At 68.0% G+C, this 113,567-nt stretch carries 100 protein-coding genes (2 of these 100 cut by a window edge); 45 read left to right on the top strand and 55 right to left on the bottom strand.

Going from position 1 to position 113,567, the window contains the following annotated elements; translation table 11 throughout:
* The 8 genes from hyfB to mazG all read left to right on the top strand — a co-directional run.
* Nucleotides 1–18 carry the 3' portion of a hydrogenase 4 subunit B gene (hyfB, locus tag M2351_RS39605; RefSeq protein ID WP_264661453.1) on the top strand. 2,007 nt of this gene lie to the left of the window's left edge, so only the last 18 of its 2,025 coding nucleotides appear in the window; its start codon lies beyond the left edge, outside the window; the stop codon is at nt 16–18.
* Nucleotides 15–971 carry a respiratory chain complex I subunit 1 family protein gene (locus tag M2351_RS39600; protein WP_264661452.1) on the top strand — a complete coding sequence of 319 codons (957 nt, stop codon included), beginning with the start codon at nt 15–17 and terminating at the stop codon, nt 969–971. The genes hyfB and M2351_RS39600 overlap by 4 nt, the downstream gene beginning before the upstream one ends.
* Complete coding sequence (locus M2351_RS39595) at nt 971–1,633, top strand: hydrogenase-4 component E (protein ID WP_264661451.1); 663 nt, start codon at nt 971–973, stop codon at nt 1,631–1,633. The genes M2351_RS39600 and M2351_RS39595 overlap by 1 nt, the downstream gene beginning before the upstream one ends.
* Nucleotides 1,633–3,075 (top strand): hydrogenase 4 subunit F, encoded by a 1,443-nt coding sequence (locus M2351_RS39590; protein WP_264661450.1) that lies wholly within the window; start codon nt 1,633–1,635, stop codon nt 3,073–3,075. The genes M2351_RS39595 and M2351_RS39590 overlap by 1 nt, the downstream gene beginning before the upstream one ends.
* A 10-nt stretch (nt 3,076–3,085) precedes the next feature.
* Complete coding sequence (locus M2351_RS39585; protein ID WP_264661449.1) at nt 3,086–4,654, top strand: hydrogenase large subunit; 1,569 nt, start codon at nt 3,086–3,088, stop codon at nt 4,652–4,654.
* A gap of 10 nt (nt 4,655–4,664) precedes the next feature.
* Entirely contained in the window at nt 4,665–5,186 is a 522-nt protein-coding gene (locus M2351_RS39580; protein WP_264661448.1) for an NADH-quinone oxidoreductase subunit B family protein, read from the top strand.
* A 151-nt stretch (nt 5,187–5,337) separates the two neighbouring features.
* Nucleotides 5,338–5,670: a hypothetical protein gene (locus tag M2351_RS39575; RefSeq protein WP_264661447.1), complete on the top strand. Its 333-nt coding sequence runs from the start codon at nt 5,338–5,340 to the stop codon at nt 5,668–5,670.
* A 114-nt stretch (nt 5,671–5,784) separates the two neighbouring features.
* Nucleotides 5,785–6,588, top strand: a complete 804-nt coding sequence (gene mazG, locus M2351_RS39570) for a nucleoside triphosphate pyrophosphohydrolase (RefSeq protein WP_264661446.1) — start codon at nt 5,785–5,787, stop codon at nt 6,586–6,588.
* A gap of 25 nt (nt 6,589–6,613) precedes the next feature.
* Here mazG and M2351_RS39565 read toward each other — a convergent pair whose 3' ends face one another.
* The 13 genes from M2351_RS39565 to M2351_RS39505 form a co-directional block, all read right to left on the bottom strand.
* The gene (locus M2351_RS39565) at nt 6,614–7,411 is read right to left on the bottom strand and encodes an inositol monophosphatase family protein (protein ID WP_264661445.1); all 798 of its coding nucleotides are present in this window, start codon (nt 7,409–7,411) and stop codon (nt 6,614–6,616) included.
* A gap of 38 nt (nt 7,412–7,449) precedes the next feature.
* The gene (locus M2351_RS39560; protein ID WP_264661444.1) at nt 7,450–7,983 is read right to left on the bottom strand and encodes a hypothetical protein; all 534 of its coding nucleotides are present in this window, start codon (nt 7,981–7,983) and stop codon (nt 7,450–7,452) included.
* A gap of 219 nt (nt 7,984–8,202) precedes the next feature.
* Nucleotides 8,203–8,487, bottom strand: a complete 285-nt coding sequence (locus M2351_RS39555) for a hypothetical protein (RefSeq protein ID WP_264661443.1) — start codon at nt 8,485–8,487, stop codon at nt 8,203–8,205.
* Between the two features lie 171 nt (nt 8,488–8,658).
* Nucleotides 8,659–9,918 carry a GTPase HflX gene (gene hflX / locus M2351_RS39550; RefSeq protein WP_264662429.1) on the bottom strand — a complete coding sequence of 420 codons (1,260 nt, stop codon included), beginning with the start codon at nt 9,916–9,918 and terminating at the stop codon, nt 8,659–8,661.
* Nucleotides 9,919–9,970: 52 nt separating this feature from the next.
* A complete protein-coding gene (hfq, locus tag M2351_RS39545; protein ID WP_012974114.1) occupies nt 9,971–10,219 on the bottom strand; it encodes an RNA chaperone Hfq in 249 nt (82 codons plus the stop codon).
* Between the two features lie 94 nt (nt 10,220–10,313).
* A complete protein-coding gene (locus M2351_RS39540; RefSeq protein WP_264661442.1) occupies nt 10,314–11,012 on the bottom strand; it encodes an HAD family hydrolase in 699 nt (232 codons plus the stop codon).
* The gene (locus M2351_RS39535; protein WP_264661441.1) at nt 11,009–11,872 is read right to left on the bottom strand and encodes a D-amino-acid transaminase; all 864 of its coding nucleotides are present in this window, start codon (nt 11,870–11,872) and stop codon (nt 11,009–11,011) included. The genes M2351_RS39540 and M2351_RS39535 overlap by 4 nt, the downstream gene beginning before the upstream one ends.
* Before the next feature lie 201 nt (nt 11,873–12,073).
* Complete coding sequence (ntrX, locus tag M2351_RS39530; RefSeq protein ID WP_264661440.1) at nt 12,074–13,474, bottom strand: nitrogen assimilation response regulator NtrX; 1,401 nt, start codon at nt 13,472–13,474, stop codon at nt 12,074–12,076.
* Nucleotides 13,464–15,773 carry a sensor histidine kinase NtrY-like gene (locus tag M2351_RS39525; protein WP_264661439.1) on the bottom strand — a complete coding sequence of 770 codons (2,310 nt, stop codon included), beginning with the start codon at nt 15,771–15,773 and terminating at the stop codon, nt 13,464–13,466. The genes ntrX and M2351_RS39525 overlap by 11 nt, the downstream gene beginning before the upstream one ends.
* Nucleotides 15,774–15,958: 185 nt before the next feature.
* Nucleotides 15,959–17,404: a nitrogen regulation protein NR(I) gene (gene ntrC, locus M2351_RS39520; protein ID WP_209762816.1), complete on the bottom strand. Its 1,446-nt coding sequence runs from the start codon at nt 17,402–17,404 to the stop codon at nt 15,959–15,961.
* Nucleotides 17,401–18,606 (bottom strand): two-component system sensor histidine kinase NtrB, encoded by a 1,206-nt coding sequence (locus M2351_RS39515; protein ID WP_264661438.1) that lies wholly within the window; start codon nt 18,604–18,606, stop codon nt 17,401–17,403. Before M2351_RS39515 ends, ntrC begins: the two co-directional genes overlap by 4 nt.
* Nucleotides 18,606–19,592, bottom strand: a complete 987-nt coding sequence (gene dusB, locus M2351_RS39510) for a tRNA dihydrouridine synthase DusB (RefSeq protein WP_264661437.1) — start codon at nt 19,590–19,592, stop codon at nt 18,606–18,608. Before dusB ends, M2351_RS39515 begins: the two co-directional genes overlap by 1 nt.
* 142 nt (nt 19,593–19,734) lie before the next feature.
* On the bottom strand, nt 19,735–20,550 hold the full coding sequence (locus tag M2351_RS39505; RefSeq protein ID WP_264661436.1) for a cytochrome C assembly family protein: 816 nt from the start codon (nt 20,548–20,550) through the stop codon (nt 19,735–19,737).
* A 155-nt stretch (nt 20,551–20,705) separates the two neighbouring features.
* Here M2351_RS39505 and M2351_RS39500 point away from each other — a divergent pair, with 155 nt between their 5' ends.
* Nucleotides 20,706–21,860, top strand: coding sequence for a bifunctional 2-C-methyl-D-erythritol 4-phosphate cytidylyltransferase/2-C-methyl-D-erythritol 2,4-cyclodiphosphate synthase (locus tag M2351_RS39500; protein ID WP_264661435.1), 1,155 nt, complete (start codon nt 20,706–20,708; stop codon nt 21,858–21,860).
* Nucleotides 21,861–21,893: 33 nt separating this feature from the next.
* Nucleotides 21,894–22,397 carry a CinA family protein gene (locus M2351_RS39495; RefSeq protein ID WP_264661434.1) on the top strand — a complete coding sequence of 168 codons (504 nt, stop codon included), beginning with the start codon at nt 21,894–21,896 and terminating at the stop codon, nt 22,395–22,397.
* 134 nt (nt 22,398–22,531) lie between these two features.
* On the opposite strand, the gene M2351_RS39490 is transcribed toward M2351_RS39495, so the two are convergent.
* The 8 genes from M2351_RS39490 to M2351_RS39455 all read right to left on the bottom strand — a co-directional run bounded on the left by M2351_RS39490 (nt 22,532) and on the right by M2351_RS39455 (nt 30,500).
* On the bottom strand, nt 22,532–22,999 hold the full coding sequence (locus M2351_RS39490; RefSeq protein ID WP_264661433.1) for a type II toxin-antitoxin system RatA family toxin: 468 nt from the start codon (nt 22,997–22,999) through the stop codon (nt 22,532–22,534).
* Between the two features lie 28 nt (nt 23,000–23,027).
* Nucleotides 23,028–23,984 (bottom strand): lipoyl synthase, encoded by a 957-nt coding sequence (gene lipA / locus M2351_RS39485; RefSeq protein ID WP_264661432.1) that lies wholly within the window; start codon nt 23,982–23,984, stop codon nt 23,028–23,030.
* A gap of 302 nt (nt 23,985–24,286) precedes the next feature.
* On the bottom strand, nt 24,287–25,684 hold the full coding sequence (gene lpdA / locus M2351_RS39480; RefSeq protein ID WP_264661431.1) for a dihydrolipoyl dehydrogenase: 1,398 nt from the start codon (nt 25,682–25,684) through the stop codon (nt 24,287–24,289).
* A gap of 19 nt (nt 25,685–25,703) precedes the next feature.
* Nucleotides 25,704–26,015 carry a chorismate mutase gene (locus tag M2351_RS39475; protein ID WP_264661430.1) on the bottom strand — a complete coding sequence of 104 codons (312 nt, stop codon included), beginning with the start codon at nt 26,013–26,015 and terminating at the stop codon, nt 25,704–25,706.
* Between the two features lie 15 nt (nt 26,016–26,030).
* Complete coding sequence (locus M2351_RS39470) at nt 26,031–27,404, bottom strand: pyruvate dehydrogenase complex dihydrolipoamide acetyltransferase (protein ID WP_264661429.1); 1,374 nt, start codon at nt 27,402–27,404, stop codon at nt 26,031–26,033.
* A gap of 13 nt (nt 27,405–27,417) precedes the next feature.
* Nucleotides 27,418–28,815 carry a pyruvate dehydrogenase complex E1 component subunit beta gene (locus tag M2351_RS39465; RefSeq protein ID WP_264661428.1) on the bottom strand — a complete coding sequence of 466 codons (1,398 nt, stop codon included), beginning with the start codon at nt 28,813–28,815 and terminating at the stop codon, nt 27,418–27,420.
* 89 nt (nt 28,816–28,904) lie between these two features.
* Complete coding sequence (gene pdhA, locus M2351_RS39460; protein ID WP_264661427.1) at nt 28,905–29,921, bottom strand: pyruvate dehydrogenase (acetyl-transferring) E1 component subunit alpha; 1,017 nt, start codon at nt 29,919–29,921, stop codon at nt 28,905–28,907.
* A 177-nt stretch (nt 29,922–30,098) separates the two neighbouring features.
* On the bottom strand, nt 30,099–30,500 hold the full coding sequence (locus M2351_RS39455; protein ID WP_264661426.1) for an FtsB family cell division protein: 402 nt from the start codon (nt 30,498–30,500) through the stop codon (nt 30,099–30,101).
* A 280-nt stretch (nt 30,501–30,780) separates the two neighbouring features.
* On the opposite strand from M2351_RS39455, the gene M2351_RS39450 reads away from it, so the two are divergent.
* Nucleotides 30,781–31,053, top strand: coding sequence for a hypothetical protein (locus tag M2351_RS39450; protein ID WP_264661425.1), 273 nt, complete (start codon nt 30,781–30,783; stop codon nt 31,051–31,053).
* Nucleotides 31,054–31,106: 53 nt separating this feature from the next.
* Here M2351_RS39450 and M2351_RS39445 read toward each other — a convergent pair whose 3' ends face one another.
* The gene (locus M2351_RS39445; protein ID WP_264662428.1) at nt 31,107–31,478 is read right to left on the bottom strand and encodes an acyl-CoA thioesterase; all 372 of its coding nucleotides are present in this window, start codon (nt 31,476–31,478) and stop codon (nt 31,107–31,109) included.
* 185 nt (nt 31,479–31,663) lie between these two features.
* Here M2351_RS39445 and parE point away from each other — a divergent pair, with 185 nt between their 5' ends.
* A complete protein-coding gene (parE, locus tag M2351_RS39440; protein WP_264661424.1) occupies nt 31,664–33,652 on the top strand; it encodes a DNA topoisomerase IV subunit B in 1,989 nt (662 codons plus the stop codon).
* Between the two features lie 122 nt (nt 33,653–33,774).
* Here parE and M2351_RS39435 read toward each other — a convergent pair whose 3' ends face one another.
* The gene (locus tag M2351_RS39435) at nt 33,775–35,814 is read right to left on the bottom strand and encodes a HAMP domain-containing methyl-accepting chemotaxis protein (RefSeq protein WP_264661423.1); all 2,040 of its coding nucleotides are present in this window, start codon (nt 35,812–35,814) and stop codon (nt 33,775–33,777) included.
* A gap of 278 nt (nt 35,815–36,092) precedes the next feature.
* Between M2351_RS39435 and M2351_RS39430 the strand changes: the two genes are divergently transcribed.
* Nucleotides 36,093–36,644 (top strand): hypothetical protein, encoded by a 552-nt coding sequence (locus M2351_RS39430; RefSeq protein WP_264661422.1) that lies wholly within the window; start codon nt 36,093–36,095, stop codon nt 36,642–36,644.
* Between the two features lie 6 nt (nt 36,645–36,650).
* Here the strand turns inward: M2351_RS39430 and M2351_RS39425 are convergent, their stop codons facing one another.
* A complete protein-coding gene (locus M2351_RS39425; RefSeq protein ID WP_264661421.1) occupies nt 36,651–37,355 on the bottom strand; it encodes an alpha/beta hydrolase in 705 nt (234 codons plus the stop codon).
* A gap of 432 nt (nt 37,356–37,787) precedes the next feature.
* Between M2351_RS39425 and M2351_RS39420 the strand changes: the two genes are divergently transcribed.
* From M2351_RS39420 to M2351_RS39405, 4 genes are all read left to right on the top strand, one after another.
* A complete protein-coding gene (locus tag M2351_RS39420) occupies nt 37,788–39,356 on the top strand; it encodes a DEAD/DEAH box helicase (protein WP_264661420.1) in 1,569 nt (522 codons plus the stop codon).
* 5 nt (nt 39,357–39,361) lie between these two features.
* A complete protein-coding gene (locus M2351_RS39415; RefSeq protein WP_264661419.1) occupies nt 39,362–39,604 on the top strand; it encodes an Lrp/AsnC ligand binding domain-containing protein in 243 nt (80 codons plus the stop codon).
* A 142-nt stretch (nt 39,605–39,746) separates the two neighbouring features.
* Complete coding sequence (locus M2351_RS39410; RefSeq protein WP_264661418.1) at nt 39,747–42,086, top strand: LPS-assembly protein LptD; 2,340 nt, start codon at nt 39,747–39,749, stop codon at nt 42,084–42,086.
* 142 nt (nt 42,087–42,228) lie between these two features.
* Nucleotides 42,229–42,954: a hypothetical protein gene (locus tag M2351_RS39405; protein WP_264661417.1), complete on the top strand. Its 726-nt coding sequence runs from the start codon at nt 42,229–42,231 to the stop codon at nt 42,952–42,954.
* Nucleotides 42,955–42,960: 6 nt separating this feature from the next.
* Here M2351_RS39405 and M2351_RS39400 read toward each other — a convergent pair whose 3' ends face one another.
* From M2351_RS39400 to M2351_RS39385, 4 genes are read right to left on the bottom strand one after another with little or no spacing between them, the layout of a single operon-like run.
* On the bottom strand, nt 42,961–44,982 hold the full coding sequence (locus tag M2351_RS39400) for an O-linked N-acetylglucosamine transferase, SPINDLY family protein (protein WP_264661416.1): 2,022 nt from the start codon (nt 44,980–44,982) through the stop codon (nt 42,961–42,963).
* An 11-nt stretch (nt 44,983–44,993) separates the two neighbouring features.
* Nucleotides 44,994–45,329, bottom strand: a complete 336-nt coding sequence (locus M2351_RS39395) for a YdbL family protein (protein WP_264661415.1) — start codon at nt 45,327–45,329, stop codon at nt 44,994–44,996.
* The gene (locus tag M2351_RS39390) at nt 45,326–45,586 is read right to left on the bottom strand and encodes a YnbE family lipoprotein (protein WP_264661414.1); all 261 of its coding nucleotides are present in this window, start codon (nt 45,584–45,586) and stop codon (nt 45,326–45,328) included. The genes M2351_RS39395 and M2351_RS39390 overlap by 4 nt, the downstream gene beginning before the upstream one ends.
* Nucleotides 45,583–47,007 carry a YdbH domain-containing protein gene (locus M2351_RS39385; protein WP_264661413.1) on the bottom strand — a complete coding sequence of 475 codons (1,425 nt, stop codon included), beginning with the start codon at nt 47,005–47,007 and terminating at the stop codon, nt 45,583–45,585. The genes M2351_RS39390 and M2351_RS39385 overlap by 4 nt, the downstream gene beginning before the upstream one ends.
* Nucleotides 47,008–47,205: 198 nt before the next feature.
* Here M2351_RS39385 and M2351_RS39380 point away from each other — a divergent pair, with 198 nt between their 5' ends.
* The gene (locus tag M2351_RS39380) at nt 47,206–47,757 is read left to right on the top strand and encodes a peptidylprolyl isomerase (protein WP_406567495.1); all 552 of its coding nucleotides are present in this window, start codon (nt 47,206–47,208) and stop codon (nt 47,755–47,757) included.
* A 99-nt stretch (nt 47,758–47,856) separates the two neighbouring features.
* Here M2351_RS39380 and M2351_RS39375 read toward each other — a convergent pair whose 3' ends face one another.
* Nucleotides 47,857–50,559 carry a serine/threonine-protein kinase gene (locus M2351_RS39375; RefSeq protein ID WP_264661412.1) on the bottom strand — a complete coding sequence of 901 codons (2,703 nt, stop codon included), beginning with the start codon at nt 50,557–50,559 and terminating at the stop codon, nt 47,857–47,859.
* 287 nt (nt 50,560–50,846) lie between these two features.
* On the opposite strand from M2351_RS39375, the gene M2351_RS39370 reads away from it, so the two are divergent.
* On the top strand, nt 50,847–51,767 hold the full coding sequence (locus tag M2351_RS39370) for an aldose 1-epimerase (protein ID WP_264661411.1): 921 nt from the start codon (nt 50,847–50,849) through the stop codon (nt 51,765–51,767).
* Nucleotides 51,768–51,784: 17 nt separating this feature from the next.
* On the opposite strand, the gene M2351_RS39365 is transcribed toward M2351_RS39370, so the two are convergent.
* Nucleotides 51,785–52,663, bottom strand: coding sequence for a lysozyme inhibitor LprI family protein (locus M2351_RS39365; protein ID WP_264661410.1), 879 nt, complete (start codon nt 52,661–52,663; stop codon nt 51,785–51,787).
* A gap of 11 nt (nt 52,664–52,674) precedes the next feature.
* On the bottom strand, nt 52,675–53,589 hold the full coding sequence (locus M2351_RS39360; RefSeq protein WP_264661409.1) for a hypothetical protein: 915 nt from the start codon (nt 53,587–53,589) through the stop codon (nt 52,675–52,677).
* 304 nt (nt 53,590–53,893) lie between these two features.
* On the opposite strand from M2351_RS39360, the gene M2351_RS39355 reads away from it, so the two are divergent.
* The 3 genes from M2351_RS39355 (at nt 53,894) to M2351_RS39345 (ending at nt 60,957) form a co-directional block, all read left to right on the top strand.
* Nucleotides 53,894–57,244, top strand: coding sequence for a transglutaminase family protein (locus M2351_RS39355; protein WP_264661408.1), 3,351 nt, complete (start codon nt 53,894–53,896; stop codon nt 57,242–57,244).
* Between the two features lie 184 nt (nt 57,245–57,428).
* On the top strand, nt 57,429–60,026 hold the full coding sequence (locus M2351_RS39350) for a circularly permuted type 2 ATP-grasp protein (protein WP_264661407.1): 2,598 nt from the start codon (nt 57,429–57,431) through the stop codon (nt 60,024–60,026).
* 43 nt (nt 60,027–60,069) lie between these two features.
* Nucleotides 60,070–60,957, top strand: a complete 888-nt coding sequence (locus M2351_RS39345; protein WP_264661406.1) for a transglutaminase family protein — start codon at nt 60,070–60,072, stop codon at nt 60,955–60,957.
* Nucleotides 60,958–60,968: 11 nt separating this feature from the next.
* On the opposite strand, the gene M2351_RS39340 is transcribed toward M2351_RS39345, so the two are convergent.
* The 3 genes from M2351_RS39340 to M2351_RS39330 all read right to left on the bottom strand — a co-directional run bounded on the left by M2351_RS39340 (nt 60,969) and on the right by M2351_RS39330 (nt 64,808).
* Complete coding sequence (locus tag M2351_RS39340; RefSeq protein WP_264661405.1) at nt 60,969–61,358, bottom strand: response regulator; 390 nt, start codon at nt 61,356–61,358, stop codon at nt 60,969–60,971.
* A complete protein-coding gene (locus M2351_RS39335; RefSeq protein WP_264661404.1) occupies nt 61,351–62,934 on the bottom strand; it encodes a sensor histidine kinase in 1,584 nt (527 codons plus the stop codon). The genes M2351_RS39340 and M2351_RS39335 overlap by 8 nt, the downstream gene beginning before the upstream one ends.
* 266 nt (nt 62,935–63,200) lie before the next feature.
* The gene (locus tag M2351_RS39330) at nt 63,201–64,808 is read right to left on the bottom strand and encodes a peptide chain release factor 3 (protein ID WP_264661403.1); all 1,608 of its coding nucleotides are present in this window, start codon (nt 64,806–64,808) and stop codon (nt 63,201–63,203) included.
* A gap of 134 nt (nt 64,809–64,942) precedes the next feature.
* On the opposite strand from M2351_RS39330, the gene M2351_RS39325 reads away from it, so the two are divergent.
* Nucleotides 64,943–65,347 carry a zinc ribbon domain-containing protein YjdM gene (locus M2351_RS39325; protein WP_406567494.1) on the top strand — a complete coding sequence of 135 codons (405 nt, stop codon included), beginning with the start codon at nt 64,943–64,945 and terminating at the stop codon, nt 65,345–65,347.
* Nucleotides 65,348–65,404: 57 nt separating this feature from the next.
* Here the strand turns inward: M2351_RS39325 and M2351_RS39320 are convergent, their stop codons facing one another.
* The gene (locus M2351_RS39320; RefSeq protein WP_264661401.1) at nt 65,405–66,418 is read right to left on the bottom strand and encodes an aspartate-semialdehyde dehydrogenase; all 1,014 of its coding nucleotides are present in this window, start codon (nt 66,416–66,418) and stop codon (nt 65,405–65,407) included.
* 272 nt (nt 66,419–66,690) lie between these two features.
* Nucleotides 66,691–69,189, bottom strand: coding sequence for a glycogen/starch/alpha-glucan phosphorylase (locus tag M2351_RS39315; protein ID WP_264661400.1), 2,499 nt, complete (start codon nt 69,187–69,189; stop codon nt 66,691–66,693).
* A 212-nt stretch (nt 69,190–69,401) separates the two neighbouring features.
* Here M2351_RS39315 and M2351_RS39310 point away from each other — a divergent pair, with 212 nt between their 5' ends.
* From M2351_RS39310 to M2351_RS39290, 5 genes are all read left to right on the top strand, one after another.
* Entirely contained in the window at nt 69,402–70,616 is a 1,215-nt protein-coding gene (locus tag M2351_RS39310) for a GNAT family N-acetyltransferase/peptidase C39 family protein (RefSeq protein ID WP_264661399.1), read from the top strand.
* Nucleotides 70,616–72,100 carry a RimK family protein gene (locus tag M2351_RS39305; RefSeq protein WP_264661398.1) on the top strand — a complete coding sequence of 495 codons (1,485 nt, stop codon included), beginning with the start codon at nt 70,616–70,618 and terminating at the stop codon, nt 72,098–72,100. The genes M2351_RS39310 and M2351_RS39305 overlap by 1 nt, the downstream gene beginning before the upstream one ends.
* Nucleotides 72,101–72,534: 434 nt before the next feature.
* A complete protein-coding gene (locus M2351_RS39300) occupies nt 72,535–73,008 on the top strand; it encodes a sigma-70 family RNA polymerase sigma factor (RefSeq protein ID WP_209762943.1) in 474 nt (157 codons plus the stop codon).
* Nucleotides 73,009–73,459: 451 nt separating this feature from the next.
* Nucleotides 73,460–73,687 carry an anti-sigma factor family protein gene (locus tag M2351_RS39295; protein ID WP_264661397.1) on the top strand — a complete coding sequence of 76 codons (228 nt, stop codon included), beginning with the start codon at nt 73,460–73,462 and terminating at the stop codon, nt 73,685–73,687.
* 219 nt (nt 73,688–73,906) lie between these two features.
* Nucleotides 73,907–75,382 carry an alkaline phosphatase family protein gene (locus M2351_RS39290; protein ID WP_264661396.1) on the top strand — a complete coding sequence of 492 codons (1,476 nt, stop codon included), beginning with the start codon at nt 73,907–73,909 and terminating at the stop codon, nt 75,380–75,382.
* A 9-nt stretch (nt 75,383–75,391) separates the two neighbouring features.
* Here the strand turns inward: M2351_RS39290 and M2351_RS39285 are convergent, their stop codons facing one another.
* On the bottom strand, nt 75,392–76,777 hold the full coding sequence (locus M2351_RS39285; RefSeq protein ID WP_264661395.1) for a tetratricopeptide repeat protein: 1,386 nt from the start codon (nt 76,775–76,777) through the stop codon (nt 75,392–75,394).
* 505 nt (nt 76,778–77,282) lie between these two features.
* Here M2351_RS39285 and M2351_RS39280 point away from each other — a divergent pair.
* Nucleotides 77,283–77,954, top strand: a complete 672-nt coding sequence (locus tag M2351_RS39280) for a transglycosylase SLT domain-containing protein (RefSeq protein WP_264661394.1) — start codon at nt 77,283–77,285, stop codon at nt 77,952–77,954.
* A 76-nt stretch (nt 77,955–78,030) separates the two neighbouring features.
* Nucleotides 78,031–78,870 carry a 23S rRNA (adenine(2030)-N(6))-methyltransferase RlmJ gene (locus M2351_RS39275; RefSeq protein ID WP_264661393.1) on the top strand — a complete coding sequence of 280 codons (840 nt, stop codon included), beginning with the start codon at nt 78,031–78,033 and terminating at the stop codon, nt 78,868–78,870.
* A gap of 103 nt (nt 78,871–78,973) precedes the next feature.
* Here M2351_RS39275 and M2351_RS39270 read toward each other — a convergent pair whose 3' ends face one another.
* Complete coding sequence (locus M2351_RS39270) at nt 78,974–80,173, bottom strand: IS256 family transposase (RefSeq protein WP_264654291.1); 1,200 nt, start codon at nt 80,171–80,173, stop codon at nt 78,974–78,976.
* A gap of 240 nt (nt 80,174–80,413) precedes the next feature.
* Here M2351_RS39270 and M2351_RS39265 point away from each other — a divergent pair, with 240 nt between their 5' ends.
* The 3 genes from M2351_RS39265 to M2351_RS39255 all read left to right on the top strand — a co-directional run bounded on the left by M2351_RS39265 (nt 80,414) and on the right by M2351_RS39255 (nt 83,290).
* Nucleotides 80,414–81,418, top strand: coding sequence for a hypothetical protein (locus M2351_RS39265; protein WP_264661392.1), 1,005 nt, complete (start codon nt 80,414–80,416; stop codon nt 81,416–81,418).
* A 43-nt stretch (nt 81,419–81,461) separates the two neighbouring features.
* The gene (locus M2351_RS39260) at nt 81,462–82,463 is read left to right on the top strand and encodes a hypothetical protein (protein WP_264661391.1); all 1,002 of its coding nucleotides are present in this window, start codon (nt 81,462–81,464) and stop codon (nt 82,461–82,463) included.
* Between the two features lie 104 nt (nt 82,464–82,567).
* Nucleotides 82,568–83,290: a fused DSP-PTPase phosphatase/NAD kinase-like protein gene (locus M2351_RS39255; RefSeq protein WP_264661390.1), complete on the top strand. Its 723-nt coding sequence runs from the start codon at nt 82,568–82,570 to the stop codon at nt 83,288–83,290.
* A gap of 9 nt (nt 83,291–83,299) precedes the next feature.
* On the opposite strand, the gene M2351_RS39250 is transcribed toward M2351_RS39255, so the two are convergent.
* On the bottom strand, nt 83,300–85,093 hold the full coding sequence (locus tag M2351_RS39250; protein ID WP_264661389.1) for an ABC transporter ATP-binding protein: 1,794 nt from the start codon (nt 85,091–85,093) through the stop codon (nt 83,300–83,302).
* Nucleotides 85,094–85,252: 159 nt separating this feature from the next.
* Between M2351_RS39250 and M2351_RS39245 the strand changes: the two genes are divergently transcribed.
* On the top strand, nt 85,253–86,230 hold the full coding sequence (locus M2351_RS39245) for a patatin-like phospholipase family protein (RefSeq protein WP_264661388.1): 978 nt from the start codon (nt 85,253–85,255) through the stop codon (nt 86,228–86,230).
* A gap of 25 nt (nt 86,231–86,255) precedes the next feature.
* Here M2351_RS39245 and M2351_RS39240 read toward each other — a convergent pair whose 3' ends face one another.
* A complete protein-coding gene (locus tag M2351_RS39240; RefSeq protein WP_209762966.1) occupies nt 86,256–86,435 on the bottom strand; it encodes a hypothetical protein in 180 nt (59 codons plus the stop codon).
* Nucleotides 86,436–86,590: 155 nt separating this feature from the next.
* Here M2351_RS39240 and M2351_RS39235 point away from each other — a divergent pair, with 155 nt between their 5' ends.
* Complete coding sequence (locus M2351_RS39235) at nt 86,591–87,079, top strand: RT0821/Lpp0805 family surface protein (RefSeq protein WP_264661387.1); 489 nt, start codon at nt 86,591–86,593, stop codon at nt 87,077–87,079.
* A 36-nt stretch (nt 87,080–87,115) separates the two neighbouring features.
* On the opposite strand, the gene M2351_RS39230 is transcribed toward M2351_RS39235, so the two are convergent.
* Complete coding sequence (locus M2351_RS39230; RefSeq protein ID WP_264661386.1) at nt 87,116–87,955, bottom strand: porin; 840 nt, start codon at nt 87,953–87,955, stop codon at nt 87,116–87,118.
* Nucleotides 87,956–88,167: 212 nt separating this feature from the next.
* Here M2351_RS39230 and M2351_RS39225 point away from each other — a divergent pair, with 212 nt between their 5' ends.
* A complete protein-coding gene (locus M2351_RS39225; RefSeq protein WP_264661385.1) occupies nt 88,168–90,060 on the top strand; it encodes a potassium/proton antiporter in 1,893 nt (630 codons plus the stop codon).
* A gap of 120 nt (nt 90,061–90,180) precedes the next feature.
* Nucleotides 90,181–90,393 (top strand): hypothetical protein, encoded by a 213-nt coding sequence (locus M2351_RS39220; RefSeq protein WP_264661384.1) that lies wholly within the window; start codon nt 90,181–90,183, stop codon nt 90,391–90,393.
* A 33-nt stretch (nt 90,394–90,426) separates the two neighbouring features.
* Here the strand turns inward: M2351_RS39220 and M2351_RS39215 are convergent, their stop codons facing one another.
* Nucleotides 90,427–92,520 carry a putative bifunctional diguanylate cyclase/phosphodiesterase gene (locus tag M2351_RS39215; RefSeq protein ID WP_264661383.1) on the bottom strand — a complete coding sequence of 698 codons (2,094 nt, stop codon included), beginning with the start codon at nt 92,518–92,520 and terminating at the stop codon, nt 90,427–90,429.
* Between the two features lie 364 nt (nt 92,521–92,884).
* A complete protein-coding gene (locus tag M2351_RS39210; protein ID WP_264661382.1) occupies nt 92,885–93,904 on the bottom strand; it encodes an aldo/keto reductase in 1,020 nt (339 codons plus the stop codon).
* Nucleotides 93,905–94,026: 122 nt separating this feature from the next.
* Here M2351_RS39210 and M2351_RS39205 point away from each other — a divergent pair, with 122 nt between their 5' ends.
* Nucleotides 94,027–94,944, top strand: a complete 918-nt coding sequence (locus tag M2351_RS39205; RefSeq protein ID WP_264661381.1) for a LysR family transcriptional regulator — start codon at nt 94,027–94,029, stop codon at nt 94,942–94,944.
* Between the two features lie 16 nt (nt 94,945–94,960).
* Here M2351_RS39205 and rpoH read toward each other — a convergent pair whose 3' ends face one another.
* Nucleotides 94,961–95,848, bottom strand: a complete 888-nt coding sequence (gene rpoH / locus M2351_RS39200) for an RNA polymerase sigma factor RpoH (RefSeq protein ID WP_264661380.1) — start codon at nt 95,846–95,848, stop codon at nt 94,961–94,963.
* A 340-nt stretch (nt 95,849–96,188) separates the two neighbouring features.
* Here rpoH and M2351_RS39195 point away from each other — a divergent pair, with 340 nt between their 5' ends.
* On the top strand, nt 96,189–96,563 hold the full coding sequence (locus tag M2351_RS39195; protein WP_264661379.1) for a response regulator: 375 nt from the start codon (nt 96,189–96,191) through the stop codon (nt 96,561–96,563).
* A gap of 14 nt (nt 96,564–96,577) precedes the next feature.
* Here the strand turns inward: M2351_RS39195 and M2351_RS39190 are convergent, their stop codons facing one another.
* Nucleotides 96,578–99,265, bottom strand: coding sequence for a hybrid sensor histidine kinase/response regulator (locus M2351_RS39190; RefSeq protein ID WP_264661378.1), 2,688 nt, complete (start codon nt 99,263–99,265; stop codon nt 96,578–96,580).
* A complete protein-coding gene (locus M2351_RS39185) occupies nt 99,262–100,113 on the bottom strand; it encodes a phosphate/phosphite/phosphonate ABC transporter substrate-binding protein (RefSeq protein WP_264661377.1) in 852 nt (283 codons plus the stop codon). Before M2351_RS39185 ends, M2351_RS39190 begins: the two co-directional genes overlap by 4 nt.
* A 209-nt stretch (nt 100,114–100,322) precedes the next feature.
* On the opposite strand from M2351_RS39185, the gene M2351_RS39180 reads away from it, so the two are divergent.
* Nucleotides 100,323–100,742: a group III truncated hemoglobin gene (locus M2351_RS39180; protein WP_264661376.1), complete on the top strand. Its 420-nt coding sequence runs from the start codon at nt 100,323–100,325 to the stop codon at nt 100,740–100,742.
* Between the two features lie 222 nt (nt 100,743–100,964).
* On the opposite strand, the gene M2351_RS39175 is transcribed toward M2351_RS39180, so the two are convergent.
* Nucleotides 100,965–101,102 (bottom strand): hypothetical protein, encoded by a 138-nt coding sequence (locus M2351_RS39175; RefSeq protein ID WP_264661375.1) that lies wholly within the window; start codon nt 101,100–101,102, stop codon nt 100,965–100,967.
* On the opposite strand from M2351_RS39175, the gene M2351_RS39170 reads away from it, so the two are divergent.
* Complete coding sequence (locus tag M2351_RS39170) at nt 101,082–101,504, top strand: hypothetical protein (RefSeq protein ID WP_264661374.1); 423 nt, start codon at nt 101,082–101,084, stop codon at nt 101,502–101,504. The genes M2351_RS39175 and M2351_RS39170 overlap by 21 nt on opposite strands.
* On the opposite strand, the gene upp is transcribed toward M2351_RS39170, so the two are convergent.
* The 3 genes from upp to M2351_RS39155 are packed head-to-tail and all read right to left on the bottom strand — an operon-like array spanning nt 101,489 to nt 104,659.
* Nucleotides 101,489–102,124, bottom strand: coding sequence for a uracil phosphoribosyltransferase (gene upp, locus M2351_RS39165; protein WP_264661373.1), 636 nt, complete (start codon nt 102,122–102,124; stop codon nt 101,489–101,491). The two genes, M2351_RS39170 and upp, sit on opposite strands and share 16 nt — an antisense overlap.
* 58 nt (nt 102,125–102,182) lie before the next feature.
* Nucleotides 102,183–103,403 carry a URC4/urg3 family protein gene (locus M2351_RS39160; RefSeq protein WP_264661372.1) on the bottom strand — a complete coding sequence of 407 codons (1,221 nt, stop codon included), beginning with the start codon at nt 103,401–103,403 and terminating at the stop codon, nt 102,183–102,185.
* Entirely contained in the window at nt 103,400–104,659 is a 1,260-nt protein-coding gene (locus M2351_RS39155) for a GTP cyclohydrolase II (RefSeq protein WP_264661371.1), read from the bottom strand. The genes M2351_RS39160 and M2351_RS39155 overlap by 4 nt, the downstream gene beginning before the upstream one ends.
* Nucleotides 104,660–104,882: 223 nt before the next feature.
* On the opposite strand from M2351_RS39155, the gene M2351_RS39150 reads away from it, so the two are divergent.
* Genes M2351_RS39150 through M2351_RS39140 form a run of 3 tightly spaced genes read left to right on the top strand, consistent with a single transcriptional unit; the run spans nt 104,883 to nt 107,851 of the window.
* Nucleotides 104,883–105,671: an SDR family oxidoreductase gene (locus M2351_RS39150; protein WP_264661370.1), complete on the top strand. Its 789-nt coding sequence runs from the start codon at nt 104,883–104,885 to the stop codon at nt 105,669–105,671.
* 12 nt (nt 105,672–105,683) lie between these two features.
* Entirely contained in the window at nt 105,684–107,036 is a 1,353-nt protein-coding gene (pabB, locus tag M2351_RS39145; protein ID WP_264661369.1) for an aminodeoxychorismate synthase component I, read from the top strand.
* Nucleotides 107,033–107,851 (top strand): aminotransferase class IV, encoded by an 819-nt coding sequence (locus M2351_RS39140; RefSeq protein WP_264661368.1) that lies wholly within the window; start codon nt 107,033–107,035, stop codon nt 107,849–107,851. Before pabB ends, M2351_RS39140 begins: the two co-directional genes overlap by 4 nt.
* A 6-nt stretch (nt 107,852–107,857) precedes the next feature.
* On the opposite strand, the gene M2351_RS39135 is transcribed toward M2351_RS39140, so the two are convergent.
* Nucleotides 107,858–108,418, bottom strand: coding sequence for a cytochrome b (locus M2351_RS39135; protein WP_264661367.1), 561 nt, complete (start codon nt 108,416–108,418; stop codon nt 107,858–107,860).
* A 183-nt stretch (nt 108,419–108,601) separates the two neighbouring features.
* Complete coding sequence (locus M2351_RS39130) at nt 108,602–109,201, bottom strand: Hsp20/alpha crystallin family protein (RefSeq protein WP_264661366.1); 600 nt, start codon at nt 109,199–109,201, stop codon at nt 108,602–108,604.
* A gap of 185 nt (nt 109,202–109,386) precedes the next feature.
* On the opposite strand from M2351_RS39130, the gene M2351_RS39125 reads away from it, so the two are divergent.
* Nucleotides 109,387–109,560 (top strand): YdcH family protein, encoded by a 174-nt coding sequence (locus tag M2351_RS39125; RefSeq protein WP_264661365.1) that lies wholly within the window; start codon nt 109,387–109,389, stop codon nt 109,558–109,560.
* Nucleotides 109,561–109,679: 119 nt separating this feature from the next.
* Here the strand turns inward: M2351_RS39125 and M2351_RS39120 are convergent, their stop codons facing one another.
* The 3 genes from M2351_RS39120 to kdpC all read right to left on the bottom strand — a co-directional run.
* Entirely contained in the window at nt 109,680–110,378 is a 699-nt protein-coding gene (locus M2351_RS39120) for a response regulator transcription factor (protein ID WP_319801971.1), read from the bottom strand.
* Nucleotides 110,375–113,116 carry a sensor histidine kinase gene (locus M2351_RS39115; protein WP_264661364.1) on the bottom strand — a complete coding sequence of 914 codons (2,742 nt, stop codon included), beginning with the start codon at nt 113,114–113,116 and terminating at the stop codon, nt 110,375–110,377. Before M2351_RS39115 ends, M2351_RS39120 begins: the two co-directional genes overlap by 4 nt.
* Before the next feature lie 117 nt (nt 113,117–113,233).
* Nucleotides 113,234–113,567: the 3' portion of a potassium-transporting ATPase subunit KdpC gene (gene kdpC, locus M2351_RS39110; RefSeq protein WP_264661363.1), read on the bottom strand. Its footprint extends 266 nt past the window's final position; the window shows 334 of its 600 coding nt (coding positions 267–600); its start codon lies beyond the right edge, outside the window — the gene reads right to left on this strand; its stop codon occupies nt 113,234–113,236.

The raw sequence follows: 113,567 nt of genomic DNA, 5'->3' as shown, positions 1-113,567 counted from the left end.
GCGGTGACGCAACGATGACGTTCCTGCTCGCCAGCCTCTATCAGGTCGTGCAGATGCTGCTGGTGCTGGCGTTGGCGCCGCTGCTGACCGGCTGGGTGCGGCTGGCGAAGGCGCGGCTGGTCGGCCGGCGCGGGCCGTCGCCGCTCCAGCCCTACCGCGATCTGCGCCGCCTGCTGTGCAAGGAGGTGGTGCTGGCCCGCAACGCCTCCTGGCTGTTCCGCGCTGTGCCCTACCTGATGTTCACGGCGATCTGGCTGGCCGCCGGGCTGGTGCCGAGCTTCACCACGCAGTTGGCGCTCGCCCCGACGGCCGACCTGATCGCGCTGATCGCCCTGCTGGGATCGGCTCGGTTCTTCCTGGCGCTCGCCGGCATGGACGTGGGCACGAGCTTCGGCGGCATCGGCTCCTCGCGGGAGATGATGATCGCGGCGCTTGCCGAGCCGGCCATGCTGATGATCGTCTTCTCCGTCTCGATCCTGGTGCGGACCACCTCGCTGGCGGAGATCGCGGACTTCATGATGTCCGGCGCGGTGGGGCTGCGCATCTCGCTGGCGCTCGCGCTGATCGCGCTGGTCATGGTGGCGATCGCCGAGAACGCCCGCATCCCCATCGACAACCCCGCGACGCACCTGGAACTGACCATGGTGCACGAGGCGATGGTGCTGGAATATTCCGGCCGTCACCTGGCGCTGGTCGAGGCGGCGAGCATGCTGAAGCTGCTGCTCTACATGGCGCTGATCGCCTGCATCTTCGCGCCGTGGGGCATGGCGACGGCCGGCGGCGGCCTGTTCGCCGTGTTGTGGGGCCTGGTCGCCTTCGCGCTGAAGCTCGCCGTTGGCGGCGCGCTGCTGGCCCTGTTCGAGACCTCCATCGCCAAGATGCGTGTGTTCCGCGTCGGAGAGTTCCTGGGCGGCGCGCTGCTGCTGAGCCTGCTTGGCGCGATCTTCCTCTACGTGTCGCGGGGGGTGTGATGACCGACCTCGGCTACGATGCCGCGCACATGCTGGGGGCCGTGGTGCTGCTGATGAGCTTTGCGCTGCTCTATCAGCGCCGGCTCTTCTCCCTGCTGCACGTCTTCACCATGCAGGCACTGGCGCTCGCCGCGACTGCGGCGTGGCAGGCCTTTTCGCACGATGAGCCGCACCTCTACATCACGGCACTGCTGACCCTGGTGCTCAAGGCCGTGGTGATCCCGGTCGCGCTGCACCGGATCATCCTGAAGATGAACATCCAGCGCACGATCGAGCCGGCGCTGGGCATCGGCCTGACCATGGTGGCGGGCGTGTCGCTGGTCACCCTGTCGATCCTGCTGGTGCTGCCGGTGACGGAGGATGCCACGGCGCTGACCCGCGAGAATCTGGCGCTGTCGCTGTCGGTGGTCCTGCTCGGCCTGCTGATGATGATCTCGCGCCGCAACGCGGTAAGCCAAGTGGTGGGCTTCATGTCCATCGAGAACGGGTTGATCCTGGCCGCGGTCGGCGTCGCCGGCATGCCGCTGGTCGTTGAGATGTCGATCGCCTTCTCGGTCATGGTGGCCTTCATCATCTTCGGCATCTTCCTCTTCCACATCCGGGAGCGGTTCGACACGCTCGACATGCAGAAGATCGAGAGCTTCCGGGGGGAAAGCGACTGATGGGCGCCATCACCGTCATCGTCGCGACGCCGCTGCTGTCGGCCGTCATCCTGGCGCTGGTGCCGGATTACCGGCTGGCCGCAAAGCTGAACATCCTGTTCTCCGCCATCACGCTGCTGGCGGCATTCGTCCAGTTCGGGTTGGAGCCGTCCAGCGGTTCGCTGTTCGTGGTCGACGCCTTCAACATCTATCTCATCGCGCTGACCGCCTTCGTCGGGCTGACGACCAGCGTCTTCTCCGCCGGCTACATCGGGCACGAGGTGGCAATCAGGAGGCTGGACGCCGGGAAGCTGCGCTTCTACCACGCCATGTACCAGGCCTTCATGTTCACCATGCTGCTGGCGCTCAGCGCCAACAACCTGGGCGTCATGTGGGTGGCGGTGGAGGGGGCGACGTTGACCACCGTGCTGATGGTCAGCCTTTACCGCACCGCCGCCAGCATCGAGGCGGCGTGGAAATACTTCATCCTCTGCGGCGTCGGCATCGCGCTCGCCCTGTTCGGCACCATCCTGATGTACCTCGCCGCCCAGCCGGTGATGGGACCGGGCATGGCCGCGATGACCTGGACGGAGCTGATGGTCCACGTCGCCAAGGTGAACCCGGCGATCCTGAACCTCGCCTTCGTCTTCCTGCTGGTCGGCTACGGCACCAAAGTCGGGTTGGCTCCGCTGCACGCTTGGCTGCCCGACGCCCACGCGGAGGGGCCGACGCCGATCTCCGCCGTGCTGTCCGGCCTGCTGCTGAACGTGGCGCTCTACGCCGTGCTGCGCTTCAAGATGCTGCTGGCCGCGAACGGCGCCGCCATCGCGCCGGGGCCGCTGATGGTCGCCATGGGGCTCGCCTCGCTGCTCCTGGCCGGGCTGATGCTGTATCGGCGGCGGGACATCAAGCGATTCTTCGCCTACAGCTCCATCGAACACATGGGCATCATCACCTTCGCCTTCGGCATGGGCGGGCCGCTTGCCAACTTCGCGGGGCTGCTGCACATGGCCATGCACAGCCTGACCAAGTCGGCCATCTTCTACGCCGTCGGCCATGCCGTACAGGTGAAGGGCACGCAGCGGATGGAGAAGATCGCCGGGCTGACCGTCAGCCATCCGGTGCTCGGCTGGGGCCTGCTGGTCGGGGTGGTCGCCATCGCCGGCCTGCCGCCCTTCGGAATCTTCATGAGCGAGTTCCTGCTGGTGACCAGCACCTTCGCGCGGGAGCCGCTGCTGGCCGTGCCGCTGGCCATCGGGATACTGGTCGCCTTCGGTGCCCTGGTCCTGCGCGTGCAGCAGGTCTGCTTCGGCGCGCCGTTGGGCGGGGCAGGCGGAAACGCGCCCATTCAAGGGTCGCTGGTGCCACTGTTCGCGCATCTGGCCTTGGTGCTGGTCGCAGGCCTGTGGCTGCCGGGGCCGCTGGTCGCCTGGTTCCAGACCGTTGCGGCGTTGCTGGGGTAGGGGAGGCGTCGTGTACGGAGAACAACCCCTGTTCGGCCTGCTGAACCGCATCGGCGGCGCGCCTGTGGCGGACCACCGCCCCTGGCCGCGGTACCGCGTGACCCGCGAGGGCTGGCTGAGCCTGATCGAGGAGATGGAGGGCAGCGCCTGGAGCCTTCTGGGTCTGTGGGGCGAGCCCAAGGAGGTCTTCGTCGCGCTGCGCGAGGATATGTCCGGCGACATCGCCGTCGTTAGCCTGGAGTGCCCGCAGGGACGTTTCCCGAGCCTTAGCGCGGTGCGCCCCTCCGCCAATCGGCTGGAACGAGCGGCCCATGACCTCTACGGCCTAACGGCGGAACGGACGACCGACCCGCGCCCCTGGTTGGACCACGATGCCTGGGGTGTGCGCCGTCCGTTGTCGGACCGGCCGGGCGCGCCGTCGCCGAACCCGGGCCCTTACACGTTCCTGCCTGTGGAAGGAGAGGGGCTGCACCAGATTCCGGTCGGGCCCGTCCACGCGGGCATCATCGAGCCCGGGCATTTCCGCTTCACCGCCAACGGCGAGACGGTGGTGCGGCTGGAGGAGCGGCTCGGCTACGTGCATCGCGGCATCGAGGGGCTGATGCGCGGCAAGCCTGTGGCGGAGGCCGCGCGTCTCGCCGCCCGCATCTCCGGCGACAGCACGGTCGCGCACAGCCTCGCCTTCGCACGAGCGGTGGAGGCGGCGGTCGACCTCCGGGTGCCGCCGCGCGCCGTCTGGCTGCGCGCGCTGATGGCGGAGCTGGAGCGCGTCGCCAACCACCTGGGCGATATCGGCGCCATCTGCAATGACGCCGCCTTCGCCTTCATGCTCGCGGAGATGAGCCAGCTGCGCGAAGCCGTGCTGCGCGCGGCCGACCTTTGCTTCGGCCACCGGCTGATGATGGATCGGGTGGTGCCCGGCGGCGTTGCGGCGGATCTGCCGGAGCGCGGGCCGGCCCTGCTGCTCGACCTCTGCGCGGAACTGCGCCGGCGCTTTCCGCCGCTGGTGACCATCTACGACGGCAAGGCGTCCCTGCAGGACCGCACGGTGGGCACCGGCATCGTTTCCACGGGGCTGGTCAACCGCTTTGGTGCGAGCGGACCGGTCGGTCGGGCCTCTGGCCGCGGGCTGGACGCGCGCCGCAATCCCGGCTACGCACCGTACGACGACCTGGAGTTCGAGGTGCCGGTCCTGACCGAGTGCGACGTCAACGCCCGGGTCTGGATCCGCATTCGCGAGGTGGAACAGTCGATCGCCTTGATCGAGCAGATCGCCCGGCGGATGCCCGGCCTGCCGCGCGGCCTGGACGGGACGACGCCTTTGCCCTTGGTGCCGCTTGAAGCCGGGCAGGGCGGGGCAGGGACCCGCGAAGGCCTTTCCCTGGTGGAATCGTTCCGTGGCGACATCCTGACCTGGGTGCGGGTCGAGGCCGACGGGACCATTGGGCGCTGCCACCCGCGGGACCCGTCCTGGTTCCAGTGGCCGCTGCTGGAGGCCGCCATCGAAGGCAACATCGTCGCGGACTTCCCGCTGTGCAACAAATCCTTCAACTGTTCCTACGCCGGGCACGACCTGTAAAGGGGGGGCGGTGTTCAAGCATATCCTCAAGTCCCTGACCGGCGGCCCCGTCACCGAGGCCGGTCCGAGCCCATCCGATCCGGCACTGGCCGAACTGGCCGGCAAGCTGGAAAAGGCGGCCAAGGCGCGGCTGGGACGCAGCCTGTCGATCCGCGAGGTCGACGCGGGGTCCTGCAACGGCTGTGAGCTGGAAATCCACGCGCTGAACAACCCGATCTACGACCTGGAGCGGTTCGGCATCCGCTTCGTCGCGTCGCCGCGCCACGCGGACGTGCTGCTGGTCACCGGTCCGGTCGCCCGCAACATGCGCGAAGCGCTGGTCCGCAGCTGGGACGCGACACCGGACCCGAAATGGGTCGTCGCCTGCGGAGACTGTGCGGTGAGTGGTGGGTTGTTTCGGGACGGATACGCCTGCGTCGGCCCGGTCAACGAGGTCTTGCCGGTGGATCTGCACATTCCCGGCTGTCCACCGCGGCCGGCGGACCTGCTCGCAGCCTTGCTGGCTTTGCTGGAAACCAGCGCCGCTCGCTGAATTTTCGGCTGTTGTGCGCGGTTCCCGGGGATGGACGAGCTACCGCCGACGGCCCTACGGCAGCCCGGCTTACCGCCGGAACAGTGTTGCGCCAAGGGCTGTATAGAGTACGGTGAAAGCCGCTGCCTTAAGGCCATCGGAGCGTTGGAGCATGGGGGCGAATGCGCTGAAGCGCGTGCTGCCGTTGATCGCACTTCTGGCGTCATCGGCCTGTGCGGTGAAGACTGTGGATTGCTGGCAGCTCAGCGACCAGGAAGTCGCGGACGCCCAAAAGAACGGGCAGTGCGGCAACGCCTTCGCGCGAACCCACGACGAGGTCATCCCGGTCGGCAGCGTGGTCCCGCCGCAACGGCGCAAGGCCCGTCCGCCGAACGCGCAGCTGCTTGACGATCCCGGACCGGCGGTCATCCAGGCGGAGGCGTTGAAGCGGCCGAAGTCTGGCGTGCGCCCTCCCCGCACACAGTCCGCACAGAATTTTCCATAATAGCGCTTATATGATTTACGCCGCCCATCGGGGCGGGGTGGCTTTCCTCCGTGTTGGCGGTCGGATAAGGTCAGCCGGACCCCATTTCCTTTTCCCCGCCCCAGACGAGAGACCATGGCCCGCAACATCGACCGTCTTCTCGACATCATGGCCCGCCTGCGCGATCCCAACGGCGGCTGCCCGTGGGACCTGGAACAGACCTACGCGACGATCGCGCCCCACACGATCGAAGAAGCCTATGAGGTCGCCGACGCCATCGAAAAGAATGACAAGGCCGCTTTGCGCGAGGAATTGGGCGACCTGCTGTTCCAGGTCGTCTACTACAGCCAGATGGCGCGCGAGGAAGGCCTGTTCGACTTCGAGGAGGTCGCGGGCGTCATCGCCGACAAGATGATCCGCCGCCATCCGCACGTCTTCGGCGCCGACGAGGTCAACACCGCGGACATGCAGACCTCCCGCTGGGAGGAGCACAAGGCCGCGGAGCGCGCCGCCAAAGCCGCCGAGGAAGGCCGTGTTCCGTCCGCCCTGGAGGGCGTCATCGCCGGCCTGCCCGCTCTGACCCGCGCGCTGAAGCTCCAGAACCGCGCCGCCCGTGTCGGCTTCGACTGGACCGACGCCCGCGACATCCTCGACAAGATCGAGGAGGAGGTCCAGGAACTCCGCGCCGAGATGGACGCCGGCAGCGCCCAGGAGCGGGTGGCCGACGAACTGGGCGACCTGCTGTTCGCGCTGGTCAATCTCGCCCGCCGCCTGAAGGTGGAGCCGGAATCGGCGCTGCGCGGCACCAACGCCAAGTTCGAGCGCCGCTTCCACCGCATCGAGGCACTGCTGGCCGATCAGGGCCGCAAGCCGCAGGATGCGACGCTTGATGAGATGGAAGCCTTTTGGCAGCAGGCCAAGCGCGAGGAGCGGTCGTAAGACCGCCCTCGCGGCCCAGCACCGGTCACCCGAACAACTGCCGGTGCAGCGCTTGCCAGCTGTCGCGGTCGGGGGCCATCATGACGCCTCCGCCGAGCACGGTCGGCCGATACGGCGAACCGTCGAACAGGGCGCTGTAACCACCCGCTTCCGCGTGGAGCAGCACGCCCGCGGCGTGGTCCCACGGCATCAAGCGGTGGTAGAGCGAGTAATGCGCCCTGCCCTCCAGCAGCCGCAGGTATTCTTGCGCGGCGCTGGACAGGCAGGCGCGCGGGCCGAGCGCCATGCCGCGCTCGTCCAGTTGTCGCCCCAGGGACTCCTCGCAGAACCGCGTGGACAGCGCGCCGACCATCTCCGGCAGGGGAACGGCCGGCGCGACATGCACGCGCTTGCCGTTCAGGAACGTCCCCTGCCCTTTCACCGCGGTGGCCAGGCGGCCGTCGCACGGGTCGTAAATCCAGCCGGCCAGCGTCTCGCCGGCGCGGGCGAGCGCGACGATCACCGCGAACAGCGGGCGGCCGTTGGCGAAGTTGATCGTCCCGTCGATCGGGTCGATGATCCACACAGGCGCGTCGCCGTGCAGGCGGTCCAGCAGCGTCTTGTCGGCGGAGACCGCCTCCTCGCCGACCACGGTGCTGCCCGGCAGCAAGTCCATCAGGCGCGGCGTCAGGGCGCGCTCCGCGGCCTCGTCGGCCAGGGTCACCAGATCGGCGGGGCCGGTCTTCTCGCGGATGCCGGCGTTCGCCAAGTCGCGGAAATAAGGCAGGATCTCGGTTTCGGCCACGTCGCGGATCAGGGCGGAGACGCGGTCCACATCCGGCATTTGAAATTCCGGGAATGGGCCGGGATTCGATTGGATCGTCACTTTTTCGGTGCCGTCTTTTGTTTCGGGTCGAGTTCGAGGATGGTGCTGCCGTCCTTCGGCGGCTCCGGGATCAACACCTTGCCTTCCAATCCGGTTTCCTTCAGCGCCCTGACCAGCGACTCGTAGGTCGCTTGGTCGGCGGCCGGGTTCGGAGTCGGCGGTGTCCCGACGAGCGGGCCCGGCTCCGGCTTGCGCGGCGGGATCTTCACGTCGAAGGGCAGCGGCGACTGCCGCGCCTCCTTGGTTTCCTCCTCCGGTGGAGGTGGCGGCGGGCGCCACAGGCGGAAACAGTCGGTGAAGCTCGCCTCCTTGCACTCCTTCAGCAATTCCCGCGCATCCGGCGCGGTCACCACCGGCCCGACCGGGGCCGGCGCGAAATCCTCCGGCGTCGGCGGGAGCGGATCTTCGGGCGGAACCTCCGGCTCCTCGACATAGCCCGGCGGAAGCACGGGGTCGGCCGCTGCAACGGCGGCGGAAGCCAGGAACACCGCAGGCAAAAGGGCTGGCAGGAGGGCGAGGAGAAGACGCACGGGACTCCGGCGGTCGGAACGTGAAACGGGCGGGCGCGCCATTATGGCGCCCCGCCCCTATTACCGCCATGAACAAATCCTGCGATGCCGATCCGGAAACGCTAAAGCGAACTGCGGTTCGCTTTAGCTTCAAATGGCCTCACTTGCCGGCCGGGCTACGGCCGCATGAACGGCCGGGACCGCGGTCACGTTCCAAAGCGGATCGCAATCCGCTAAGGATCAGGCGTGCGGCCGCCCGTTGTCGGAGTTCGCCGACGGCGCCCAGGCGGCCAGTTCGGACCGCACCGCGGCGATCTTCCGGGATTCCACCGGATTGGTTTCATGCCGGCCGGCCTCGCTGATGATCTCCAGCAGGTGCGCGCGCCCCGCTGGGTCGCGCGACAGTTCCTGAATGCGCAGCACCGCGGCGCCCGGCGACAACCGTTCCTGGCGCGCGACCAGGTTCACCTGGTCCGCCATGAAGGCGGTGATCGAAAAGCGAAACGGATCGGTTTGCAATCGCATTGGCAGTTCTCCTCCCGGGGAAGCCGTCGCTCCCATCCAGAAGTCGGGATCGCACCCTAAAGTCGCTAGACTACTTACGAGTTATGACGGTGAAGACATTCGGGGCCTGACGAAGGGCCGAGCGGGCGCGGCGTCTCGCCGCACCCGCTGCCCAAGGTCATATGTGTACGTTCAATCAGCCGCGAAGCGCTTCTCGAACCGGGCGAGATCCGCCGGGTCGATGGCGACGTGCAGATGGGCCTGCGCGTCGTCGTCCCGCCGCCCCAGCACCTCCCCCTTGGCGTAGAGCCACGCCAGTGCCGCACCATCCCCGAGGTCGATGGACAGGTCCACCACGCGGCGGTGCGCGTTCATCCGCTCGTCCAGCAGGCGGTCGAGCGCCTCGATGCCCTCGCCCGACCGGGCGGAGACGGCCACGGCGCGCGGGTTGCGGCTGGTCTGAGCCAGGACCGCGTCGCGGGACTCGGCGTCGAGCACGTCGATCTTGTTCAGCACCTCGATGACGCGCTCGTCCTCGTCCGGGTCCATGCCCATGTCCCGCATCACCTCGTGCACGTCGGCCTTCTGGGCGTCGGTGTCGACATGGGCGATGTCGCGCACGTGCAGGATGATGTCGGCGGCGTCCACCTCCTCCAGCGTGGCGCGGAAGGCGGCGACGAGGCCGTGCGGAAGGTCGGAGATGAAGCCGACCGTGTCCGACAGGATCACCTTGCGGCCCGACGGCAGGGTCACCTGCCGCATGGTCGGATCGAGCGTGGCGAACAGCAGGTCCTTGGCGAAGACGTCGGCGTTGGCCAGCCGGTTGAACAGCGTGGACTTGCCGGCGTTGGTGTAGCCGACCAGTGCCACGACCGGATACGGCACCTTGGCGCGCGCCTTGCGGTGCAGGCCACGGGTGCGACGAACGTCCTCCAGTTCCTTCTTGATCTTGACGATCCGGTCGCCGATCAGGCGGCGGTCCATTTCCAGCTGCGATTCGCCGGGACCGCCGAGAAAGCCAAAGCCGCCCCGCTGCCGTTCCAAGTGGGTCCAGGACCGCACCAGACGCGACTTCTGATAGGTCAGCGACGCCAACTCGACCTGAAGCATGCCTTCGCGCGTGCGGGCGCGGGCGCCGAAGATCTCAAGGATCAGGCCTGTGCGGTCGATGACCTTCGCCTTCAGCGCCCTTTCCAGGTTGCGCTGCTGAACGGGGGAGAGGGCATGGTCCAGGATGACGAGGGTGGCATCACGCTCCTCCACGACCTGGGCCAGATGCTCCACCGTCCCCGATCCCAGCAGGATCGAGGGCTGCGGGCGGTTCACCCGCGCGCATTCGGCGTGCACGACCTCCAGATCGATTGCGAGCGCAAGGCCCACCGCCTCGTCCAGGCAGGACTCGGGATGGCGCAAGGCCCCGTCCGTCTCGCTGCGGAGGACGGGGTGGACCACGATGGCGCGGCCGGAGGCGGTGGGCGCCCGGCCGTTGCCATTGGTCGGAAGATCAGACGCTTTCACCTTCCTTGGGCGGCTCGAAGAGTTGAATCGGATGCGCGGGCATCACGGTGGAGATCGCGTGCTTGTAGACCAGCTGCGAATGCGCATCGCGCCGCAGCAGGACAGAGAAATTGTCGAACCAGGTGATGATCCCCTGAAGCTTAACGCCGTTCACGAGAAAGACGGTCACGGGAGTCTTGTTCTTGCGGACATGATTGAGGAACACGTCCTGCACGTTTTGGCTTTTTTCAGACATTTATGTCGCCCCCTTCTTCAGTGTTTTTGGGGCTCCTTGTTAGAGAGCCCGCTCCCCGCAGCGATAGGTTTGGTGTGCGTTGCAACCGTCTCGACTACTGTTCAACCGATATGGTGTCACGACCACGCCCCACCAAGCCGCACAGCGCATGGCATGTGTCGTACCGGTGGGTCGGCGGGAAACGGCCGAAACCGCTCCCCTCTCCCGATCCTATTAGCACCGGTACAATTCCCGCGCCATGGGCACATTCCATATCGATGTCGGCGTCGCCGATAAACCAGACATCCGGCCCCGGCTCGACACCCGCCGGTTGCAGAGCCATCCGCACCGGCGCCACGTGTGGTTTATCGAAGGCCGCGTCCTGGGCGCCGACCAGACGGCCGAAATAACCGGTCCAGCCCAGCTTGTCCGCCTCCGCCCGCAGGAAGCGGCCGGTCTTGTTGGACACCACCGCCTGGTAGATGCCGCGCTCGGCAAAGCCGCGCAGCAGCGATTCCGCGCCGGGCAGCGGGCGGAGAAGGTCGAGGTGGTGGGCCTCGAAATAGGCGTAGAATTGGTCGCGCGCCTCGGTCCAGCGCTCCCCGAAGATGCGCGGAAAGCTGTCGCGCATGGATTGCTTGATTCGCTCCCGCGCCTCTGCCTCGCTCCAAGGGGGGTGGCCGAAGCTGACCAGCGCGTGGTTCAGCGCGGCGCGCACGGTGCCCCAGTTGTCGACCAGCGTGTTGTCCCAGTCATACAGGACCGCGCGCGGCAGGGCCGGAAGGGTGTCCAGGATGTCCGCCACGTCGCTCACCCCGCCGTGCTCCCCTTCGCGTAGACCAGATAGGCTTGGCGCAGCGCCATGGTGACCGCGCCGGGTTTTCCGTCGCCCACCGGACGGCCATCGATGCGTGTCACCGGCAGGGCGAAGGTGCCGGCCGACGACACGAATGCCTCCCCTGCCGACAGGGCCTCCTCCACCGTGAAGGGCCGCTCCTCGACGGGAATGCCGCGTTCAGTGGCCAGCCGCAGCAGCGACAGCCGCGTGATCCCGTTCAGGATCGTGTGCGACGGCGGCCGGGTCACCAGGACTCCGCCCCGCGTCACGATCCAGGCGTTGGAGGAGCTACCCTCCGTCACCGTGCCATCGGTATCGACCAACCATGCCTCGTAGGCGCCCGACTCGGCGGCCTGCTGCTTCGCCAGCACCGGCGCCAGAAGTCCGACCGTCTTGATGTCCCGCCGGCCCCAACGGATGTCGGGAACCGTGACCACCGCCACGCCCTGTTCCAGCTGCTCCGGCTTGGCGAAGGCAGCGACACGCTTGGCGGTCATCACCAGGGTCGGCTTGGTGTTGGCGGGAAATTTGAAGTCCCGCGGCGCCACACCGCGGGTGATCTGAAGGTAAATGGAGCCGTTCACCAGCCCGTTCCGCCGCGCCAGTTCCCGCAGGATCCGCTCCACCACGCGTGGCGCCGCCGGCCAGTCCATGCGCAGCTCGGCGAGGCTGCGCCCCAGCCGCTCCATATGGCCGTTCAGGTCGGCGAAGTGCCCGTCGAGGATGGTCACCACCTCGTAGACGCCGTCGGCGAACTGAAAGCCGCGATCCTCCACATGAACCGTCGCCTGCGCGTGCGGCAGGTAGCGGCCATTGACGTATGCCCATCGCGCCATATCAGAGTCGAGCCATTTCAGGCCAATTCGCAGCCATAACCATGCAGGCCTACCCGCAATTTTCGTACACTTAGCGCCGAGGCTATCACCAAGCGCGACCCTGACCAAGGCGGGAAAGTTCCCTCAGCCTTCGCGGGACAGAACGGCCGCGGGCGGCGGAGGCTCCACCTCCTGCTCCGGCCAACCCGCGCCGCCGGGCACTCACTCCACGAACATCTTGCCCTTCTCGTTACCATGCACGCCGAGCGACTTCAGCTTGCGGTGCAGGGCGGAGCGTTCCATGCCGACGAAAGAGGCGGTGCGGGAGATGTTCCCGCCAAAGCGGGTGACCTGGGCCAGCAGGTATTCGCGCTCGAACACTTCGCGCGCCTCGCGCAGCGGCAGGCCCATGATCTCGCCGCCCTTGTCCCACTTTAGGACGGTGGGCGTGATGGCGCCGATTTCCGGCGGAAGCTGGTCGGCGCGGATCGGCTCCTTCGGGTCGCCCTGGGCCATGATCAGCAGCCAGTCGACCACGTTGCGCAGCTGGCGCACGTTGCCCGGCCAGTCGTAGGCCTGGAGGGCGGCCATGGCGTCCTCGCCGAACTCGCGCGGCGGCAGGCCGGCGGCCTCGGCCGAGCGTTGCATGAAGTGGCGGGCGAGCAGCGGGATGTCCTCGCGCCGCTCCGCCAGGGACGGCACGCGGATCGGCACCACGGCGAGCCGGTAGAACAGGTCCTGGCGGAAGCGCCCCTGCTCGATCTCCGCCTGGAGGTCGCGGTTGGAGGTGGCGATGACGCGCACGTCCACCTCGACCCGGTGGCCGCCGCCCACGCGCTCGAACACCTGCTCCTGGAGCGCGCGGACGATCTTGCCCTGCGTCTCCAGCGGCATGTCGGCGACCTCGTCCAGCAGCAGCGTGCCGGAATGGGCCTGCTCGAAGGTGCCGATCTTGCGCCCGGTGCCGTCCACGCCGGCCTCGGTGCCGAACAGCTCCATCTCCAGCCGGTCGGGGCGCATGGTGGCGCAGTTCAGCCCCACGAAGGGGCCGCCGTTGCGGCGGGAGCGGGCGTGGATCAGCCGCGCCACCACCTCCTTGCCGGAACCGGCGGGGCCGGTGATCAGCACGCGGCTGCCGGTGGGCGAGACGCGGTCGATGCTCTGGCGCACTTGGTTGACGGCGGAGGAGCGGCCGATCAGTTCGACCTCGCCGCCGGCGCGCAGCTTCAGCTCCTCGTTCTCGCGCTTCAGGCGGGCGGCCTCGATGGCGCGATCCACCATCAGCAGCAGCCGGTCGGCCTTGAACGGCTTCTCGATGAAGTCGTAGGCCCCGATCTTGATCGCCGACACGGCGGTCTCGATGTTGCCGTGGCCGGAGATCATGATGATCGGCAGATTCTGGTGGTCGCGCATCAGCTGTTCCAGGATCTGCAAGCCGTCGAGGCGGCTTCCCTGGAGCCAGATGTCGAGGATCACGAGGCTCGGGCGCCGGGCGGCGACCTGCGCGAACGCCTGATCGGCGTCGCCGGCCTCGCGGGTCTTCATGCCTTCGTCGTTCAGGATGCCGGCGATCAGCATCCGGATGTCCGCTTCGTCGTCGACGATCAGAATGTCATGCGCCATGGGCTGCGTGCCTCTTCTCTCCGCCGGTCTCCGCCGGCGTGTCGCTTCCGCCGTGGACGGTGGCCTCGGCCGGTGTCGTGTTCGGGATGATCAGGCTGACGCGTGCCCCACCGCCATTGCGGTCTTCCAGGGTCAGCACGCCGCCATGGTCTTCCATGATCTTCTTGACGATCGCGAGCCCCAGGCCGGTGCCCTTGGCCCGCGTGGTGACATAGGGTTCGGTCAGCCGGTCCCGCTCGTCGGCCGGCAGGCCCTTGCCGTTGTCCTCGACCACCAGCGCGACCTGCTCCTCGCCCGCCGTGACGCGGATGGACACCGCACCCGGCGGCAATTCCCCGCCGTCCGCCGGTGGGGAGCGCCCTTCGATGGCGTCGGCGGCGTTCTGCAACAGGTTGGTCAGCGCCTGGCTGAGTTGGCGGCTGTCGCACTGGACGGAGAGCGGGCCGGGCGGCAACGCCGTCTCGAACTTTATCCGGCCGGTGTGCGCGCTTGATTGCAGAAACACGGCCTGCCGGACCAGGTCGTTGATGTTGCAGGGCTTCATCACCGGCTGCGGCATGCGCGCGAAGGCGGAGAACTCGTCCACCATGCGGCGGATGTCGTCCACCTGCCGGACGATCGTGTCCGTGCACATGGTGAAGACCTCCGTGTCGGTGGTGATCTCCTTCAGGTACTTGCGGCGCAGCCGCTCGGCGGACAGCTGGATCGGGGTCAGCGGGTTCTTGATCTCGTGCGCGATGCGGCGCGCCACGTCGGCCCAGGCCGCCTTGCGTTGCGCGGAGACCAGTTCGGTGATGTCGTCGAAGGTCACCACGTAGCCGCGCACCTCACCGCCGCCGCGTCCCTCCGCCGAAATGCGGACGAGCAGGGTCAGCGGCGTGGTGCCCGGGCGGCGGATTTGGATTTGGTCCTGCACGACGCGCCCTGGGCGGGTCGGCGTGTGGTGGAGAAGCTCCCCCATCTCCGGCGACAGGTCGGCCAGCTTGCGGCCGATCAGCGTTTCCGCGTCGTCAACGCCCAGCAGGCGCGCGGCGGAGAAATTCGGCAGATTGATGCGCCCCTCGGCGTCGAGGCCGATCACGCCGGCCGACACGCCGCCCAGCACCGCCTCGGTGAAGCGGCGGCGCTCGTCGAGCAGGCGGTTCGTGGACAGCAGTTCGTGCCGCTGGCTTTCAATCTCGGTGGTCATGCGGTTGAAGGCGCGCGACAGCAGGCCCAGCTCGTCCTCGGCCGGCGGTTCGGTCACGCGCACCGTCAGGTCGCCTGCGCGCACCCGCTCCGCGGCGCCGATCAGCGCGCTGATGGGGCGGGCGAGCTTTGTCGCGAAGATCAGGCCGGCCCACACGGCGGCCAGGAGCAACAGGAGCGCCACGACCAGGAAGATAAGCGTGAAGGTGATCTGAAGGCTGCCGCGCTGGCTTTCCAGCGCCGCGTATTCCTTCACCGCACCCTCCGCCGCGGTCATGTGCGACAGGACGCGCGGCTCCACCATGCGGCCGACGTAGAGGTACGTGTCGGCGAAGCGGTCGAGCCGCACCAGCGCGCGGACACGGTCGTCGTTCTCGCTGACGATCATCGCCACTTCGCCGCGCCGGGCGGTCTGGAGCTTGTCGTCGGGAATCGGGTCGAACTCAAGCGCGAAGGTGTAGCCGGAGCGGGCGAGGATGGAGCCGGTGGTCCCGTTGAAGACGATGGCTTCCGACAGCGCGCGCAGCATCGCCTGGGTGGCGACCACCTGCTCGAACCGATCGGGGTCGCTGGCCAGCCGCGCCGCCTCCTGGTTCAGGTCGTTCGCCATGGCGAGCGCGTCGGCGCGGATGTTCTGCTGGTGCTCGTGCAGGTAAGCGCTGGCGACGGCCAGCGACTCATTGACCGCCGTGCGCACCCGGTCGCTGAACCAGGACTGGACGCCGACGTAGAAGAACACTGTGGCGAAGGCGGCCATGATGATGGCCGGCAGCACCGCCAGCAGGCTGAAGGCCGCCACCAGCCGGACATGCAGCTGCGACCCGGCCAAGCCGCGCCGCCGCCCGATCCACAGCGTGACGATTCGCCGGGCGATCAGCACGCCGAGCAAGAGGAGCAGCGCGAGGTCGAGCGTCAGCAGAAGCGTGACCGTACGCGGGTTGGTCTCCCCGAAGGGAGCACTTTCGGTCAGCGCGGTGTAGGTCGCGAAGCCCGCCAGCAGGGCCGCGATGGACAGCGCGGCAGCCAGCCGCTTGGCCAGCCCGACGCGGGCCGCCCAGCGGAGGAACTGCTGCCACAAGGCCGTGGCGTTCTCGGAGGTTGTGAAAGACATGAATCCGGCAGCTGTATTGTTGCCGGAATGATACACCATCTGTTGCCGGGCTGCCAAGCCGCAAGCCCCTTGGCCTTTTGGATAGGCCCTCGGGAGCCTGCCGGGAGCCCGCAGCACCGCTGAACGCGGGCTCCCGTGTCACAAAAAGGGCACGCTGTGGGACGGCTGTAACGCCGCGGCGGTGCTCACTTCAGGCCACGCACCACTTGGATGTCGAGGTCCCGGATTTTCTTGCGCAGCGTGTTGCGGTTCAAGCCGAGCAACTGCGCCGCCTTGATCTGGTTGCCCCGCGTCGCCGACAGGCTGAGCGAAATCAGCGGGCGCTCCACCTCGCGCAGCACACGGTCATAGAGGCCGTTCGACGGCATCCCGTCCTTGTGGGCGGCGAAATAGTCCTTCAGGTGCCGTTCCACGGCGGAGGACAGCCCCTCCCCCTGCGGCTCTTCCACCGGCTGCGCGGCCGGAGTGGCGTCGGCCAGTTCGGCCTCGATGACGTCGAGGCTGATGACCTCCTGCGAGTACAGGGCGGCGAGGCGGCGGACGAGGTTTTCCAGCTCGCGCACGTTGCCCGGCCAGCGGTAGCGCTTCAGCCGGTCCATGGCGGGCTGGTCGATGCTCTTCACCGGCAGGCCCTGGGCCGAGCACTGGTTCAGGAAGTGGCGGACCAGCAGCGGCACGTCCTCCGTACGCTCGCGCAACGGCGGCAGGCGGATGGGCACGACGCACAGGCGGTAGAACAGGTCCTCGCGGAACAGGCCTTGGCGAATCAGCGTGCGCAGGTCGCGGTGGGTGGCCGCGACGATGCGTACGTCCGTCTTGATGGGCGTACGCCCGCCGACCGTGGTGTACTCCCCTTCCTGGAGCACGCGCAGCAGGCGCGTCTGCGCTTCCAGAGGCATGTCGCCGATCTCGTCCAGGAACAGGGTGCCGCCCTGCGCCTGCTCGAACCGGCCGGTGGAGCGGTTTGTGGCGCCGGTGAAGGCACCCTTCTCGTGGCCGAACAGCTCGGACTCGATCAACTCGCGCGGGATCGCCGCCATGTTGATGGCGACGAAGGGACCGTTGCGCCGCTTGCCGTAGTCGTGCAGCGCGCGGGCCACCAGTTCCTTGCCGGTGCCGGATTCGCCGGTGATGGTCACGGTCAAGTCAGTGCCCATCAAACGGGCAAGGACGCGATAGATCTCCTGCATGGCCGGCGAGCGGCCGATGAGGGGAAGCTGCTCGTCCGACTCGCCCGCATCGGCGGGCAGCGCCGCTGGCGGCGTGTTGGAGTTCAGCGCGCGCTCGACGACCGACACCAGTTCCTTCAGGTCGAAGGGCTTGGGCAGGTACTCGAACGCGCCGCGCTCCGCCGCCTTCACGGCGGTGATCAGCGTGTTCTGCGCGCTCATGACGATGACGCGCAGGTCCGGCCGGATCTTCTTGATCCGCGGGATCAGGTCGAGTCCGTTTTCGTCCGGCATCACCACGTCGGTGATGATCAGGTCGCCCTGCCCATCCGCCACCCAGCGCCAAAGCGTGGAGGCGTTGCCGGTGGTGCGCACCTCGTGGCCGAGGCGGGCGAGGGCCTGCGTGAGAACGGTACGGATGGCGCGGTCGTCATCCGCGACGAGGATGGTCGCGGCACTCATCCGCGGACTCCCCGGACGCCTCGGACTGGAGCGGGATCGCTGGAAATCTGCGATTCATCGTACATGGGTAGCGAGACCTTGAAGACGGTTCGGCGCGGCTGGCTGTCAAACTCGATGACACCGCCGTGATCGCCGACGATTTTGGCTACCAATGCAAGACCGAGGCCAGTCCCGTTGACCTTCGTGGTGACAAAGGGGTCGAACAGGTTTGACCGCAAATCCTCGGGTATGCCATCCCCATTATCCTGAACGGACACCAGCAGCGGCAGGTGCAGGCGCGTGTCGCCGCCCGGAAGGGCCATGCGCACGCCGTGCTGATAAGATGTGCTGAGGATGATCTCGCCGCCTGGTTCCGGGGCAGCTTCTGCCGCATTTTTAATCAGGTTCAGGAAAATCTGGATGAGCTGGTCGCGGTTGCCATAGACCGGCGGCAGCGACGGGTCGTACCGCTCGACGAAGCGGATGTTCCGCGCGAAGCCGCTCTGCGCGACCTTGCGCACATGCTCCAGCACGGTGTGGATGTTGACCGCGTCGCGCTCCAGCGGCCGCTGGTCGGAGAAGACCTCCATCCGGTTGACCAGCGCCACGATGCGGTCCGCCTCGTCGCAGATAAGGCGGGTCAGCACGCGGTCGGACTCGCTGCAGTTCTCCTCAAGCAGCTGGGCGGCGCCGCGGATGCCCGACAGCGGGTTCTTCACCTCGTGCGCCAGCATCGAGGCCATGGCCGTCACGGAGCGAGCCGCGTTGCGGTGGGTCAGCGAGTTGTCGATTTTGCGCGCCAGCGTGCGCTCGTTGATCGTTACCAGCACATGGTCGTTCGGCTCGCCCAGCGCGGTCACGCGGACGGTGACGTGGTGGGGGCCGATGCGCGGCGTGTCGATGGTGACGCCTTCCTGCGAGACGCGGCGGCGCCCCTGCTGCACCTGCTCGATCAGCCCCATCACCGGGCTGTCGGGCGGCAACAGGTCAGCCAGCGGCATGCCTTCCATCATTGCGGCCGACAGGTCGAAGAACTCCTGCGCCTCCAGGTTCACGCAGCGGATGTCCCCGGACCCGTCGACGACGAGGACCGGGTCGGGCAGCGCGTTCACGACCACGGACGGGTCGATGCCGCGGCCGGGCCGGGCCGTTGCGGGACAGGATGGTGCCTGGGCGCGCGGCGCGCGGCGGGGAAGCGGCGTTGCGGCGGAACTGCGGGCCATCAGGCGGCCATCCTTTCAATCGCCGGAGCGTAGAAGTCGCGGATGAATCCGCGCACCGCCTCGGGGTTGGACATGCGGTTGACCTCCTGGCGGAATTCGTTGGACCCACGCAGACCCGTGGAATACCAGGAGACATGCTTGCGGGCGACACGCAGGCCGCCCTCCACGCCGTAATGCTCCAGCATGGCGTCGTAATGCTCCAGCAGCGTGTCGAACTGCTGGGACAGCGGCGGATCGGGCAGGCGCTCCCCGGTGCGCAGGTAATGCATGACCTGGGCGGGGAACCAGGGGCGGCCGTAGCTGCCGCGGCCGATCATCACGCCGTCGGCGCCGGATTCGGCAAGCGCCCGGTCCACGTCGTCGAAGCTGGCGATGTCGCCGTTGGCGACCACCGGGATCGACACGGCCTCCTTCACCCTGCGGATGAAGGCCCAGTCGGCGGTGCCGTTGTAGAACTGGTTGCGGGTGCGCCCGTGCACGGTGACCATCTTGATCCCGCACTCCTCGGCGATGCGGGCCAGCCGCGGCGCGTTCAGGCTGTCCTCGTCCCAGCCCTTGCGCATCTTCAGCGTCACCGGGATCGACACGGCCTTGACGGTCGCTTCCAGGATCCGCGCGGCGAGCGCCTCGTCCCGCATCAGGGAGGAGCCGGCGTGGCCGTTCACCACCTTCTTCACCGGGCAGCCGAAGTTGATGTCGACGACCGCAGCGCCGCGATCCTCGTTCAGCTTGGCCGCCTCCGCCATCACCTCTGGCTCGCAGCCGGCGAGCTGCACTGCCATGGGAAACTGCTCCGGCTCGCATTCCACCATGCGCAGGGTCTGCCGATTCTCGCGGATCATCGCCTGGCTGGCGACCATCTCGGACACGACGAGGCCGCAGCCGGCCCGCTTGACGAGCCGACGGAAGGGAAGATCCGTCACGCCGGACATAGGGGCGAGGATCACCGGACCCTCAAGCGTGATGGAGCCGATCTGAATGGTCATTTGCACCTGCCCACGAGATGGGCACATTGTCGATATGATGAGATTTTGTGCACGCTAGCACAGCGATTTGGCATGCCGCAAGCGTCCAGCGGTCGAGCCGCCGGTGTGGCTGCCATGCACCCAGGCTAGCCCGGACGCCGAACTAGCCCAGAAGGACGTCGGTGACGAACTTCACGCCCGGATAGGCAAGGGTCAACAGCAGATAGGCGATCAGGACGAGACGCGCCGCCTTCCGCCCGCGCACCCCGGTGCGCGCGTTGGCCAGCAACAACCCTCCAATGACGATGAAGCTCGCCACCGAAAGAAGAGTCTTGTGGTCCGCCCGCAGCAACACGCCCTGCTCGTAGTAGAGCACCGCCATTCCCGTGGCGAGGCCGGCGCCCAGCACAGCCTCCGACGCGGCGAGCAGGGTCAGCTGCAGCCGCTCGCTCTCCGTGACCGGCGGCAGGAAGCGGGTCAGCGCGGTCGGCCGCTTCGCCTTCAGTGCGCGCTCCTGCAGAAAGGCGGCGAACGACGCCACCGCAGCAAGGGTCAGGAGCGCGTAGGTGATCACCGACACGGCAATGTGCAGGTCGATCCAGATGCCCGGCGCGCCGCCGCGCAGGAGCGGGGCCGGCGCTTCCTCGGCCAGCGTCGCGAAGGTGCCCACCAGCAGCAGGTAGGGCAGCAGCAGCGGCGACAGTCGCCACGCCGACCGGGTCAGCGCGCTGAGCGCGGTGAACAGCAGCATGCAGGCCGCGATGGTCACCCACAGCGCGGTGGACAGCCCCGTGTGCCAACGGCCGGCCACCTGGGTCAGCGACCACAAGGCCGGCCCGGCGAAGCCAAGCACCAGCGCGCCCCAGAAATAGGCGGAACGCCCCTCCACTCCCTGCCCTGCGATCCGGCGGTATGGATAGATGGAGGCGGGCAGCAGCGCCATCAGCGCGGTCAGGCTGTACAGGATGTTCTGCGACATGCGGCGGCCCTATGCCCTTCCCTTCTCTGGACGCTCTCAGCCCGTGCGCCGGCCGCATTGCCGGACTTGGCGGAACCGGTCTTGGCGGAATCCCGGCGACAGGCTAGGCTCCGGCGCGCCAGCCAGATATAGCCCACTTGGACCGGATCCGTCCCATGCCTTCCTGCATCGCGCTGATCGTCGCCGCTGGCAGTGGCCAGCGGTTCGGCGCCGAGCGCCCAAAACAGTATCTCGACCTCGCCGGCAAGCCGATCCTGCGCCGCACGGCGGAGGCTTTCCTGCGCCATCCCCAGGTGAGCGCGGTGCGCGTGGTGATTAACCCCGCGTTTCGCGACCTTTACGACGTGGCAGTCGCCGGACTTGGCCTGCCCGAGCCGGTCACCGGGGGGGGCTCGCGGCAGGATTCGGTGCGCAACGGCCTGGAAGCGCTCTCCGAGTCGGCGCCGGACCTCGTCCTGATCCACGACGCGGCCCGACCGCTGATCGACGCGGCCACCATCAGCGCGGTCATCTCGGCGCTCGGCCAGCAGCCTGCCGCCATTGCTGCGATTGCCGTGGCCGACACCCTGAAGCGTGGGCGCGAGGGCGTGGTGGCCGACACGGTGGACCGCGCCGGCCTGTGGCGCGCCCAGACGCCGCAGGGCTTCCGTTTTCCAGAGATCCTGGCCGCCCACCGCGCCGCGGCCGGGCTGGAACTGACCGACGACGCGGCGGTCGCCGAACGCGCGGGTCTGCCCGTCGCCCTAGTGCCCGCCAAGGAGGAGAATTTCAAGGTGACCACCCCCGACGACCTGACCCGCGCCGCCCAGATCCTGGATGCGGGCCTGTCCGACATCCGCACCGGAACCGGCTTCGACGTGCACCGCTTCACCGACGGCGACCACGTCACGCTGTGCGGCGTCCGCGTGCCGCACACGCAAAAGCTGGAGGGCCATTCGGACGCCGACGTCGGCCTGCACGCCCTGACCGACGCGATCCTCGGCGCGCTCTGCGCCGGCGACATCGGCAGCCACTTTCCGCCGAGTGACCCGCAGTGGCGCGGCGCCGACAGCGCCCGGTTCCTGAAGCACGCCGCCGACCTCGTGGCGGATCGCGGCGGGAAGATCGCCCATGTGGACGTTACCGTGATCTGCGAGCGTCCGAAGGTCGGCCCGCACCGGGAGGCGATGGTCGCGCGCATCGCCGAAATCCTGGGCATGGACCCCGGCCGCGTCAGCGTGAAGGCCACCACGACCGAACGGCTCGGATTCACCGGCCGTGGCGAAGGCATCGCCGCGCAGGCGGTGGCAACGGTGCGCCTGCCAGGGTAAGGTTGAGGTATCAAAGAAGAAAGGAACCGGCGCATGTTCCCCGACCACATCCGCGAACTCGCCGCCAAGGTGCTGGCCGAATACGAACTGGCCGGCTACAGCGTGGCAACGGCCGAATCCTGCACCGGCGGTCTGATCGCCGGCGCACTGACCGACATCCCCGGATCATCGAAGGTGGTGGACCGTGGCTTCGTCACTTACTCCAACGTCGCGAAGTCGGAAATGCTCGGCGTACCGCCCAGCCTGATCCACGCGCACGGCGCGGTCAGCCCGGAGGTGGCGGTCGCCATGGCGGTCGGGGCGCTCGCGAAGTCGAAGGCGGATGTGGCGGTCGCGGTCACCGGCGTGGCCGGCCCGGGCGGCGGCACGCCGGAGAAGCCGGTCGGGCGGGTCTATATCGCCACGGCGGTGCGGCGGGGTGCAGCCAAGCACAAGGAATACAACTTCCCCGGCGACCGCGAGGAGGTCCGCCTCGCGACCGTCCAGGCCGCCCTGGAGCGGCTGAAGTCGGCCAAGCCGGACAGCAGCATACGGTGATCTTGAATCCCCTCGCCCCTCTGGGGAGAGGGTGAGGGGGCACCCGGAGGGCGTCAACGCGCTGGTATGAGGCAGCGTTTCCGGCCTTCGGCCGCCCCCTCATCCCAACCTTCTCCCCGGAGGGGAGAAGGGGCTTACGCCGTCCGCGCTGCGGCCGGGCGGACGGCGCCGTTTCCGTAGAGTTGGTCGGCGCGGGTCTCGAAGGCCTGGACCATGCGGCGCACCGCCTCGTTGAACAGGACGCCCATGATCTTCTGCAGCATCTTCGAGCGAAATTCGAAATCCACGTAGAAGTCCACGCAGACACCACGCTCGTGCGGGGTGAAGATCCAGTGGTTGTTCAGGTACTGGAACGGCCCCTCTGTGTACTGCACGTCGATCCGCCGGCCCGCCTCGTCAAGCTCGACGCGGGAGGTGAAGCGCTCCCGCACCATCTTGAAGCCGATGACCAGGTCGGCGAACATCACGTTGCCTTCGCGGCGGCGAATGCGGGCGGCGAGGCACCAGGGCAGGAATTCCGGGTACTTCTCCACGTCGGCGACCAGCCGGTACATCTGTTCCGGCGTGTAGGGAAGGACCTTCTTTTCCGCGTGCGTCGGCATACCCGCTCCGTTCGTCTCCAGCAGCCCGTCAGCCCGCACCCACCGCCAGCTTGCGGAGGCGGGCTTCGCGCAGCTTCTCGAAATCCGCGCCCGCGTGGTAGGACGAGCGGGTGAGCGGCGTCGAGGCCACCATCAGGAAACCCTTGCCGCGGCCAAGTGTTGCGTAGCTCTCGAATTCGTCGGGAGTCACGAACCGGTCCACCGCCGCGTGCTTGGGCGTTGGCTGGAGGTACTGTCCGATCGTCATAAAGTCAACGTCGGCGGCGCGCAGATCGTCCATGACTTGGCCGACCTCCTCCTTCGTCTCGCCCAATCCGACCATGACGCCGGACTTGGTGAAGATCGTCGGATCCAACTCCTTCACCCGCGACAGCAGCTGCAGCGAGGTGAAATAGCGCGCACCCGGGCGGATCGTCGGGTAGAGCCGCGGCGCCGTTTCCAGATTGTGGTTGAAGACGTCGGGCTTGGCCTCGACCACGACCTCAAGCGCGCCCTTCTTCTTCTGGAAGTCGGGGGTGAGGATCTCGATGGTCGTGCCCGGCGACGCCGCGCGGATGGCGCGGATCGTGCGCGCGAAGTGCTCGGCCCCGCCGTCCGCGAGGTCGTCGCGGTCGACGGAGGTCACCACGACGTGGCTGAGCTTCAGCTGGGCGACCGCCTCGCCGACGTTGTCGGGCTCGTGCGGGTCCAGCTGGTCCGGCCGGCCGGTCTCGACGTTGCAGAAGGCACAGCCGCGGGTGCAGATCGAGCCCAGGATCATGAAGGTGGCGTGCTTGTGCTTCCAGCACTCCCCGATGTTCGGGCAGGCCGCCTCCTCGCACACGGTGTTCAGCTTCAGCCCGCGCATCAGCTCGCGGGTCTCGTTGTACTCCTGGCTCGTCGGCGCCTTCACCCGTATCCAGCCCGGCTTGCGCTGGATGGGGTTGTCCGGCTTGTGGGCCTTTTCGGGATGGCGAAGCTTTTCGGACTGGTCGGCCAGGGTCATGATCTCAATAGCTCCCAACGGGCTGCCCGCGGGCAGCGCCGATGCTGAACGGGGACGCGCTCACGCACGCCATTCCGGCGGAAACAACCCCGCCGGATAAGCCGGAATGACCGACCGGTCAAGTCTGTTTAGCAGCCCGGATGCGGATCGCCTAGACGACGATGGTCTAACCGACACATGGACCGGCAACAGCGCCCGCCCGCGGGGATACCGCCATCGGTCGCCCGACCGGCTGCGGCCATCCCCGTCGTGCGCGGCGCTCCTGCTGCTCATCCTCCGACCGAGGTCATTCGGCATGCCGATTAGAAGTGGATAGCCCGGCCATAGGCATCAAGGACGGACTCGTGCATCATCTCGGACAGGGTCGGGTGCGGGAACACCGTCTCCATCAGCTCCTTCTCGGTCGTCTCCATGGTCTTCGCGACCGTGTAGCCCTGGATCAGCTCCGTCACCTCGGCGCCGACCATATGGGCACCCAGAAGCTCGCCGGTCTTGGCGTCGAACACGGTCTTCACCATGCCGTCCGCCTCACCCAAGGCGATCGCCTTGCCGTTGCCGATGAAGGGGAAGCGGCCGACGCGGACGTCGTAGCCGGCCTCCTTGGCCTTCTTCTCCGTCAGGCCGACCGAGGCGATCTGCGGGTGCGAGTAGGTGCAGCCCGGGATGTTGCGGACGTCTAGCGCGTGCGGGTGCTTGCCGGCGATGTGCTCGATGGCGATCACGCCCTCGTGGCTGGCCTTGTGGGCGAGCCAGGGCGCGCCGGTGACGTCGCCGATGGCGTAGACGCCCGGCTCTTCCGTCTGGCACCACTGGTTGGTCTTGATGTGGCCGCGGTCGGTCTTGACCTTGGTGTTCTCCAGGCCGAGGTTTTCCGTGTTCGGCGCGATGCCGACGGCCAGGATCACGCGGTCGACGGTGATGTCCTCGGTCTTGCCGTTGGCCTCGACCGCCACCGTGACGTTGTCGGCACCCTTGCGCAGGTTGCCGGCCTTGGCCGCGGTGACGATGCGCATGCCCTGCTTTTCGAACTGCTTGCGGGCGAAGGTCGAGATCTCCTCGTCCTCGACCGGCAGGATGCGGTCCATCACCTCGACCACCGTCACCTTGGCGCCCAGCTCGTTGTAGAAGCTGGCGAACTCGATGCCGATGGCGCCGGAGCCGATGACCAGCAGCGACTTCGGCGTGGTGTCCGGGGTCATGGCCTTGCGGTAGGTCCAGACCAGCTTGCCGTCGTCCTCAAGGCCCGGCAGGGTGCGGGCGCGGGCGCCGGTGGCGATGATGATGTTCTTGCCACCGAAGGTGCCGACCGCCGCGCCGTTCTTGGTGACGGCCACCTGCCCCTTGCCGAGCAGCTTGGCCTCGCCCTCGATGACGGCGACCTTGTTCTTCTTCAGCAGGTGCTTGACGCCGCCGTTCAGCTGGCCGGCGACCTTGCGCGAACGCTGCACGACCTTGTCCAGGTCGAAGGACGGGTTCTGGATGACCAAGCCGTATTCGGACGCGTGCTTGGCGTTGCGCAGCACCTCCGCCGAGCGCAGCAGCGCCTTGGTAGGGATGCAGCCCCAGTTCAGGCAGATGCCGCCCAGGTTCTCACGCTCCACGACCGCGGTGCTGAGGCCGAGCTGCGCGGCGCGGATCGCCGCCACATAGCCGCCGGGACCGCCGCCGATGACGATGACGTCGTAGTTCATGTCGGCCAAGGGTTGTTCCTCCCTAAGATCAAGGCGTGCCCGCGCCGTTCTTGTCGGCGGCGGATGCGGCGAAGAACGCGTCTTCGACCCGGCAGGCCTCGTCGATGATCGTTTCGTAGAGCTTCCGCATGAAGTCCGGATCGAGCCCCTGGGCATTGCCCAGCGCCGCCGCCCGCTCCTTCACCGCTTCGACGCGGTCGGGCAGGACGGCGGGCAGCCCCTCCCTTTGCTTGACGACGGCAACCCGCCGGACGACGCCGAAGCGTTTGGCCAGAAGGTCGATGATCTCCGCATCGAGTGCGTCGATTTCCGCGCGCAGGGGGGAGAGGCTGGCGCTCATGGGTCCGGTCCTTCGTTACAGGAGCATGGCAAGCGGGTCCTCGATCAGCTTCTTGAAGGCCGCCAGGAACTCCGCACCCTGGGCGCCGTCAGCCACGCGGTGGTCGACGGTGACCGAGACGGTCATCACCGTGGCGATGGCCAGGGCGCCGTTCTTCACGACCGGCCGCTGCTCACCAGCACCGACGGCCATGATGCAGGCCTGCGGCGGGTTGATGATGGCCGCGAATTCCCGGATGCCGTACATGCCGAGGTTCGAAATCGAGAAGGTGCCGCCCTGGAACTCCTCCGGCTTCAGCTTGCCGTCGCGGGCGCGCTCCGCCAGGCCCTTCATCTCGTTGGAGATTTCGGCCAAGCCCTTGGTCTCCGCCTTCTTGACGATCGGCGTGATCAGGCCGGTCGGCGTGGCCACGGCGACGGAAATGTCGACGTGGTCGTAGCGCAGGATGGCCTCTTCCGACCAGGCGGCGTTGATGTTCGGGAACTTCTTCAGCGTCAGCGCGGCGGCGCGGATGATGAAGTCGTTGACCGACAGCTTGTAGTCCTTGGACCGGGCGTTCAGGTCGGCGCGGACCTTCAGCAGCGCGTCCAGCTCGCAGTCGATGGCCAGGAAATAGTCCGGCACCGTCTGCTGCACCTCGGTCAGACGACGGGAGATCGTCTTGCGCATGCTGCTGTTCGGCTGGGCCTTGTAGGCCATACCGAGCTTGTCCGACAGGTCCTTAGCGTCGATGCCTGCGGCCTTGGGAGCCGGGGCGGGAGTCGCCGCCGGAGCCGGGGCAGCGGCCGGAGCCTTCGCCTCGGCAGCCTGCTGCGGGGCGGCGGCCTTGGCACCGCCGCCGGCCTTCGCGGCCTCGACATCGGCCTTCACGATCCGGCCGTTCGGGCCGGAGCCTTTCACCGCCTTCAGGTCGATGCCGGCCTGCTCGGCGAGACGGCGGGCCAGCGGGCTGGCGAACACGCGGTCACCACCATGGCCCGCCGCGGCCTGAGCGGCGGGTGCGGCCGGGGCGGACGCCGGGGCCGGCGTCTTCGGGGCAACGGCCTGATCGGCGGGCGGGGCGCCCGCACCCTGGCTGCCATAGCCGCCGGTGCCGGCCGTGCCGGTGGCCGGGGCGGGAGCCTTGTCGAGCGCGCTGTCGTCCTCGCCCTCTTCCAGCAGCACGGCGATCGGGGTGTTCACCGCGACGCCCTGCGTGCCGGCCTGGACGAGGATCTTGCCGATGCGGCCTTCGTCGACCGCTTCGACTTCCATGGTGGCCTTGTCGGTTTCGATCTCGGCGAGCACGTCGCCGGACTTCACCGAGTCACCCTCCTTCTTCAGCCACTTGGCGAGGTTGCCCTCGGTCATGGTGGGCGACAGGGCGGGCATCAGGATCTGGATGGTCATGGGCTCGCCCTCCTTACTTGCGGTAGCAGGCTTTCTTCGCCGCGTCCGCGATGCGGTCCGGCGAAGGAAGGACGAGCTTTTCCAGATTGGCCGCGTAGGGCATCGGGACGTCGAGGCCGTTCACGCGGATCACCGGGGCGTCCAGATAGTCGAACGCGTGCTCCATCATGAGGGCCGACAGCTCGGAACCGATGCTGCAGGTCGGCCAAGCCTCCTCGACGGTGACGAGGCGGTTGGTCTTCTTGACGGAGTTGACGATGGTCTCGGTGTCCAGCGGACGGATCGAGCGGAGGTCGATGACCTCGGCGCTGATGCCGTCCTTCTCCAGCAGTTCGGCGGCGGCGAGCGCGTAGCTGACCATCAGCGAATGGGCGGTGATGGTCACGTCGGTGCCGGTGCGGCGGATCTTGGCGCGGCCGATCGGAACAATGAAGTCCTCGCTCTCCGGGACCTCGAAGGTCTGGCCGTAGAGGATCTCGTTCTCAAGGAAGATGACCGGGTTCGGATCGCGGATCGCCGACTTCAGCAGGCCCTTGAAGTCCGACGCCGAATAGGGGGCGACGACCTTCAGGCCCGGGACGCTGGCGTACCAGGGCGTGAAGTCCTGGCTGTGCTGGGCCGCGACGCGGGCGGCGGCCCCGTTCGGGCCGCGGAACACGATCGGGCAGCCCATCTGGCCGCCGGACATGTACAGCGTCTTGGCGGCGGAGTTCACGATGTGGTCGATCGCCTGCATGGCGAAGTTGAACGTCATGAACTCGACGATCGGGCGCAGGCCCTTGAAGGCCGCGCCGACACCCAGGCCGGCGAAGCCGTACTCGGTGATCGGCGTGTCGATGACGCGGTCGGCGCCGAATTCCTGCAGCAGGCCCTGGGAGACCTTGTAGGCGCCCTGGTACTGCGCGACTTCCTCGCCCATCAGGAAGACGGTCGGGTCGCGGCGCATTTCCTCGGCCATGGCGTCGCGCAGCGCTTCGCGGACGGTCTTCTTGACCGTCTTGTCGAAGAACTTGTCCTCGTCGGACGCGGGCGGGGCGGCGGCCGGGCCCTTTTCCGGGCCGGTCGGCAGGGTGGCGTCGGGGCGCGCGCCGCTGTCCTTGACCACCGGCTCCGCGGCGACCTTGGGCGCCGGCACCGGGGCGGCCGAAACGGCGTCCACGGCGCTCTCGCCCTCGCCCAGGATGACGGCGATCGGGGTGTTCACGGCGACGTTCTCGGTGCCCTCGGCCACCAGGATTTTGCCGATGCGGCCTTCGTCGACCGCCTCGACCTCCATGGTCGCCTTGTCGGTCTCGATCTCGGCGAGCACGTCGCCGGACTTGACCTCGTCACCCTCTTTTTTGACCCACTTCGCCAGCTTGCCCTCGGTCATGGTGGGCGACAGCGCCGGCATCAGCACTTCGATCGGCATTCCTCAACCTCCGGCGGCGCGGGTCATCCGGGGTTGATGCCCCGGCCCTCGGCGCCGCTCGCTTATGCGTTGATGTCAGGCTTCGACCCTCAGGCCTCGACCAGCACGTCGGTCCACAGCTCCGCCGGATCGGGCTCGGGGCTCTGCTGCGAGAACTCCGCGGCTTCGGTCACCACGGCCTTGACCTCGCGGTCGATTTCCTTGAGCTGGTCCTCGGTGACGTAGGCGCCGTCGAGCAGGTTCCGCTTCAGGTTGTCGATCGGATCGGACTCGCTCCGCATCTTCTCGACTTCTTCCTTGGTGCGGTACTTGGCCGGGTCGGACATCGAGTGGCCGCGGTAGCGGTAGGTCTTCATCTCCAGGATGACCGGGCCGTTGCCGGCGCGGATGTACTCGACCCACTTCTCGGCGGCGGCGCGGACTTCCAGGACGTCCATGCCGTTCACCTGGTGCCCGGGGATGCCGTAGGCCGAACCGCGCTGGTACAGCTCGCCGGCTGCGGCGCGCTCCTGCGAGGTGCCCATCGCGTACTTGTTGTTCTCGATCACGTAGAGCACCGGCAGCTTCCAAAGGGCCGCCATGTTGAAGCTCTCGTAGACCTGGCCCTGGTTGATGGCGCCGTCGCCGCTGTAGACCGCGGACAGGCCGTCGTCCTTGTTGTACTTGTGCGCGAAGGCGAGGCCGGTGCCCAGCGGGACCTGCGCGCCGACGATGCCGTGGCCGCCGTAGAAGTTCTTCTCGCGGCTGAACATGTGCATCGAGCCGCCCTTGCCCTTGGAATAGCCCCCGCGGCGGCCGGTCAGCTCGGCCATCACGCCCTTGGGGTCCATGCCGCAGGCCAGCATATGGCCGTGATCGCGGTAGCTGGTGATGACGTCGTCACCGTCCTTCAGCGCCGCCTGCACACCCACCACGACGGCTTCCTGGCCGATGTAGAGGTGGCAGAAACCGCCGATGAGGCCCATGCCATAGAGCTGGCCCGCCTTCTCCTCGAAGCGGCGGATGAGCAGCATCTCGCGGTAGAACTTGATCATTTCCTCGGCCGAAGCGGCCTGCTTCGGCGCGGACTCGGTCTGCGCCTTGGGACGGCGTCGTGACGCGGCCATGTTTTTCCTCCCCAGGGTTCATACGGCAACGGCAAGCGAACAGCCGTGACCGCAACACGTTACGAGGGAACATTCCCCTCGCACCGGAAGTGGATATGGCGCGCACAGTACACGACAAGCGCGGACTACGCAAATATCTGTTTTCAAACACGAATTTGGAAGTTAACCAGCTTCCGGTTAATTGACTGATCTGGGCCGTTTCTCAGCGCTATTCTCAGCGCTAGCATCATCCGGGGCCGCAGCCTTGGGCAGCTGGATGATGACGTCACGCGGGCCGGAAAGGTTCAGCATCGTGCGCGCCCGCTCGTCCAGCATGTCGCGGTCGAGATGATCGTTGCGCATCAGTTGGGCGCGCTTGTCCATGCGCTCGCGCTCCGCCCTCACCTGCTGGAGCACGGATTCGGCCGTCGCGATCTCCGTTTCCAGATGCTTCATGGCGAGCAGGCCGCGGTCGCCCTGCACGGCATAATAGACGAAATAGGCCACGACGCTCGCGCCGATGGCCGGGCCGATGGTGTGCCGAAGAGCGCTCTTCGCCGCGCGCTTCAACGAGTCGGTGAGATTCGAGAGCATGGTCATGGCCGGATGGAATCACAGGGGATTCCTTCGGTCAAACGAAAAAGAAGCAATCCAAAAGAATTCACGGGCTCGCTGTCTTCATGCGCACAGTAAAGGCTCGATTGCGCTTCGCGCAACGGCTGCTGAGTTACCCCATTCGAAAGGCATGGGCAGAAAACGCCATCCGGAACGGAATAGGACGGGGTCCCGCGTGTTTGTCGGACTGCGTCGCCACGGCGGCCGCTCCTCCCGGGGCGGATGCTGCGGCGGCGGATGCAAAACATGGAAGGGAGAGATCTCCATGCGTAGCAAGCTCTGGCTTGCCGTCGTTCCGGCGCTGGCCCTCGGCCTCGCCGCGTGCAACGAGCAGTCGGCCAAGAACGACAGCGGGAAAACGAACACCACCTCCACGGCGGAGCGGCCAGCGACCACCCCGCCGCCCCCGGCCGGCACGCCTGGCCAGAACGCGTCGGGCGTAACGGGCAACGCCCCGTCCACGGCAACGCCGGCTCCGACCACGACCGCCCCCGCCCCCTCACCCACTCCTGGTGGCGCCAACACGAACAGCCAGTAACCGGAAAGCCGGCGAGGGTGGGCGTTGCCGCCCGCCCTCGCCGGCCCCAGCCCTTACTCCGCCGGAACCTCACGCGGCTTGCGGTCTTCGCCGATGGCGACGTAGGTGAAGACGCCCTCGGTGACCTTGATTGGCTCCGGCGCGGTGCGCTGCCGGCGCACCCAGGTTTCCACCCGTACCCGTATGGAGGTGCGGCCGACCTTCTCCACAAACGCGTAGCAACTGACCTCGTCACCGACGAAGACCGGCTTGTGGAAGGTCATCGCCTCAATCCCCACGGTCGCGACGCGGCCGCAGGCGCGGCGCAGGGCGACCACACCGCCGGCAAGGTCCATTTGCGCTAGCAGCCAGCCGCCGAAAATGTCGCCGTTGGGGTTGGTGTCGGCGGGCATGGCGATGGTGCGCAGCGCCGGCCCATCGTCCATGGTCGTGGCTTTCGGGCCGCCGGTGCGCGAAGGGGTGTCTGCGGGAGAGGCGTGGTCGCTCATCGGTCCTCCATGGCGGGAAAGGTGGCGGCGAAAAAGCACATCACAAAATCTTGTGCGCGGGGTATATAAAGGCCACCGCATGCGCTTGCGCAGCCCTGACGAAATTCCTATAAAGTTGGGTCATGAGCGACCTTTTCGAGAACACGGCGCGCAAGGCCGACAGCTATTCCGCCCAGGATATCGAGGTTCTGGAAGGGCTTGAGCCTGTCCGCCGACGGCCGGGCATGTACATCGGCGGCACCGACGACCGGGCATTGCACCACCTCGTCGCGGAGGTGCTGGACAACGCCATGGACGAGGCCGTGGCCGGCCACGCCAGCCGCATCGACCTGGAGCTGACCGCCGAGGGCACGGTGATCGTGCGCGACAACGGCCGCGGCATCCCGATCGACGACCACCCCAAGTACCCCGGCAAGTCGGCGCTGGAGGTGATCCTCACCACGCTGCACTCCGGCGGCAAGTTCTCCAACAAGGTTTACCAGACCTCGGGCGGCTTGCACGGCGTCGGCCTATCGGTGGTGAACGCCTTGTCGGACCGGCTGACGGTGGAGGTGGCGCGCGACCGCCAGCTGTTCATCCAGAACTACAGCCGCGGCTTGCCGCAGGGGCCGCTCGCCAAGCAGGGCGCGATCAACCGCCGCGGCACGACGATCCGCTTCCACCCCGACCCGGAAATCTTCGGCGAGGCCGCCCATTTCGAGCCCTTCCGCCTGTACCGGATGGCGCGCTCCAAGGCCTATCTCTACCGGGGCGTGGAGATCCGCTGGAGCTGTGATCCGGCGCTGCTGACGCCGGAGTCGACCACCCCGGCACAGGAGACGCTGCACTTCCCCGGTGGCCTGCTCGACTACCTCAACGCCGCGCTGAAGGACCGCAAGACCCTGACGCCGACCCCCTTCTCCGGCGCGCTGGACTTCCCGAACCAGCAGGGCCGCGTCGAATGGTCGATCGCTTGGCCGGACGACGACGAGGGCTTCTCGCACACCTACTGCAACACGGTTCCCACGCCCCAGGGCGGCACGCACGAGGCCGGCCTGCGCGCCGCGCTGACGCGCGCGCTGAAGGGCTACGGCGAGCTGACCAACAACAAGCGCGCCGCCCAGGTGACCGCGGACGACGTGGTGGGCGACGCCTGCATCCTGCTGTCGGTCTTCATCCGGGAGCCGCATTTCCAGGGCCAAACCAAGGAAAAGCTGGTCACGGCGGAGGCGCATCGGCTCGTCGAAGCCGCGGTCAAGGACCATTTCGACCACTGGCTGTCGGGCAACCCGTCCTCCTCCAATGCCCTTCTGGAACGCCTGATCGAGAAGGCGGAGGAGCGGGCGCGCCGCAAGCAGTCGAAGGAACTGGGCCGCAAGTCGGCCACCCGCCGCCTGCGCTTGCCCGGCAAGCTGGCCGATTGCTCCCGCAACACGCCGGAGGGGACGGAGATCTTCCTGGTCGAGGGTGACTCGGCCGGCGGCTCGGCCAAGCAGGCGCGCAACCGCGAGACCCAGGCCATCCTGCCGCTGCGCGGCAAGATCTTGAACGTCGCGTCGGCCTCGGTCGACAAGATGAAGGCGAACCAGGAGCTGAACGACCTCACCCAGGCGCTCGGCTGTGGGATCGGCAAGGACTTTTCCAGCGACAAGCTGCGCTACGAGCGCGTCATCATCATGACCGACGCGGACGTGGACGGCGCGCACATCGCTTCGCTGCTGATGACCTTCTTCTACCGGGAGATGGCCGGCCTGATCCAGAACGGCCACCTGTACCTGGCCCTGCCCCCGCTCTACCGCATCAGCCACGGCGCCAAGTCGGTCTACGCGCGCGACGACGCGCACAAGGACGAGCTGATGGGCAAGATGTTCAAGGGCAAGAAGGTGGAGATTAGCCGGTTCAAGGGCCTGGGCGAGATGATGCCGGCCCAGCTGCGCGACACCACCATGGACCCCCGGAAGCGCTCGCTGCTGCGCGTCGTCGTGCCCAACGCCGCCGACCCGGAGCAGGAGGACGACTTTAAGGGCACCAAGACGCTGGTGGAAAGCCTGATGGGCCGCAAGCCGGAGCTGCGCTTCCAGTTCATCCAGGACAACGCGAAGTTCGTCCGCGTGGACGACATCGACGTTTAAAAGCCTGTTGACTGCGTAGGTTGGGTGGAGAGCCTGCGGAAGCCAACAATGCCGGTCAGGCGACGTAAGTTGGGTTTCGCCGGCGCTCCACCCAACCTACGGATCGTCTTCGCGGCAGCGTTTCAGCCCGCCCGGACCTTGGCGATGAAGCCGACCACACCCTTGTCCAGCAGTTCCGACTGACGCGACAGCTCCGACGCCTCGTTCAGCACCTGCTCGGCCGCGTGGGCGGCTTCCTGGGCGGCTTGCGACACGCCGGCGATGTTGGTGGCGACTTCCTGCGTTCCGCGCGCCGCCTGTTCCACATTGCGCGAAATCTCGCTGGTGGCGGCCTGCTGCTCCTCGACCGCCGAGGCGATGGAGCTGGACGTCTCATTCACCGACGCGATGGTCGCGGTGATGTCGCGGATCGCACCCACCGCCTGCTTGGTCGCATCCTGGACCGCGGCGATCTGCTGCGCGATCTCCTCCGTGGCGCGGCCGGTCTGGTTGGCCAGGCTCTTCACCTCCGACGCCACCACGGCGAAGCCCTTGCCGGCCTCTCCCGCCCTTGCCGCCTCGATGGTGGCGTTGAGCGCCAGCAGGTTGGTCTGGCCGGCGATGTCGTTGATCAGCGCGACGACGTCGCCAATGCGCTGGGCGGCCTCCGCGAGGCTGCCGACCATCGCGTTGGTGTGCTGCGCCTTCACCACCGCGCCTTGTGTGGTCTCCGTCGAACGGGCGATCTGCCGTCCGATCTCTCCGATGGACTCGCGCAACTGGCCGGCTGCCGCGGCGACGGTCTGCACGTTGACGGAGGCCTGCTCCGCCGCCGCGGCGACCGCCGTGGCTTGGCGCCGGGCCTGGTCGGCGGCCGCCGACATGGTCGACGCCGTCGCGCTCATCTCGGTGGACGCGGAGGCCACATGCTGGACCACGCCCTCCACCTGGCTCTCGAAGTCGTCGGCGAGGCGGTTCATCTCCCGGCGACGCTGCTCCTCGGCCTGCCGCTTGCTGTCCTCCTGCGCGGCGCGCAGGCGTTCGGCGTCGAGCATGCCGCGCTTGAACACCTCCAACGTGTCGGCCATGGCGCCGACCTCGTCGCGCCGCCCGATGTGCGGAACCGGGGCGGTCAGGTCGCCCCCGGCGATCCGCTTCATGACCGCGGTCATGCCGACGATGGGCGACGCGATCGCGCGGCCAATCACCCAGGCCAGCATCAACCCCGCGAGGAATCCACCCACCGCCAAACCGATGATCAGCCGCTCGCTGGTGATCAGGGTTTCGTCCGCCTCGGCCTTGATCGCGTGCTCCTCGGCGATGCCGGTGTCCCGGATGTGCGCCACGTTGTCGCCGATGGAATCGCCGTCCCGCCGCATGTCCCGGTTCACCAGCGTGTCCAACTGCTGGCTGAGGTCCCGGGCGCGCAGGAAGCCCGTGTGGTAGCGCTCCGCCAGCCCGGCGATCGCGTCGAATTCCTTGCGCCCGGACATCTCGCCGGTGGCGGTGTCCAACGCCCGGATCTTGCTGCGCAAATCCTTGAAATGGTGCTCCGCCTCCTGCGCCGACTCCTCGTCGTGGCGGCCCAGCATCTTGTTCGTGTAAAGCCGCGCCTGCATCAGGCTCTGCAGCCCGGCGGTGGCCATGTCCACGACGTCCTTGTCGCCGGCCTTGACCGCAACGGCGATCAGCTTCTCAAAATCGACGCGCATCGTCTGGCCGGATGGATCCAGCGTTTCCTTGATCAGCGTCGCCTGTTCGCGCTTCCACGCGGAGACCTTGGCGAAGTCGGCCACATACCGTTCGAAAGACGCCTGAACGGCCTTCAGGCGCTCCTGCCGCTCCGGGTTCCGGACGGTGGCCACGCCGGTTTCGATGTTCCGGCGCAGGGTCGTCACCGCCGTCTGGGCGGCGGAGACGGACTCCTCATTCCCCGTCACGGCATACTCGCGGACGTGACGGCGCAGTTCGAGCGCGTTGCGGTCGATGTCGCGGGCGATGGCGACGACATCGACACGCTGGCCGAAGCCCTTGAACGCCGTTTTGACTTCCAGGAAGGCGGAGTACCCGATCCCGCTCACCGCCAGGAGTATCAGCAGTACACAAACAAATCCCGACAGCACCTTCAAGCGGATCGGAAGGTTGGCGAACGGCGACAGAAGAGAGGGCGTTGTGGCGGTCATGACCGTAGGCTCCGCGATTTCTTCGGCGGCGCTGCGCCAGATCGCGCGCACTCCCAAAGTTGTTGAGCCTATTTTGAGCAAAACCTCCACGATTTTGCCTTGATGTTGATCAAGCGCAGCCCCCCAACGTCATCGCAGGGCCGAAATTTCCCGAAGCACCGATGGCGGGGATCATCGTGGCGTGGGATGCGGCTGCCCATTCGGGGGCGCGACCTTGCCGTGCGGGCGTTCGCGCTCCATTCTCCCGGTCAGGTGACAACAACACGCGGCACGCCCTCATGACCGCCCTTCTTCGCCTCGCCGCCCTGGCCCTCTGCGCGGGGGCGGCGGCCTGCTCCAACGAACGCGTGGTGGCGGACCAGCCGATGGCCGCCTACACGCGGGCGGAGGTCGCCTACGCCGCCTCCAACCGCGACATGCGCGTGGTGATCCAGGGCAATCCCTTCGGCATGGATGCGCAGAGCTTCGGCCAGTTGGTCACCGACAACATGCAGAACCGCGTCAGCGGCGTGGACACCCACTTCACGACGACGCCGAATGATACGGCGCGGCCCGATTATCGCGTGGTTTTCGCCTTCAATCCGGCGCAGACGATGCTGAACTCCTACCTGTGCGCCGGCCAGCCGATCCGGACGAGCCCGCCGGGCGGGCCCATCGTGGTCCAGGGGGCCTTCTGCCGCGGCGGCGGCCCGCTGTCCTCCGCGACGGGGTGGCTCGACAGCCCGCGGGGACCGGCCGATCCCGATTTCCGACAACTGATCAGCGACATGACCTTCACTCTTTTCCCGTCGGCCCAGAGCGACGCGGGATGCTCCGGCCCGGACTGCTAGGCACCGTTAGCCGTACAGAATCCAATCCCGCAGCAGTGCGGTGACCGCCTGGGGGCGTTCCATCGCGGAGAGATGGCCGCAATCCTCCACGATCGCGAGTCGCGCGCCGGGCACGCCGGCGGCGATCTCCGCATGGACGTCCGGCGGCGTGATGGCGTCCTGGCGGCCGCACAGCACCAGCGTCGGGCAGCGTATGGCCGGCAGCTCGGGCCGGCTGTCCGGCCGGTTCATGATGGCGGTCTGCTGGAGCGCATAATTGTCCGGCCCGACCCTCTGCGCCTGGGCCTGGATCGAGTCGACCAGGAGCGCGTCCTTCAGGCGGTCCGGGTGGACCAGCCGCGGCAGGCCGGCCGCGATGACTTGACGCAGGCGTCCCTGGCGGACGAGCGCGATGCCGTCCTTGCGGGTCGCCGTCTGCTCCGGCGTGTCCGGGCGGGCGCTGGTGTCGATCAGGGCGAGCTTCGCCACCCGCTCCGGCGCTTGGCGCAGAATCTCGAAGGAAACGTAGCCGCCCATGGACAGTCCGGCGAGCGCGAAGCGCGGCGGCGCGCGGTCCAGCACGGCGCGAGCCAGGGCGGCCATGCTGTCATGGCCGGTCAGGTCGCCAACGGCGACGTCCGCGACCTCACCCAGATGCCGCGTCTGGTGGTCCCACAGCGCCGCGTCCAGCGGCATGCCGGGCAGCAGGATCAGGGGAAGTCTCTCGGTCATGCGTTTCTCCGACACCGTCACTTGATGAGATCCAGAACCGCCTTGAACGCCGGTGCGTCGCCGCGCCCATGGCGGGCATCAGCCGTTCCTGGACGTCGACGACCAGCAGAAGGGACTGTTCGGAATTCAAAAGCATGGCGTTGCCATTCTCTTCGTTTTTCACGTGGACCGAAGCCCCCTCTTTCGCGCCGCGACTCCGGAGCCGCGAAGCCGTCCGAGCGGCCCCGGACGGACGTCCGAATCGCCCGAAAGGTGGTTGCGAAGCCTACCGGAGCGCGTCTTGTCCGCCAAGCCACCCCACTTCGGCACGCGCAATGCGCGTTTTCAGCACAAGGTCTATTGACAGCGCCCTTTGACTTCATATTCTGCGGCCCCATCTAATCGTCGGGCCGGGAAGGCTCGATTTTCGTACTCCAGACAGAAACAGGTTGGATGCTATTTTCGGAACTTGGGCTTGGACCCGACGTCCTCCGCGCAATCGAGGATAAGGGTTACACCCAGCCGACGCCGATTCAGGAACAGGCGATTCCCTGGGTCCTGCAAGGCCGTGACGTGCTCGGCTGCGCGCAAACGGGCACGGGCAAGACGGCCAGCTTCACCCTGCCGATGATCGACATCCTGGCCTCCGGCCGGGCACGGGCCCGCATGCCCCGATCGCTCATCCTGGAGCCGACCCGCGAGCTGGCCGCCCAGGTGGCGGAGAGCTTCGAGACCTACGGCAAGCATCACAAGCTCAGCATGGCCCTGCTGATTGGCGGCGAGACCTTCACCGAGCAGGTGAAGCGGCTGGACCGTGGCGTGGACGTGCTGATCGCCACCCCCGGCCGCCTGATCGACCTGTTCGAGCGCGGCAACATCATGCTCAACGACATCAAGGTCTTCGTCATCGACGAGGCGGACCGGATGCTCGACATGGGCTTCATCCCGGACATCGAGCGGATCGTCAGCAAGCTGCCGCGCATGCGCCAGACGCTGTTCTTCTCCGCCACCATGCCGCCGGAAATCCGCCGCCTGGCCGACGCCTTCCTGATGAACCCGAAGGAAGTGACCGTCGCCCCGCCCGCCTCCCCGTCGGAGACGGTGACGCAGGCCATGGCCCTGGTGCACGAGGAGGACAAGCGCAAGGCGCTGCGCCACCTGCTGCGCACCGAGGACGTCAAGAACGCCTTCATCTTCTGCAACCGCAAGCGCGACGTCGCGATCCTGCAGAAGTCGCTGGAGAGCCACGGCTTCAACGCCGGCGCGCTGCACGGCGACATGGTGCAGTCCAAGCGCACGGAGACGCTGGAGGCCTTCAAGAAGGGCGAGATCACGCTGCTCGTCTGCTCCGACGTGGCCGCGCGCGGCCTGGACGTGCAGGGGCTGAGCCACGTCTTCAACTTCGACGTCCCGGTCAGCGCGGAGGACTACGTCCACCGCATTGGTCGCACGGGGCGGGCCGGCAAGACCGGGCGCGCCTTCACGCTCGCCAGTCCGCTGGACGGCAAGCAGGTCGCGGCCATCAGTCGCCTCATCAAGCGGGAGATTCCGTTGATCGCCATCGATGGCCTCGAGTCGGCCGAGTTCCTCAGCGAGGACGAGGCGCGCCGCGGCCGTGGCGGCCGTGGACGCGGGAAGGACCGCGATCGCGATCGTGAGCGCGACAAGGCCCCGCGGGAGCGCGGTGACCGCGAGGAGAAGGCGGCCCGCGAGGAGCGCGCGCCCCGTGAGGACCGCGCCCCCCGTGAAGATCGCCAACCCCGCGAAGAGCGTCAGCCTCGCGAGGAGCGCCAGCCCCGCGAGTCGGTCGCTGCGGCGGAGAGCCGCCGTCCAGATCCGCGCCGCGAGCGTGATCGTGATCGTGACCGTGACCGCCGTCGCCGCCGCGACGAGGATGACGACGATACACCCGTGATCGGCTTCGGCGACCATATGCCTGCCTTCATGCTGCGGTCCGCCCGTCGCCCGATGCCTGCGGAACCCGCCGCCGAGACCATCGAGCAATCCTCGCAGGAGGGCTGAGCGCGATGCAGACCATCTTCGTCATGGTCAAGTGTGAGCTGGGCAAGGCCTACCTGGTGGCCGATCAGGCCGTGCAGGAGATCGAGCAGGTGTCGGAGGTGCACTCCATCTCCGGCCAGTATGACCTGCTGATGAAGTGCTACCTGACCCAGGACATGGACATCGGTCGATTCGTGACCGAGAACATCCAGACCCTGGGCGGTGTGCGCGACACCTTCACCCTGATCGCCTACAAAGCCTTCGCCTGACACAGCTTTTTGGGGTGATCCCGGTACAGCTCCGCCCGCCATGGCGGAGCTTTTCCGCCGCGCGGTCACAGTCCGCGGACAATTCGCGGGGGTTGCAGCGAAACCGTTGACTTGGCCGGACCGTTACCCCAAACGTTCGGACATGTCCCAGTTCCCGTCCCGACATGCCTGGCGCCCCGGCGCCACCCCGACGAAGCGTGGTCCAGCGACGAGCCACTCGCTGATCGCCCGCTCCGGCATCATCGCGCTGATGGTCGCGTGCGGCGTGGCCGTGTCCGACCTTGCCGAGGCGCAACAGCCGCCGGCGCAAAACGCGCCGCAGCAGCCGGCGCAGAAGGACCCGCCGGTCCTGCTGAACGCGGACACGGTGACCTTCGACCAGGACCTCGGCCTCGTCACCGCGTCGGGCAACGTGGAACTGTCCCAGGGCGCGCGCAGCGTCCGGGCCGACACCATCACCTACAACCAGAAGACAAAGGTGGTGACGGCGACGGGCAACGTCCGCTTGGTCGAGCCGTCGGGCGACATCCTGTTCTCGAACTACGCGGAACTGACCGACGACCTGAAGAACCTGTTCGTCGAGAACATCCGCGTCCTGATGACCGACAACAGCCGCATGGCCGGTACCGAAGGCGAACGGCGCGAGGGGCGGCTGATCCGCATCAACCGCGCCGTCTACAGCCCTTGCGAACTCTGCAAGGAGGACCCGACGCGGGCGCCCGTCTGGCAGATCCGCGCGGCCCGCGTCGTCCAGGACAACGAGGAGCACGAGGTCCGGTACCGCGACGCTTTCATGGAGATGTTCGGCGTCCCGTTCTTCTACCTGCCCTACCTGTCGCATCCCGATCCGACGGTCGAACGTAAGTCGGGCTTCCTGACGCCGAGCTTCCGCAACAGCTCGGAACTCGGCTTCGGCATCGTGTCCCACTATTACTGGGACATCGCGCCGGACAAGGACGCGACGATCGACTTTGGCGGCTACACGCAGCAGGGCCCCTATGTGGGCGGCCAGTACCGTCAGCGCTTCGAGAAGGGATCGCTCCAGCTCGACGGCTCGCTGACCGAAGGCGAAATCCCCAACGGCTCGGTGTCTGGCGCCAACGACCGGCGCCTGCGCGGCCACTTCTTCGGGCGCGGCCGGTTCGAGATCGACGACACCTGGCGCTGGGGCTTCGACGTCAAGCGGGCCAGCGACGATTATTACCTCCGGCGCTTCTTCAACAACCGCGACGAGGTTCTGACCAGCCGCGGCTTCATCGAGGGCTTCAACGGCCGCAACTACGCGGTCGCCAACGCCTACAGCTTCCAGGACCTGCGCTACGGCAACAGCGTGCCGGAGCCGTACGTGCTGCCCGACGCGCGCTACCTCGCCTTCGGCGAGCCCGGCAGCCTTCTGGGTGGTCGCTGGTCGCTGAACAGCAGCCTCCTGGGCGTGAGCCGGATCGGCAAGGACGGGCCGAACACCCGCCGCATCGCGATGATTCCGGGTTGGGAACGCGAATTCGTGTCGAACGCCGGCTTCGTCACCACCCTGTCGGGGTCCGTGCTGATTGCCGGCTACAACGCCGACCAGTTCAACCCGGTCGAACCGACCTCTCCTGGAAACACCAACATCAGCCGCCTGCGGTTCTTCCCGCAGGCCCAGGCGACGGTCCGCTATCCGTTCGTCCGGTACGGCGAAAGCTCGCAGCAGCTGATCGAGCCGATCGGCCAGCTGACCGTGGCGCCGAACGTGGGCGACCACACGGCCTATCCGAACGAGGACAGCCTGGACGTCGAATTCGACGAGGTGAACCTGTTCATGCCGAACCGCTTCACCGGCATCGACCGGATCGACGGCGGGTCGCGCTTCACCTACGGCCTGCGCTCCTCGATCACCGGCTACAAGACCGGTTCGGCGAGCGTGTTCCTGGGCCAGAGCATCCGCTTCTCGAAATCCAGCCAGTTCCAGGGCGGGTCGGGCCTGGAGGAGCAGCGGTCGGACTATGTCGGCCGCGTGGACCTGCGGCCGGCGAGCTGGATGGACATCAACTACGGCTTCCGCATCGACCACGACACGCTGGATCCGCGGCGGCATTCCGTCAATGCGTCCGTCGGCGTTCCCGAACTGGCGCTGTCCACGGCCTACACCTATGTGGACCAGACGCAGAGCCGCTACGCGATCCAGAAGGACATCGTGGAGCAGGCATCCTTCGGACTCAGCTCCAGGTTCACGGACAACTGGTCGATCAGCCTCGCGCACCTCCAGGCCATGCGGCCGCAGCCCGGTGCCCGGTCCAGCGCGGCGATCCTGCGCTATCAGGACGAATGCCTGATCTTCGAGACCATCGCGCAGCGCGACTACACGACGACCGCGTCCGGACAGACCGACGGCAACACGCTCTTCTTCCGCTTCGTGTTCAAGAACGTCGGCGAATTCCGCACTCCGGGCTTCAGCTCCAGCTTCCTCGGCGCCACCAACTCCAACAACAGCAGCCGGTGACGGGCTCCGGCTCCCCCGTCGCGTGGGAGGAGCCGGGCACCCCCGTCGAGAGCAGAGGATCGGCCGAAGGTCAAGGGGTTGCATCGAAGGCCCGATCCCGCTAGCCATAGCACCCTCTCCTTCCGAGCGGATCGCACGCACCATGTCCTTGGGACGCTACGACTACGACCGTCGTTACCGACGCCGATTCTGGGCGCGTTTCGGGAAGTTCGCGATGTTCGCCGTCGTGCTTCTGGGCGTGGGTCTCTTCGCCTACCAGATGGGCATCGAGCAGTTGAAGGGCCGCGACGTGACCCTGCGGGAGGAGAACGCCGCCCTGTCGCGCCAGAAAGCGGAGCTGGAGCTGCTCGCCAGCCAGATGCAGCACGCCGCGAAGACGGCGGAAGCCAAGTCCGCGGAGCTTGATGCCCGCCTGCAGCGCGAGGTGCCCACCGGCGACCTTGCACGGCTGGCCGGGCTGATCGGCGAGCGGCTGAAGGGCGGCATGGACGCGAACCGGCTCGCCTTCGTCATTGCCCAGGCTCAGCCTGTGCGCAACTGCCAACAGCCGGAGAACAAGCGCTTCGCCCTGGCGACTCCGCTCCTGAAAACCGGCAACCGCGCGGTCGCCTTCGGCAACAACACGGTGACCGTCAGCGGCGAGGGCCAAGCGGCCCGCAACCCCCAGGGCGCCCAGGAGAGCTGGTTCGACCCGGCGCAGCCCGTGACCATCAAGGTGACGGCCATCGGCGGCAAGCAGACGGTCGCCACGGGCGTTCTGCCGCTGCACCACGCCGTCGTGGTCGACAACGCCGAATACCGTTTCACCTTCACCGCCGGCGCCCGCTCCTTCGTCGAGGTCACGGCCGACCGCTGCCCCTTCCCATAAGGGGCGTCAGTCCTCGGGCGCCGCGAAGGAGCGTGGCGCCTCTCCGGCCACGTGGATCGCCCACATCGTCGCGAAGGCGCGCTCCAGAGACCGGGCCATGCGGTCCGTGTCGAACAGAGGCGCCCGGTCGCGGCCTGCCGTCAGCCGCGCCTTCAGGTCCGCCAATTCTCCCGGTTGCGACGCCAGGCGAATCGCCACCGCCTCGTAGGCGTCCAGGTCGGGCACGGCAAGGTCCGGCAGCCCTACGGCGCGCAGCAGGCTGGCACCCACCCGCGCGGCGAAGCCGTCCCCCGGTACGGTGAGGACTGGCAGGCCGGCCCACAGCGCGTCGCTGGCCGTGGTGTGGGCGCCCACGGGCGTGGTGTCCAGGAACAGATCGGCGAGCCGATAGCGCGCCAGATGATCGGCCGGTGGCAGGCGCGGCGCGAAGACCAGCCGCTCCGGCGCGGGGCCACGGCACGCCGCTTCCCGGCGGAGGTTGTCGGAAACTTCCGGCGCGCCCTCCAGCAACCACAGGACGCTCCCCGGAACGGCCATCAACAGGCGACACCAGAGGTCGAACAGCGCCGGCGTAATCTTGTAAGGAGCGTTGAAGCAGCAGAAGACGAAGCCGCGCTCCGGCAGCCCGCAGGCGGCGGGCGTCGGGGTGGCCCCGATGACCCGGCGGCGGTCGTTGGGCTGGTAGCAGGCCGGCAGTTGGACGATCCGCTCCGAATAGCCCGCCTGCCGGTCGAACGGCGTCACGATGGGATCGCCGATCACGTAGTCGAAGCAGGGCGCGCCGGTCGTGCCCGGATAGCCCAGCCATTGCACCTGCACGGGGGCGGGGCGTTGCGCCGGAATCTCGATGCGGGCGCCCTGGGTGTGCCCTTTCAGGTCCACCAGGATGTCCACCCCGTCGTCGTGAATGCGCGCGGCCGCCTCCGCGTGGGGAACGGTCGACAAATCGACGAAGCGGTCGAAGGCGCCGGCCAAACGCCGCCGCATCGGCCCGCCGTCGTCGGGGCCGTAGGAATAGCCGATTACTTCCACGCGGCGGCGGTCGTGCCGCTCGATCAGTTCGGCGATCAGCGCGGCGGTGGCGTGCTCCTGGAAATCCGCCGACAGATATCCGACGCGCAGCCGGTCGCGCGCGCCGCGCCCGTGCTGGAAGCGGGTCGCCGGAGCGGTCCGCGTGCGCCAAGCGCTGTACCGCTCGGCGCAACGGCGCTCCAGCGCCGGACCGGCGCCTTCGCCGAGGAAAATCCAGGGATGCGCCTGCTGCGTCGCGCCGTCCCGGACTGCGGCAACCAGCCGGGCGGACCGTTCGGCCAGCCCACCCCAGCGGCACAGGTGGCGCTGCTGCTGCACCAGTTGCGCCAGGACGCCGCCTGCGTCGGGCAGACCAAGCGCGAGTGCCCGTTCCAGGGCGGGGACGCTCTCGGCGATCCGGCCCGCTTCCTTGAGCGCAATCCCTAGGTTCGCGTGGGCTTCCGCCAAATCCGGGCGGAGGGCCAGGGCGTTGCGGAAGCAGGCGGCGACGCGGTCCGACCGTCCCGCCGCCTGAAGGACCGCCCCCAGGTTCAGCCACGCGGGCATCAGCGCCCTGTCGCGCGCCAGAGCATCGCGCAACGCCACGTCCGCTGCCTCCAGCTGGCCGAGCGCGCGCAGAAGGACGCCTTGGTTGCAGAGTGCCGCGGCAAGATCGGGCATCAGGCGCGCCGCCTCGCCGTAGGCATCCACCGCCTCGCTCAGGCGGCCCAGCGCCTGCAAGGTCAGGCCGAGGTTGAAGTGCACGCCACCGAAACCGGGCAGCCACGCCAGAGCGCGGTGATGGTGCGCCAGGGCCTCCGCCACCCGGCCCTGCCGGCGCAGCGCCTCGCCATGGTTGGACCGTGCCACCGCCTCATCAGGCGTGCCCGGTTCGCCAAGCGCGTCGAGCGCGGCGAACAGAGCCTCCAGCCGCCCGCCGTCGCCCGGCGACGCAGCGAGCATCCGCCGCGCCTCTTCGATCCGGGCGCCATCCCGGGATGGGAGGTCGGTCGGCACGCTGGGTCCGCCTACTTCCGGACCCAGCGTCCGGCGGACAGCACGTACAGGCCGGCCGGCGTGCGCTCGATCAGCTGCTGGCCGGCGAGAGCCTGGACCTTGTCCACCGAGGTGCCGTTGCTCTTGGCGATGTCCTGGTAGCGTGCCATGCGCTGGGCGTTCACCTGATCGGCCAGTTGCGCGGCGGAGGCCGGCGCGCCGGTGACGGCGCCGACCAGCCCGTCCGGCCGCTCCCCGATCTGCCCTGCGGCCTTGGCGTCGGCCAGGGCGTCCTGGGCATGCCCGGGAGCGGGTGCGACGAAGGCCAGCGTCAGCGCCAGCCCGGCGGCGGCGAGAATCCGGTTCATGGAGTCTTCCCTCCTTGAGTCTTTCCTGACTTCGAGGCCCCCGCCGACGGCACGCCGAACAGGGCGGGATCGTCGGCGATGGCCTTGTCCAGGTCGCGTTCGACCTTGACGCGGACCTCCTGCTCGATCCGGATGTTGAGGTTGATCTCGATGGGCTTGTCCGGCGCCTCGATCTTCACGGTGGGGGCACAGGCCAGCAGGCCGCCGATGGCGAGGCCCAGGATGGCGGAGCGGCGGAGAAGGCGGATGGGTCTCATGGATTTTTTCGTTCGAACTCCGTCATGCGGTCGCGGACCGCGTCTGGGATGCGGTAGGCGTCGAGGCTCTGCCGCAGGATCCGGTCGAGCGCGCCGCTCACCTTAAGGTTAAGCGCAACCGGATAGCCATCGTAGAATGCCGGGTTGGCCCCGCGGATGGCGATGCCGACGTTCAGGTCGCCACCCGCCTGCCCGTCCACTGTGGCGCGCAGGGTTTCGAAGCGGAAATCGGTCAGGGCGTCCCGCAGCAGGCCCGTCGGGCTGCCCTCCTCCCCCTCCAGGAAACTCGGCGGGTGGGTCGGATCGTACCGTAGGGTGCCGGGTGCATCGGCCTCCAGCACGCCGTTGTCGAGATGGACGGCATCCTTCGCGATTCGCACCGGCAGGCGCCCGCTCACCGTGCCCGTGGCGTCCAGTCCCTCCACAGCGGCGAGGTCCAGCAGCGGCCCCAAATGCACGCCGTCCGCGCGCAGCGTGACGGTGCGCTCCCCGGCGCCGGGGGCGACGGTGAAGGGCTCCGCCCGCAGCCGCCCGCCGGCCCAGCGCCACTCCGCGCGCTCCACGGCGAGGGCGCCCGTCTTGCCATAGCCGAATCGAACAGTCCCGTCGGTCAGCGGCAGTCCAACGTCCAGAAGCTTCACCGCCAGAGTTTGGCCGGGTGGAAGCATCGGCGGGATGAGGCTCGACAAGGTCAGCACGCCGTTGACCCCGGACACCGCGACCGGCCCGAACCGGCCGCCCAGGTCCGCCAGCCGGAGGTCGCCCTGCGCCGTCAGCCCTTTGGCATCCAGGCGGAAGCGCAGCTTCGCGGTCAGGCTGCCGGCCGGCTCGCTGACCGCCACCGTGCCCAACCAAGCGGCGACTGGCGGCAATCCCTTGGCCGAGGCGGAGAGCGTCGCCTGCCCTTGTAGGCTGTCGCCCTCGCGGATTGCGGTGAGCCGCAGCGTCCCGTTCGCCCGCCCGTTCGGCGTGACCAGCGTCACGGCCGCGTCCTCGACCCGCAGGGTGCCCACCGGCAGCGCTACGCTGCCGCCTTGGCCGCCCTTATCATCCGCCGCTCCGCCGCCGCCCAACGTCATGCCGGCAAGGCGCAGGCGGCCGTCCTTCCCGGCGTCCAGCGTCAAGCGGCCGTCGTTGAGCGTGACGGCGGCCAATCGGCCCTCCAGCAGCGACGCCAGCGGATGCTCCAGCGTCACCAACCCGCCCACAGTTCCCGCCTTGTCAAGCCGGACCGTTGCCCGGCTGCGCTCCGGCCCAAGTTCGGCAACGTTCACGGTTGCGTCGGAAAAGCCGGCGCGGTGCAGGGCCCAGGTCGCGCCGGCGTCCGCCAGCTCGATCCGATAGACCGCCAGCAGGGCGAGCGCGCCACCGCACACCGCAATCCAGACCAACCCGCGCCGCAAGCCCCGTCCCCCCGCCATCGTCCCTTCACCCGTCATGAACAGCCGAGCGCAAGCTTATCTTCCATACGTGGAACCGCGCGAGGGGACGACTGTGCGACATCGAAGCGACCGGACGAAATGGGCCGGCCGAAGGAGGTCCGCCGCAGGGTGTCTTTGCATCGGCGGCTGTTTCCCCTATGGTCGGCACCGCGGAATCGGCACATCGGAGAGTTTCGCATGTTGCGGTGGACGCGCATTCTCATGGCGACGCTGATCGCCACATTCTTTTTCGTTCAGGGGGAGGCCAAAGCCTTGGATCCGGAAAACACCCTTTACCTCGACCTCAAGGACGGCCGCGTGGTCATCGAACTGCGCCCGGACCTGGCACCGAACCACGTCGCCCGCATCAAGGAACTGACCCGCCAGGGCTTCTACGACGGCGTCGTCTTCCACCGCGTGATCGACGGCTTCATGGCCCAGACCGGTGATCCGACCGGCACCGGCACCGGCGGTTCCGGCAAGAAGCTGAAGGCCGAGTTCTCGAACGAGCCGCACGTCCGCGGTACCCTGTCGATGGCCCGCACGCCGGACCCGAACAGCGCGGACAGCCAGTTCTTCATCTGCTTCGCGCCGGCCTCCTTCCTGGACCGCCAGTACACCGTCTGGGGCAAGGTCGTCGAGGGCATGGAGTTCGTCGACAAGATCAAGAAGGGCAGCCAGGCCCGCAACGGTCAGGTCGACGGTCCCGACAAGATCATCAAGATGCAGGTCGCCGCGGACGCCAAGTAAGCGCCGCCAAACCTGACGCGGACCGGTTCCGCAAGATTCGGGGATCGGAGGGGTGCCGTGCGCGCCCTTCCGGTCCCCGTGCCGTTTCTCAGCGTCGTTTCAGGGTCCCTCCAAAGTGCCGGTCATCGCGCGCAGCAGGTGGCGCATGCTCTGCGGCCGCTCCTGCCATCGCATCGACAGGCCGGCGAACAGCACGCTTTCGAAGGCCGGCGGCACGGTCACCCCGCAGTCCGACAGCTTCGCCACCTTGTCGTTCATGAAGCGGCTGGTCGCGTCGGGCGGCGCCTTGCCGGTCAGCGCCTGATAGGTCGTGGCGCACATGGCATAGACGTCGGTCCATGGGCCCTGTCGGCCGTCGTGCGAATACTGCTCCGGCGGAGCGTAGCCCGGCTTCAGGATCACCGTCAGGCTGGAGTCCTGGCCCGCCGCCTGGCGCGCAGCCCCGAAGTCCAGCAGCTTCCGCTCGCCGCCCGTGGTGAGGAAGATGTTGTCGGGGCTGATGTCGCGGTGAATGAGCCCCTGCTCGTGCACCGCGTGCAGCGCCTTCATGATCGGCGCGAGGATCGTCAGCGTCCGCCGCGCGTCGATGCGCCCGCCGCATTCCGTCACGTACTTCTTCAGGGTCCGGCCTTCCAGAAGCTCCATCACGAGGTAGGCCGTGTCGTTCTCCTCGAAGAAGTCCTGGACGCTGACGATCTCCTTCACGTCGCGCAGCCGGGCGAGCAGCCGCGCCTCCTCCAGGAACTTTGTCAGGCCGGCGGCGAAGCTGCGCGCGTGCTCGTCGGAGAAGGGAATGACGCCGGACGCGCCTGGAACGCGCGAGATCAGGTTGGCCGGGTAGAACTCCTTCACCGCGACCTTGATGCGCAGGCGGTCGTCCCATCCCAGGTAGGTGGCGCCGAAGCCCCCCTGCCCCAGGACCCGCCCAACCCGGTAACGGCCGAGCAGGACCGTTCCGGGCATGAGATGAACGCCGTTACGGTTGTCGGACTGGTTGGGGTAGCCGCATCCCCGGCAACCCCCCTGAACGACCGTCCGGCCGAAGCAGCTGGGGCACATCGCCGCATCGACGGACGCGTGTTCGGCCGATGACAGCGCGCCGGGACCGCGCGCTGTCGCTGGTGCCGGCGTCGTCAGGGCGGTGTGTACGCCGGACCGTGGGGTGGTCGATCGTTGCGATGGGCGCGACGGCACCGGCGCCGGCTCCGCAGGCCGGGAGCGCAACGTCGGAGGTTGCGGTCGCGGCTCGGGCCGGGACTCAGACCGCGATTGGGATTGCGGCTGCGGCGCCGGCTGGCAGGGCGACGGGGGCGGGGTCTGGCGCAGCTGGTCGAGCAGCTCGTACAGGCGCCGAACCTCGGCCTGGGCCAACTCGTCGTGCTGGGCGGTGGCCAGGTCGGTCTGGAACTGCGGCTGCCGCACGATTTCCAGGATGTGCTGGCGCAGCAGGGGAAGCGCGCCCTCCTCGCGCACAAGGCCGGAGCAGGCGATTTCGGCCAGCCGGATGGTCCGGCGGCGCAGCATCGGCTCCACCTGCCGCAGACGCTGCGCCAATCGGCCCTGCTTGGCGAACTCGTCGACGATGAACTCGGTGCGGCCGGCGATGCGGGCGCGCGCCTCCTCCGGCAGGCCGGACGCGCGGATGGCCGCGACGGCGCCCGCGATGGCCTGCTGGAACCGCGGGGTGTCGGGAGTTTGGACGATGGTGTTCTCGACCAGCAGCTCGTTGCCCAACGCCGCGTCGAGCGCGTCGGCAATTTCCCCCATGTGCCGCTCGGCGGCGGGAACCGTGGAGACGGCAGCCAAGTAATGGATCCGCCCGATCAGGTCGGTCAGCGTTTCGCTGAGCCCGACGATGGACCGCCGGTAGGCGCTGGCCCCACCCTGCTCCAGCCGGCGCGAATAGCGGACGGTCAGCGCGTCGGCCATGGCGCCGCCGCCCATCACCTCCATCGGCGTCAGCAGGTGCCCGGACAGGACGCGCAGAAGCTCCGCCTCCTGGTCTGTCGTCCCCCGGCCGAGCGGCTGCGGGGTACGCAGTTGCCGGCGGATCCGGTCCAGCGCCATGGAGCGGGTGACCGGCAGCTTGCCCTGCCGGAACCAGCCGTTCAGGATCCCCGTGCGGTTCGGCCCCATGGGCTCCATGGGAACGCGGCCGAACATCGTGTCGCACAGCTTCACCAGCAGCCCGCCGGGCGGGAGGGCCGCGCCGAACATCTCCTGGGTCGCGGCGACCGAGCAGAGGATGTCGCCGATCACCCCGTCCACCTCCACGGACAGGCGCGCGTCGGCATCGCCTTGGAACAGCTCGATCAGGCGGTCGAGCTTGGCCGACCAAGTCCGGCGATCGGCCAGTTCCAAACTGATCGCGACGCGCAGGTCGTACGGCGCATCGCCGGTCGGGGAACGGCCGGGCGGGCAGGCCAGCACAGCGTCGATGGGCGGGCGTCCCTTCGGCAGGGTGCCGAAGGCCACCTGCGCGACGCGCGCCTTCGCGCTGGTCTCAGCGATGGCGTCCTGGATCGCGTTGCGCCGCGCTTTCGGGTCATTCCCGGGGATGCGGGCCTGCACGGTGGCGACCTTGCCGACGGCCACCTCCACGAGGGGACCCTGGTCGAGCAGCTGCCGCAACGCCTTCGCGCCGTGGATCACCTCGGTCGGGGTGAGCACCATGGAGTCCAGATATTGGCGCAGGGCGGCGCCGATCACGATCCGGCTCTGCCCGGCGTGGTAGTCGGAGAGGGTCGTGCAGATGTCCGCTTCGTCGAACGCGCCGACCGGACCGGCTTGAAGGGTGGGCAACGGCCTGGACACGCTGTGCCTATGTGCGGGTGCGAAACGACGGAGGGCGGCCGGAGCCGCGAAAGCGCATTGTCGACCGCATCCGGTAAACAGGGCGTATACATCGCTCAACGACGGCAAGCGCGGGGGTTGTGGAAGCCGCCGAGCACCGCCCACCGCAAGCTGCTCCCGAATCGCGTCGCCTGTCCGACCGTTCATACCCGTCCGCGCGGGCCGACGCGCTTCCCATCGCCCTTCGCCTGTGCGATACCCGGGGCTCGACCGACCGCCAGGGGGCCGATTTGGGCATGGACATCGACGCGGACATCCTCACGCTGCACCGCCGCATCGGGGAGCGTGGGGACATGGAATGCCTCCTGTGCCCGGACAAGGGCGGCTCCATCGCCTGGCTGACGTTCCATGGCCCGGACGGACCCGTCGACCTTCTGCGGCCGGCGACCGGCTGGGCTTTGCAGCACGGATCGGCCGTCGACATGGGCTGTTTCCCGCTGGTGCCCTTTTCCAACCGCATCGCCGCGGGCCGGTTCGACTTCGACGGACGGAACGTCGCGCTGCCGCTGAACATGACCGGATGCCCCCATGCCATCCACGGTGACGGCTGGCAGGCGCCCTGGTCCGTGGCGGAACGGACGGACTCCGCCGCGCGCCTCGTCCTCCGCCACGGTGGACAGGGTTGGCCGTGGCGCTACCGCGCTGTCCAGGACATCGCGCTGGACGACAACGGCCTGACCGTCGTTCTGGACCTGACCAACGAGGATGATCGTCCGATGCCGGCTGGAATCGGGCTGCACCCCTATTTTCCGAAGCCGCCGGGCACCCGGCTGGCCGCGCGGGTGGGCGGCGTGTGGATGAACGACGCCACGCTCCTGCCGGTGGACCGCGCCGACCTGCCGGAGGAGTGGCGCTTTCCGGACGGCGTGGTGATGGATCGGACGGTGCTGGACAACGGCTTCACCGGCTGGGACGGCCGCGCGACCCTGGACTGGCCGAGCCAGGGTCTGCGCCTGACCGTGACGACGGACGGCCCCTTCGGTCATCTGGTGATCTACGCCCCGCCGGGCGAGGACTATCTGTGCGTCGAGCCGGTCAGCCACATGACCGACGCGGTCAACCGCGGGCAGGAGGCGGACGCCGGTCTGCGCGTCCTCGCCCCCGGCGAGAGCCTGCGCGGGACAATGCGGCTCTGCCTGTCCCCGCTCCGCGGCTGACGGTCGATTCCAAGGCGTCAGCGGCAGCGGACGAAGGTCGCGCCGAAGGCGATGGGCTTGTCCAGGCGCAGGAACAGGCGGTCGAGTCGCGGCATGTCCGCGGGACCCAGGCGCAGGGTTCCGGCGATGCCGGCGGCGTCGGGCTGCGGCGCCTCCGCCCGGAAGGCAAGCCCCTGTCCCAGGTCGCCGTCCTCCACCATCACGCGCCCCTCTATGGGCATGCCGGCGATTCGCGGGTCGTGCAAGCCAAGCACCATGTCCTTTGCCGTCTCCGCCTTCGAAATTTCGAGGTAGGAGCTGCGGCAATCGTCGATTGGTGTGCGGGTCGCCGGGTCGGCCTTGGCCCAACGGCCGGTCAAACCAGCGACACCGGGTTGCCGCTGTTTCGGCAGGAAGGCGCGGGGCGGCGGCTGGACCGCGCGGGGCGGGGCGGCGTCGGTGATGGTCACGGGCTGGTCCGCCACCGGCGCCCGCCGGGCGGCCCGCTCGTCCTCCAGCGCGCTGGTGCGGTCGGCGTATTGGCGCGCGAGGCAGGCGGCGCGGTCCTTGGCCTTCTTCGGGTCGTTCAGGTCGGCCTCCGTCACTGGACAGGCCGCGTCGCGCCGCTGGCCCCACATCCGCTGGCCGGAAGCGAGTGCCTCACGCCCGGGCTCGCCAGTCTCCTCCGCGAAGGCCTTCACCGTGGCGTCGAGCTTGCCGACGGCGGCGGCCAATGCCGGGTCCCGGCAGACAAGCTGCGCCGCGGGCGATTCCGCCGAAGCGCAGTCCGGGGCGCCGGCCGTGGACGAGGTCGTGGACGGTGTTATGGACGGTGCCTGGCCCACGGCCTCCGCCGCGACGACCGGAACCGCCGAACCAACCGCCAGCAACCCCGCCAGAACAATCGTTGCCCGCATCGAAAAATCCCTTACGCCGGAAACGCTTCCAAGACGGCCTTCACCTGCCGTTGGAAATCCTGGTCGCTGCGATAGCGCGTCAGGACCGTCTTGTCACGCTGAACGAAAAAGAGCATGTCCTCGCGCTTGGGCAGCGAGCGCTGGTTGGGCTTGTCCAGAAGCTCCCCGTTCCAGTCGATGCGGGCCATAAAATAGGCCGCGCGCGAGTACAGCATGAACAGCTTGTTGTCCGGCGCCATTCTTTCCCGCCGCAACAGCCCATAATAATAGTAATTCCGGCCGTGGAAATAGTTGGTGTAGATGGCTTGCAGCGCGGCAAACCGCTCGTCCGGCGAATTGATCTTCTTCACCTGCTTTTCCAACTTGAACCCGGCATAGAAATAGTCGCGCGCCTCGTTCTCGAAGGAAAAGGGGGAACCGCGCATGAGCGCCATCTGCTCCCCGTATTTGCGCAGGACCCGGCCCATCAGCAACTCCAGGAACCGCCGCTCCGCCGCAAGCTCGGGCGGCACCTGCATGATCAGTTCGAAGACGTGGCGCAGGTGGTAGGGATGGCGCACGACGATGACCGGGATATTGCCGACCTTCCGCCCCGGTGCGCGCCGGTTGGCGGGGGTGGAACGGGACGCCGACACCGACGCGATGACCGAAAAAGCCGTGTCCTGGAGTTTCCAGCGCATCGCCGTTTGGGACGACTGTTTTCCGAGGTTGAAGCTGGCCAGCCGGCGTTGCAGGCGGCTGCGCCAATTTTCCTTGGGCATCTTGTGCGTCGGCAGGTCCGGAACGGCCAACGGGTTGCCGAGGATGTCGGCCGGCGGCGGCAGCGGGTTGAAGTTGAAGTATTTGCCGGTGACCACGCCGCGCGCGGCCCCGCCGGGAGCCATGCCGCCCCCGCCCGCTCCGCCCCCCATTGACGTGGCCGACATCAAGTCCATCCGCCGCCCGACCCTTTCCTGCACCCTGCCCGCAACCACCCACGCGCCGCGCGGGCGAATTGTTTCGTGTACGCCGTTCACAGAGAAAGAAAACACTGGCCTTTATACGGTCACGTGCACAAGCGGAAAAGCGGGTCCGGCAAAGCGGGATGTCGCAGGGCTTTTGTCCCACCGGACGATCCCGCAGGTGCGAAGGCACTCTGTCCGAGCGAAATGGTTGATGGTATCCTTCCCGTCCGCGTGCCGGACAATTCCGACCGGCAGCCGCTGCCGCTGGACCACGGGTGGGGCATTCATGGCGATCCACGTCGCTCTCAATCACAAGACCGTCTACCGCTACGACCGTCTGGTCAACTTGGGACCGCAAATCGTCCGGCTCCGCCCCGCACCCCATTGCCGCACGCCGATCCTCAGCTATTCGCTGCGCGTGTCGCCGAAGCAGCACTTCCTGAACTGGCAGCAGGATCCGCAGTCCAACTACCAGGCGCGCTTCGTCTTCCCGGAAAAGACGCGGGAGTTCGTGATCGAAGTCGACCTCGTCGCCGAGATCGCCGCCATCAACCCCTTCGACTTCTTCCTGGAGGAGAAGGCGTCCAAGATCCCCTTCACCTACGAGCCCTGGCTGGAGCGCGAACTGCGCCCCTACCTGGAGACGGAGATGCCCGGGGAACGGCTGGCCGCCTATCTGGCCGGCATCCCGCGCGAGCCGACGGCGAGCATCAATTTCCTGGTTGACGTCAACCAGCGGCTCCAGCGCGACATCGGCTACGTCATCCGGCTGGAGCCGGGCATCCAGAGCTGCGAGGAGACGCTGGGCAAGCGCACCGGCTCCTGCCGCGATTCGGCCTGGCTGCTGGTTCAGATCTTCCGCCACCTCGGGCTGGCGGCACGGTTTGTGTCGGGCTATCTGATCCAGCTGACCGCCGACCAGAAGGCGCTGGACGGCCCCTCCGGCCCCGAATCCGACTTCACCGACCTGCACGCCTGGACCGAGGTGTTCCTGCCCGGCGCCGGCTGGGTCGGCCTCGACCCCACCTCCGGCCTGCTCGCCGGCGAGGGGCACATCCCGCTGGCCTGCACGCCGGACGCCTCCTCCGCAGCGCCCATCTCCGGCCTCATCGACGAGTGCGAGGTGGAGTTCGGCCATGAGATGTCGGTCACCCGCATCTACGAGGCGCCGCGCGTCACCAAGCCTTACTCGGCCAAGCAGTGGTCGGAGATCGAGGCGCTCGGCCACCGCATCGACGAGGAATTGCAGGCCGGCGACGTTCGGCTGACCATGGGTGGCGAGCCGACCTTCGTGTCCATCGACGACATGGACGGGGCGGAGTGGAACACCACGGCGCTCGGCCCCCAGAAGCGCAAGCTGGCCGCCGACCTCGTCCATCGGCTGATGAAGCGCTTCGCGCCGGGCGGCCTGCTGCATTTCGGCCAGGGCAAATGGTACCCCGGCGAATCGCTGCCGCGCTGGGCCATGACCGTCTATTGGCGGCGCGACGGCGAGGCGCTGTGGGCCAACGCCGACCTGCTGGCGCGCGAGGACACCGATTACGGCCACACCGCTGAAGACGCGGGCACCTTCCTGGTGACGCTGGCGAAGAAGCTGGGCCTCGATCCGGCGCTGGTGCTGGCTGCTTACGAGGACCCGTGGCATTACCTGCGCCGCGAATCGCAACTGCCGGTCAACGTCGATCCGCTGGACAGCAAGCTTGAGGACAAGGAAGAGCGGGAGCGGCTGTCCCGCGTCTTCACGCGCGGATTGAACGAGCCTGTGGGCTTCGCGCTACCGATCAACCGCAAGATGACGCAGCAAGGGCCGGTGTGGCTGTCCAGCGCTTGGCCGCTGCGGCAGGAGCGGCTGCTGCTGATGCCCGGCGACAGCCCGGTGGGCTACCGGCTGCCGCTCGGGTCCCTGCCCTGGGTGGCGCCGCAGGACTATCCCTATTCCTGGGAGACCGACCCGTTCGAGGAGCGCGCGCCGCTGCCGCCGAACCGGGTGCCGTTGCGCCAGCACGCCCGGCGGGACGAAGCGGACGGCGGCGCCGGCGCCATGGAAAAGCGCCGCTCCCACATCCAGCGCGCCATGGCCGAAGTCCGCACGGAGATGCCGGAGGAGGGCAAGTCCGCCTGGTGGATCGTCCGCACCGCGCTGACCTGCGAGGCACGCAACGGCCGCCTGCACCTGTTCATGCCGCCGATGAACACGCTGGAGGATTATCTGGCGATGCTGGCGGAGATCGAGGCGACCGCCGTCGCGCTGGAGATGCCGGTGGTCATCGAAGGCTACCAGCCGCCGAAGGATCCGCGCCTGAACTCCCTGGCCGTCACCCCGGACCCGGGCGTGATCGAGGTGAACATCCACCCGTCCCACGGCTGGGACGAGCTGGTGCGCAACACCCAGGATCTGTACGAGGACGCGCGCCAGTCCCGCCTGGGGGCGGAGAAGTTCATGATCGACGGACGCCATTGCGGCACCGGCGGCGGCAACCACGTGGTGATGGGCGGCGCCACCGCGGCCGACAGCCCCTTCCTGCGCCGGCCGGACCTGCTGCGCAGCCTGATCACCTTCTGGCAGAACCACCCGTCCCTGTCCTACGCCTTCTCCGGCCTGTTCATCGGCCCGACCAGCCAGGCGCCGCGCGTCGACGAGGCGCGCGACGACACGCTGTACGAGTTGGAAATCGCCTTCAATCAGATCGACAAGGCCGCGGCGGAAGGCAACTGCCCGCCCTGGATTGTCGACCGCGTGCTGCGCAACCTGCTGACCGACGTCCAGGGCAACACGCACCGGGCGGAGTTCTGCATCGACAAGCTCTACTCCCCGGACAGCTCGACCGGGCGCCTGGGATTGGTGGAGTTCCGCGCCTTCGAGATGCCGCCGCACGCGGAGATGAGCCTCACGCAGCAGCTTCTGCTCCGCGGGCTGGTCGCCCGATTCTGGAAGTCTCCCTACAAGGGCAAGCTGGTGCGCTGGGGCACGGAACTGCACGACCGCTTCATGCTGCCCTTCTTCGTGCAGCAGGACATTGCGGATGTGGTCGCCGACCTGCGCGACCACGGCTATCCCATCGAGGAGCGCTGGTTCGACCCGCACATGAACTTCCGCTTTCCGGTCTATGGGCACGTCAACCAGCGCGGCATCTCGCTGGAACTGCGCATGGCGCTGGAGCCCTGGCACGTCCTGGGCGAGGAGCCGGGCGGCGGCGGCACGGTCCGTTACGTGGACAGCTCGGTGGAGCGGGTGCAGGTGCGCGTCACCGGCCTGATCGACGCGCGCTATGCCGTCACCTGCAACGGCCGGCGCGTGCCGCTGATCCCCACGGGCATGGAAGGGGAGTTCGTCGCCGGCGTCCGGTACCGGGCGTGGCAGCCTCCCTCCTGCCTGCACCCGACCATCCCCGTGCACACGCCGCTGGTCTTCGACATCATCGACCTGTGGTCCGGGCGGTCGATCGGCGGCTGCACCTACCACGTCATGCATCCGGGGGGCCGCAACTACGACACCTTCCCGGTCAACGCAAACGAGGCCGAGGGTCGGCGCCTCGCCCGCTTCTTCCCCTTCGGCCACACGCCCGGCCCGATGCCGATCCCGGCGGAGGAGCGGAACCCGCAGTTCCCGATGACGCTCGACCTGCGGCGGGGCTGAGGGAGCGGCTGGGGACTGGCCGGGGCTTGGCCGGGGCTTGGCCAAGGCTTGGCCAGGGCTTGGTGGTTCTTCCGGGCGGATCCCGCATCCGGCCGGAAGCTTCCCCGAACCGCCCCTTGCATCGGCGGGAACGCGCGTTCACACTCCGAGCGCCAAGCACCAAATGTGAGCACGCGACCCCACCTTGCCCAGCCGCGATCCCACCCTCCCCGACCCCAGCGCGCCCACCCCCGTGGGGCTGCGTCCGGTGCCGTTCCTTCAGGGATCGCTGTTCGGCGAGGCTGATGCCCTGGGCTATGGCACGGGCCAAGTCTATGACGAGATGGTCACCGGCCAGGGCCGGCTTCGCCCGCACTGGCAAAGCTTCATGGGCACGCTGGGTCCCCTCGATCCGGAGCTGATGGCCGAGCGGTGGGAGGAGGCGCGGCGCCTGCTGCATCAGAACGGCGTCACCTACAACATCTACGGCGACCCCAAGGGGATGGAGCGGCCCTGGCCGCTCGACATGGTACCGCTGCTGATTCCGGCGCACGAGTGGAAGGCCGTCGAGTCGGGTCTGGTCCAGCGCGCCACGTTGATCAACGCCGTGCTCGCAGACCTCTACGGGCCGCAGACGCTGACGCGCAGCGGGCGGCTGTCCCCCGCCGTGATCCACGCCGACCCCGGCTTCCGCCGCGCGGTGCACGGGATCCGCGTTCCCAACGACATCCATCTGCATTTCTACGCGGCCGACCTCGCCCGCGCGCCCGACGGGCGCTGGTGGGTGCTGTCCGACCGCACCCAGGCGCCGAGCGGCAGCGGCTATGCGCTGGAGAATCGGGCGGTGCTGGCGAAGGTGCTGCCCGACAGTTTCCGACACTGCCAGGTGGAGCGGCTGTCCCCCTTCTTCGAGGCCTTCAAGGACACGCTCCTGTCGCTGAGCCCGCGGCGCGAGAATCCGCGCGTGGTGCTGCTGACCCCCGGGCCCTACAACGAAACCTATTTCGAGCACGTCTACCTCGCCCGCTATCTCGGCATCACGCTGGTGGAGGGGGCGGACCTGACCGTGCGCGATCGGCAGGTGTTCCTGAAGACGCTGTCGGGGCTGGAGCGGGTCGATGTGATCCTGCGCCGCCTGGACGCCGACTTCGCCGACCCGCTGGAACTGCGCGCCGACAGTTCGCTGGGCGTCGCCGGCCTGATCGAGGCGGTGCGCGCCGGCAACGTCGCGTTGGCGAACTCGCTGGGGTCCGGCTTCATGGAATCGATGGCGGTGAAGTCGTCGCTGCCCATGCTCTGCCGCCACCTGCTGGGCGAGGAGCTGAAGATGCCCGGGGTCGCCGTCTGGTGGTGCGGCGACGACGCGGAGCGCGCATACGTCATCGATCACCTGGACGGTCTGGTCGTCAAGCCGGCCTTCCCGTCGCTCGCCTTCGAGCCGATCTTCGGCGCCGACCTGTCCGCGGCGGAACGGATGGCCCTTGTCGAGCGGATCAACGCCCGCCCCTGGTGCTACGTCGCGCAGGAACGGCTGGCCTTGTCCACCGCGCCGGTGTGGCAGGGCGGTCGCCTGCAAGCGCGCCCGCTCGTGCTGCGGGTCTTCCTCTGCGCCCGGCGCGACGGCAGCTACGCGGTCATGCCCGGCGGGCTGACGCGCGTGTCGACCGAATCCGGCAAGCTCGTCGTCTCCATGCAGCGGGGCGGCGGCAGCAAGGACACCTGGATCCTCGCCGGCCGGCGCAGCGACAGCGCACCGGCCCAGCCCCGCCCGCAGGCCGGACAGGACGCGACGGAGCCGGTGCTGCGTCCTGCCGCCAACGACCTGCCCAGCCGCGTCGCCGACAGCCTCTACTGGCTCGGACGCTACGCGGAGCGGTCGGAAGGGGTCGTCCGGCTGCTGCGCGCCACCCACACGCGCCTGACCGACGGCACCATGCCCGGCGCCACGGCGCAGCTGCGCCCCCTGCTCTGCCTGATGGCCTGGGAGGGCGTGATCCCCTGGGACCTGACGCGCGTGTCGGAACTGGGCAGCGGTCGCGCGCTGCGCAACGCGCTGCACACGTCGGTCGTCGATCCGGACCACCCCAACAGCCTGCGCGCCCAGGTGCTGCGCCTGCACCGCACCGCCTATTCGGTGCGCGACCGCCTGTCGCTGGACATGTGGCGGGTGATCTCGATGCTGGAACGGCAGAGCCAGACGCCGCGCCAGAAGCTCGACGCCGCAGCGATGCTGCTGCGGCTGGACGACCTCGTCACCATCCTCGCGGCCATCGCGGGCATGGAGCAGGAGAGCATGACGCGCGGCCCCGGCTGGCGCTTCCTCGACATCGGTCGCCGGATCGAACGCTCCCTGCACACCATCTCCATCATGCGCGGCCTGAACGTCCATGGGCTCGACCGGCAGGAGGAAGGCACGCAGGCCGCAACGCTGGCCGTCCTGCTCGAACTGGGCGAAAGCGTGATGACCTACCGCAGCCGCTACCTGACGACGGTCCGGCGCACGCCCGTGCTCGAACTGCTGCTGAGCGACGAATCGAACCCGCGCGCGCTGGCCTTTCAGCTCGCCGCGCTGGAGCAGCACGTGACGGCGCTGCCCGGAACGGCCAGACCCGGCCCAGGCGTCCCGACGGCTGGCGCGTTGTCCATAGCCCAGGCGGCGCGCGCGTCCCTGCGCAACCCGGAGAGCCTGCGGTCGAACGAGGCGTTGAACACGTTGCTCGACACGCTGGCGACGTCGCTGCCGGACATCTCGAACCTTCTCACGCACGCCTATTTCAGCCATGCCTTCGCCCGATCGGCCTGACGCCCCCTTTCTCCCGGATTCTGGCCCCGCGGAACGCGGCGGCGTGCGCTACCGCCTGCGCCACGTCACCCATTACGACTATGGGGAAGACGTGTCGGTCTCGCATCACCTGCTGCATCTGACCGCCCGCCCCCACCCGCGGCAGCGCGTGCGGCGCTGCTGCCTGACAGTCGAACCGGCACCCGCCGTGCGATCCGACCACACCGATTATTTCGGCAACACCGTCACATACGTGGCGGTGCAGGAGCCTCACCGGACCTTCACGATCACGGCCGACAGCGAGGTGGAGGTGTTCACCCCGCCGGTCCTCGACGCGGCGGCGACCCCGCCCTGGGAGCGGGTGCACGAGTCGCTGCGCTGCCTGTCCGGGCCTGACGACGGGGCGGAGATCGTCCAGTACAGCTTCGACAGCGCGCTGGTGGCCGTCTCCCCCGCGCTGCTGGACTACGCCTCCGCCTCCTTCACGCCGGGCCGGCCGGTGGCCGAGGCCGCGCTGGACCTGATGCGGCGGATCCACAGCGATTTCACATTCGACCCGACGGCGACGACCGTGGCGACTCCGCTGGCGGAGGTGATGCGCCATCGGCGCGGCGTCTGCCAGGACTTCGCCCACATCGTCGTCGGCTGCCTGCGCGCGGTGGGCCTGCCGGGCCGCTACGTCTCCGGCTATCTGCGCACCCTGCCGCCACCGGGCCGGCCGCGCCTCGTCGGCGCGGACGTCAGCCACGCCTGGGCGTCGGTGTGGTGCGGCCCGACCGGCTGGCTGGACCTGTGCCCGACCAACGCCCGCGTGGCCGACCAGGACTTCATCACCATCGCCTGGGGCCGCGACTACGACGACGTCAGCCCGGCGCGCGGCGTCCTGTTGGGCGGTGCCGGCCATTCCCTCAGCGTCAGCGTGGACGTGGAGCCGATCGACCCGGCCGTCTGACCGTCTCTCTGTCAGGCGGCCGGCCGGGTCGCCATGAGGCGCTGCACCGTGTCGAGAATGACTTGCGGGCTGACCGGCTTGCGCAGGATTTCCAGCGGCTTCCAGGCGGGCGACGTCAGGTCGTCCTGCCCAGGCTCAATGGACAGAAATCCGGTGACGACCAGAAGCGGCAAGGCGGCGTCCAGCCCGCGCAGTTCCCGGACCAACGCGCGGCCGTCCATGCGCGGCATGCGCAGATCCGTGATCACGAGGTCCGCGGGATCGTTGCGATAGCGTTCCAGCGCGGCCAGCCCGTCCGGTGCCAAGGTAACCCGGTACCCCTTGCGTTGCAGGAAGTCTTCCATTGCCATCGCCGCCAGGACTTCGTCCTCCGCCACAAGGATGTGCGCGGGTTCAGGCATGGGTACGCTCCATCTCGCTGGCCGAGGAATGGGACACGGGCAAAGTTATCGTGAAACGAACACCGTGGCGCCCGTCGCCGTGGTCCACATTGGCCGCCTCGATGCGACCGTTCATCGCGTCGATGATCCCATAGCCGATGGACAGGCCAAGGCCGGAGCCCTTGCCGACCTCCTTCGTCGTGAAAAAGGGATCGAAGATGCGCGGCAGCACGTCCGGGTCGATCCCGCCGCCGTCATCGGTCACCGAAATCAACGCCGTGCCCGGGCTGCCGCCCCGGCGCACGCGGACCTCGATCCGCCCGCCGGCGGGCGGGCCCTCGCCGTCCGCGGCGCGCCGCTCGACGATGGCATCGTGGGCATTGGAGAGAAGGTTGACCAGCACCTGCTCCAGCTGCAGCGGGCGACCGCGCACGACCGTCTCACCGGTTTCGATCTCCGCGTCGACCGCGATGTTTTCCAGCGCAAACTGGTTGGCGACGAGGTCCACCGCCGCGCGCACGCTGGCGGCGGGGTCGAACATCTGCATGCCTCCGCCGTCGCGCCGGCTGAAGGTGCGCATGTGGTCGATGATCTTGCCCATTCGCTCGGTCTGGTCGGCGACGATGGTCAGCACCTTGTCCAAGCGCGCCGTGTCGGTGTCGCCGTCGCGCAGCCGGGACAGCGCGTTTTCCGACCAGATGCGGATGATGTTCAACGGCTGGCTCATCTCGTGGGCCATACCCGCGGCCAGCGTGCCGAGCGTGGCGAGCTTGGAGGTCTGCACCAGCTCTTCCTGGAACTTCTTGCGCTCGGTGATGTCGCGGGCGCTGCCGAGGAGTTGGACGATGGCTCCGCCCCCGTCGCGGACCGGGACCAGGACCGTGTGCCAGACGCGGCGCCCGACCGGCAGGTCGAGGGTTTCTTCGTAATCGATCGGGCCACCGGCCGCAACGCAGGCAGCGTAGCGCCCGATCACGGCCTGCGCCGTTTCGGAAGGCAGGACTTCGGACACGAGGCGGCCGCGGATGGTGTCCGGATCGATCCCGGTCGCACGGGCGTGCGCCGGGTTGAGCGTGTCGAACGCGAACCGGCCATCGGGGAGAACCGTGACGACGAACAGCCCTTCGGCGAGGTTGTTGAAGAAGCTGGCGTAGCGCTGCTCCGCCTGGCGCCGGACCTCGATCTCCCGCTGAAGCGCGTCGTTGGCTTCGGCCATCTGCGCCGGGCTCGGCAGGGCGAGCAGGCGCGGCATCAGCAGCCACAGCGCGATGGCGGTCAGCACGGAGGCGACCGCGGTCACCCCCTTGACCACGCCCTCCAGCCCGTATTCGGGAGTCCACAGCGTCCAGACGCTGAAGAAATGCGTGGTCCCGCAGGCGAGGATGAAGGCCGCGAACAGCCAGAAAATCCAGCTGAAGGCAACATCGCGCCGCTTCAGCACCACATAGACCAGGGCAATGGGGATCGAATAGTAGGACAGGCCGATCAGCACGTCGGAGCCGATGTGCAGGGCCAGGATCTCCGGCTTCCAGAGAAGGCACACCCCGTGGGGAATGAACCCGCTGCTATCGAAGAAGGCCTCCAAGCCGCCGAACATGTCTCCCCCCTCGTCGTCTGTCTGCACGGGCCAACCCGCGGGCGACGCCGTCCGCGAGCCGTTGCGCCCCCGGCGCGAGGAGGTCCGGACCCGGTTGGCCAATGGCGCGCATCGGCTGCAACCGTATGCCGACAAAAGTCAAGCACCCCTTGAGGAAAGTCAACCTGACTTTCGGAAAGGTTGGGCTCGGAAGCCATTTGGGGGTGGCATGAAAAAAAGGCGCGGCACCCGCTGGGAGTACCGCGCCCGAACCAATCCTGAAACGATTATGCGGCGGTGTGAACCTTGCGGTTCTGCTCGCGCGTCTTCAGGAAACGGAGGTTGGGGAAGTCCTCCTGTGTCCGGTTCAAGTGCCACGCGTTGCGGGCCAGGAACACCAGTGCACCGTCATGGTCCTCGGCTGCCGCGGAGCGGTTCAGGTCGAGGAACTTCTTCAGCTGGTCTTCGTCCTCGGTCTCGATCCAGCGCGCGGCGTCCACTCCGGCCCCCTCGAAGCGGGCGCTGATGCCGTATTCCGCCTCGATTCGGGCGGCCAGCACCTCGAACTGCAGCTGGCCGACGACGCCGACCACCCAGTCGGCCCCGGTCAGCGGCTTGAACACCTGGGAGGCGCCCTCCTCCGCGAAATGCTCCAGCGCCTTGCGCAGGTGCTTCACGCGCATCGGGTCATCCAGCCGGACGCGCTGCAACAGCTCCGGCGCGAAGCTCGGCACGCCGGTGAAGCGCAGGTCCTCGCCCTCGGTCAGCGTGTCGCCGATGCGCAACGACCCGTGATTCGGGATGCCCATGATGTCGCCGGGCCAAGCCTCCTCGGCCAGTTCGCGGTCGCGGGCCAGGAACAGCACGGCGTTGTTCACTGCCATCAGCTTGCCGGAGCGGACATGCTTCAGCTTCGCCCCGCGCTTGAACTTGCCGGAGCAGATGCGCACGAAGGCGATGCGGTCGCGGTGGTTCGGGTCCATATTGGCCTGGACCTTGAACACGAAGCCGCTGAACTTGCCTTCGTCCGGCTCGACGGCGCGCTGCTCCGCCGGCTGCGGCCGCGGCGGCGGGGCGCTCTCGGCAAGGCCCTGGAGCAGTTCGCGGACGCCGAAGTTGTTGATCGCCGACCCGAAATAGATCGGCGTCAGATGGCCGGCGCGGTAGGACTCCAGGTCGAAGGGCGGCATCAGGCCACGCGCCATCTCCACCTCCTCGCGCAGCTTCGCGACGGCGTGGGCCGGCAGCAGCTCGTCGATCTTCGGGTCGTCCAGGCCGTTGCACTCGATGCCCGAATCGATCTCGTCGCCCTTGGTGCGGTCCATCAGGATCAGGCGGTCGCGGATCAGGTCGTAGCAGCCGAGGAAGTCGCGGCCCATGCCGATCGGCCAGCTGGCCGGCGTGACCTCCAGCGCGAGCGAGCTTTCGATCTCCGAGATGAGGTCGAAGGGGTCGCGCGCCTCGCGGTCCATCTTGTTGCAGAAGGTCATGATCGGCACGTCGCGCAGGCGGCAGACCTCGAACAGCTTCAGGGTCTGGCTCTCGATGCCCTTCGCGCCGTCGATGACCATCACTGCGCTGTCCACCGCGGTCAGCGTGCGGTAGGTGTCCTCGGAGAAGTCCTCGTGGCCCGGCGTGTCCAGCAGGTTGAAGGTGCGCCCTTCGTAGTCGAAGGTCATCACCGACGCGGTCACGGAGATGCCGCGCTCGCGCTCCACCTTCATCCAGTCGGACTTGGCGCGGCGCTGCTCGCCGCGCGCCTTCACGGCGCCCGCCATCTGGATGGCGCCGCCGAACAGCAGCAGCTTTTCGGTGAGGGTGGTCTTACCGGCGTCCGGGTGCGCGATGATCGCGAAGGTTCGACGCCGGGAAACAGCGTCCAGAAGCTCGGACATGCGCGGATCCCGTGACAAGCGAAAAGGAACGACAACGAGGGCCGGGGGCATCGGTGCCCCTCGGCCCTCGTGATTCGGCGCTATAGATAGCAGCGTCGCGGCCCGGCTTCCAGTCCTCGTGAGATGGTGACGCGATGGCGGAAGGGGTGGCGCCTGTGCTAAGCCACGACGCCCCAACCGCAAGACACGCAAAGGACGCTCACGTGAACTGCCCGAAATGCAACTGCGAATACGCGTATCAGGATGGGGAGCTGTGGATCTGCCCGGAATGCGCCCATGAATGGAACCCGCAGACGGCCGTCGCGGAGGACACCGGCGCCGACGCGGTGCGCGACGCAAACGGCAACCCGCTGGCCGACGGCGACAGCGTGACCGTGATCAAGGACCTGAAGGTCAAGGGATCGTCGCTGGTCGTCAAGGGCGGGACGAAGGTGAAGAACATCCGCCTGACGGACGGGGCCGACGGCCACAACATCGCCTGCAAGATCGACGGGATCGGCGCGATGAACCTGAAGTCGGAATTCGTGAAGAAGGCCTGATGGACGCGCCCATCCCCGTCCGCCGGTGGGGCGGACGGGGATGGGCAAGCGGCTTCCTTACAGAGTCAGCTCGGCGATCTGGACCGCGTTGAGCGCGGCGCCCTTCAGCAGCTGGTCGCCGCAGACGAACAGGTCCAGGCCGTGGTCGCCGAAGATCAGGCTGGTGCGGATGCGGCCGACCTCGACGTCGAACTGGCCGGTGGCGTTCAGCGGCATCGGGTAGACGCCGTCGGCCGGCACGTCCTTCACCTCCACGCCCGGCGCGTCGGCCAGGGCGGCGCGGGCAGCGTCCGGGGTCACCGGCGACAGCGTCTCGACCGTGATCGCCTCGGAATGGGCGCGGTAGGTCGGGATGCGCACCGCGGTGCAGCTGACGGGCAGGTCCGGGATCTCCAGGATCTTCCGCGTCTCCCAGGTGACCTTCATCTCCTCCTTCGTGTAGCCGTTCTCCTGGAAGGCGTCGATCTGGGGGATCAGGTTGAAGGGGATCGGGTGGCGGAAGACGCTGTTGGTGACCGGCTTGCCTTCCAGCTGGTTGCGGGTCTGCTCCTCAAGCTCGGCCATGCCCTCCGCACCGGCGCCGCTGGTCGCCTGATAGGTGGAAACGATAACGCGCTTCAGACCGAAGGCCTTGTGCAGGGGGCCGAGCGCCACGACGGCGATGGCCGTGGTGCAGTTGGGGTTGGCGATCAGCTTCGCGTCACCCATGGCGTGCGCGTTGATCTCCGGCACGATCAGCGGGACGTTGTCGTCGTAGCGGAAGGCCGACGAGTTGTCGATGACCAGCGCGCCCTTCTCAGTCAGGGCCGGGGCGTGCGCCTTGGCGAAATCGCCGGACACGGCGAGCAGGACGATGTCGTAGCCCTTCACCTTCTCGGCGTCGAACGCCTCCAGGGTCTTCGTGCCGAACGGGGTCTCGACCGTGCGGCCGGCGCTGCGCTCCGACGCGAACAGGCCGAGTTCCGCGACCGGGAACGAACGGCGGTGGAGGACATCGACCATCTCGCGGCCAACGGCGCCGGTGGCGCCAACGATGGCAACGCGACGGGGAGAAGCGGAGGGGGTGCTCATGGGTGTGGTCCGTCCTTGTGTCATGCCCGGATCGAGCTGGACGGCCCCCAGATACACCGAGGCCCCGTCCGTGTCCGGCGAGGCCTTCGTGGTGGGTGAAGCGTCTCTACTCGATCAACGCACGCCACCAGCCGACGGCCCGCCGGAGCGGGTCGTTTTGGTAGTGGTGGTGGTGATGGCGAGCGAGCGATTCATAACCCGGTAGATAAACGAAAGGCGCGGGGCTTGTAAAGCGCCCGCGCCTTTCCATCACAATTTTATTCGACGACGGCTCAGTCGTCCGCTTCCTCGACGTGCTCCGGCACCACCGGGTGGACGTCCCAGATCTCCGTCGCGTATTCCATGATCGTGCGGTCCGACGAGAACCAGCCCATGTTCGCGGTGTTCAGGATGGCCTTGCGGGTCCATTCCTCCTGGTCGCGATACAGCTCCATCGCCTGCTCCTGCGCCTCGCAATAGGCTGCGAAGTCGGCCGTCACCAGGAAGTGGTCACCGCCGTCGGTCAGCGCCTGCAGGATCGGGTGGTAGCGGTTCGGGTCGTCCGGCGAGAACACGCCGGTGGAGATCATGTCGAGCGCCCGCTTCAGGCTGGGGTTCGACGCGATCACCTCGCGCGGGTTGAAGCCGCCGCTGGCGCGCAGGTCGTTCACCTCCTCCGCGGTCAGGCCGAAGATGAAGATGTTGTCCTCGCCCACATGCTCGCGGATCTCGACGTTGGCGCCGTCCAGCGTGCCGATGGTGAGCGCGCCGTTCAGCGCCAGCTTCATATTGCCGGTGCCCGACGCCTCCATGCCCGCCGTGGAGATCTGCTCCGACAGGTCGGCCGCCGGCATGATGATCTCCGCCGCCGTGACATTGTAGTTCGGCAGCAGCACGATCTTCAGGTTGTCGTGCACCGACGGGTCGTGGTTGACCACCTTGGCCACGTCGTTGATCAGCTTGATGATCAGCTTGGCCATGTGGTAGCTCGGCGCCGCCTTGCCGGCGAAGATCTTGGTGACCGGCACCCAGGCGATCGTCGGGTTGTCGCGCATCTCATTGTACAGCGCGATCGCCTGGAGAATGTTCAGGAGCTGGCGCTTGTACTCGTGCATGCGCTTGACCTGCACGTCGAACAGGCTGTCGACCTGCACCTCGATGCCGGTCTGGCGCGCGATGAAGGCGGCCAACCGCTTCTTGTTCTTGCGCTTGGCACGGCGGAACTCCTCGCGGAAGACAACGTCGTCGGCCTTCTCGGCGAGCGCCTTGATCTGGTCCAGGTCCTTGATCCAGCCCTGGCCGATGCGGCTGGTGATCAGGGCTGCCAGCGGCGGGTTGGACTGGTGCAGCCAGCGGCGCGGGGTGATGCCGTTGGTCTTGTTGTTGATGCGATCCGGGAACTCCGCGTGGAAGTCGGCGAAGACCGTCTGCTTCATCAGGTCGGTGTGCAGCGCCGAGACGCCGTTGACCTTGTGCGAGCCGAGAAAGGCCAGGTTGCCCATGCGCACGCGGCGGTCGCCACGCTCGTCGATCAGCGACAGGCGCGACAGGCGCCCGTTGTCGCCGGCCGCCCGCGCCTTGGAACGGTTCAGGAACTTGGCGTTAATCTCGTAGATGATCTGCATGTGGCGCGGCAGCACGCGCTCCACCATGCGGACCGGCCACGCCTCCAGCGCTTCCGGAAGCAGCGTGTGGTTGGTGTAGGAGAAGGTCGCGCGGGTGATGTCCCAGGCCTTGTCCCAGACCACGCCGTGCTGGTCGACCAGCAGCCGCATCAGCTCGGCGATGCCGATGGCCGGGTGCGTGTCATTCAGCTGGATCGCCGCCTTGTCCGGCAGATTGTCGAAGGTGGTGTGGTGCTGCAGGTAGCGGCGCAGGATGTCCTGGAGCGAGGCGGAGGTGAAGAAATACTCCTGCTTCAGGCGCAGCTCCTTGCCGCCCTCCGTCGCGTCGTTCGGGTAGAGGACGCGGCTCAGGTTCTCCGACAGGACCTTCTGCTCGACCGCCTTCATGTAGGCGCCATCGTTGAAGTGGCCGAAGTTGAAATCGCGCGTGGCGCGCGCCGACCACAGGCGCAGCGTGTTGATCGTGTTGCCGCCGTAGCCGACCACCGGCGTGTCGTAGGCCATGGCCAGCACGCGCTCGGCGTCGACCCAGCGGTAGGCCTTCTCACCCACCGAATCCCGGAACTCCTCGACGCGGCCGTAGAACTGGACGGGGTACAGCACCTCCGGCCGCGGGAACTCCCACGGGTTGCCGAACTGCAGCCACTGCTCCGGATACTCGACCTGCCAGCCGTGTTCGAAGCGCTGCTCGAACAGGCCGAACTCATAGCGGATGCCGTAGCCGTAGCCGGGCAGCGCTTCCGACGCCATGCTGTCCAGGAAGCAAGCGGCGAGGCGCCCGAGGCCGCCGTTGCCCAGCGCCGCGTCCGGCTCCGCGTCCACAACGTCCTCCAGGCTGATCCCGATCTGGTCGAGCGCCTTCCGGCACTCCTCGGTGATGCCCAGGTTCGCGAGGCTGTTGCTCAGCAGTCGGCCGATCAGGAACTCCAGCGACAGATAGTAAACGCGCTTGGCGTCCTTCTGGTAATAGGTCCGCGTGGTGTCCATCCAGCGATCGACAAGACGGTCGCGCACGGCGAGGGCGACGGTGTGGAACCAGTCGCGCCGGGTCGCCGCCCGGGCGTCCTTGCCGACGGAATAAACCAGCCATTCCAGAAACGAGCGTTTCAGCCCGTCGACATCCAGACTGCGGCGTTCGATCTCTCGCGACTTATACCGAGCGTCCATGTCTTGACTTTCTTCTGTCCAGGGCCAACTGGAGCGGGCGGTTGACAGGCCGGCCTTCCATCGGCGGCAGTTTCCGGAATTATGGTTAAGCAACTCCTAAGCCATAAGGCCCATACGCCAAAAGGCCCATACGCCAAATGGTAGGGGCATCCTGAACGCTGACCATCCTCCCGGCAACCTGATCGCTTTCCAGACCGGTGGAAGGGAGTAAGATGGCACGCGCCGCGGCCGCTTTGAACCTCCAGATGCTCGACGAACTGAATCCGAACCACGCCGTCCCCCATCAGGGCGACACCGACACCATTCTTCTGCGGCAGGCCCAGCCGTCGGACATCGCGGCCCTGCTCGCCATTGAGGAACGGTGCTTCGCCACCGACCGGCTGACCCGACGCAGTTTTCAATATTTGCTGACAAAAGCCAAGGCCGCAGCCCTTGTAGAAGTGCACGGCGGTCCGGCTGGCGGGCGGCTGGCGGGGTACGCGCTGGTGTCCTTCCATTCCGGAACCTCGCTGGCGCGGCTCTATTCCTTTGCGGTCGACCCGGATTTCCGGGGGCAAGGCGTCGCCAAGCGCCTTCTGGCGGCGGCGGAGCAGGCCGCGCGGTCGCGCGACTGCATCTATCTTCGCTTGGAAGTGCGCCGGGACAACGCTCCGGCCATCGATCTCTACAAAAAAAGCGGCTATCGCGAGTTCGGCGTCTACACCGATTACTACGAAGACCATATGGAGGCGCTGCGCCTGGAAAAGCGCCTCGGCACCACGGGGCCGAGCGCGCCGCTGGGCGGCCCGATGGTTCCCTACTACCAGCAGACCCTGGACTTCACCTGCGGCCCGTCGGCCCTGATGATGGCCATGAAGGCGTTGAAGCCGGCCGAAATCGAGCTGGGACGGAAGCTGGAAATCCGCCTGTGGCGCGAATCCACGACGGTGTTCATGACCTCCGGCCACGGCGGCTGCGGCCCCTTCGGGCTGGCGCTGGCGGCGGCACGGCGCGGGATGAAGGCCGACATCTACGTCAAGGACAGCTCCACCCCCTTCCTCGACAGCGTGCGCAGCGACGACAAGAAGGAGGTCATGCGCATCGTGCACGAGGACTTCCTGGAGGAACTGGACGGGTCCGACGTCACCGTGCACCACAGCCCCATGACCGCGGAAGACATGGCCGAGGCGGTGAAGCGCGGGGCCATTCCGATCGTGTTGATCAGTTCGTATCGCATCTACCACGAAAAATTCCCGCACTGGGTCGTGGTGACCGGGGCGGACGACCGTTTCCTTTATGTTCACGACCCGCTCGTGTATGATCGCCACCACGCGCACATAGACCGAATGAACATGCCCATCCCCAAGGCCGACTTCGAGCGCATGGCCCGCTACGGCAAGGCGCAGCTCAAGGCAACCATTCTGCTCAGCGGGCGGTCCGCCGACTGATGCCGGCCCATCTCCTCATCGTCGACCGGCGGGCCAACCTCAAAGCCGACCTCAAATGGGCGAAGGACAACCTCCAGGTCGTCAGCGCCCGCGACTACATCGCCAAGCCGGAGACGGTGAAGATCCCGCGCGGCGCGCGCATCCTTAACCTGTCGCGCAGCCACCGCTACCTCGGCACCGGCTATTACTGTTCCCTGCTGGCGGAAGCGCGGGGAGAGCGGGTGATACCCTCGGTCAAGACGATCCTCGACCTGTCGCAGAAGGACTTCTACCGCGCCCAGCTGGGCGAGGTGAACGAGGCTCTGCGGCGCGTGATCAAGCGGCTGCCGGATCCGCCCGGGGCGTCCTTCAACCTGACCGTCTTCTTCGGCCAGGCCGACGACGCGCGCTTCCAGGACATCGCCCGGTCGATCTTCGACCTGTTCCGCTGCCCGTTGCTGAAGGTTCAGGTCCGGCTGAAGGACACTTGGACCGTTCACACGTTGGAGGCGCTGTCGCTGGCCGACCTGCGCCCGGACCAGGAAGCCCAGTTCGAGGCGGCGCTGGAGGCCTACACCCGCGCCTCCTGGCGGGAGCCGACGGCCCGGGCGCCGGCACGCTACACGCTGGCCATCCTGCACAATCCGAAAGAGGAGCTGCCGCCCTCCAGCCCGCGCGCCCTTCAGAAGTTCGTCAAGGCCGGCGAAAGCCTGGGCATCGCCGTCGAACTGATCGAAAAGAAGGATTATCCGCGACTGGGGGAGTTCGACGCGCTGTTCATCCGCGAGACGACGAACCTCGACCACCACACCTACCGCTTCGCCAAGAAGGCGGCCGCGGAAGGCATGCCGGTGATCGACGACCCGAACTCGATCCTGAAATGCACGAACAAGGTCTATCTGGCGGAGCTGCTGAAGGCCAACCGCATCCCGGCGCCCAAGACGGTCATCTTCGACAAGCGCGGGCTCGCCACGCTGGACCAGGAGATCCCCTACCCCATCGTCCTGAAGATCCCGGACGGCTCCTTCTCCCGCGGCGTCTTCAAGGTGCAGAACCGCAGCGAGCTTGAGGCGACGGCGGAGGGCCTGTTCGAGCAGTCCGACGTCATCCTGGCGCAGGAGTTCATGTACACGGAGTTCGACTGGCGCATCGGCGTGCTGAACCGGCAACCGATCTACGTCTGCCAGTACCTGATGGCCAAGAAGCACTGGCAGATCGTCAAGCACGGCGGCAACGGCCGGGCGGAGCAGGGATCGTCGCGCACGCTGGCCGTGGAGGAGGCGCCGCCGGAGGTGGTCGACGTCGCGGTCAAGGCGGCTGGCCTGATCGGTGACGGGCTCTATGGCGTGGACCTGAAGCAGAACGACCGCGGCGTGTTCGTCATCGAGATCAACGACAATCCCAGCATCGACCTCGGCGTCGAAGACGCCAAGCTCAAGGATGAGCTGTATCGCCTTGTTATGCGGGACTTTCTGCGCCGCCTGGAAAGCCGGCCCAAGAAATAGCGGCCCCAGCGCTTGTGATCGAGGTACTTACAACCGCAACTGCTATGTGGGCGTAACCTGATCCCGCAAATTCTTATTCCGAAAGAAACTTTCGGCTGTTGCCGCCGGGGAACAACCCCATCCCCCCCGCGTTAAGACCTCAACGTCACCACGAACGGGAGCACCTCCGAAGCGCTGCGGCGTTTTCGGAGTGCCCAGTTGGAAAGCGGGAGACCGTTGATGACGACAGCCTGCTCCGCGTGCATCGCCAGCCCGACATCACGGGCCAGGTAGGCGGCACCGCACCCTAAAGAAAACCGCCAAGGGCATCGCTGAACCGGCGCGACACCGCGCGCGCCGGACGGGGTTCGTCATCCTCGAAGAAGGTCTCCGCAAAGGGGCGCCGCATGAACGGCCGCCCACCGGACAAAGAGAAGGTTGGAGGAAGAGAGATCATGGCGTACTGTTTCGAATCCGAACTGATCCGCTGCATGCCGAACCTGCAACGCTACGCCTGCAAGCTGACCCGCGATGTCAGCGCCGCCGAAGACCTTACCCAGGATTGTCTTGCGCGTGCCCTGTCGCGCCAGCATCGTTTCGAACCAGGAACGAATATGCAGGCGTGGCTGACCACCATGCTGAAAAACCTTCACTTCAACAATCTCCAGCGCGAAAAGCACGTCACCAAGGTCGAGCTTTGGGACGGCGCCATGTCGGTCGAGGCCTCCCAGATCGCCCGCCTCGTCTTCCGCGACGTCGACCGCGCCTTCGGTGCCCTGACCCCCAGTCAGCGGAAGGTCGTGAAGCTGGTGGCGATCGAGGGCCGGCCCTACCAGGAAGCGGCGGAAAAGCTGAACGTCTCCATCGGCACCATCCGCTCCCGCCTCTGCCGCGCCCGCGAGCGCCTGAACACGCTGATGGCCGCTTGATCGCACACACGCCCTCTTCCGCCCGGCCCTCTTCCGCACAACCCTCTTCCAGTGGGCGCGGGAGAGGGCGACGGCTCGCTTGCTGGGTCCTCTCCGGCGGATTCGTCCACTTTGGTGTTTTCCGGACTGGGTAGCCCGCACACGCTGTGTTGGCGGACAACAGTCGGAAATTCCTTGCGTTCCGGACAATTCACCGCTGGAACAACCGCTGGGAGCCGCTGTTACTTCGGTCGTGCGAGACGTAGACGGCTTCGACGGAGCAGCCCAAACCCAAACCGGACGTTCGGTTCCGCCATTTTCGCCACTTGGCGTCAACCGATGCGTTCCCCATAAGAAGAGGTAGGCGGCGACTCCCGTTGCTCAGAATGCCGTACTATATTGTTCACTGTGTCACGGACCGTTTCCGTCTCAAGGGGATCATCCCCCGGGGACGTTCCGGGAACGAAAAGATATGAAGCGTGTGACGATGAACCATATCAACGCATATCTTGACGGTGCCTTGGACGATAAGGAACGTCAGGAGCTCGAGCAGTCCTTGCAGGACGACGCCGACGCGAAGGCCGTGCTGACCTTCCACAGAAGCCATGTGGAGGAATTGCACCGGCTGTACGATCCCGTGCTCGAAGAGCCGGTGCCGTCGCGCATGCTCGAACTCTTGCGACAACGCCGTCCAAGCTAACTTCCCCCTTCCCGCGTTCCATCGTCACGAAAGGCGACCGGACGAACCGGCCGCCTTTTTTCTTTTTCCGGGCGATGGCGATCCGCACGCGGGCTCTTTCGCGGCCATTCCCTTTCGATCTGCCCCCTTTCGATCCGCCACGGCCTTCCCCATAACACCTCCTGAGCGGGGACACGGCAGTGCGTCCCGGCGGCATGGCAAGGGATCGGAACGGACGGCATGGCGCGTGGACGGGTGGAACCGAAGGTCATCCTGGGGCCCATTCTCTATTTCCGGGGGGAACAGGGCGATCGCTGGTGGCTGTCGGCCCTGTTCGTGCTGGACGGCGATGCAGAGCCCGACGACCTCCGCGTCGACGGCGTCACCCTTCCTGTCCCGCCAAGGCACCTGCTGCGCTGGCGCGACCGTCATGTCTGGCGCTTCGATTTCGCCGTGCCGCGCGCGACGCGCGACCAGGAGGTCGCCTATGGCTTCATGGACAGCGGCCAGCCTTGGGTCCTGACCGTTCCCGGCCGCCTGACCCAGCCGCGCTTCGCCTACGTTTCCTGCAACGGGGTGGAGGACGAATCGCGCCTCGCCGCTCTGGACGCCCCGCGCAACGCGCTGTGGGCCGACCTGCGGCAGCGGCACGATGCGGACCGCTATCACCTGCTGCTGCAAGGCGGCGACCAGCTCTACGCCGACGCGGTGTGGCGAAGCGGTCCCCTGCTGTCCGAATGGGCCGCGCGGACCGGGAAGGAGCGTTTGGCCGAGACCTTCACCCCAGCGATGGCTGAGGAGGCGATGGCCTTCTACTTCGACCTGTACCTGCGCAGCTGGGGCCAACCGGAGATCGCCGCCGTGCTGGCCCGCATCCCGTCGGTGATGATGTGGGACGACCACGACATCTTCGACGGCTGGGGCTCCCACCCCGACGAGGAGATGCAGTCGCAGGTCTGGCGCGGCGTCTACATGGCCGCCCGCCGCCATTTCACCCTGTTCCAAATGGGCGCGCTGGCCGAGGCGCTGCCGGAATGCGTGTGGGGGGCGCAGCGATCCACCTTCACCCAGGGCTTCCGGATCAAGGACGTCGGGCTGCTGGCGCTCGACCTGCGCAGCGAGCGCACGCCGCGACGGGTGATGTCGGACCAGAGCCGGGCACTGTTGCCGGCTTGGCTCGACCGCTTCGACGGCTGCCGGCACCTCGTCCTGATGTCCAGCGTGCCGCTCCTGTTCGTCGACACCGGCGGACTGGAGCGGGTGGTCGACCGGCTGCCGGGGCGGATCGGGATCGAGGACGACCTGCGCGACCAATGGCGCAGCCACGCGCACGCCGAGGAATGGCAATCCCTGATCGAGCTGCTGGCCGATTTCTCCCGCCGCACTGGCTGCCGCGTCACCGCTGTGTCCGGCGAGATCCACGCCGGTGGGCGCGGCGTGCTGCGCGGCGGCGGGGTGGAGATGTGGCAGCTCATCGCGTCGGGCGTCGTGCACCCGCCGCCCCATCCCATGACCGCCACTGCGCTGGAATGGCTCGCTGGGCGCAAGGAAAGCCCGCTGGACGGCTACCGCTTCGAAATGCCGCGCTTTCCCGAATCGGGCAAACGGATCATCAGGCAGCGCAATTGGCTGTCCCTGATCTTCGACGGCAAGGGGCAACTGCACGCCCGATGGTCGGCCGAGGGGCAGCCGAACCGCTACGCCCAGGTGGTCTAAGCCGCCCGATCAGAGCGGCTTTTCCGCCACGAACAGCAGGCCTGGAACGTCCACGCCCTTCTCCCGGCGCGGGGCGCAGGGCTCCAGCATCAGGATTCGCAATCCGGCCGCCTCCGCCATGGCGCGCAGGTACGCCTCCGCGTGGGCGTAGCGGCGCGTCGGACCCAGCGCGAAGCCGTCCCCATCCAAACGCTCCACCGTGGCGGCGAATCGGCCGCCGGGGCGGAGCGCGTCCGCCGCCGCCCGGAACACCGGGGCGAGGTCGCCGATGTAGACGAGCACGTCCGCCGCGACCAGCAGGTCCCAGCCCGCCGGCGCCGGGTCCAGCGCCGGGTCCAGCGTTGGGTCCAGTGCGGCGGCGACGTCGCCCACCCACAGGTCGTCGTACAGCGCGCGGGCCCGCGCCTTGTCGACCATGCGCGGCGACAGGTCCACGCCGGCGAGATGGCCGGCCAGCGACCGGAAGGTCACGCCGGCCAGCCCGGTCCCGCACCCCAGATCCAGCACGCGCAGCCCGTTGCCGCCGCCCAGCCGGTCCACCGCGCGGCGCAGAAGCTCCGGCGCCGCGTAGCCCAGCTTGCCCACCAAGTCCTGGTCGAATCGGTCGGCGTAGCGGTCGAACAGAGCGCGGACATAGGCGGCGGACAGGTCCGCGCCCTCCCCCGCCTCCAGCGCCGCGATCAGGGCAGCGCTGCCGAGGCTGTCGTCGGAGTCCAGGTCCCGCGCCTTACGCAGCGCGGCCAGGGCCTTCTCCGGCTCCCGCAGCGCAATCCAGGCGCGCCCGATGGCGTGGTGCAGGACGGCGTCGTCCGGATCGCGGCGCGACAGCGGCTGCAATCGCTCGACGGCGCCAAGCGCATCGCCGGCCTCGATCAGCGCGGAGGACAGCTCCAGCACGGCATCGCGGTCGTCCGGGCGCAGGGCCGCGGCTTCCCGGAATTCCTCCAGCGCCTCATCCTTGCGCCCCTCGGCCAAGAGCGCCCGCGCGAAGCCAAGCCGCACCAGCGCCGCGTCCGGCCGCTCCGCGGCAAGGCCGCTGTAGGCGGCGACGGCAGCGGTCGGCCGTCCGGCCCGGAGCAGGGAATCGGCCAAGCCGACTCGCCACGCCCACACCCCCGAATCGATAAGTACCGCGCATCCGTAGGCATGGACCGCCGTTGCCGTGTCGTCCGCGGCCTGCGCTGCGTCGGCGAGAGCGGCCCAGGCGTCCCCCGACGCCGGATCGGCGGCGCAGGCCTTGCGGAACGTGCGCGCAGCACCGACCGGATCGTCGGCGTAAAGGCGGTCATAGCCGGTTTGGAAAAGCAGGTCGGGAACGACGCCGGGCGGAATGGGGGCCGGCGATCCTTCCCGGTCGGCCGAAATCGGGGCCGGGGCCGTCGGATCGAATGACACGCTGGGTCAAGTCCTGAGGTCGCTTCCCGCTTCCGCCGCCAGCCGGCCGAAACCGGGGCGCGGGCACAGGAAAGCACAGTCTATTGCCCTGCCTTGTTGCAGCGCGCAAGAGCGAATCGCTGTGTCACCACCGCTTTCGATCCGGGCGACAGACGGTCGCAGTACCCCTTTCGAAGGAAACTTTTTCACGGCTCCGCCGGACGCTCTCATCCCTTTTCGCAAGTTGTTTGGAATCAGTACCTTAAACGTCACAGGGCTGGTCCTATGACGCTGTCCGTCCCCTGCCCTGTGACATCGGGCGACGGATTGGTGTGGTATTACCGGGCTGCAATTCGATTGACGCTGAATAAAATTTTTGGAAGTGTGGCTTCGGCGCCCGATGGTGGGCGCTGAACTTTTGGGTAGGAGGCGGTCACCGTAAGAGACTCGGTGACCGGAACGACGGCTCCGCGCAGGGGGCCAAAATGAAGCCGGCCGAACGGCGGCAACGGATAGGGGGAAGAACATGCGGGATCGACAACAGCGCGTGCGACGCACGCAAGGCGGCTGGATCGCTCTTGCTATCGGACTCTGCACCGCACCGATCTTCGCGAAGCCGGTCCAAGCCCAAGCACAGACGCAGGAAAGCTGCGTCACCCACGCCGTCGAGGCGGAACGCAAGTTCAACATTCCCTCCGGCCTTCTGGTCGCCATCTCCCTGGTCGAAAGCGGGCAGGACGGCACGCCGAGCCCCTTCGTGATGAGCGTGGAAGGCCGCCCGGTCTACGCCCGCAATGTCAACGACGCCGCCCGACACCTGCGCGACAAGCGCGGCCAGCTGAAATCCAACGTCTACGTCGGCTGCATGCAGCTGTCGCTCGGCACCCACCGCGGCCAGTTCTCCCCGGTTGAGCGCATCGTCGAGCCCAAGGAAAACGTCTTCTACGCCGGCCGCCTGTTGCTCCGCCTGCACGGCGAGGAAGGCAGCTGGAAGACCGCCGTCGCCCGCTACAACGGCGGCTCGATGCGCCAAGCCCAGGCCTATGTCTGCAAGATCTGGCAGCATTTGAACGAACTGGACGCCAAGAGCGCCAAGCTTCTGGAATCGGCCCGCTGCGGTAACGAGGAGCCCGCGAGCATCGCGCCCGGCACCCGCCGCACCTTCCGCAACGCCCAACAGGTCGCAGCACTCGACTGAGGGCTGGACTGAGCCGAGAAGCCCGACGGTTCGCAGGGATGGCGCCGGACGTCAATCTGGGCTACATCCCCGGACCATGAACTACCGTCACATTTTCCACGCCGGCAACCCGGCCGACGTGATGAAGCACGCGGTCCTGGCGCTGATCATCGATCACCTGCGCGCCAAGCCGACGCCCTTCTGTGTGCTCGACGCCCACGCCGGCATTGGCCGATACGACCTCGGCTCCGAGCCCGCGCAGAAGACCCTGGAATTCCAGGACGGAATCGGCCGCCTGTTCGGCCGCCCGGCGCCCCACCCGGTGCTTCAGCCCTACCTAGACGCGGTCGCCGCGCTGAATCCCGACGGCGCGCTGCGCTGGTACCCCGGCTCTCCCCGTCTGGCGCGCGCCCTGCTGCGCGGCGAGGACCGGCTGGTCGTCAACGAATTGCACCCGGACGACTGGCAGACGCTGAAGGCGGAGTTCGCCGGCGACCGCCGAGTCTCCGTCCAGCATACGGACGCCTACCAGGCGCTGAGGGCCAACTTGCCGCCGAGGGAGAAGCGGGGACTCGTCCTGGTCGACCCGCCCTTCGAACAGCCCGATGAGTTCGCCCGCATGGCCGAGGGGCTGGCCGCCGCGCACCGGCGCTGGCCGACCGGCGTCTACGCGCTCTGGTATCCGATCAAGGAACGCCCGGCCGTGTGGCGGTTCCAGGAGGCCGTCGAGAACACCGGCATCCGGAAGATCCTCATGGTCGAGTTGACCTGGCACCCCGAGGACACCCACACCCGACTCAACGGGTCCGGCCTGCTCATCGTCAACCCGCCCTGGAAGCTCGACGAGACGTTGCGGGAGATGCTGCCCGCCCTGCACGCCGCCCTGCCCTCCACCGGCGGCGGCTCGAAGGTCGATTGGCTGGTTCCGGAGGCATAAAACCGTCTGAAACGGCCATGAAGCGGCCAGCCGGTCAGATCGTGCCCCGAGGCGTGGTGTCTGAGGGGGCCTCTGTGCTCTTCGGCGGGTTGAGGCCGCCGGTCTACTCCGCTGCGATGGACAGCGGATCAGGGGTGTGAGGGTGGCACAGCTCGGCCAGGCTTTCCATGGTCATGTAGCGCCGGGCCACCGCCCATTCATCATGCTGCTCCAGCAGCAAGGCGCCGACGAGGCGCACAACCGCCCCTTCGCCAGGGAAGATGCCGACGACGTTGGTGCGCCGCTTGATCTCGCCATTCAGCCGCTCCAGAGGATTCGTGCTGTGCAATTTGGTGCGCAGGTCCTTGGGGTACTTCATGTAGGCCAGCACGTCGAACTCCGCCTCGTCCATCAGCGCCGCCAGCTTGGAAAAGCGCGGCCGCAGGCTGTCGGCCACCCGGCGCCACTGCTCATGCGCCGCCTCAGCGGTCTCCTGGGCAAAGGCGGTGCGAATGGTGGCCGCGACCATCGTCTGGTGCGCCTTGCCGACGCAGGCGAGGAGATTCCTCATGCAATGAACACGACAGCGTTGAAGTGTGGCGCCCAGCACCTTGGAAGCGGCGGCCTTCAGCCCGAGATGCGCATCGGCGATCACCAGCTTTACGCCGCGTAGGCCCCGGCGGGTGAGGGTGCGCAGGAAATCGGTCCAGAAGGTCTCGGCTTCCGACAGCCCGAGGCCGAGCCCCAGCACCTCGCGCCGGCCATCGCTGTTGACGCCGATGGCCAGTATGGCGGCGAGCGAGACGATGCGGCCGTCCTGGCGCACTTTCACGTAGGTCGCATCCAGCCACACAAAGGGCCAGTCGCCTTCCAGCGGCCGGTTCAGGAACGCCTGCACGCGCTCGTCGATGTCCTGGCACAGGCGGCTGACCTGGCTCTTGGAGATGCCGGTCATGCCCATCGCCTTGACCAGATCATCGACGTTGCGCGTCGAGATGCCCTGCACGTAGGCCTCCTGAATCACCGCGATTAGCGCCTTCTCCGCGGTGCGGCGCGGCTCCAGGAAGGCCGGGAAGTAGGAGCCGCGCCGCAGCTTGGGGATGCGCAGGTCGATGGCCCCGGCGCGCGTCTCCCAGGTCCGCTCCCGGTAGCCGTTGCGCTTGGTCTGGCGGTCCTCGCTGCGTTCGCCATACCCGGCGCCGCACAGGCTCTCCACCTCCAGCTCCATCAGGCGCTGGGCGGCGAAGCCGACCATCTCGCGCAGAAAGTCGGCATCGGCGCTCTTCCCAATCAGCTCCTGAAGAGCGATCCTGTCCTCGGTCATCGTGGTCTCCGTCTTGGTTGATGGTCGTTAAGCAACCTCAACTTAGCCGAAGAACACGGTGACCGCCGCTCCCGAACGGCCGGCCCGCCTGCGCCAGCTATGGGGGAGCGCTCCGGCGGGCCAGCCTCACGCCTCAGACACCACGCGGTGGGACGCGATCAGCGGTCACAGATCTTGACGTTGCGCCGGGGTTTTTCTCGCCCTAGGGTGGCTTGTCCGCTTACGAACACGCAGGCCCCGATGTCCCGGTCCAACGATTTCGCCGCCGCCTTCGCCAAGGCCCATTCTGAGGCCGGGCTGACCCGCGTGTCCGTCGCGCACATCCTGCAGACGATCCAGAAGGACCCGTCCTTCCTGTTCAGCGCGGAGCTGCGCCAGGGCGCCGGCCAATGCCCCATGCACGCGGCCGGCAGTGCCATCAATACCGACGACGCCGACAAGGTGACGGTCAACAGCCTGTTGGCCTTCCTGTTCGAACGGCTACGCGACCACGTCGCCAAGGTGCTGCCGCTGGATGAGCGCGGGCAGGTGATGCTGCCGATTCCGCCACGCTCGCCGCACGGGCTGAACCCGGCGGACCGGCCGGCCATGGCGACGGCACCACTGGACGTCATGGCCTCGGTGCTGCGCGACGCGACCTGCCACCTTCTGGACGGGCTGATCACCGGCTGGGCCGCGAAACTGCTGGCGGAGGAGGAATATTACCGCGCCAAGGGCTCAGGCGAGATCTCGGCCGACGCCGCGGCCAGCTTCGTCCTGCGCACGGTGCTGGAGGACTCCACCCTCTACCAGCGGGCCGGCTACGACATGCTGTCGATCACCAAGACCGGCAGCCACACGGCCATCCACATCTGCTGGGCGATGGTGGAGGCGGCACCGCTGCTGAAGCCGGGCCTCGACGCCGCCGACTACGACGACCTCGTCCGCAAGAGCCTGAAGCAGGTGGTCCCCCTGTCCATGGCCAGCCTGGGCATGCTCGTCCATTATATGGAAGCGTCGGGGATCGAACCGCAAGACGGCCTCGCCATCCATCTGCTGCCCAAGGACCAGACGGCCTTCGTGCTGGACGAGAACGGGTTGATCGCCCTGAACGCGGAGCCGATCACCCGCTTCGCCAAGCCGGAGGAGAAGCACTACACCGGCTGCCCGGCCTTCTACACGCCCGGTTTCATTAAGCTGTACCTCGACATCGTGGCCAGCATCGCGCTCGACTACGGCGTCTATGACCGGCTCCGGGCCCGGTAAACCCTCCACCGCCTTTTCGTTTCCACAGCCGGTCCGTGCCTCCATGTCCCGCAACAGCAACTTCGCCCAGACGTATTTCGCCGCGCATGAAGAGGCCGGCATGGCCCGGGTGAGTCTTGCGCCCCTCCTGAACCGCATCGCGGAGGATCCGAACTACCTGTTCGGGCAGGAATTGCAGTCGCTTGGCGGCCAATGCCCGGCCCATGCCGACACGCGCAAGGAGGATTACGAGAAGGTCGCGATCAACGCGCTGCTCGCCTACCTCTACAACGATCTGCGCGAACACATCATCGCGCGCATGCCGCTGGACGGCGACGGCCATGTTGTCCTGAGCAACCCGCCGGACTCGCCTCACGGCCTCGACGTCGCGGACGCCGCCGCGCTCGACGCCGCCTCGGTGGACACGCTGGTCGGCTTCCTGCGCGACAGCATCTGCCACCTGCTGGACGCCATCATCAAGGATTGGGCCATCAAGGTGATGGCGGAAGAGGAGCGCTGCCGGGCAGAGGGGTCGATCACCCCGCTGGCGGCGGCCAGCTTCGTGCTCGCCAACACGCTGGAAAGCTCGGTCCTGCACTCGCCGTCGGGCTACGACATGCTGTCGATCACCAAAACGGGCAGTCACACCGCGCTCCACGTCTGCTGGAACCTGTGCGAATCGGCCCCCATGCTGAGGCCCGGCCTGACGCTCGACCAGTATGACGACCTGTCGCGGCGCAGCCTGAAGCAGGTGCTGCCGCTCGCCATGGGCAGCCTCGGCATGCTCTGCCAGTTCATGGGCGCCGGGTCCATCGAGGCCGACGACCATCAGGCGATCCACCCGCTGCCGGCCCACCAGACCGCCTTCGTCTACGATGATGAAACCCCGGACGGGATGATCGTGCTGAACGCCGACCTGATCGAGCCGACTGCCCAGGCGGGCGAGCGGCACTACACCGGCTGCCCGGCCTTCTACGCCAACGGACTGATCAACCTGTTCATGGAAATCGTGCTGTCGGTGGCCGCCCGCTACGACATCTATGGACGCAAGCAGCGGGCCGGCTGAAGCAGACCGGCTGACCGGGCAATCCCACCCCTTTTGCACCGATGATCTTGACGCGCCGCCACGCGTGCCTATGTTGGCGGCCTTGCCCTACTTGAAGGTGCCGCTTGGCCAAGAAGTGGATCCTGCGCCGTTACACCACCACCGCCGCGGCCGATGGCATCAAGCGGGCGCGTGGCCTGATGGCAACCCCGTGGCAGCGCCTGCTCGGCCATATCGAGAGCGTGTTCATCGACCACGCCTGCTTCCGGCTGATCTATTCGAACACCTTCCGCGTGTCGGACCGGATGTACCGGGCGAGCCAACCCTCCCCGTCGCACATCCGCGCCGCGGCGAAGCACGGGGTGAAGACCATCCTGAACCTGCGCGGCGGCCGCGACTGCGCCTCCTACATCCTGGAGGCGGAGGCCTGCCGGGCCAACGGCCTGACGCTGGTGGATTTCCCGGTGAACTCCCGGGACATGCCGCGCAAGGAAACGCTGCTGAAGGCGCGGGAGCTGTTCCGGACGATGGAGTACCCGGCGCTGATGCACTGCAAGTCGGGCGCCGACCGCGCCGGCTTCATGTCGGCGCTGTACCTGTTCGTGCAGGAAGGCGCCCCGCTGGAAACGGCGGTGAAGCAGCTGCACTGGAAGTACGGCCATTTCAAGCAGGCCAAGACCGGCATCCTCGACTATTTCTTCGAGCTGTACGCCGCGTACAACGAGAAGCGCCCCACCCCTTTCTGGGACTGGGTGGAGCGCATCTACGATCCGGTCGAGGCCAAGGCCAGCTTCCGCTCCCGCGAATGGGCCGACACCGTCGTGGACCGGGTGTTGGGCCGGGAATAAGCCGGGGTATTACGGCGCGAGCAGCGCCGCTTCCCCGTCCTCGCCGAACTGCAGCTTGCTGAGGCGCGCGTAGGTCCCGTTCTGCTCGATCAGCGCGTCGTGGGTGCCCTGCTCCACGATGCGCCCGCCCTCCATAACCACGATGCGGTCGGCGTTGCGCACGGTGGCGAGGCGGTGGGCGATCACCAGGGTGGTGCGCCCCTTGGTCAGCCGCTCCAACGCCCCCTGCACCAGCCGTTCGGATTCGCTGTCCAGTGCGCTGGTCGCCTCGTCCAGCAGCAGGATCGGCGCGTCCTTCAGGAAGGCGCGGGCAAGGGCCAGCCGCTGCCGCTCGCCGCCCGACAGCTTCACGCCGCGGTCGCCGATGACCGTGTCGTAGCCCTGCGGCAGGCGGGCGATGAAGTCGTGCGCGGCGGCGGCCTTGGCGGCGGCGACGATGTCGTCGAAGGGCGCGTCGAGCCGGCCGAAGGCGATGTTGGCGCGCACCGTGTCGTTGAACAGCACCGTGTCCTGGCTGACCAGCGAGATCACGCCACGCAGGCTCTTCAGCGTCACCGACCGCACGTCCTGCCCATCGATCAGCACCTCGCCCTCCGTGGCGTCGTACAGGCGCGGGATCAGGTTGAAGACGGTCGACTTGCCGGCCCCGCTGCGCCCGACCAGCGCCACGGTGGCGCCCGCCGGCACGTCCAGGTCGATGCCCTTCAGCGTCTCGGCCCCTTCCTCGTAGGCAAAGCGCACGCTGCGCAAGCTGACGGCCGCGCGGTTCAGCGCCAGCGGCTTGGCGTCCGGCCGCTCCGTGATGGTCGGCCGTTCGTCGACCAACTCGAAGATGCGCTGCGTGGCGGCGAGGCCTTCCTGGAGGACGGCGTTCAGCGTGCCGATGGCGCGCACCGGTTGCGCCGCCATCAGCAGCGCGCCGACGAAGCCGGAAAAGGCGCCGACCGAGCCCTCGCCCATCGCCATGCGGTAGCCGGCAAAGGCGATGACGCCCGCGACCGCGGCGCCGCCCAGAATCTCCATCATCGGGTCGATGCGCGAGCGGGCGCGGGTCGCCTTCATGGTCAGGTCGTAGTTGTCCTCGAAGGCGCGGCTGGCGCGGGCACGCTCGTAATCCTCCAGGCTGTAGGTCTTGACCATGCGGGCGCCAGCCAAGCTTTCCGTCAGCAGCGCGGTCATGTCGCCCATCTGCGCCTGGGTATCGCGCGACACGCGGCGCAGCCGCTTGCCGATGTTCACGATCGGCACGGCGGCAATCGGGTAGATGACGAAGACGATCAGCGACATCACCCAGTCCAGGTAGAACATCGCCCCGACCAGAGTGATGACGGTCAGGATGTCGCGCACGAGGTTGGTCAGCGTGCGCGTCAGCGCGTTGCGGATCAGGTCCACGTCGCTGATGAAGCGCGAGGTCAGCGTGCCCGTGGGTGCTGCGTGCAGCTGCGCGGTGTCCGCCGTCAGCAGATGCGCGAACATCGACAGGCGTACGTCGGTGACGATGCGCTGCACGATGTCGGTGGTCAGCACCGTCTGCGCGTACATGGACACCGCCTTCACCGCCGTGACCAGCACGATCACTACGGGAATGACCAGCAGCATGGTCCGGTCCTGCGCCGAGAACATGGCGTAGGCCTGATCGATCAGCAGCGGATAGGCGCCGGTGGTCGCGGCGACCAGCGCCATCAGCAGGAAGGACATCACCAGCTTGCCCGTGTAGGGCCGCACCCATTCCCGCAGCATGCGGACCACAAGCCGCTCCGTCGCCGCGTCGAACCGCAGCCGCTCACCGCTTTTCTTACTCACGTGCCGAACTTCCTGTAACGGGATTCCGATGGCTTAGCCGAAGGAACCCGCGCTTGTCCACCGGGGTCGCCCGATCAAGCTTCCTTAACCGGCCCGCTGCCATAATAGGCCGCCATAATAGGAGGCGATCCAGCCATATCCTTGTGCGAAGGAGGCGCCATGGCAAACGACGGCGGAAACGGGCGGCAGCGGCCGCGGATCGGGCTGGCGCTCGGCGCCGGGGTGGCGCGGGGCTGGGCGCACATCGGGGTGCTGCGCGCGCTGAAGCGCTACGGCATCGAAGCGGACATCGTCTGCGGCACCTCGGTCGGGGCGCTGGTCGGCGGCGTCCATCTCGCCGGGAAGCTCGACGCGCTGGAGGAGTGGGTCCGCGCCCTCACCAGGCTCAAGATCGTCAGCTACCTGGATCTGCGCCTGCGCCAGGGCGGCGGGCTGATCGGCGGGGAGCGGCTGCTGGCGGAACTGCGCCATCACCTGGGCGACGTGGAGGTGGAGGAACTGCCCATCCCCTTCGTCGCCATCGCCACCGACCTCGTCACCGGGCACGAGGTCTGGATCCGCAACGGGCCGCTGGTGGAGGCGATGCGCGCGTCCATCTCTCTGCCGGGCGTGTTCCCGCCGGTGCAGGTCGACGGGCGCTGGATGGTGGACGGCGCGCTGGTCAACCCGGTGCCGGTGTCGGCCTGCCGGGCGCTCGGTGCGCAGATGGTCATCGCGGTCAACCTCGCCGCGGACATCCTGGGCAAGGCGCGCAAGCCCGGTGCCGCCGTGCCCACGGCCGCGGGGTTCGACCTGCTGAAGCTGGTGGAGGAGCAGGAGCCGGACGCAAAGCGCAAATCGCCGATCGGCGCGCTGTCCCGCCGCATCTTCCGGCGCGACTACGAGGGGCCGAGCCTGTTCGGCGTCATGATCTCATCGCTGGGCATCGTCACCGACCGCATCACGCGGTCGCGTCTGGCGGGCGAACCGCCGGACGTCCACATCACACCGCGCCTTGGCCACATCGGCCTGTCGGAGTTCGACCGCGCCGACGACTGCATCCGCGAGGGTGAAGCGGCGGTCGAGCGCGCCCTGCCCGATCTGCACGACGCGCTCGCCGTCTTCGGCAACGGCCCGCGGGAGCCGTTGCGTGGTTAGATAAGGCGGGGGTGAATTGCCCCGTTTAGTTGTCCAGCGCGGTCCCCAGGGCGGCACCGCCCAGCCCGCCGATCACGGCGCCGCGCTTGCCGTCGAGCGCGTAGCCACCGGCGGCGCCGGCCGTTCCGCCAACCACACCGCCGGTCGAGCAGGCCGCGAGCGTCAAGAGCGCAATGGCGGTCCCGATCAGGCGCAAACGAGACATGTCTAAACCCTCCTCGTGGTGTTCTGTCAGGGTCATAAACACGCAAGAACACGTTTTGCTTCCACACTGAACAATTTCGCCTGCGGAACCATTGTCATTGCCGGGGGTTTTCTCGACAGGTCACCCATGGATCCGTCGAATCCGGAAGAACTCCCATGACCATCCAACCGCCCTTCCACAAACAGGCCATTCGCAAATCGGCCATCTGCGTTGTGGTTGCCTTGTCGTTGGGCGCGTGCCAGACGGGAAGCACGTCGGAAACGGTCGGCACGCTCGGGGGCGCTGCTGGCGGCGCCCTGATCGGATCGCAGTTCGGCGGCGGCGCCGGCAAGCTCGCCACGACCGCCATCGGCACGCTGGTCGGCGCCTTCGCCGGCCGCGAGATCGCCCGCAGGCTCGATACCAACAGCGAGAGTCGCGCCATGGCGGCGGAACGCGACGCCGCGGCCCGGAACCAGACCATCACCTGGAACAACCCACAGAACAACAGCCGCGGCTCCGTCCGGCCGATGCGCACGTACGAGAACGCCAGCGGGCAGACCTGCCGCGACTACACCCACACCATCAACGTGGAGGGCAAGCGTGAGACCGCCCGCGGCACCGCCTGCAAGCAATCCGACGGGACGTGGCAGCTGGTGAGCTGACACCCAGCCAAAACAGACGACCGCCTTAGAAACCGCCTAGAAAAGAACGCGCGTGCCGAGGCGCAGCATGGTGCTGGTCGCCGGCCCGCCGTCGTAGGTCATGGTGCCCAGGTCGGCGGAGACGCTGACCTGCGGCGACATGCGGTAGCGTAGCCCGGTGGACCAGGCCTCCTGCGGAAGCTCGTCGCCCAACTGCGTGTGTGCGAGGCGGCCGGTCAGGCTCCACCCCTGAAGCGTCGTCCCCCGTTCGAGCGACAGGCCGGCGTTGAAGGTGCGGCGCAGGGGACCGATGTCCGGCATCTGCTCCCGATAACCGGCGCCAAGCGTCAGGCCGCTCAGCGCAAGCTGGCCGCCGACCACCCAGGACTGGCGCGGCGTCCCGCGGTCCTTGTCGGTGACCTGTGCCTTGCCGGCCCCGGCGGTCAGGCGGTACCTGGCCAGGCCGATCGTCCCCTCGTTGCGAATGACCCCTTCCATCAGGTGGCGGGCGACGGGGTCGGGGACGCCGGGCTCCGTCCGGAACGGGGTGTAACCCAGCCCGACGCGGAAGCCTGAAAGCCGGGGCGAGTAATAGGTGGCGCGCGCGTCGGGGCTGCCGAAGGCGCCGTCGTCGACGAACAGGCTGTCGGTGAACCATGGATCGCGCACGGGGCTCGTCACCACCAGCCGGCGCTGGGCGCTGTCGGTCTGTCCGATCTCGATGGCGCCCCATGGGCCGAGGTTGAACGCCCGCTTCTCGAACGACGCGTCCACGGGAACGGTTTCATCCGTGCGTGGGTCGACGTTGGGGAGGTCTGAGGCCGCCTGTGTTGCTGTCGGAGCGAGCGTCAGCAGAAGCGACAGGATCAGGGGCGGAAGACTCGGTGTGCGAGCCATGGGGTTCCGTCTCGTTTCGCGTGCCTGGGACGGGACCGTAACATCGGCTATTGTGCACCGCGGGAGACAATTCTGGATCCGAGCGGCACGTGCGGGGTCGTAGGCGCGGATGCGCCGTCCGGCCACGTTGCGCCGCCGCGGTGAAACCGTCAAAATCCCAAACACCGATTCAAGGGGTTCCGCCCCCAGCACCACGCACCGGCACGAGGCATATGGAGGCGACCAGCTACATCATCCTGATCGGGTCGACGCTGTTGATCGTCAGCATCCTGACGAGCTATCTGGCGCTGCGCATCGGCACGCCGCTGCTGCTGATCTTCCTGTCCGTCGGCCTGCTGGCCGGCGAGGACGGCATCGGCGGCATCTCGTTCAACGACCCGGACACCGCCTTCCTGATCGGTTCCATGGCGCTTGCCGTCATCCTGTTCGAAAGCGGACTCGACACCAAGTTCTCCAGCTACCGGGCGGCCGCCTGGCCGGCGCTCAGCCTGGCAACCGTCGGGGTCGGCGTGACGACCGGCGTGGTGGGCACGGCCGCGCATTGGCTGCTCGACCTGCCCTGGATCGAATCCATGCTGGTCGGCGCCGCGGTCAGCTCGACCGACGCCGCGGCGGTGTTCTTCCTGCTGCGCGTCGGCGGCATCACCATCCGCGACCGCGTGCGCTCCACGCTGGAGATCGAGTCCGGCAGCAACGACCCGACCGCGATTCTGCTGACCATCATGCTGGTGGAGGCGGCGCAGCACGGCTGGGGCACGCCCATGGAGCTGGGCAGCTTCCTGGTTCTGCAGATCGTCGAGGGCGCAGCACTCGGCCTGCTCGGCGGCGCCACGCTGGCCGCCTTCATCAACAACGCCAAGCTCGACCCCGGCCTCAGCCCGGTGGTCACGCTGACCTTCGCGCTGTTCATCTTCGCCGGCACGAACGTGCTGGGCGGCAGCGGCTTCCTGGCCGTCTACGTCGCCGGCCTGGTCGCGGGCAACGTGAAGCTGCGCGGCGCGGTGGACCTGCGGCGCTTCCATTCCGGCCTGACCTGGCTCAGCCAGATCGTGATGTTCGTGATGCTAGGGCTGCTCGCCACGCCGCGGGAGTTCGGGTCCATCATCCTGCCCGCTCTCGGCCTTGCCGGCCTGCTGATCCTGGTGGCCCGCCCGCTGGCGGTGTGGCTGTGCCTGATGCCCTTCCGCTTCACCGCCAACGAGACGACCTTCGTCGCCTGGGTCGGCCTGCGCGGCGCCGTGTCCATGCTGCTGGCCCTGGTCCCCGTGTCGGCCAACCTGCCCGGCGGGCAGATCATCTTCAACACGGCCTTCATCGTGGTGATCGTCTCGCTGCTGGTGCAGGGCTGGACCATCGGGCCGATGGCGCGTTGGCTGAAGCTGATTGTGCCGCCCCGCCGCGGCCCGGTGGAGCGCGTGGAGTTGGAGTTGCCCGGCGACGCCGACCAGGAACTGGTCGCCTACACCGTGCACGCCAAGAGCCCCGCGGCCCGCGGGCAGAAGCTGCCGCGCTTCGCCCGCCCGTCGCTGGTGATCCGCGAGGGCCGCGTCGTGCCGTTGCACAAGGCCCGGACGCTCCAGGGCGGGGATCGCGTCTACCTGTTCTCCCCGCCGGACCAGCTGCCGCTGATCGACAAGCTGTTCGCCGGCAGCCGCGCGCTCGACCAGGACGACCGGGAGTTCTACGGCGACCTCGTCCTGAATCCCGACGCGACGGTGGAGCAGATCGCGGAGATGTACGGACTGCCGCTGTCGCTGTCCAACGCGACGCTGACTCTGCGCGACCTGCTCCGCAACGAGTTCGGCGGCGCCTGCGAGCTGGGCGACCGGGTGCGCATGGGCGGGGTGGAGTTGATCGTCCGCGATATGGAGGACGGGCGGATCACCTCCGTCGGCCTGGCGCTGGAGCCAAGCGCGGTGACCAAGCCGCGCGTGCCGTTGTTCCAGCGCCCGCGCCAGATCTGGGCTCGCGTGCTGTCGTGGTGGAGCCGCCAGTCCTTCCGGCGCTGGCAGCGCCGCGAGCACCGGCGCGAACGCCGGCCCGCCCCGCTCCCGCCGCCGTCCGTCTCCGAGAGCGAAAAGGAACCCGAAAAGCAGCATGGCTGATCTGCCTGTGACCATTGCGGTCGGTTGATCCCCCTCAATCACCCATGCTGCGAAGCGGCATAGCGTGGCTCATGACCGGCGTCCGCCGCGGACGCCCCAACGCCTGAGGAGAAGGCGGCCATGAGCCAATCCACTGAAGACCGCATTTACGAAGACGCGCTGTTCACGGAATATTGCGGCGACCGCGTCGCGGCGCTGTCGCCGCAACGCCGCCGTACCGCGCACGACCTGTTCTGCGATGTCATGTGGCACGAGGGGATTGAGGCGCTGACGCCGGAACGGCTGGACTGCATCCTCGATTTCGCGGCCGAGACGCTGCCCGACGCCGCTTGACCGTTCCGGTGGTTGGGCCGGCCATCACCGGCCCTACACCGTCTCCATCTGCTTGCGCACCATGTCCGCCAAAGCGTCCGGCGGTATCGGGCGGCCGAACAGGTAGCCCTGAAGCAGGTCGCAGCCGATCGACACCAGGAAATCCCGCTGTTCCTCGGTTTCCACGCCCTCGGCGACGGTAACGAGGCCGAGACCGTGCGCCATGCCGACCGCGGCGCGGACCAGCGCGTTGTTCCGGGTGTTCTCCGGCACGTCGATGATGAAGGCGCGGTCGATCTTCAGCTTGGCGACCGGCAGCTGCTGCACGTAGCTGAGCGAGGAATAGCCCGAGCCGAAATCGTCGATCGCGACCTGGACGTCGATGGCCTCCAGTTCCGTCAGCGTTCGCACGGCGGCCTTCAGGTCGCGCACCGCCGCCTGCTCCGTAATCTCCAGCCCCAGGCGCTTGTGCAGTGCGGGGTACTGGTTCAGCAGCTCCTCCAGCCGGCCGGTCAGGTTGCCGCGCAGGAACTGCTGGCCGGAGATGTTGATGAAGACGCGGTCGGGCAGGACGCCGGCCTCGAACCAGTCCGCCATCTGCCGCACCACGGTGGACAGCACCCAGTCCGTGATCGGCACGATCAGGCCGCTTTCCTCCGCGACCGGAATGAACTCGCCCGGCGACACCGGCCCCAGCGTGTGGTGCGTCCAGCGCAGCAGCGCCTCCGCGCTGACCACCCGGCCGGAGCGCGCGTCGACGATGGGCTGGTAGACCATGTGCAGCTCGTTGCGCTCGATGGCGTGGGTGAGATGCATGGTCAGGAACATGCGGCGGGTCGCCGCGGCGGCCATCTCGTGAGTGTAGAGGCAGACCTTGTTGCCGCCGTCGTGCTGGGCCGCCTGCAAGGCCAGCTTCGCCTTGGCGTTCAGCTCCTCCAGCGTGCGCACCTCGGCGTCCTGCACGGCCGCACCGATGGACAGGCGCAGGCGCACCCAGTGCCGGTCGGCGTAGATGGACGCGGTCAGCCGGTCGTGCAGCAGGTCGGCCAGGGTCTGCGCGTGCTCGGCGCCCTCCACCCGTGACAGCGCTGCGAACTCATCCGCGGCGATGCGGCACACGTAGGTCTGCGGCGGCAGGACCTCGCTCACGCGGCTGACCATCGCCTTCAGCGCCGCGTCGCCGACGTGGAAGCCGAAGGCCTCGTTGATGTCGCTGAACTGGTCGACGTCGAGCGCGTAGAGGGCGTAGAGCCCGGCCCCGGGATCGGCCGGGTCATGGTTCACCAGCACCGCCTCGCACTCCTCCAGGAAGGCGGTGCGGGTCAGCACGCCGGTCAGCGGGTCATGCCGCGCCAGATAGGACGCGCGCTGCTCCGCCGCCAGCCGTTCGGAGATGTCGCGGATGATGCCGACGAAGGTGACGTCGCCGCCCATCCGGGCCTGGCCGACGCTGATGTGGATCGGGAAGACGGTCCCGTCCTTGCGCTTGCCCAGCGAGTCTCGCCCGATGCCGATGATCTTCGCGCGGCCGGTGTCCAGGTAGGAATGGATGTACTTGTCGTGGTCGCGCGAGAAGGGCGATGGCATCAGGACGGAGACGTTCCGCCCGACCAGTTCCTCCTCCGCGTAGCCGAACAGTGTGCAGCAGGCCCGGTTGATCTTGCGGATGATGCCGCCGCGATCCGACACCACGACCCCATCCACCGCGGCGTCGAGCAGGGTCGCCACGAAGGGGTCGCGGCGCATGACGAAATCCGCGATGCGCTCCGGATCGGTCACGTCCTGGAACACACCGAGAAAGCCCTGGACCGCGCCGCTCTCGCCCCGGTGCGGCAGGACGAAGCCGCTCAGCAAGGTCCGCCCCACCCCCGGCCGCTCGCCCTCGCAGTCAAGCGGGGCCGCGGTTCCGGTCCGCGCGGCCTGCTCCGCCGCGCGGGTCACGGCCTGGGCAATGGGGTGGTCGGTATCGGCCAAACGCCGGCCGAGCAGGCCGTCACGCCCGCCCTTCAGAACGGCTGCGATCCGGTCGTCAGCGTGCAGGACGCGGTGGTCGCCATCCAGGTAGACGAGGACGAAGGCGGCGTGATCAAGAAAGCTGGACGCCAACGACGCCAGGAAGTCCGGTGCACGCGACAGCGCCGGGACCATCACGGCGTCCGGCCGTCCGTCGCAATCCTGGGGCTGTGCCGGAGGCTCGTTCGACAAAACCGTACCCGCTTTCCAAATCGTCGCTCGCGTCGGCGCCGCCGTGTTGCATCACGTGGAGACAGCCGCCACCGAAGTGGCATTATGACCTTATACGTAACGCTTTCCAACGATTCGTAACGGTCACACAGCCATCCCGCGCAATGCCCCGCCGTTGTTCGCAAATGCGCGACCGGAGCCGGCGGGCCAAGACCTCGGCACGGTCGAGCCGAGCCAAAGTCGTAGCCGCTTCGGTATAGACGACCAGCGGGAGAGGATCAACCCGTCGGTTCTCCTTTGTCACGGCCCGCCCATCGGACGCGGCTGGTCACGCCCCGCGCTCGCTGTCGAGGTGATGCAGCTGCGCCGACGGGTAGCGTTCTCCGGCCGCCGCACCCTTTGGAATCGCCGCCTCGATCGCCGCGAGGTCGTCGGCCGACAGATCCAGCGTCGCGGCACGTCGGGCGTCCACCAACTGCTCGCGGCGGCGCGCGCCGACCAGCGGGACGATGTCCGGTCCACGCGACAGGACCCAGGCGATGGCGACCGTCGCGACGGACCCGCCAAGCCGGTCGGCGCCCCCGCGCAAGGCGTCGACCAGAGCCAGGTTGTGCTCTAGGTTCTCCCCCTGGAAGCGCGGGCTGGCGGCGCGGAAATCCTTGGCGGCACCACGCTCCTTCGACCAGCGGCCGCTGATCAGGCCGCGCGACAGCACGCCGTAGGCGGTGATGCCAATGCCAAGCTCCCGGCAGGTCGGCAGGATATCCGCCTCGATCCCACGCGACAGCAACGAATATTCGATCTGAAGGTCGCTGATCGGGTGGACGGCGGCAGCGCGGCGGATATTGGCGGCGCCCAGCTCCGACAACCCGATGTGGCGCACGTAGCCGGCCTTCACCATGTCGGCGATGGCCCCGATCGTCTCCTCGATCGGAACAGCCGGGTCGAGCCGCGACGGCCGGTAGACGTCGACATAATCGGTGCCCAGCCGTTTCAGCGTGTAGGCGAGCGCCGTCTTCACCGCCGCCGGGCGCGCGTCGTAACCCAGCCAGTTGCCGGCCGGATCGCGCTGTGCCCCGAACTTCACGCTGAGCACGACCGTGTCGCGCGGGCGATCCTTCAGCGCCTCGGCGATCAGCATCTCGTTGTGGCCCATGCCGTAGAAGTCGCCGGTGTCCAGCAGAGTAATGCCGGCGTCCAGCGCTTCGTGGATCGTCGCGATGCTCTCCGAACGGTCGGCCGGCCCGTAGAAGTCCGACATGCCCATGCAGCCCAACCCCAGGGCCGACACCTCCGGCCCGCCCGTTCCCAGCCGGCGCTGCCCGAGTCTGTTGTCCGTACCCGTCATGATCCCCTCCGCTTGCTTCGTGAGGGCCGGCGCCCGGCCGGCCTGACGAAAGGGATGATGGCGTGGATCGGATCGTGCGATAATCCGTCCATTCACGAATGGCTTGTCCGAGCAGGCGAACAATGCGCGGCCCCGACCTCTCCGATCTCGATGCCTTCGCCGCGGTGGCGCGGCACCGCAATTTCCGCCGCGCCGCGCGGGAGCGCGGCGTGTCCCCCTCTTCGCTCAGCGATGCGATCCGCGGGCTGGAGGAACGGTTGGGCGTCAGGCTGCTGAACCGGACGACCCGCAGCGTCACGCCCACGGAGGCGGGGCAGCGCCTGCTCGACCGGCTGACGCCTGCGCTCGCCGAACTCGCCGACGCGCTGGACGCGGTGAACGACTTCCGCGACACCCCCACCGGCACGCTGCGGCTCAACGTTCCGGCCGCCGCGGGCAAGTTGGTCCTGGCGCCGATCGCGGCACCCTTCCTGCTGGCCCATCCCGGCGTCCGACTGGAGATCGTGGAGGACAACGCCTTCGTGGACGTCTTCGCCTCCGGCTTCGACGCGGGCATCCGCTATGGGGAAAGCCTCGCGAAGGACGTCATCGCCGTGCCGTTCGGCCCCAGGGAGCAGCGCTACGCCGTCGCCGCGTCGCCGGAGCACATCGCCCGGCACGGCCGTCCGGAGCGGCCGGCCGACCTGCTGTCGCGCCCCTGCATCCGCCACCGCTTCCCCAGCGGCGCGCTGTCGCCCTGGGAGTTCGACAACGGTCGCGGCGAGACGGTCGTCCTCGATCCGGAGGGGGCGCTGGTCGTCAACAGCACCGAACTTGCCGTCCGTGCGGCCGAGGACGAGTTGGGCTGGGTCTACGGCTTCGAAGGATTCCTGCGCGAGGCGCTGGAATCCGGGCGGCTGGTCGAGGTTCTGGAGGGCTGGAGCGTCCACTTCCCCGGCCCATTCCTTTACTACCCCAGCCGCCGGCACGTGCCGGCGGTGTTGCAGGCGCTGATCCGCTTCGCGCGGGACAACCCGCCGCCGGAATGGCGGACGGGCTGAACCGAAGCTTTGGGCATCAGGCCGCCAGCGCCAGGGCGCGGACGCGCTGGGCCACCTTCTGGAAGGCCCGCTCCTCGATCTGCCGGATGCGCTCCCGGCTGACGCCATAGACCACAGCGAGGTCTTCCAGCGTCTTCGGCTGCGGGCTGAGGCGGCGTTCCACCAGGATGGTGCGTTCGCGCTCGTTCAGTTCGCACAGCGCCTCGTTCAGCAGGGAGCGGCGAAGCTCCGCCTCGCCCCGTTCCACCAGACTGTCCTCGATGGTGGGACGGTCGTCGGGCAACAGGTCCTGAACCTCCGCAACGCCATCCTCCGTCAGGGGGACGTTGAGGGACGAGACCGGTTGGACGAAGCGGCGGTTGACCTCCACCACGTCCTGCTCGGGAACCTCCAACTCCTGCGCGATGCGGCTGACGCTTTCCGGCTTCAGGTCGCCGCTGCCGAACTCGCCCAGCTTGCGCTTCAGACGGGACAGGCCGAAGAACAGCTTCTTCTGCGCGGCGGTGGTGCCGAGCTTCACCAAGCTCCAGGAGCGCAGGATGTATTCCTGGATGGAGGCCTTGATCCACCACATCGCATAGGTGGACAGGCGGAACCCGCGATCCGGCTCGAACTTGCGGACGGCGGTCATCAGGCCAAGGTTCCCCTCGCCGATCAGGTCCATGATCGGCAGCCCGTAGCCCCGGAAGCCGGTGGCGATCTTCACGACCAGGCGCAGATGGCTGGTGACGAGCTTGCGGGCGGCCTCGACGTCGCCGTGCTTCCGCCAGGCGGTGGCCAGCACATACTCTTCCTCCGCGCCGAGCACGGGGAACTGGTGGACCTGGTTGATGTAACGGGACAGGGACTCGCCGGCCAACGGCACGGCCAGGGACGGCGTGGACAACGTGAGCGCGGTGCTCATGTCACATCCTCATGCAAGCGATATGACCAATCGGCCGGCCCCCGCCATGGGCAGCCGGCTGCCTTTTTCTTAAGGCTTTTCCAGTTTACTTGCGGAAACCCGCCTGTCAACGGACCTCCGCCGCAAGGCGGGCCTGTTCGTTCGACGTCACGCGGCATCGCCTTGTGATGCAGACAAAGCAGCGCTAAAGTCAGGATAATTGAAGGCAATTCGCTGCTTGAGCGAAAAAGTGGAGCGAAAGGACATAATCCTCCACTTTCAGCAGAAGCGCAGAATCGACACACTGGCCGCCAAGTCTCTCCAGGCGCGCGGCCGCCGACAGAAGGACCTGTGGGGAACGATGGCGAACATTCTTGTGGTCGACGACGATCCGGTCTCCCGGAACATCGTCACGAAAATCCTGGAAAAGGACGAGCATACGGTGACCGCCTGCGCCAGTGCGCCAGCGGCTATCGAGGAGCTGACCTTCAAGGAGTTCGATCTCCTGGTCACCGACATCATCATGCCGGAGCATGACGGGTTCGAGGTCATCCAGGCCGCCCGCAGCCTCCGCCCGACGCTGAAGGTCATCGTCCTGTCCGGCATCGACGAGCGCGTGCCACAGGAGCTGAGCATGGCCGCCTTCGACCGGCTGGGCGTCTGCCGCGTCGTGCGCAAGCCGATCAAGCCGGCCGTCCTGGTGTCGGAGGTGCTGGCCGTCCTGGTCGCCGGATAAGCCTCCTACGCCGGTCACACGGTCTCGAAGGCGCCCAGCGTCTCGCCCAGGATGCCATCCAGTTCCGCGGCCAAGGCGCGCGCATCGTCCGCCCCGGCCCGCTCCAGCGCAAGCGCTTGGTCGCCCAGGCGCTTCGCCCCGACGTTCCAGGACAGCCCTTTCAGCGTGTGGGCGACGCGGTGGTGCTCCTGCCCAGCCGCCAAGCTTTCCCCGATCTGCCGGATGTGCTCCCGCGCGCTGTCGGAGAAGGCGCCGAGCGTTTCCTGCCAGCCGTCCGCGCCCAGCGCGTCGACCAGCACCTGAACCTGTTCCACGTCGATCAGTTCTTCCGGAGCGACCTCCACGGGCGGTTCGGCCGAACCGTCCGGATTGGCCCCTTCCGGTTTGGCAGCAGGCGCGCCGAGAACCGTCGCCATTTCGCGGAACAGTTCGCCCGGGCGCAGGGGCTTGGGCACGAAGCCGTTCATGCCCGCGTCCAGGCATTCCGGCCGCGAACTGCCGGACGCGTGGGCGGTCAGCGCGATGACCGGGACCCGCCGGATCGGCCCCTTCATCCGGCGGACCAGCCGCGTCGCCGTCAGGCCGTCCATGTCCGGCATCTGGATGTCCATCAGGATGAGGTCGAACTCCTGCGCGCCGGCCAAGCGCACGGCCTCGCTGCCGTCCTCCGCCAGCGTGACCTTGTGGCCGGACCGCTCCAGGATTCCGCGCACGATGTCGCGGTTGATCTGGTTGTCGTCCACGGCCAGGATGCGCAGGCCCGCCGGAACCACGGCGTCGGGATGGTGCAGCGGACTCCGGTTCTTCAGCAACGCCTCGGGGTCGCCGACCCGCGTTGCGACGGAGAAGCGGAAGACGCTGCCGCGACCAGGCGCGGTGTCCACCTCGATCGCGCCGCCGAGCGCCCGGCACAGCTCCTGGCAGATGGCGAGGCCAAGGCCGGTCCCGCCATAGCGGCGGGTGATGGAACTGTCCGCTTGGGTGAACCGCTCGAACAGCATCGGCACGGCGTCGGCGGCGATACCGATGCCCGTGTCCTCCACCTCGAATTCCAGCAGGAAGTGATCATCGTCGATGTCGCGCCCGCGCCGTGCCCGCACGGCGACGTGCCCGGCGTGGGTGAACTTGACGGCGTTGCCGACGAGGTTGAACAGAATCTGCCGCAGCCGCGCCGGGTCGGTCACCACCACGTCCGGCACGGTCGGCAGCATGTGCGACGTCAGCACCAGCCCCTTCTCGAAGGCGCGGGGACGCATGACCTCAAGCACGGTTTCCACGACGTCGGCGAGTGCGCAGTCCGCCTCCTCCAGTTCGAACCGGCGGGCCTCCAGCTTCGACAGGTCAAGGATGTCGTCCAGAAGCCGCAGTAGGCTTTCCGCCGACTGGCGGGCCACCATGGCCAGCCTCTGCTCCTCGCTGGCGAGGTCGCTGTCGGCGAGCAGCGCCAGGTTGCCGAGCACGCCGTTCATCGGGGTGCGCAGCTCGTGGCTGATGGTCGCCAGGAATTCCGTCTTGGCGCGGCTGGCCGCCTCCGCCGCCTCCTTCGCCTGGAGCAGCTGCTGGGAGGCGAGCCGCGGTTCGGTGACGTCGATGCAGATCCAAAGCTTGCCGATCGGCGCCCCGCCGACGCTGCGCACCGGAACATTGTGCCAGGAGACGATGCGGCCGTCCTCCAGCCCCATTTCCCGCACCTCGTCCTCCTCCACGCCGGCGAGCGCGGCGGTGGCGGATGCGTTGCGGGAGGTCGCCATGACATCGTCCAGCCCGGCACCGACCAGGGTGCCGCACACCTCCGGGTCGATGTCGAACAGGCGGCAGAAGGCGGGGTTGGCGTAGGCGATCCGACGGTCGCTGCCGGCGAACAGGATGCCGATGTCCATCGCCGCGAGCAGGGCGGACAGGCGCGCCCGTTCCTGCTCCACGTCGTGGGCCAACTTCTCCCGGGTGTCGAGCGCCTGCGTCAGTTCGTCCACCCGTTCCTTGATGGCGCGGGACATGGCGTTGAAGGCGGCACCAAGGCGGCCGATGTCGTCGTCGCCTTCCGCCAGCGCGTGCGGGGCGTAATTGCCGCGCGCTACCTCCTCGCTGCACCGGGTCAGGGCGGTCAGGTGGCGCGTCAGGAAGAAGCCGATCAGCGTGAGCAGTCCAGTGGACAGAAGCACCTCGACCGCAGCGATGGCGACGCCTTGCGTCACTAGAAGCTTTCGCGCCGCAACGATGTGGCCGAGGTCGAGGCCGAACTGCACGCTCCCCAACCTCTGCCCGGCCAGCGCGATCGGCGCGCGGACATCGAAGCGGGCGCCGGTGTCCTTCTCCGCCAGGCTGAAGGCGTCGTCGGGAGGCGGCAGAGCGCGCTCCCGCGGCCAGCCGCTGATGGCGACCAGCTTGCCCGTGCTGTCCTGGACGGCCAGATACTCCACCCCGCCGACCGACCGGCTTTCGTCAAGCACGGCCTGAAGCGTCGCGTAATCGCGCTGCGCCAGAGGTGCCACCAACGCCGCGTTCAGCACCGGCGACACCTGGTTGGCGTGCAGCTGCGCCTGCTCGGCGAGGCTGCCGTACAGAAGGCGGACGCTGTTGGCGACCAGCAGCGTCAGCATCAGCGCCTCGACGAACACCGCGGCAAGCAGCATCCGCCCGCGCAGTGTGTGCCAAGGGCGGACCCGCCCGCCGTTCACTTCGCGGACCCACCCGCCGCTCATTTCGCAGCTTTCAGGACTTGGCGCACCTCGTCGGCCAGCGGCTCCATGGCCGCCAGTTCCTCACCGCCGATGTCGCGATAGCCGCCCAGCGCGTTGGTGTCGAAATAGGTCTTGCCCTCCGCGGTTTCCGCGAACGCCATCAGCGCGTCGTGCAGCGCCGGCCAGCGATCGGCCAGACGGGCGTTCACCAGATAGACCCGGCCGGCCATGGGTTGGCTTTCGGCGATGACCTTCAGCTTCGCCTGGACGTCGGGCGCCAGCTTCTGCAGGTTCGCCAGCGACATGAAGCCGGCTGCCGCATCGCCCGCCAGGACGATCTGGGCGACGCTGTCCGCAGCGCTGACGTAGCGGACCTGGGCATCGACCTTGCTGTCCTTCAGCCAGTGCTGCCCCCACAGCGTCACCAGCGACGACGGGTTCAGCCCCAGCACTGTGTTGCCGCGCAGCGAGGCGGCGTCTGTATAGGCGGACCCGATGGCCGCGACGACCACCGACTTGAAGTCGGCCTTGTAGGTCAGCAGCGGCTTGTAGCCGGCGTCCTGGCGCAGCAGTTGCGCCTGATGCCCGGTGGTGACGGCGATGTCATACTCCTGGTCCAGCGCGCGGCGGGCGAAGGCGGTGAAATCGGGGGCGGTGACGATCTCCGCCGGCTGCGCCATCGCCTTTTCCACCGCAAGGCGGACCGGCTGGTACTGTTCAATGATGACGCGGGCGCTGGTGTGGGGCGCGATGCCGATGCGAAGCGGCGTTCCGTCCGCGGACGGGGATTGGGCCTGGGACCACGCCGACACCGTGCCCGCCAGCACGGCTCCGACCAGGGAAACGGCGGCAATCAACGACTTCAGCATGGGTTCGATCCAATCGATGGTCCGGGAACGCATGCGCACGCCCCAGGCTACGACTCAGGTTCTACGCATTTGGCTATAATAAATAATTACTTTTCGCGATTCCATGGAAGAGGGCGGAAAGGGCAGCAACACTTTGCCGCGGGCTATTTGCCGCGGGGTCCCCCCGGGCGGGGCGGCGTAGGATACCCCGCACACGAAGGAGCGCCCGCATGCCCGACAGCACCGCCGGATCCCCGGATCTGACGCCGGAAACCATCGCCACGCTGGTTCGCCGCTTCTACGACGCCGCCCGCGCGGATCCGGTCCTCGGCCCCAGCTTCGTCGGCGTGACCGACTGGGATGAACATTTCGAGGTCATCGAGCGCTTCTGGGCCTCCGCCCTGCTCGGCTCCAAAAGCTACACCAAAAGCTACAAGGGCAACCCCTTCATGGCGCACGTCGACCTGGACCTGACGCCGGAATCCTTCACGCGCTGGCTCGCCCTGTTCAAGGACGCGGCGGACGCCGTTTTGCCGCCGGTCCACGCCGAACAGGCGGTCGCCAAGGCCAACCACATGGCCCGCAGCCTGACGGCCGGGCTGTTCACCATCCCCGGCCGAAAGTACCAGGCCCCTGCCTACACCGAATGACCGGGCGGGCGGGCAAAGGATGGCCAAGCAGCGCGACAGATTCTAAAGGGTTACCCCGTCACCGCGCCTAAAACTGTAACAGTGCATCCGTATAGTGCGGCCAATTGGAAAATAGGCCACGACAACGTCCATGCACATGTCTTCAAAAAACGGTCATCGTCTCCATTGCGCGTGCTGCGCCCGGCCGTTCACACGGACCTCGCGCCGCGGTCCGGCGCCGCTCTATTGTTCGGCCGACTGCCGGACCCAGATGCGCATCCGCCAGCGGGTCTGGAGCCGGAACGCCATTCCGGGCGTCCCGGCCTTCAACGCCGCCGTGACGATGCTGGCGCGCGCGTCATGATGAAGCTGGTCGTCCACGACAGGAACTCCGCTGCCGGCTTGCTGCTGACGGGGTTCTCCCACACGCACGAGGTGGTGCGCGTGCTGCGCAGCCTTGAGGAGACCGACAGCGCGTCGGTCCTGCTCGAATCCTTCGCCCGCCGCTGCCTGGAGACGGGCATCGCGTTCGACTCCACCGACCCGCTGACGGCCTGCACCTTCTGCAGCATGCTGGTGGAGGTCGAAGTCCACGTCGAGCCGGGGAGCCCGGCGGTGCATTTCGTCCGCCTGTACCACCGCGACGCCAGCGGCGTGCTCTGCCGCCTGCACCACGGCACCTTGCACGCCGTGGCCCGGCAACTCCGCTGTGACGATGGGCCTCTGCTCCCGATCCCGCCGGCGACCGCCGCCGCTGCCGCCGCCCGCTACCGCGTTCCGTAAAGGCGGTCGCCGGCGTCGCCGATACCGGGCAGGATGTAGCCGTTGGCGTCGAGCTTCTCATCCACCGCCGCAGCAAAGACCGACACGTCCGGGTGCTCGTCGTGGAAGGCGCGCAGGCCTTCAGGCGCTGCGACCAGCACGGCCAGCTTGATGGAGGCGGCCCCGGCGTCCTTCAGCCGGTGCACCGCCGCCGCGGCGGTGCGGCCGGTGGCGAGGATGGGATCGACCAGGATGACCAGCCGTTCCTCGATGTCCTCCGGAACCTTGAAGAAATACTCGACGGGGGACAGCGTCTCCTGGTCGCGGTACAGGCCGATGTGACCGATGCGGGCGGAGGGCAACAGCGTGCGCATGCCGTCCAGCAGCCCTTGCCCGGCCCGCATGATGGCGACTAGGCAGAGCTTCTTGCCGGTCAGCAGCGGCGCGTCGAAGGTGGTCAGCGGGGTCTCGACCGGACGCTCCTCGACCGGCAGGTCGCGCGTCAGCTCATAGCCCATCAGCTGCGCCAACTCGCGCATCACCTCGTGAAACCGGGCGGTCGGCGTCTCCCGCCGCCGCAGCAAGGTCAGCTTGTGCTGGACCAGCGGGTGGTCGATGAGCGTGAGCGTCGGAATGGTCATGCGGGTCCTTTCCTGAAGGCCAAATCCTCAAGGCCGGTCCGAACCGGAATATGCGTCGTCAAAACACCGTGCCGTCGCTGCGGATGCGGATGGGCGGACTGCCGTCGGGCCGCAGGCGGCGGGCGATCAAGCGCCCGGCCGTCCAGGTGCCGCCTTGCAGAACCTTGGCGAGCGGGAAGTCCTCCGCCGGGACGCCCAGCCGGTCGCGCACCGCGTCCGCGATGCGGTCCAGCAGGGCTACGGTCAGCGCCCGCCATTCCACCACCGCCTCGTCCCCAACCTCCAGCGGCTCCTCCAGGATGCGCTTGTCCTTCGGCACGAGCACGCCGGTGTCCACCAGAAGGCCGCCGTTGCGGTATTCCGGGAGGCCGGTCAGCCGGTCCAGCCCCGTGACGCGGATGCCCGCTTCCTCCAGCGGCTCCACCAGGGAATAGCTCAGCCACTGCGACAGCTTGTGAAAGGGCACGAGACCGACCGCGGAGTGGCGCCAGACATCGCCGAGGTTCACGCTCTCCAGTTCGATCCGCCCCGGCCAGATCGGCCCGAGCCCGCGCAGCACTGCGTCGAGGATCGCGGTGGCCGGCAGCCTGCCCCCTTCGGCTTGCCCCTTCAGCACGTCGTAAAGGTTGCCGACGCGGCCGGGATGGCCGAACAGGGCGGGGGCGGAGGCCAACGCGGCGCCCAGCCGGCGCAGCAGCGCCGCCCGTCCCTCCAGCCCAACCAGCGGGTTGTCCTCCGTCGCCTGGAAGCCGCGGGCCAGCGTGTCGACGCCGAGCCGCGCCAGCGCCATGGTGTCCGCCCGCAGTGGACGGGCGGGATCGTCAGAAAAGGCGCCGGAGCGGAACAGGTCGAAGCTGGCGATGGCCAGCCCCTCCGACCGCGCCAGCACCGTCCCGCCGGAATCCAGGTAGCGCCAGCGCTCCCCCGCCCCGGCGTCCAGCAGCACGCTGGTAACGGCGAGGTCGAAACGGATGCGCGCCATCTCGTCACGATCGGCGGCGAGCTTGGCGGCGAGCGCGGCCCAGCGGTCCGCCCCCAGCACGACGAAATGCCGCCAGCGGCTGTGATAGGGCACGGCGAGGTCCGGATAGGCGTCCCGCGTGACCTGCGCCACGAGGTCGGCGGCGTCCGCCAGCCGCTTCGGCTTCAACTCGAAATGGGCAAGCTTTCCGCGCTCCGCCTCGGCGAGCAGGGCGTGGGCGCGGTCACGCACCGCCTCGGTGGACAGGAGCCACGTCGCGCTGTCCTTACTTTTGTCGACACCCTTGTCGGCGCTCACTCCTTCAGCCCCCGGCCCTTGGCGGTCGCCAGTTCCTCCGCCGTCGGGACGGTGGGCGTGAAGTAGCCGGCGGCCTTCTTGGCGTCCATCTCCACCTTGGCGTCGTCGGGGATCAGCTCGTCGGGGATCGGGATCTGCTCCACGATCTCGATCCCGGCGCGGCGGATCGCGTCCGATTTCATGTTGCTCATCGAGACCATGCGGTCGATGCGGGTGACGCCCAGCCAGTGGAAGATGTCCGGCATCAGTTCCTGGAAACGCATGTCCTGCACGCCGGCCACGCACTCCGTCCGCTCGAAATAGGCGTCTGCGCGGTCGCCGCCGGGCTGCCGCTTGCGCGCGTTGTAGACCAGGAACTTGGTCACCTCGCCCAGCGCACGGCCTTCCTTACGGTTGTAGATGACCAGCCCGACGCCATTCTCCTGCGCGGTGCGGATGCACTCCTCGATGCCATGGGTCAGGTAGGGGCGGCAGGTGCAAATGTCCGACCCGAACACATCGGACCCGTTGCACTCGTCGTGGACGCGGCAGGCGACCTTGCGCGCCGGGTCGGTGATGGCGGCGATATCGCCGAAGATGTAGATGGTGTGCCCATTGATCGGCGGCAGGAAGACCTTCAGGTCGGGCCGCGTCACCAGCTCCGGGAACATGCCGCCGGTGTGTTCGAACAGGCCACGGCGCAACGCGCTCTCCGCGATGTCGAAACGCTTGGCGATGCCGGGCAGGAACCACACCGGCTCGATGGCGACCTTGGTGACCTTCGCGTCGCCGCTCTCCAGCAGGATCGACCCGTCGGCCGACAGCCGGCCGGCCCTCATGGCGTCCACCAGTTCGGGCATCTTGATACGGGCCTTGGTGACGGCGACGGTCGGGCGTACGTCCACGCCGCGTTCCAGATGGTCGCCGAACAGCTCGCTGACCAAGTGGCCGAACGGGTCCATGGAGACGATCTTGTCCGGGTCGAACCACTGCGGGTGCGGGCCGATCGCCTCGGCCGGCGAGGTGTTGGTCAGGTCCGGCACATGGTAGGCGCTGAGCTGCCCGGCGGCAACGGCCAGCGCGCGGTAGACGGCGTAGCTGCCGGCGTGGGCGCCGATGGAGTTGCGGTGGGCCGGGTCGGACAGCGAGGCCACCACCGGCCCACGTTCCGCGGCCGTGGCCGCCCCCCAATGGACCGGCGTGTAGCGCGGCTTGGCACCACCGGGATGCGAGGCGAGAACGATGTGTCTCTGCGGCTGATTGCGACGGCTCTCCATTCGGACGCCCCTCGATGCCTCTCCACCGCGACAGTCTGACACAGGCTGGTTCCGTTGCACCATCAAAACCACTTGGCAAAACCATCGAGAGCATCCGGAGGATGGTTCTATGACCCACGCGCGTGGTGCCCGCCACGCTGTTTCGCGGCGAGGCTGGTTTGCGAAGGCCGCCGATGCATGTATGTATGGCCCCTCCGTCCGCACCCGACATTTCACGGTGACCATGACCGGCTCGTCCCTGCCCTATCTGTCCGCCTTCTCGCTGGAGGGCAAGGTCGCCCTGGTGACCGGCTCCGGACGGGGTTTGGGGCTGGAGATCGCCCGCGCGCTCAGCGGCGCCGGCGCCCATGTCCTGCTGAACGGCCGCGATGCAGAGCGGCTGGAGGCCCGCGCCGCGGACATCCGGGCGAGCGGTTGCAAGGCGTCCGTTCTGGCCTTCGACGTCGCCGACCGGGTGGCGGTGCGCGACGCCTTTGCCCGCATCGCCGGCGATTACGGCGGGTTGGACGTGCTGGTGCAGAATGTCGGCCAGCGCAACCGCAAGCCGTTGGCCGACTTCACCGACGCGGAGATCGGCGCGCTGCTCGACGTCGACCTGTCGTCGGCGCTGATCCTGGCGCGGGAGGCAGCACGGCTGATGCTGCCCCGCAGGGCCGGGCGGCTGATCACCGTCACCTCAATCGCCGGTGGGCATGTCGCCAAGGCAAACGACGCGGTCTACAGCGCCGCCAAGGCCGGGCTGACCGGCATGGTGCGTGCGCTCGCCGTCGAATACGGCCCGCAGGGGCTGACCAGCAACGCCATCGCTCCCGGATTCTTCGCCACGGAGACCAACGCGGGAATCGCCGGCGACCCGGCGGAGGCGGCCTATTTCGAGAACCGCACGCCGCTGCGCCGCTGGGGCCGGCCGGAGGAGATCGCCGGGGCCGCCGTCTTCCTCGCCGCATCCGCGGCGTCCTACGTGAACGGCCATGTGCTGGTGGTGGACGGCGGCGCCACGGTGCAGATGTAATCCACCTCCGCCATGCTCGCCATTCCGCTTTCCTGCGGGGAACCGGCCGCCGCCTTCCGCGCGCTGGCCGGGCAGCCCTGGGCCATGCTGCTGGACAGCGCGGCGCATCACCCGGCGCATGGCCGCTTTAGCTGTATTGTCGCCGAACCCTTCCGAACGCTGGAGTCCGTCGACGGCCAGCTGTTCGTGGACGGCGCCCCCACGGGAGGCGACGCTTTCGCCGCCTTGGCCGCCGAACTCGCACTCCACAGGGCACCCGGCAAGCCGGGGCTGGTCCCCTTCACCGGCGGCGCCGTCGGCTTCATCGGCTACGAGGCCGGGTTGCGGCTGGACGGACTGCGCTCCCGGCACGGAAACCCCGGTGGCGAGCCGGAGATGGCCTTCGGCCTCTACGACGTCGTCGCCGCCTTCGACCATGCGGAGCGCCGCGCCTGGGTGATCGCCGCGCGCCCCGAGGCTGCAGGCCGCGCCCGCGCCCTGGCCGCTTGGCTGGACCGCGCCCCGCCTCCGCCCAGCCCGCTTGCGCGCTCCTCGTGGCGGTCCGAACTGTCGCGCGCAGACTATCGGGACCGGGTCGGGCGCGTGCTGGACTACGTCCGGGCCGGCGACATCTATCAGGCGAATTTCACACAACGCTTCCTCGCCGACCGGCCCCCTGGTCTCAATGACTATGCCCTGTACGAGCGACTGCGCGCGCTCAGCCCGGCGCCCTTCGCCGCCTTCCTGAACTGCGGCCCGCGCCTCAGCATCGCCAGCGCCTCGCCGGAGCGCTTCATCCGCCTGTCGCAGGGCAGCGCGGTCGAAACGCGCCCGATCAAGGGCACGCGTCCCCGCCACGCCGACCCAGCGCTGGACGCGGCAGCCGCCGCTGAACTGGCGGCCAGCGTGAAGGACCGGGCGGAGAACCTGATGATCACCGACCTTCTGCGCAACGACTTGGGCCGCGTCGCTGAGGTCGGCAGCGTCCGCGTCCCGACCCTGTACGGGCTGGAGAGCTTCGCCACGGTCCACCATCTCGTCTCGGTGGTGACCGCCCGCCTGCGCGCCGGGCTGGGACCGGTGGATTTGCTGCGGGCCGCCTGTCCGGGCGGATCGATCACCGGAGCCCCGAAAATCCGCGCCATGGAGATCATCGACGAGTTGGAGCCCGCCCGGCGCGGCGCCTATTGCGGGTCGGTCGCCTGGATTGGATTCGACGGGACGATGGACAGCAGCATCGTCATCCGCACGCTCTCGCTGACGCCCGACCGCATCGTCGCCCAGGCCGGCGGCGGGATCGTCGCCGATTCCGATCCGGCAGCGGAGCATGAGGAAATGCTGGTGAAAGTGCGCCCGCTGCTGCGCGCGCTGGAGGATGTGCCATGACACTGTGGCTGAACGGACGCCTGATCGCCGCGGAAGAGGCCCGCATCGACCCGACGGACCGCGGCTTCACGCTGGGCGACGGATTGTTCGAGACGATCCGCGTCGCCGGCGGCCAGCCTCGTTATCTGGACCGGCATCTTGCCCGGCTCGCGGCCAGCGCCGATCTTCTCGACCTGCCGCTGCCCTACCCCGCCGACGCGTTGTCCGCTGCCATGGCCGCGCTGATCGCCGCGCAGGGGCTGGCCGAGGGCGTGCTGCGGCTGACCCTGACGCGCGGCACCGGAGCCCGCGGCGTCCCGCCTCCGGCCGATCCAAAGCCGACCGTGCTCATCACACTGGCCCCCGCCGGACCGGTGGCCGGCCCCGTGGAGGCCGTGATCGCGCGCAGCACCCGGCGCAACGAGCATTCTCCGCTGTCGCGCCTGAAGACGCTGAATTACCTCGACGCCATCATTGCCCGGCAGGAAGCCGCCAAGCGTGGGGCCGGAGAGGCCTTGCTGCTCAACACCGCCGGCCGGCTGGCGGAATCCAGCGTCGCCAACCTGTTCGTCGTGCGGGAAGGCCGCCTGCTGACCCCGCCGCCGTCCGAAGGCGCCTTGCCCGGCATCCGGCGCGGCCTGATCCTGGAACGCTATGCTGCGGAAGAGCAGCCCGTAACGCGAGACCATCTCTTCGCCGCCGACGAAGCCTTTCTGACCAACAGCCTTGGGCTGCGCCCTCTTCTCGCCGTCGATGGCCGCGCCATCGGCTCCGGCACGCCCGGTCCCATCACCACCACACTCCTGGCCGAGGGTGCCGAACCCGACGGCGACTGAGCGCCCTCACGCCCCGGGCAGCATGCGGCTCAACACCTCGTCCCGCAGCACGAAGCGGTGGTAGAGCGCCGCCAGGATGTGCAGCCCCGCCACGGCCAGCAGCGCGTAGCTCAGCACCACATGGACGTCCCCCGACGACCGGCCGAGGGACGACCCTTTCTCCACCAGCCCGAACAGCGGGATGGTCTGGAACAGGGTGATCGACCAGCCTCGGGCCGACGCGTTCATCCAGCCGAGCAGGGGCACGAGGATCAGCAGCAGATAGAGCAACCAATGGATGGCCGACGACGCGGCGTTCTGCCACCCGGGCAGGCCGGCGGGCGGCGGTGGTACGGGGTGGGTGATCCGCCAGACCAGCCGCAGGACGAGCAAGGCCAGGATCACGGCGCCGAACGACAGATGCAGGTTGATCAGCGTTTCCGGCTGCGTGTCGCGGTGGATTCCCGGCATCGTCCAGCCGATCGCGTATTGCACGACCAGCAGCAGGACGATGATCCAGTGCAAGCCCACCGCCAAACTCGTGTAGCCCTCGAACTCCCGACCATGTTCCCGTTCGAAACGCTGCATCGGCTCCTCCCTGTTTGGTGGGCATGTAATCCGCACCGAAGGCCCGACCAGCCCCGAATGCACGCCTATTCGGGAGAGGATTGCCCTTTGGGAGCCGAACGATGAACTTTACGGAGGTGGCGAGCGTCGGCCGCGGCGGCGCGTGGATTCCGCCGCGGCGGACGATCGGCCGGGCGTTCCCCCTTACGCCTTGCCGATCTCGATCTTCTTCCCCGACCTCCGGTTCATCTCGGCCTTCGGCAGGGTGACCGTCAGAAGACCGTTCTTCATCGTGGCGCCGATGCGGTCCTGGTCCACGTCGGCGGGCAGCCGGAAGGAGCGCGCGCACACGCCATAGCGCCGTTCGGAGAAGTGGCGGTTGGCGCCCTTCTCCTCTGTTTCCTCGTGCTTCTCGGCCCGGATCGACAGGACGTTGTCCCGCACGCTGACCTCGACCGACTGCTCGTCCATGCCGGGCATCTCCATGGTCACCCGGTATTCGCCCTCGCGTTCCTCGACCTCGGCCGGGGGTGCGAAGGCCACGCGCTCCAGGTCGGGGCGGAGCAGCGGTTCGAGATCGAAGGGGGAGCGCCGGTTCCACGGCAGCCGGAACATGGACGACGCCTCGTCGAACAGACGATCGAACTCGTCACGCAGGGCGAAGAAGGGATGCCGGTTGCGCTCGGCCATCGCGCGGGCAGCGGCGCCCGTGGAGGCACCCGAGGAGGAGACGTCCCGGCGTCCCTCCTCCGGTTTGGACGTCATGCCCTGCTTGGGCTTTTCCGTTGCGTTCGCTTCAGCCATGGGGTCCTCCCGTTTCTTGGTGATGGCGGATGTCCCGCACCGGGTATCGCGCCAAAGCCGCAGACACGCGTTAACCTGGATTAAGCGCCCCACGGCGAAGCTGCCGGTGGACTCGCGCGCGGATGGACCTACCTCTAGAATGGGCCTTACCAGGCCCGCTGGATATCCAGACCAGAGGTGCTTCCATGGAGACATCGGAGACGGAGGCGGTCGCCTCCCTGCGTCAGCGGCATGCTGACCTTGAAGCCCAGCTTCATGCCGAGTATGCCCGCCCGAGACCTGACGACATGGCCCTGAAGCGTCTTAAGCTGGAAAAGCTCTACGTGAAGGAGCAGATCGATTACGAAAGGCTCCACTGACCGGCGCCGGCCACCGGAAATGGGCCGTCGGAGATGGGCCGCTCCGCGACGGGGCGGCCCTTTTCACGACTCCATTCCGGTTTCGAATCATTCCGGCACCGGATCGTTCCGGCCAAGGGTCATTCGGGAGCCCGCAGGCGGTAGCCGACCCCGGTTTCGGTCATGATGTGCCAGGGACGTTCCGGGTCCGGTTCGATCTTCTGGCGCAGCTGGCGGATGTAGATGCGCAGATACTGCACGTCGGTCTCGCCACCCCAGACCTCCTTCAGGATGAAGCGGTGGGTCAGCACCTTGCCGACGTGCGCGACCAGCAGCCGCAGCAGGTCGTACTCCCGCGGCGACAGCTTCACCTCGTTCCCCCGCACGGTCACGATCCGGCGGACCAGGTCGACCGTCAGGTCGCCGCTTCGGAACAGGGGCCGCTCGCCCTGCTGCTGCAGCCGGTGGCGCATGGCCGTGCGGATGCGCGCCAGCAGTTCGTCCATACCGAAGGGCTTGGTCACATAGTCGTCGGCGCCGAGGTCCAGCGCCTCCACCTTGCCGGCCTCGTCCACCCGGCTGGACAGCACGATGATCGGCGCCGTCACGCCGTCGCTGCGCAGGCGGCGGATCACCTCCAGGCCGTCGATGACCGGCAGGCCAAGGTCGAGAACCAGCAGGTCCGGCGTCCGGCGCCGCATCTCCTCCAGCGCCTTCGCGCCGTCCTCGGCCTCCGTGACGTCGTAGCCCTGCGCGGTCAGGCTGGTGCGCAGGAAGCGGCGGATCGGCGGCTCGTCATCCACGACGAGCACGCGCAGCGGCATGGCTTCCGACCTCATTCCGCGGCCTCCTCGTCGATGCGCGCCAGCTCCGCCGCCGCGGGAACGGTCAGCGTGAAGACGGCACCCCTGCGGTCGGTGCGATTGCCCGCGACGATGGTTCCCCCCATCGCCTCCACGAAGCCGCGGCAGATGGCGAGGCCGAGGCCGGTCCCCGCGCGCTGCCGGTCCTGGGCGTGAACCCGGTAGAACTTGTCGAAGATCCGCTCCACGTCCGCCCCTGGAAGCCCGTCCCCCTCGTCCAGCACCTCGATGCGCACCTGCCCATTCTCGCGCCCACCATTTTCTCGATGAGCCCGAACCTCGATCCGTGACCCAGCGGGCGCGTATTTCGCCGCGTTGTCCAGCAGATTGAACAGGACCTGTTCGAACAGGACGGAGTCGACGTCCAGCATCGGCAGGTCGGCGGCGAGATCCACGTCCACCGTGTGGCCGGCCAGGATCTTCCCCGCCCGCTCCAGCGCGCTGCCCACCACTTCGGCCAGATCGACCGGGCTGGTGCGCGGACGGATCGCTCCCGATTCCAGCCGCGTCATGTCCAGCAGGTTGGCGATGAAGCGGTTCAGCCGTTCCGCCTCCTCCTGGATGGTGGACGCGAGATCGCGGCGCGACTCCTCGTCCAGCATCGGTCCGTAGCTGGTCAGGCTGGTCGCGGACCCCAGGATGGAGGCCAGCGGCGTGCGCAGGTCGTGCGAGATGGAGGTGAGAAGCGCGGATCGCAGCCGCTCCGTCTCCGCGGCCAGCCGCGCCCGGTCGACGTCCTCCGCAAGGTTCACGCGCTCGATGGCCAGCGCCGCTTGGTCGATCAGCGCGTCCAGCAGCCGCCGCTCGTCCGGTGTCAGAAGGGCGCCGGGACGGCCGGTGTCGATGCCGGTCACACCGACCGCACCACGCCCCGTGCGCATGGGCAGGAACAGCCACTTCGCCCCCGGCAGCGTGTCGGCGCCGCGCCCGGCCGGGCGGTTGTTCTCCCACGCCCATTTCGCGGCGGCGAGGTCGGCGTCTTCCAAAATGTCCTCGGGCGGGTAGCCGGCGCGCACCTCCACGCTTCCGGCCACGCCGCTGGCGCCGTCCGGCAGCAGCAGGACCACATGCACCTTCAGCATTGCCGCGATCTGGTAGGCGGTCGCCCACAGCAGGTCGTCCATGGTGACGACGCCAGCCAACTTGCGGCTGAATTGGTACAGGTCCTCCGTCGTCTTGGCGCGCCGGCGCGCGGCGACCGCTTGGGCGCGGACGCGGGCGGTCAGGTTGCTGGCGATCAGCGCGACCACGGCGAAGAAGAACAGCGCGACGATGTTCTCCGCTTCGGTGATCGTGAAGGTGTAGAGCGGCGGCAGGAAGAAGTAGTTGAAGGCCAGCACGCTGATCAGGCTGGCGTAGAGCGACGGCAGCAGCCCGCCGGTGACGGCGCTGGTCAGCACCGCGGTCAGGAAGACCAGCGCGACGTTGCTGACGTCCAGCACCTGCTGCAACACCTTGCCAACGACCAGCGCCGCGGCGACATAGCCAGTGCTGGCGAGGAACGGCCACCACTCGAAAGACGGCGCGCGCCGCGGTGCCGTCCGCACCGTCTTTGGCGGAATCGGGCCGCCGGAATCGCCGGCGATGACGTGCACGCTGATGTCGCCCGCCCTGCGGATCAGGTGGGAGGCGACCGACCCATGCAGAAGCTCGGCCCAACGCGGCCGGCTCGACTTGGCGATGACGATGTGCGTGACGTTGTTGGATCGGGCATAGTCCACCACCGTGTCGGCGACGTCGCGGCCCGGCACCGTCACTGCCTCACCACCCAGCTTCTCCACCAGCCGCAGCGCATCGGCGATGCGGTCGCGCTCCACCTCGTTCAGGCGCAGCGCGTGGGTCGTCTCGACGTGGATGGCGGTCCAGTGGGCGCGCAGCCGTTCCGCTTGGCGACGTGCGTAGCGCACGACCGCCGCGCAGTTTGGGTGCTCGTTGACGCAAACCAGCAGGCGCTCTCCGGCGGCCCAGGGGCCGGCGATGGCGTGGGCCTGCATGTGGGTCAGCAGCTGATCGTCGACCCGTTGCGCGGTCAGCCGCAGCGCCAGTTCGCGCAGCGCCGTCAGGTTGCCGGCGGAGAAGTAATGCCGGATCGCACGCTCCGCCGTGCGCGGGACATAGACCTTCCCCTCCTTCAGGCGCTGGATCAGGTCGTCCGGCGTGATGTCGATGACCTCGATGTCGTCGGCGCGGTCGACGATGGAATCCGGCACCGTCTCGCGCACGCGGACCCGTGTGATCTTGGCGACGACGTCGTTCAGGCTCTCCACATGCTGGATGTTCAGCGTCGTGTAGACGTCGATCCCCGCGGCGAGCAATTCCTCCACGTCCAGGTAACGCTTGGCGTGGCGGCTGCCGGGCGCGTTGGAGTGCGCCAGCTCGTCCACCAGCACGACCCGCGGCCGCCGGGCGAGGATGGCGTCCAGATCCATCTCGTCCAGAAGCCGCTCCTTGTACTCGACGTGGCGGCGCGGGATCACCTCCAGCCCGGCGAGCAGCGCTTCGGTGTCCCTCCGGCCGTGGGTCTCGACCACGCCGACCACGACGTCGACCCCATCCCGGCGCTTGGCCTGGGCGGTCGTCAGCATCTCGTATGTCTTGCCGACGCCGGGGGCCGCGCCGAGGAACAGCTTCAGCCGCCCACGCTCCTCCCGCGCCGCCTGGCGCAGCAGCGCCTCAGGCGATGGACGGGCGGGGGTGGGGCGGTCTGGGGTCATGGAGTGTGTGGTTTCTTCGTCGGAGTTTTGCCCCCACACTCCCGCTTCGCGGGTCCCTCCCACCCCCGCTGGGCGGGGGAGGGTTAGGGTGGGGGTTAAGGCGTTGCGACACTTCAGCTAATGCTTCGCCGCCGCATCGTCCAGGGCGAGGTTCAGCCGCAGCACGTTGACCACCGGATCGCCCAGCAACGGCGTCTCGACATGCTCCGCAACGATCCGGCGTACCGCCTCCTCCGCCAACCCCCGCGCCTTGGCGACGCGCGGCACCTGGAAGTCGACCGCGGCGGGGGACATGTGCGGGTCGAGCCCGCTGGCGGAGGTGGTCACCAGCTCGACCGGCACTGGTTTGCCAGGACTCTCCGCCTTCAGCGCCTCCGCGTCGGCCTGCACGCGTTCGGCCAGCGCCTTGGAGGTCGGGCCGAGGTTGGAGCCCATGGAGTTGGCGGCGTTG

It is taken from the genome of Azospirillum canadense, assembly GCF_025961225.1.
GTDB classification, from domain to species: domain Bacteria; phylum Pseudomonadota; class Alphaproteobacteria; order Azospirillales; family Azospirillaceae; genus Azospirillum; species Azospirillum canadense.
This window is presented reverse-complemented; position numbering and strand designations above follow the sequence as displayed.

Excerpts from the sequence above, each read along its gene's own strand:
- M2351_RS39240 (WP_209762966.1), bottom strand. The coding sequence starts at position 86,435 with ATGTCTCGTTTGCGCCTGATCGGGACCGCCATTGCGCTCTTGACGCTC.
- M2351_RS39380 (WP_406567495.1), top strand. The coding sequence starts at position 47,206 with ATGTTGCGGTGGACGCGCATTCTCATGGCGACGCTGATCGCCACATTC.
- M2351_RS39555 (WP_264661443.1), bottom strand. The coding sequence starts at position 8,487 with ATGCGATTGCAAACCGATCCGTTTCGCTTTTCGATCACCGCCTTCATG.
- M2351_RS39135 (WP_264661367.1), bottom strand. The coding sequence starts at position 108,418 with ATGCAGCGTTTCGAACGGGAACATGGTCGGGAGTTCGAGGGCTACACG.
- M2351_RS39315 (WP_264661400.1), bottom strand. The coding sequence starts at position 69,189 with ATGGACGCTCGGTATAAGTCGCGAGAGATCGAACGCCGCAGTCTGGAT.
- M2351_RS39210 (WP_264661382.1), bottom strand. The coding sequence starts at position 93,904 with ATGACGGGTACGGACAACAGACTCGGGCAGCGCCGGCTGGGAACGGGC.
- M2351_RS39155 (WP_264661371.1), bottom strand. The coding sequence starts at position 104,659 with ATGGAGAGCCGTCGCAATCAGCCGCAGAGACACATCGTTCTCGCCTCG.
- M2351_RS39535 (WP_264661441.1), bottom strand. The coding sequence starts at position 11,872 with ATGGCGCGATGGGCATACGTCAATGGCCGCTACCTGCCGCACGCGCAG.
- M2351_RS39215 (WP_264661383.1), bottom strand. The coding sequence starts at position 92,520 with ATGGTCCCGGCGCTGTCGCGTGCACCGGACTTCCTGGCGTCGTTGGCG.
- M2351_RS39465 (WP_264661428.1), bottom strand. The coding sequence starts at position 28,815 with ATGCCGATCGAAGTGCTGATGCCGGCGCTGTCGCCCACCATGACCGAG.
- M2351_RS39295 (WP_264661397.1), top strand. The coding sequence starts at position 73,460 with ATGAAGCGTGTGACGATGAACCATATCAACGCATATCTTGACGGTGCC.
- M2351_RS39125 (WP_264661365.1), top strand. The coding sequence starts at position 109,387 with ATGGAGACATCGGAGACGGAGGCGGTCGCCTCCCTGCGTCAGCGGCAT.
- M2351_RS39115 (WP_264661364.1), bottom strand. The coding sequence starts at position 113,116 with ATGACCCCAGACCGCCCCACCCCCGCCCGTCCATCGCCTGAGGCGCTG.
- M2351_RS39185 (WP_264661377.1), bottom strand. The coding sequence starts at position 100,113 with ATGCTGAAGTCGTTGATTGCCGCCGTTTCCCTGGTCGGAGCCGTGCTG.
- M2351_RS39290 (WP_264661396.1), top strand. The coding sequence starts at position 73,907 with ATGGCGCGTGGACGGGTGGAACCGAAGGTCATCCTGGGGCCCATTCTC.
- M2351_RS39430 (WP_264661422.1), top strand. The coding sequence starts at position 36,093 with ATGACCGCCCTTCTTCGCCTCGCCGCCCTGGCCCTCTGCGCGGGGGCG.
- M2351_RS39600 (WP_264661452.1), top strand. The coding sequence starts at position 15 with ATGACGTTCCTGCTCGCCAGCCTCTATCAGGTCGTGCAGATGCTGCTG.
- pabB (WP_264661369.1), top strand. The coding sequence starts at position 105,684 with ATGCTCGCCATTCCGCTTTCCTGCGGGGAACCGGCCGCCGCCTTCCGC.
- M2351_RS39405 (WP_264661417.1), top strand. The coding sequence starts at position 42,229 with ATGTCCTTGGGACGCTACGACTACGACCGTCGTTACCGACGCCGATTC.
- M2351_RS39385 (WP_264661413.1), bottom strand. The coding sequence starts at position 47,007 with ATGGCGGGGGGACGGGGCTTGCGGCGCGGGTTGGTCTGGATTGCGGTG.
- M2351_RS39450 (WP_264661425.1), top strand. The coding sequence starts at position 30,781 with ATGCGTAGCAAGCTCTGGCTTGCCGTCGTTCCGGCGCTGGCCCTCGGC.
- M2351_RS39280 (WP_264661394.1), top strand. The coding sequence starts at position 77,283 with ATGCGGGATCGACAACAGCGCGTGCGACGCACGCAAGGCGGCTGGATC.
- mazG (WP_264661446.1), top strand. The coding sequence starts at position 5,785 with ATGGCCCGCAACATCGACCGTCTTCTCGACATCATGGCCCGCCTGCGC.
- M2351_RS39130 (WP_264661366.1), bottom strand. The coding sequence starts at position 109,201 with ATGGCTGAAGCGAACGCAACGGAAAAGCCCAAGCAGGGCATGACGTCC.
- M2351_RS39300 (WP_209762943.1), top strand. The coding sequence starts at position 72,535 with ATGGCGTACTGTTTCGAATCCGAACTGATCCGCTGCATGCCGAACCTG.
- M2351_RS39575 (WP_264661447.1), top strand. The coding sequence starts at position 5,338 with ATGGGGGCGAATGCGCTGAAGCGCGTGCTGCCGTTGATCGCACTTCTG.
- M2351_RS39500 (WP_264661435.1), top strand. The coding sequence starts at position 20,706 with ATGCCTTCCTGCATCGCGCTGATCGTCGCCGCTGGCAGTGGCCAGCGG.
- M2351_RS39515 (WP_264661438.1), bottom strand. The coding sequence starts at position 18,606 with ATGGCCCGCAGTTCCGCCGCAACGCCGCTTCCCCGCCGCGCGCCGCGC.
- M2351_RS39220 (WP_264661384.1), top strand. The coding sequence starts at position 90,181 with ATGAGCCAATCCACTGAAGACCGCATTTACGAAGACGCGCTGTTCACG.
- M2351_RS39140 (WP_264661368.1), top strand. The coding sequence starts at position 107,033 with ATGACACTGTGGCTGAACGGACGCCTGATCGCCGCGGAAGAGGCCCGC.
- M2351_RS39170 (WP_264661374.1), top strand. The coding sequence starts at position 101,082 with ATGATGAAGCTGGTCGTCCACGACAGGAACTCCGCTGCCGGCTTGCTG.
- M2351_RS39190 (WP_264661378.1), bottom strand. The coding sequence starts at position 99,265 with ATGAGCGGCGGGTGGGTCCGCGAAGTGAACGGCGGGCGGGTCCGCCCT.
- M2351_RS39470 (WP_264661429.1), bottom strand. The coding sequence starts at position 27,404 with ATGACCATCCAGATCCTGATGCCCGCCCTGTCGCCCACCATGACCGAG.
- M2351_RS39335 (WP_264661404.1), bottom strand. The coding sequence starts at position 62,934 with ATGTTCGGCGGCTTGGAGGCCTTCTTCGATAGCAGCGGGTTCATTCCC.
- lipA (WP_264661432.1), bottom strand. The coding sequence starts at position 23,984 with ATGACCCTGGCCGACCAGTCCGAAAAGCTTCGCCATCCCGAAAAGGCC.
- M2351_RS39435 (WP_264661423.1), bottom strand. The coding sequence starts at position 35,814 with ATGACCGCCACAACGCCCTCTCTTCTGTCGCCGTTCGCCAACCTTCCG.
- M2351_RS39340 (WP_264661405.1), bottom strand. The coding sequence starts at position 61,358 with ATGCCTGAACCCGCGCACATCCTTGTGGCGGAGGACGAAGTCCTGGCG.
- rpoH (WP_264661380.1), bottom strand. The coding sequence starts at position 95,848 with ATGAGCACCGCGCTCACGTTGTCCACGCCGTCCCTGGCCGTGCCGTTG.
- M2351_RS39330 (WP_264661403.1), bottom strand. The coding sequence starts at position 64,808 with ATGTCCGAGCTTCTGGACGCTGTTTCCCGGCGTCGAACCTTCGCGATC.
- M2351_RS39355 (WP_264661408.1), top strand. The coding sequence starts at position 53,894 with ATGGCGATCCACGTCGCTCTCAATCACAAGACCGTCTACCGCTACGAC.
- ntrX (WP_264661440.1), bottom strand. The coding sequence starts at position 13,474 with ATGGCGCATGACATTCTGATCGTCGACGACGAAGCGGACATCCGGATG.
- upp (WP_264661373.1), bottom strand. The coding sequence starts at position 102,124 with ATGACCATTCCGACGCTCACGCTCATCGACCACCCGCTGGTCCAGCAC.
- M2351_RS39505 (WP_264661436.1), bottom strand. The coding sequence starts at position 20,550 with ATGTCGCAGAACATCCTGTACAGCCTGACCGCGCTGATGGCGCTGCTG.
- M2351_RS39230 (WP_264661386.1), bottom strand. The coding sequence starts at position 87,955 with ATGGCTCGCACACCGAGTCTTCCGCCCCTGATCCTGTCGCTTCTGCTG.
- M2351_RS39445 (WP_264662428.1), bottom strand. The coding sequence starts at position 31,478 with ATGGACGATGGGCCGGCGCTGCGCACCATCGCCATGCCCGCCGACACC.
- pdhA (WP_264661427.1), bottom strand. The coding sequence starts at position 29,921 with ATGGCCGCGTCACGACGCCGTCCCAAGGCGCAGACCGAGTCCGCGCCG.
- M2351_RS39525 (WP_264661439.1), bottom strand. The coding sequence starts at position 15,773 with ATGTCTTTCACAACCTCCGAGAACGCCACGGCCTTGTGGCAGCAGTTC.
- M2351_RS39475 (WP_264661430.1), bottom strand. The coding sequence starts at position 26,015 with ATGAGCGCCAGCCTCTCCCCCCTGCGCGCGGAAATCGACGCACTCGAT.
- M2351_RS39120 (WP_319801971.1), bottom strand. The coding sequence starts at position 110,378 with ATGAGGTCGGAAGCCATGCCGCTGCGCGTGCTCGTCGTGGATGACGAG.
- M2351_RS39320 (WP_264661401.1), bottom strand. The coding sequence starts at position 66,418 with ATGAGCACCCCCTCCGCTTCTCCCCGTCGCGTTGCCATCGTTGGCGCC.
- M2351_RS39325 (WP_406567494.1), top strand. The coding sequence starts at position 64,943 with ATGGCGGAAGGGGTGGCGCCTGTGCTAAGCCACGACGCCCCAACCGCA.
- M2351_RS39565 (WP_264661445.1), bottom strand. The coding sequence starts at position 7,411 with ATGCCGGATGTGGACCGCGTCTCCGCCCTGATCCGCGACGTGGCCGAA.
- M2351_RS39490 (WP_264661433.1), bottom strand. The coding sequence starts at position 22,999 with ATGCCGACGCACGCGGAAAAGAAGGTCCTTCCCTACACGCCGGAACAG.
- M2351_RS39195 (WP_264661379.1), top strand. The coding sequence starts at position 96,189 with ATGGCGAACATTCTTGTGGTCGACGACGATCCGGTCTCCCGGAACATC.
- M2351_RS39395 (WP_264661415.1), bottom strand. The coding sequence starts at position 45,329 with ATGAACCGGATTCTCGCCGCCGCCGGGCTGGCGCTGACGCTGGCCTTC.
- M2351_RS39180 (WP_264661376.1), top strand. The coding sequence starts at position 100,323 with ATGCCCGACAGCACCGCCGGATCCCCGGATCTGACGCCGGAAACCATC.
- M2351_RS39150 (WP_264661370.1), top strand. The coding sequence starts at position 104,883 with ATGACCGGCTCGTCCCTGCCCTATCTGTCCGCCTTCTCGCTGGAGGGC.
- M2351_RS39305 (WP_264661398.1), top strand. The coding sequence starts at position 70,616 with ATGCCGGCCCATCTCCTCATCGTCGACCGGCGGGCCAACCTCAAAGCC.
- M2351_RS39265 (WP_264661392.1), top strand. The coding sequence starts at position 80,414 with ATGTCCCGGTCCAACGATTTCGCCGCCGCCTTCGCCAAGGCCCATTCT.
- M2351_RS39235 (WP_264661387.1), top strand. The coding sequence starts at position 86,591 with ATGACCATCCAACCGCCCTTCCACAAACAGGCCATTCGCAAATCGGCC.
- M2351_RS39225 (WP_264661385.1), top strand. The coding sequence starts at position 88,168 with ATGGAGGCGACCAGCTACATCATCCTGATCGGGTCGACGCTGTTGATC.
- parE (WP_264661424.1), top strand. The coding sequence starts at position 31,664 with ATGAGCGACCTTTTCGAGAACACGGCGCGCAAGGCCGACAGCTATTCC.
- M2351_RS39415 (WP_264661419.1), top strand. The coding sequence starts at position 39,362 with ATGCAGACCATCTTCGTCATGGTCAAGTGTGAGCTGGGCAAGGCCTAC.
- dusB (WP_264661437.1), bottom strand. The coding sequence starts at position 19,592 with ATGACCATTCAGATCGGCTCCATCACGCTTGAGGGTCCGGTGATCCTC.
- M2351_RS39365 (WP_264661410.1), bottom strand. The coding sequence starts at position 52,663 with ATGCGGGCAACGATTGTTCTGGCGGGGTTGCTGGCGGTTGGTTCGGCG.
- M2351_RS39390 (WP_264661414.1), bottom strand. The coding sequence starts at position 45,586 with ATGAGACCCATCCGCCTTCTCCGCCGCTCCGCCATCCTGGGCCTCGCC.
- M2351_RS39270 (WP_264654291.1), bottom strand. The coding sequence starts at position 80,173 with ATGACCGAGGACAGGATCGCTCTTCAGGAGCTGATTGGGAAGAGCGCC.
- M2351_RS39370 (WP_264661411.1), top strand. The coding sequence starts at position 50,847 with ATGGACATCGACGCGGACATCCTCACGCTGCACCGCCGCATCGGGGAG.
- M2351_RS39205 (WP_264661381.1), top strand. The coding sequence starts at position 94,027 with ATGCGCGGCCCCGACCTCTCCGATCTCGATGCCTTCGCCGCGGTGGCG.
- M2351_RS39410 (WP_264661418.1), top strand. The coding sequence starts at position 39,747 with ATGTCCCAGTTCCCGTCCCGACATGCCTGGCGCCCCGGCGCCACCCCG.
- M2351_RS39455 (WP_264661426.1), bottom strand. The coding sequence starts at position 30,500 with ATGACCATGCTCTCGAATCTCACCGACTCGTTGAAGCGCGCGGCGAAG.
- M2351_RS39310 (WP_264661399.1), top strand. The coding sequence starts at position 69,402 with ATGGCACGCGCCGCGGCCGCTTTGAACCTCCAGATGCTCGACGAACTG.
- ntrC (WP_209762816.1), bottom strand. The coding sequence starts at position 17,404 with ATGAGTGCCGCGACCATCCTCGTCGCGGATGACGACCGCGCCATCCGT.
- hfq (WP_012974114.1), bottom strand. The coding sequence starts at position 10,219 with ATGTCTGAAAAAAGCCAAAACGTGCAGGACGTGTTCCTCAATCATGTC.
- M2351_RS39360 (WP_264661409.1), bottom strand. The coding sequence starts at position 53,589 with ATGTCGGCCACGTCAATGGGGGGCGGAGCGGGCGGGGGCGGCATGGCT.
- M2351_RS39495 (WP_264661434.1), top strand. The coding sequence starts at position 21,894 with ATGTTCCCCGACCACATCCGCGAACTCGCCGCCAAGGTGCTGGCCGAA.
- M2351_RS39420 (WP_264661420.1), top strand. The coding sequence starts at position 37,788 with ATGCTATTTTCGGAACTTGGGCTTGGACCCGACGTCCTCCGCGCAATC.
- M2351_RS39425 (WP_264661421.1), bottom strand. The coding sequence starts at position 37,355 with ATGACCGAGAGACTTCCCCTGATCCTGCTGCCCGGCATGCCGCTGGAC.
- M2351_RS39245 (WP_264661388.1), top strand. The coding sequence starts at position 85,253 with ATGGCAAACGACGGCGGAAACGGGCGGCAGCGGCCGCGGATCGGGCTG.
- M2351_RS39595 (WP_264661451.1), top strand. The coding sequence starts at position 971 with ATGACCGACCTCGGCTACGATGCCGCGCACATGCTGGGGGCCGTGGTG.
- M2351_RS39275 (WP_264661393.1), top strand. The coding sequence starts at position 78,031 with ATGAACTACCGTCACATTTTCCACGCCGGCAACCCGGCCGACGTGATG.
- M2351_RS39260 (WP_264661391.1), top strand. The coding sequence starts at position 81,462 with ATGTCCCGCAACAGCAACTTCGCCCAGACGTATTTCGCCGCGCATGAA.
- M2351_RS39590 (WP_264661450.1), top strand. The coding sequence starts at position 1,633 with ATGGGCGCCATCACCGTCATCGTCGCGACGCCGCTGCTGTCGGCCGTC.